115 protein-coding genes, 2 pseudogenes and 2 riboswitches (1 of these 119 cut by a window edge) are annotated in these 110,663 nt (G+C 45.4%); of the genes and pseudogenes, 87 read left to right on the forward strand and 30 right to left on the reverse strand.

Annotated features, from left to right (window positions below):
• Positions 1-109 carry the 5' portion of a peptide MFS transporter gene (locus Q5C82_RS14335; RefSeq protein ID WP_003224966.1) on the reverse strand. 1,370 nt of this gene lie to the left of the window's left edge, so only the first 109 of its 1,479 coding nucleotides appear in the window; the start codon lies at positions 107-109; its stop codon lies off the left edge, out of view.
• Between the two features lie 279 nt (positions 110-388).
• Between Q5C82_RS14335 and Q5C82_RS14340 the strand changes: the two genes are divergently transcribed.
• On the forward strand, positions 389-2,143 hold the full coding sequence (locus Q5C82_RS14340) for a right-handed parallel beta-helix repeat-containing protein (RefSeq protein WP_003224968.1): 1,755 nt from the start codon (positions 389-391) through the stop codon (positions 2,141-2,143).
• Between the two features lie 15 nt (positions 2,144-2,158).
• Here the strand turns inward: Q5C82_RS14340 and Q5C82_RS14345 are convergent, their stop codons facing one another.
• Positions 2,159-2,380: a hypothetical protein gene (locus Q5C82_RS14345; protein WP_003224971.1), complete on the reverse strand. Its 222-nt coding sequence runs from the start codon at positions 2,378-2,380 to the stop codon at positions 2,159-2,161.
• Between the two features lie 125 nt (positions 2,381-2,505).
• Here Q5C82_RS14345 and gerKA point away from each other — a divergent pair, with 125 nt between their 5' ends.
• From gerKA to Q5C82_RS14360, 3 genes are read left to right on the forward strand one after another with little or no spacing between them, the layout of a single operon-like run.
• Positions 2,506-4,140: a spore germination protein GerKA gene (gerKA, locus tag Q5C82_RS14350; protein WP_003224973.1), complete on the forward strand. Its 1,635-nt coding sequence runs from the start codon at positions 2,506-2,508 to the stop codon at positions 4,138-4,140.
• Complete coding sequence (locus Q5C82_RS14355) at positions 4,130-5,353, forward strand: Ger(x)C family spore germination protein (RefSeq protein WP_003224975.1); 1,224 nt, start codon at positions 4,130-4,132, stop codon at positions 5,351-5,353. The genes gerKA and Q5C82_RS14355 overlap by 11 nt, the downstream gene beginning before the upstream one ends.
• 24 nt (positions 5,354-5,377) lie before the next feature.
• Complete coding sequence (locus tag Q5C82_RS14360; RefSeq protein WP_003224977.1) at positions 5,378-6,502, forward strand: spore germination protein; 1,125 nt, start codon at positions 5,378-5,380, stop codon at positions 6,500-6,502.
• A gap of 102 nt (positions 6,503-6,604) precedes the next feature.
• Here Q5C82_RS14360 and Q5C82_RS14365 read toward each other — a convergent pair whose 3' ends face one another.
• Positions 6,605-7,285: an ABC transporter ATP-binding protein gene (locus tag Q5C82_RS14365; protein WP_003224979.1), complete on the reverse strand. Its 681-nt coding sequence runs from the start codon at positions 7,283-7,285 to the stop codon at positions 6,605-6,607.
• Positions 7,286-7,300: 15 nt separating this feature from the next.
• Complete coding sequence (locus tag Q5C82_RS14370; RefSeq protein ID WP_003224981.1) at positions 7,301-8,755, reverse strand: ABC transporter permease; 1,455 nt, start codon at positions 8,753-8,755, stop codon at positions 7,301-7,303.
• A gap of 212 nt (positions 8,756-8,967) precedes the next feature.
• Between Q5C82_RS14370 and yclJ the strand changes: the two genes are divergently transcribed.
• From yclJ to phrC, 4 genes are all read left to right on the forward strand, one after another.
• Positions 8,968-9,651: a two-component system response regulator YclJ gene (yclJ, locus tag Q5C82_RS14375; protein ID WP_003224983.1), complete on the forward strand. Its 684-nt coding sequence runs from the start codon at positions 8,968-8,970 to the stop codon at positions 9,649-9,651.
• Positions 9,638-11,059 carry a two-component system sensor histidine kinase YclK gene (gene yclK / locus Q5C82_RS14380; RefSeq protein ID WP_079996289.1) on the forward strand — a complete coding sequence of 474 codons (1,422 nt, stop codon included), beginning with the start codon at positions 9,638-9,640 and terminating at the stop codon, positions 11,057-11,059. The genes yclJ and yclK overlap by 14 nt, the downstream gene beginning before the upstream one ends.
• 161 nt (positions 11,060-11,220) lie before the next feature.
• Positions 11,221-12,369 carry a response regulator aspartate phosphatase RapC gene (gene rapC, locus Q5C82_RS14385; protein WP_003224987.1) on the forward strand — a complete coding sequence of 383 codons (1,149 nt, stop codon included), beginning with the start codon at positions 11,221-11,223 and terminating at the stop codon, positions 12,367-12,369.
• A complete protein-coding gene (phrC, locus tag Q5C82_RS14390) occupies positions 12,353-12,475 on the forward strand; it encodes a phosphatase RapC inhibitor PhrC (protein WP_003224994.1) in 123 nt (40 codons plus the stop codon). Before rapC ends, phrC begins: the two co-directional genes overlap by 17 nt.
• 98 nt (positions 12,476-12,573) lie before the next feature.
• Here the strand turns inward: phrC and Q5C82_RS14395 are convergent, their stop codons facing one another.
• Together Q5C82_RS14395 and Q5C82_RS14400 are read right to left on the reverse strand one after the other, a co-directional pair.
• Positions 12,574-12,681, reverse strand: coding sequence for a YjcZ family sporulation protein (locus tag Q5C82_RS14395; RefSeq protein ID WP_003224996.1), 108 nt, complete (start codon positions 12,679-12,681; stop codon positions 12,574-12,576).
• 148 nt (positions 12,682-12,829) lie between these two features.
• The gene (locus Q5C82_RS14400; protein WP_003224998.1) at positions 12,830-14,194 is read right to left on the reverse strand and encodes an aspartate kinase; all 1,365 of its coding nucleotides are present in this window, start codon (positions 14,192-14,194) and stop codon (positions 12,830-12,832) included.
• A 384-nt stretch (positions 14,195-14,578) separates the two neighbouring features.
• On the opposite strand from Q5C82_RS14400, the gene yclN reads away from it, so the two are divergent.
• The 4 genes from yclN to yclQ are packed head-to-tail and all read left to right on the forward strand — an operon-like array spanning position 14,579 to position 18,199.
• Positions 14,579-15,529, forward strand: coding sequence for a petrobactin ABC transporter permease YclN (yclN, locus tag Q5C82_RS14405; RefSeq protein WP_003225000.1), 951 nt, complete (start codon positions 14,579-14,581; stop codon positions 15,527-15,529).
• Entirely contained in the window at positions 15,522-16,469 is a 948-nt protein-coding gene (yclO, locus tag Q5C82_RS14410) for a petrobactin ABC transporter permease YclO (RefSeq protein WP_003225003.1), read from the forward strand. Before yclN ends, yclO begins: the two co-directional genes overlap by 8 nt.
• On the forward strand, positions 16,463-17,221 hold the full coding sequence (yclP, locus tag Q5C82_RS14415) for a petrobactin ABC transporter ATP-binding protein YclP (protein ID WP_003225005.1): 759 nt from the start codon (positions 16,463-16,465) through the stop codon (positions 17,219-17,221). Before yclO ends, yclP begins: the two co-directional genes overlap by 7 nt.
• 21 nt (positions 17,222-17,242) lie before the next feature.
• Positions 17,243-18,199: a petrobactin ABC transporter substrate-binding protein YclQ gene (gene yclQ, locus Q5C82_RS14420; protein WP_003225007.1), complete on the forward strand. Its 957-nt coding sequence runs from the start codon at positions 17,243-17,245 to the stop codon at positions 18,197-18,199.
• A 46-nt stretch (positions 18,200-18,245) separates the two neighbouring features.
• Here yclQ and Q5C82_RS14425 read toward each other — a convergent pair whose 3' ends face one another.
• The 4 genes from Q5C82_RS14425 to Q5C82_RS14440 form a co-directional block, all read right to left on the reverse strand.
• Entirely contained in the window at positions 18,246-19,670 is a 1,425-nt protein-coding gene (locus Q5C82_RS14425; RefSeq protein WP_003225009.1) for an MDR family MFS transporter, read from the reverse strand.
• A 19-nt stretch (positions 19,671-19,689) separates the two neighbouring features.
• Positions 19,690-20,568 (reverse strand): TetR/AcrR family transcriptional regulator, encoded by an 879-nt coding sequence (locus tag Q5C82_RS14430; protein WP_003225011.1) that lies wholly within the window; start codon positions 20,566-20,568, stop codon positions 19,690-19,692.
• A 162-nt stretch (positions 20,569-20,730) separates the two neighbouring features.
• Entirely contained in the window at positions 20,731-21,480 is a 750-nt protein-coding gene (locus tag Q5C82_RS14435; protein ID WP_003225013.1) for an NADPH-dependent oxidoreductase, read from the reverse strand.
• Positions 21,481-21,496: 16 nt separating this feature from the next.
• Positions 21,497-21,784, reverse strand: coding sequence for a putative quinol monooxygenase (locus tag Q5C82_RS14440; RefSeq protein WP_003225015.1), 288 nt, complete (start codon positions 21,782-21,784; stop codon positions 21,497-21,499).
• A 140-nt stretch (positions 21,785-21,924) separates the two neighbouring features.
• On the opposite strand from Q5C82_RS14440, the gene Q5C82_RS14445 reads away from it, so the two are divergent.
• Positions 21,925-22,239 carry a helix-turn-helix transcriptional regulator gene (locus Q5C82_RS14445; protein ID WP_003225017.1) on the forward strand — a complete coding sequence of 105 codons (315 nt, stop codon included), beginning with the start codon at positions 21,925-21,927 and terminating at the stop codon, positions 22,237-22,239.
• A gap of 1 nt (position 22,240) precedes the next feature.
• On the opposite strand, the gene gabR is transcribed toward Q5C82_RS14445, so the two are convergent.
• Positions 22,241-23,680: a transcriptional regulator GabR gene (gabR, locus tag Q5C82_RS14450; RefSeq protein ID WP_003225019.1), complete on the reverse strand. Its 1,440-nt coding sequence runs from the start codon at positions 23,678-23,680 to the stop codon at positions 22,241-22,243.
• Positions 23,681-23,785: 105 nt separating this feature from the next.
• On the opposite strand from gabR, the gene gabT reads away from it, so the two are divergent.
• The 4 genes from gabT to gdh all read left to right on the forward strand — a co-directional run bounded on the left by gabT (position 23,786) and on the right by gdh (position 28,346).
• Entirely contained in the window at positions 23,786-25,096 is a 1,311-nt protein-coding gene (gene gabT / locus Q5C82_RS14455; RefSeq protein ID WP_003225021.1) for a 4-aminobutyrate--2-oxoglutarate transaminase, read from the forward strand.
• A 68-nt stretch (positions 25,097-25,164) separates the two neighbouring features.
• Entirely contained in the window at positions 25,165-26,553 is a 1,389-nt protein-coding gene (gabD, locus tag Q5C82_RS14460; RefSeq protein WP_003225023.1) for a succinate-semialdehyde dehydrogenase, read from the forward strand.
• 125 nt (positions 26,554-26,678) lie between these two features.
• The gene (locus Q5C82_RS14465; protein ID WP_003225025.1) at positions 26,679-27,542 is read left to right on the forward strand and encodes a RhaT/GlcU family sugar-proton symporter; all 864 of its coding nucleotides are present in this window, start codon (positions 26,679-26,681) and stop codon (positions 27,540-27,542) included.
• An 18-nt stretch (positions 27,543-27,560) separates the two neighbouring features.
• On the forward strand, positions 27,561-28,346 hold the full coding sequence (gene gdh / locus Q5C82_RS14470) for a glucose 1-dehydrogenase (protein ID WP_003225027.1): 786 nt from the start codon (positions 27,561-27,563) through the stop codon (positions 28,344-28,346).
• A gap of 42 nt (positions 28,347-28,388) precedes the next feature.
• On the opposite strand, the gene Q5C82_RS14475 is transcribed toward gdh, so the two are convergent.
• Genes Q5C82_RS14475 through ycnK form a run of 3 tightly spaced genes read right to left on the reverse strand, consistent with a single transcriptional unit; the run spans position 28,389 to position 31,255 of the window.
• Positions 28,389-29,009 (reverse strand): YcnI family protein, encoded by a 621-nt coding sequence (locus tag Q5C82_RS14475; protein WP_032727246.1) that lies wholly within the window; start codon positions 29,007-29,009, stop codon positions 28,389-28,391.
• A gap of 13 nt (positions 29,010-29,022) precedes the next feature.
• On the reverse strand, positions 29,023-30,648 hold the full coding sequence (ycnJ, locus tag Q5C82_RS14480) for a copper transporter YcnJ (RefSeq protein ID WP_003225030.1): 1,626 nt from the start codon (positions 30,646-30,648) through the stop codon (positions 29,023-29,025).
• A 34-nt stretch (positions 30,649-30,682) separates the two neighbouring features.
• The gene (gene ycnK, locus Q5C82_RS14485) at positions 30,683-31,255 is read right to left on the reverse strand and encodes a copper uptake transcriptional regulator YcnK (protein ID WP_003225032.1); all 573 of its coding nucleotides are present in this window, start codon (positions 31,253-31,255) and stop codon (positions 30,683-30,685) included.
• 164 nt (positions 31,256-31,419) lie between these two features.
• Here ycnK and Q5C82_RS14490 point away from each other — a divergent pair, with 164 nt between their 5' ends.
• The 7 genes and pseudogenes from Q5C82_RS14490 to Q5C82_RS14520 all read left to right on the forward strand — a co-directional run.
• Positions 31,420-31,773, forward strand: a complete 354-nt coding sequence (locus Q5C82_RS14490; protein WP_003225035.1) for a hypothetical protein — start codon at positions 31,420-31,422, stop codon at positions 31,771-31,773.
• 172 nt (positions 31,774-31,945) lie between these two features.
• Entirely contained in the window at positions 31,946-33,382 is a 1,437-nt protein-coding gene (locus tag Q5C82_RS14495) for a PTS mannitol transporter subunit IICB (RefSeq protein ID WP_003225037.1), read from the forward strand.
• A 24-nt stretch (positions 33,383-33,406) separates the two neighbouring features.
• Positions 33,407-33,838, forward strand: coding sequence for a PTS sugar transporter subunit IIA (locus tag Q5C82_RS14500; protein WP_003225038.1), 432 nt, complete (start codon positions 33,407-33,409; stop codon positions 33,836-33,838).
• Position 33,839: 1 nt separating this feature from the next.
• Positions 33,840-34,961: a mannitol-1-phosphate 5-dehydrogenase gene (locus Q5C82_RS14505; protein WP_003225040.1), complete on the forward strand. Its 1,122-nt coding sequence runs from the start codon at positions 33,840-33,842 to the stop codon at positions 34,959-34,961.
• Between the two features lie 90 nt (positions 34,962-35,051).
• A complete protein-coding gene (locus Q5C82_RS14510) occupies positions 35,052-36,116 on the forward strand; it encodes a tartrate dehydrogenase (RefSeq protein WP_079996290.1) in 1,065 nt (354 codons plus the stop codon).
• Positions 36,117-36,249: 133 nt separating this feature from the next.
• Positions 36,250-36,813: a signal peptidase I sipU gene (gene sipU, locus Q5C82_RS14515; protein WP_003225043.1), complete on the forward strand. Its 564-nt coding sequence runs from the start codon at positions 36,250-36,252 to the stop codon at positions 36,811-36,813.
• Positions 36,813-36,913 (forward strand): annotated as a pseudogene (locus Q5C82_RS14520) (hypothetical protein); the annotation flags it as partial. The gene sipU and the pseudogene Q5C82_RS14520, both read left to right, overlap by 1 nt.
• On the opposite strand, the gene Q5C82_RS14525 reads toward Q5C82_RS14520, so the two are convergent.
• On the reverse strand, positions 36,899-37,507 hold the full coding sequence (locus Q5C82_RS14525; RefSeq protein WP_003225045.1) for a dienelactone hydrolase family protein: 609 nt from the start codon (positions 37,505-37,507) through the stop codon (positions 36,899-36,901). The pseudogene Q5C82_RS14520 and the gene Q5C82_RS14525 sit on opposite strands and share 15 nt — an antisense overlap.
• An 84-nt stretch (positions 37,508-37,591) precedes the next feature.
• Here Q5C82_RS14525 and Q5C82_RS14530 point away from each other — a divergent pair, with 84 nt between their 5' ends.
• The gene (locus tag Q5C82_RS14530) at positions 37,592-37,984 is read left to right on the forward strand and encodes a 3-hydroxyacyl-ACP dehydratase FabZ family protein (protein ID WP_003225047.1); all 393 of its coding nucleotides are present in this window, start codon (positions 37,592-37,594) and stop codon (positions 37,982-37,984) included.
• Between the two features lie 34 nt (positions 37,985-38,018).
• Here Q5C82_RS14530 and Q5C82_RS14535 read toward each other — a convergent pair whose 3' ends face one another.
• Positions 38,019-38,183 carry a hypothetical protein gene (locus Q5C82_RS14535; RefSeq protein ID WP_003225049.1) on the reverse strand — a complete coding sequence of 55 codons (165 nt, stop codon included), beginning with the start codon at positions 38,181-38,183 and terminating at the stop codon, positions 38,019-38,021.
• 132 nt (positions 38,184-38,315) lie between these two features.
• Between Q5C82_RS14535 and Q5C82_RS14540 the strand changes: the two genes are divergently transcribed.
• The 9 genes from Q5C82_RS14540 (at position 38,316) to Q5C82_RS14580 (ending at position 45,739) form a co-directional block, all read left to right on the forward strand.
• On the forward strand, positions 38,316-39,065 hold the full coding sequence (locus tag Q5C82_RS14540) for a Cof-type HAD-IIB family hydrolase (RefSeq protein WP_003225050.1): 750 nt from the start codon (positions 38,316-38,318) through the stop codon (positions 39,063-39,065).
• Between the two features lie 204 nt (positions 39,066-39,269).
• On the forward strand, positions 39,270-40,043 hold the full coding sequence (gene pxpA, locus Q5C82_RS14545) for a 5-oxoprolinase subunit PpxA (RefSeq protein WP_003225052.1): 774 nt from the start codon (positions 39,270-39,272) through the stop codon (positions 40,041-40,043).
• A gap of 14 nt (positions 40,044-40,057) precedes the next feature.
• The gene (locus Q5C82_RS14550; protein ID WP_003225054.1) at positions 40,058-41,272 is read left to right on the forward strand and encodes an NRAMP family divalent metal transporter; all 1,215 of its coding nucleotides are present in this window, start codon (positions 40,058-40,060) and stop codon (positions 41,270-41,272) included.
• Between the two features lie 5 nt (positions 41,273-41,277).
• Entirely contained in the window at positions 41,278-42,069 is a 792-nt protein-coding gene (locus Q5C82_RS14555) for a putative hydro-lyase (protein ID WP_003225057.1), read from the forward strand.
• A gap of 45 nt (positions 42,070-42,114) precedes the next feature.
• Positions 42,115-42,837: a 5-oxoprolinase subunit B gene (gene pxpB / locus Q5C82_RS14560; protein WP_003225059.1), complete on the forward strand. Its 723-nt coding sequence runs from the start codon at positions 42,115-42,117 to the stop codon at positions 42,835-42,837.
• 2 nt (positions 42,838-42,839) lie between these two features.
• Positions 42,840-43,847 carry a biotin-dependent carboxyltransferase family protein gene (locus Q5C82_RS14565; RefSeq protein ID WP_079996506.1) on the forward strand — a complete coding sequence of 336 codons (1,008 nt, stop codon included), beginning with the start codon at positions 42,840-42,842 and terminating at the stop codon, positions 43,845-43,847.
• Between the two features lie 15 nt (positions 43,848-43,862).
• Positions 43,863-44,615, forward strand: a complete 753-nt coding sequence (locus Q5C82_RS14570) for an IclR family transcriptional regulator (protein WP_003225063.1) — start codon at positions 43,863-43,865, stop codon at positions 44,613-44,615.
• Between the two features lie 63 nt (positions 44,616-44,678).
• Entirely contained in the window at positions 44,679-45,320 is a 642-nt protein-coding gene (locus Q5C82_RS14575) for an SGNH/GDSL hydrolase family protein (protein WP_003225066.1), read from the forward strand.
• A gap of 173 nt (positions 45,321-45,493) precedes the next feature.
• A complete protein-coding gene (locus Q5C82_RS14580) occupies positions 45,494-45,739 on the forward strand; it encodes a YczI family protein (RefSeq protein ID WP_003225068.1) in 246 nt (81 codons plus the stop codon).
• Between the two features lie 5 nt (positions 45,740-45,744).
• On the opposite strand, the gene Q5C82_RS14585 is transcribed toward Q5C82_RS14580, so the two are convergent.
• A complete protein-coding gene (locus tag Q5C82_RS14585; protein WP_003225070.1) occupies positions 45,745-46,032 on the reverse strand; it encodes an antibiotic biosynthesis monooxygenase in 288 nt (95 codons plus the stop codon).
• A gap of 151 nt (positions 46,033-46,183) precedes the next feature.
• On the opposite strand from Q5C82_RS14585, the gene pbpC reads away from it, so the two are divergent.
• From pbpC to Q5C82_RS14605, 4 genes are all read left to right on the forward strand, one after another.
• Complete coding sequence (pbpC, locus tag Q5C82_RS14590; protein WP_032727245.1) at positions 46,184-48,190, forward strand: penicillin-binding protein 3; 2,007 nt, start codon at positions 46,184-46,186, stop codon at positions 48,188-48,190.
• 100 nt (positions 48,191-48,290) lie between these two features.
• A complete protein-coding gene (locus Q5C82_RS14595) occupies positions 48,291-49,193 on the forward strand; it encodes an aldo/keto reductase family oxidoreductase (protein WP_003225074.1) in 903 nt (300 codons plus the stop codon).
• Positions 49,194-49,381: 188 nt separating this feature from the next.
• Entirely contained in the window at positions 49,382-51,466 is a 2,085-nt protein-coding gene (gene mtlR / locus Q5C82_RS14600; RefSeq protein ID WP_003225076.1) for a mannitol operon transcriptional activator MtlR, read from the forward strand.
• Positions 51,467-51,677: 211 nt separating this feature from the next.
• Positions 51,678-53,189, forward strand: coding sequence for a class I adenylate-forming enzyme family protein (locus Q5C82_RS14605; protein WP_003225078.1), 1,512 nt, complete (start codon positions 51,678-51,680; stop codon positions 53,187-53,189).
• A gap of 17 nt (positions 53,190-53,206) precedes the next feature.
• On the opposite strand, the gene Q5C82_RS14610 is transcribed toward Q5C82_RS14605, so the two are convergent.
• A complete protein-coding gene (locus tag Q5C82_RS14610) occupies positions 53,207-53,803 on the reverse strand; it encodes a class I SAM-dependent methyltransferase (protein ID WP_003225080.1) in 597 nt (198 codons plus the stop codon).
• A gap of 150 nt (positions 53,804-53,953) precedes the next feature.
• Here Q5C82_RS14610 and Q5C82_RS14615 point away from each other — a divergent pair, with 150 nt between their 5' ends.
• From Q5C82_RS14615 to amj, 5 genes are all read left to right on the forward strand, one after another.
• On the forward strand, positions 53,954-54,814 hold the full coding sequence (locus Q5C82_RS14615; RefSeq protein WP_003225082.1) for an SDR family oxidoreductase: 861 nt from the start codon (positions 53,954-53,956) through the stop codon (positions 54,812-54,814).
• A 14-nt stretch (positions 54,815-54,828) separates the two neighbouring features.
• Complete coding sequence (lyxE, locus tag Q5C82_RS14620) at positions 54,829-55,332, forward strand: D-lyxose ketol-isomerase (RefSeq protein ID WP_003225085.1); 504 nt, start codon at positions 54,829-54,831, stop codon at positions 55,330-55,332.
• An 88-nt stretch (positions 55,333-55,420) separates the two neighbouring features.
• Positions 55,421-55,972 (forward strand): GNAT family N-acetyltransferase, encoded by a 552-nt coding sequence (locus Q5C82_RS14625; RefSeq protein WP_003225088.1) that lies wholly within the window; start codon positions 55,421-55,423, stop codon positions 55,970-55,972.
• Positions 55,973-56,049: 77 nt separating this feature from the next.
• On the forward strand, positions 56,050-56,472 hold the full coding sequence (locus Q5C82_RS14630; protein ID WP_003225090.1) for a pyridoxamine 5'-phosphate oxidase family protein: 423 nt from the start codon (positions 56,050-56,052) through the stop codon (positions 56,470-56,472).
• Between the two features lie 505 nt (positions 56,473-56,977).
• On the forward strand, positions 56,978-57,787 hold the full coding sequence (gene amj, locus Q5C82_RS14635) for a lipid II flippase Amj (protein WP_003225092.1): 810 nt from the start codon (positions 56,978-56,980) through the stop codon (positions 57,785-57,787).
• Positions 57,788-57,831: 44 nt separating this feature from the next.
• Here amj and Q5C82_RS14640 read toward each other — a convergent pair whose 3' ends face one another.
• On the reverse strand, positions 57,832-58,122 hold the full coding sequence (locus tag Q5C82_RS14640) for a DUF3817 domain-containing protein (protein WP_003225094.1): 291 nt from the start codon (positions 58,120-58,122) through the stop codon (positions 57,832-57,834).
• 185 nt (positions 58,123-58,307) lie between these two features.
• Between Q5C82_RS14640 and lrpC the strand changes: the two genes are divergently transcribed.
• The 10 genes from lrpC (at position 58,308) to Q5C82_RS14690 (ending at position 72,786) form a co-directional block, all read left to right on the forward strand.
• Positions 58,308-58,742, forward strand: coding sequence for a transcriptional regulator LrpC (gene lrpC, locus Q5C82_RS14645; RefSeq protein WP_003225096.1), 435 nt, complete (start codon positions 58,308-58,310; stop codon positions 58,740-58,742).
• Positions 58,743-58,806: 64 nt separating this feature from the next.
• Positions 58,807-60,993, forward strand: a complete 2,187-nt coding sequence (locus Q5C82_RS14650; RefSeq protein WP_003225098.1) for a DNA topoisomerase III — start codon at positions 58,807-58,809, stop codon at positions 60,991-60,993.
• A gap of 202 nt (positions 60,994-61,195) precedes the next feature.
• Entirely contained in the window at positions 61,196-62,284 is a 1,089-nt protein-coding gene (locus Q5C82_RS14655; RefSeq protein ID WP_003225100.1) for a hypothetical protein, read from the forward strand.
• Positions 62,265-63,101, forward strand: a complete 837-nt coding sequence (gene epsK, locus Q5C82_RS14660; RefSeq protein ID WP_003225102.1) for a cyclic-di-GMP receptor EpsK — start codon at positions 62,265-62,267, stop codon at positions 63,099-63,101. The genes Q5C82_RS14655 and epsK overlap by 20 nt, the downstream gene beginning before the upstream one ends.
• 10 nt (positions 63,102-63,111) lie before the next feature.
• Positions 63,112-64,821: a DUF2334 domain-containing protein gene (locus Q5C82_RS14665; protein ID WP_079996514.1), complete on the forward strand. Its 1,710-nt coding sequence runs from the start codon at positions 63,112-63,114 to the stop codon at positions 64,819-64,821.
• Entirely contained in the window at positions 64,814-66,076 is a 1,263-nt protein-coding gene (locus tag Q5C82_RS14670; protein ID WP_003225106.1) for a glycosyltransferase, read from the forward strand. Before Q5C82_RS14665 ends, Q5C82_RS14670 begins: the two co-directional genes overlap by 8 nt.
• A 5-nt stretch (positions 66,077-66,081) precedes the next feature.
• A complete protein-coding gene (locus tag Q5C82_RS14675) occupies positions 66,082-68,178 on the forward strand; it encodes a cellulose biosynthesis cyclic di-GMP-binding regulatory protein BcsB (protein ID WP_003225108.1) in 2,097 nt (698 codons plus the stop codon).
• 149 nt (positions 68,179-68,327) lie between these two features.
• Positions 68,328-68,472: riboswitch (cyclic di-AMP (ydaO/yuaA leader) on the forward strand.
• A 192-nt stretch (positions 68,473-68,664) separates the two neighbouring features.
• A complete protein-coding gene (kimA, locus tag Q5C82_RS14680; protein ID WP_003225110.1) occupies positions 68,665-70,488 on the forward strand; it encodes a potassium transporter KimA in 1,824 nt (607 codons plus the stop codon).
• A gap of 57 nt (positions 70,489-70,545) precedes the next feature.
• The gene (locus tag Q5C82_RS14685; protein ID WP_003225113.1) at positions 70,546-70,995 is read left to right on the forward strand and encodes an NUDIX hydrolase; all 450 of its coding nucleotides are present in this window, start codon (positions 70,546-70,548) and stop codon (positions 70,993-70,995) included.
• A 66-nt stretch (positions 70,996-71,061) separates the two neighbouring features.
• Positions 71,062-72,786, forward strand: a complete 1,725-nt coding sequence (locus tag Q5C82_RS14690) for a pyruvate oxidase (protein WP_003225115.1) — start codon at positions 71,062-71,064, stop codon at positions 72,784-72,786.
• A gap of 230 nt (positions 72,787-73,016) precedes the next feature.
• On the opposite strand, the gene Q5C82_RS14695 is transcribed toward Q5C82_RS14690, so the two are convergent.
• The 4 genes from Q5C82_RS14695 to Q5C82_RS14710 all read right to left on the reverse strand — a co-directional run bounded on the left by Q5C82_RS14695 (position 73,017) and on the right by Q5C82_RS14710 (position 75,679).
• The gene (locus Q5C82_RS14695; RefSeq protein ID WP_032727244.1) at positions 73,017-73,283 is read right to left on the reverse strand and encodes a hypothetical protein; all 267 of its coding nucleotides are present in this window, start codon (positions 73,281-73,283) and stop codon (positions 73,017-73,019) included.
• A gap of 103 nt (positions 73,284-73,386) precedes the next feature.
• Positions 73,387-74,664: an Nramp family divalent metal transporter gene (locus Q5C82_RS14700; protein WP_032727243.1), complete on the reverse strand. Its 1,278-nt coding sequence runs from the start codon at positions 74,662-74,664 to the stop codon at positions 73,387-73,389.
• A gap of 227 nt (positions 74,665-74,891) precedes the next feature.
• Positions 74,892-75,149, reverse strand: a complete 258-nt coding sequence (locus Q5C82_RS14705; RefSeq protein WP_003225121.1) for a GlsB/YeaQ/YmgE family stress response membrane protein — start codon at positions 75,147-75,149, stop codon at positions 74,892-74,894.
• Between the two features lie 77 nt (positions 75,150-75,226).
• Complete coding sequence (locus tag Q5C82_RS14710; protein ID WP_003225123.1) at positions 75,227-75,679, reverse strand: DUF2188 domain-containing protein; 453 nt, start codon at positions 75,677-75,679, stop codon at positions 75,227-75,229.
• A gap of 117 nt (positions 75,680-75,796) precedes the next feature.
• On the opposite strand from Q5C82_RS14710, the gene Q5C82_RS14715 reads away from it, so the two are divergent.
• The 4 genes and pseudogenes from Q5C82_RS14715 (at position 75,797) to Q5C82_RS14730 (ending at position 77,936) form a co-directional block, all read left to right on the forward strand.
• Complete coding sequence (locus tag Q5C82_RS14715) at positions 75,797-76,615, forward strand: EcsC family protein (protein ID WP_003225125.1); 819 nt, start codon at positions 75,797-75,799, stop codon at positions 76,613-76,615.
• A 126-nt stretch (positions 76,616-76,741) separates the two neighbouring features.
• Positions 76,742-77,113, forward strand: a complete 372-nt coding sequence (gsiB, locus tag Q5C82_RS14720; RefSeq protein WP_003225126.1) for a glucose starvation-inducible protein GsiB — start codon at positions 76,742-76,744, stop codon at positions 77,111-77,113.
• Positions 77,114-77,263: 150 nt separating this feature from the next.
• A pseudogene (locus tag Q5C82_RS14725) lies at positions 77,264-77,583 on the forward strand (cupin domain-containing protein).
• Complete coding sequence (locus tag Q5C82_RS14730; RefSeq protein WP_003225129.1) at positions 77,577-77,936, forward strand: YdbC family protein; 360 nt, start codon at positions 77,577-77,579, stop codon at positions 77,934-77,936. The pseudogene Q5C82_RS14725 and the gene Q5C82_RS14730 overlap by 7 nt, the downstream one beginning before the upstream one ends.
• Positions 77,937-77,972: 36 nt before the next feature.
• Here Q5C82_RS14730 and Q5C82_RS14735 read toward each other — a convergent pair whose 3' ends face one another.
• Positions 77,973-78,794, reverse strand: coding sequence for a manganese catalase family protein (locus tag Q5C82_RS14735; RefSeq protein WP_003225132.1), 822 nt, complete (start codon positions 78,792-78,794; stop codon positions 77,973-77,975).
• 85 nt (positions 78,795-78,879) lie between these two features.
• Positions 78,880-79,932, reverse strand: coding sequence for a C4-dicarboxylate TRAP transporter substrate-binding protein DctB (dctB, locus tag Q5C82_RS14740; RefSeq protein WP_003225134.1), 1,053 nt, complete (start codon positions 79,930-79,932; stop codon positions 78,880-78,882).
• 69 nt (positions 79,933-80,001) lie between these two features.
• Here dctB and dctS point away from each other — a divergent pair, with 69 nt between their 5' ends.
• From dctS to Q5C82_RS14785, 9 genes are all read left to right on the forward strand, one after another.
• Positions 80,002-81,609, forward strand: coding sequence for a two-component system sensor histidine kinase DctS (gene dctS / locus Q5C82_RS14745; protein ID WP_003225136.1), 1,608 nt, complete (start codon positions 80,002-80,004; stop codon positions 81,607-81,609).
• Positions 81,599-82,279 carry a two-component system response regulator DctR gene (gene dctR / locus Q5C82_RS14750; RefSeq protein ID WP_003225138.1) on the forward strand — a complete coding sequence of 227 codons (681 nt, stop codon included), beginning with the start codon at positions 81,599-81,601 and terminating at the stop codon, positions 82,277-82,279. The genes dctS and dctR overlap by 11 nt, the downstream gene beginning before the upstream one ends.
• A 119-nt stretch (positions 82,280-82,398) precedes the next feature.
• Positions 82,399-83,664, forward strand: coding sequence for a C4-dicarboxylate transporter DctP (dctP, locus tag Q5C82_RS14755; RefSeq protein WP_003225140.1), 1,266 nt, complete (start codon positions 82,399-82,401; stop codon positions 83,662-83,664).
• A 149-nt stretch (positions 83,665-83,813) separates the two neighbouring features.
• A complete protein-coding gene (locus Q5C82_RS14760; RefSeq protein ID WP_003225142.1) occupies positions 83,814-84,866 on the forward strand; it encodes an AI-2E family transporter in 1,053 nt (350 codons plus the stop codon).
• A gap of 48 nt (positions 84,867-84,914) precedes the next feature.
• A riboswitch (cyclic di-AMP (ydaO/yuaA leader) is annotated at positions 84,915-85,045 on the forward strand.
• A 73-nt stretch (positions 85,046-85,118) separates the two neighbouring features.
• Positions 85,119-86,357 (forward strand): dicarboxylate/amino acid:cation symporter, encoded by a 1,239-nt coding sequence (locus Q5C82_RS14765; RefSeq protein ID WP_003225144.1) that lies wholly within the window; start codon positions 85,119-85,121, stop codon positions 86,355-86,357.
• A 91-nt stretch (positions 86,358-86,448) separates the two neighbouring features.
• Positions 86,449-87,375, forward strand: coding sequence for an ABC transporter ATP-binding protein (locus tag Q5C82_RS14770; RefSeq protein ID WP_003225146.1), 927 nt, complete (start codon positions 86,449-86,451; stop codon positions 87,373-87,375).
• Entirely contained in the window at positions 87,368-88,135 is a 768-nt protein-coding gene (locus Q5C82_RS14775; RefSeq protein WP_003225147.1) for an ABC transporter permease, read from the forward strand. The genes Q5C82_RS14770 and Q5C82_RS14775 overlap by 8 nt, the downstream gene beginning before the upstream one ends.
• A gap of 94 nt (positions 88,136-88,229) precedes the next feature.
• Complete coding sequence (locus tag Q5C82_RS14780; protein ID WP_003225151.1) at positions 88,230-88,565, forward strand: hypothetical protein; 336 nt, start codon at positions 88,230-88,232, stop codon at positions 88,563-88,565.
• Positions 88,566-88,694: 129 nt separating this feature from the next.
• Complete coding sequence (locus tag Q5C82_RS14785) at positions 88,695-89,840, forward strand: acyl-CoA dehydrogenase family protein (protein ID WP_003225152.1); 1,146 nt, start codon at positions 88,695-88,697, stop codon at positions 89,838-89,840.
• A gap of 23 nt (positions 89,841-89,863) precedes the next feature.
• Here the strand turns inward: Q5C82_RS14785 and fbpB are convergent, their stop codons facing one another.
• The gene (gene fbpB, locus Q5C82_RS14790) at positions 89,864-90,043 is read right to left on the reverse strand and encodes a Fur-regulated basic protein FbpB (protein WP_079996291.1); all 180 of its coding nucleotides are present in this window, start codon (positions 90,041-90,043) and stop codon (positions 89,864-89,866) included.
• Entirely contained in the window at positions 89,997-90,161 is a 165-nt protein-coding gene (locus Q5C82_RS14795; protein WP_003225157.1) for a Fur-regulated basic protein FbpA, read from the reverse strand. Before Q5C82_RS14795 ends, fbpB begins: the two co-directional genes overlap by 47 nt.
• 246 nt (positions 90,162-90,407) lie before the next feature.
• On the opposite strand from Q5C82_RS14795, the gene Q5C82_RS14800 reads away from it, so the two are divergent.
• A complete protein-coding gene (locus Q5C82_RS14800; RefSeq protein ID WP_003225159.1) occupies positions 90,408-91,280 on the forward strand; it encodes a cation diffusion facilitator family transporter in 873 nt (290 codons plus the stop codon).
• 14 nt (positions 91,281-91,294) lie between these two features.
• Here Q5C82_RS14800 and Q5C82_RS14805 read toward each other — a convergent pair whose 3' ends face one another.
• On the reverse strand, positions 91,295-91,615 hold the full coding sequence (locus tag Q5C82_RS14805; RefSeq protein WP_003225161.1) for a thioredoxin family protein: 321 nt from the start codon (positions 91,613-91,615) through the stop codon (positions 91,295-91,297).
• Between the two features lie 153 nt (positions 91,616-91,768).
• On the opposite strand from Q5C82_RS14805, the gene Q5C82_RS14810 reads away from it, so the two are divergent.
• From Q5C82_RS14810 to Q5C82_RS14830, 5 genes are all read left to right on the forward strand, one after another.
• Positions 91,769-92,854, forward strand: a complete 1,086-nt coding sequence (locus Q5C82_RS14810; RefSeq protein ID WP_003225163.1) for a D-alanine--D-alanine ligase — start codon at positions 91,769-91,771, stop codon at positions 92,852-92,854.
• Between the two features lie 74 nt (positions 92,855-92,928).
• Positions 92,929-94,302 (forward strand): UDP-N-acetylmuramoyl-tripeptide--D-alanyl-D-alanine ligase, encoded by a 1,374-nt coding sequence (murF, locus tag Q5C82_RS14815; protein WP_003225166.1) that lies wholly within the window; start codon positions 92,929-92,931, stop codon positions 94,300-94,302.
• A gap of 403 nt (positions 94,303-94,705) precedes the next feature.
• Complete coding sequence (gene cshA, locus Q5C82_RS14820; RefSeq protein ID WP_003225168.1) at positions 94,706-96,190, forward strand: ATP-dependent RNA helicase CshA; 1,485 nt, start codon at positions 94,706-94,708, stop codon at positions 96,188-96,190.
• Between the two features lie 171 nt (positions 96,191-96,361).
• Positions 96,362-96,841, forward strand: coding sequence for a PH domain-containing protein (locus Q5C82_RS14825; RefSeq protein WP_003225170.1), 480 nt, complete (start codon positions 96,362-96,364; stop codon positions 96,839-96,841).
• The gene (locus Q5C82_RS14830; RefSeq protein ID WP_020861274.1) at positions 96,831-98,312 is read left to right on the forward strand and encodes a PH domain-containing protein; all 1,482 of its coding nucleotides are present in this window, start codon (positions 96,831-96,833) and stop codon (positions 98,310-98,312) included. The genes Q5C82_RS14825 and Q5C82_RS14830 overlap by 11 nt, the downstream gene beginning before the upstream one ends.
• Here the strand turns inward: Q5C82_RS14830 and Q5C82_RS14835 are convergent.
• Entirely contained in the window at positions 98,309-98,908 is a 600-nt protein-coding gene (locus tag Q5C82_RS14835; RefSeq protein ID WP_003225175.1) for a rhomboid family intramembrane serine protease, read from the reverse strand. The two genes, Q5C82_RS14830 and Q5C82_RS14835, sit on opposite strands and share 4 nt — an antisense overlap.
• Positions 98,909-99,002: 94 nt before the next feature.
• Here Q5C82_RS14835 and acpS point away from each other — a divergent pair, with 94 nt between their 5' ends.
• From acpS to Q5C82_RS14905, 14 genes are all read left to right on the forward strand, one after another.
• Complete coding sequence (acpS, locus tag Q5C82_RS14840) at positions 99,003-99,368, forward strand: holo-ACP synthase (RefSeq protein ID WP_003225177.1); 366 nt, start codon at positions 99,003-99,005, stop codon at positions 99,366-99,368.
• A gap of 164 nt (positions 99,369-99,532) precedes the next feature.
• Positions 99,533-100,549 (forward strand): outer membrane lipoprotein carrier protein LolA, encoded by a 1,017-nt coding sequence (locus tag Q5C82_RS14845; protein ID WP_072181690.1) that lies wholly within the window; start codon positions 99,533-99,535, stop codon positions 100,547-100,549.
• A 114-nt stretch (positions 100,550-100,663) separates the two neighbouring features.
• Positions 100,664-101,833, forward strand: coding sequence for an alanine racemase (gene alr / locus Q5C82_RS14850; RefSeq protein WP_003225181.1), 1,170 nt, complete (start codon positions 100,664-100,666; stop codon positions 101,831-101,833).
• A 115-nt stretch (positions 101,834-101,948) separates the two neighbouring features.
• Positions 101,949-102,230: a type II toxin-antitoxin system antitoxin EndoAI gene (gene endB / locus Q5C82_RS14855; RefSeq protein WP_003225183.1), complete on the forward strand. Its 282-nt coding sequence runs from the start codon at positions 101,949-101,951 to the stop codon at positions 102,228-102,230.
• Positions 102,231-102,234: 4 nt separating this feature from the next.
• Entirely contained in the window at positions 102,235-102,585 is a 351-nt protein-coding gene (gene ndoA, locus Q5C82_RS14860) for a type II toxin-antitoxin system endoribonuclease NdoA (protein WP_003156187.1), read from the forward strand.
• Between the two features lie 117 nt (positions 102,586-102,702).
• A complete protein-coding gene (gene rsbRA, locus Q5C82_RS14865) occupies positions 102,703-103,527 on the forward strand; it encodes an RsbT co-antagonist protein RsbRA (protein WP_003225186.1) in 825 nt (274 codons plus the stop codon).
• A gap of 4 nt (positions 103,528-103,531) precedes the next feature.
• Complete coding sequence (rsbS, locus tag Q5C82_RS14870; RefSeq protein WP_003225190.1) at positions 103,532-103,897, forward strand: RsbT antagonist protein RsbS; 366 nt, start codon at positions 103,532-103,534, stop codon at positions 103,895-103,897.
• 3 nt (positions 103,898-103,900) lie between these two features.
• The gene (gene rsbT, locus Q5C82_RS14875; protein WP_003225192.1) at positions 103,901-104,302 is read left to right on the forward strand and encodes a serine/threonine-protein kinase RsbT; all 402 of its coding nucleotides are present in this window, start codon (positions 103,901-103,903) and stop codon (positions 104,300-104,302) included.
• A gap of 11 nt (positions 104,303-104,313) precedes the next feature.
• Positions 104,314-105,321, forward strand: coding sequence for a phosphoserine phosphatase RsbU (gene rsbU / locus Q5C82_RS14880; protein WP_003225194.1), 1,008 nt, complete (start codon positions 104,314-104,316; stop codon positions 105,319-105,321).
• A gap of 61 nt (positions 105,322-105,382) precedes the next feature.
• A complete protein-coding gene (gene rsbV, locus Q5C82_RS14885; RefSeq protein ID WP_003225196.1) occupies positions 105,383-105,712 on the forward strand; it encodes an anti-sigma factor antagonist RsbV in 330 nt (109 codons plus the stop codon).
• Positions 105,709-106,191, forward strand: a complete 483-nt coding sequence (gene rsbW, locus Q5C82_RS14890) for an anti-sigma B factor RsbW (protein WP_003225198.1) — start codon at positions 105,709-105,711, stop codon at positions 106,189-106,191. Before rsbV ends, rsbW begins: the two co-directional genes overlap by 4 nt.
• Positions 106,157-106,945, forward strand: coding sequence for an RNA polymerase sigma factor SigB (gene sigB / locus Q5C82_RS14895; protein ID WP_003225200.1), 789 nt, complete (start codon positions 106,157-106,159; stop codon positions 106,943-106,945). Before rsbW ends, sigB begins: the two co-directional genes overlap by 35 nt.
• Complete coding sequence (gene rsbX / locus Q5C82_RS14900) at positions 106,945-107,544, forward strand: phosphoserine phosphatase RsbX (protein ID WP_003225202.1); 600 nt, start codon at positions 106,945-106,947, stop codon at positions 107,542-107,544. The genes sigB and rsbX overlap by 1 nt, the downstream gene beginning before the upstream one ends.
• A gap of 106 nt (positions 107,545-107,650) precedes the next feature.
• Complete coding sequence (locus Q5C82_RS14905) at positions 107,651-109,810, forward strand: Tex family protein (protein WP_003225205.1); 2,160 nt, start codon at positions 107,651-107,653, stop codon at positions 109,808-109,810.
• A gap of 9 nt (positions 109,811-109,819) precedes the next feature.
• Here Q5C82_RS14905 and cmpA read toward each other — a convergent pair whose 3' ends face one another.
• Complete coding sequence (cmpA, locus tag Q5C82_RS14910; protein ID WP_003225207.1) at positions 109,820-109,933, reverse strand: cortex morphogenetic protein CmpA; 114 nt, start codon at positions 109,931-109,933, stop codon at positions 109,820-109,822.
• Positions 109,934-110,036: 103 nt separating this feature from the next.
• On the opposite strand from cmpA, the gene Q5C82_RS14915 reads away from it, so the two are divergent.
• Positions 110,037-110,489: a SprT family protein gene (locus Q5C82_RS14915; protein WP_003225209.1), complete on the forward strand. Its 453-nt coding sequence runs from the start codon at positions 110,037-110,039 to the stop codon at positions 110,487-110,489.
• Positions 110,490-110,663 lie beyond the last annotated feature (174 nt).

Raw genomic sequence — 110,663 nt, forward strand, 5'->3', positions numbered from 1 at the left:
AACGCTCCCAAAATTCGGTGAAAAATAGTGTAAATAGTCCTCGCGGGTGACCAAAGAACCCTTTTTGCGGGACGCTTTTAATGATACTTTCGTTATCAATCGAAGCCATGTCAGCCAAACCCTTTCTTAAAAAAGTGTATTATAAAAATCATATTCTTATATAATACTTGTGTCAATATAATTTATACTCATTTCAAATAATTCCATAATGGAAAAATTATAAGTATATAAAAATAGTGTTTTTATCCTAATTATTAAGTCCTTTTTTGTAAGGTTTTCTTACAAAACTATTCCTTTATATTTTTTTAATAAAATTTTAGAGAAATGTGCAAGCGGATCGGGCCTTTGTGAGTATTATGATAGTAATCATAGAGAAGGAGGCTCGCAATTGGCTGAATTCATATTAAATGCGGCGGATTTCGGTATCTTAGGAGATGGTAAAACGGATTCAACAGAACTGATTAATCAATGCCTCAGTACGGCTGTTTCGAAAGGATATCATACTGTCTGGTTTCCAAAGGGAACATATGTAATAGACGGAACGCTTGGAGGGGATCCCAATCAGAAGTTTCGAAACGCGGGGATCATTGTTCCAGGCAACCTTGAGATTGTAATGGACCCCGAGTGTATCATCAAAGTGATCCCGAACAGTTCGTGGGGTTATTCCGCATTTTATGTAGGCAAGCAAGAGAATATAACCATTTCCGGGGGACAAATTATCGGCGAGCGCGACGAGCATACGTATGCGTCCGCAGGGATAAGGTCAACCCATGAATGGGGCTTTGGCATTTGCATTGAAGGATGCTCGAATGTTGTCATTGATGATGTCAAAATTTCTGATTTTACCGGGGACGGGATCATTGTCAGTCCGAGGGGGTTAAAGACAAATAATGATTATCGAACGTCAGAGCAAATTACCATCCGCCGCTGTGAGGTTCGGCGGTCCAGAAGAAATAATATTTCCATTACCGGATGTGATATGGTCACGGTGGAGGAATGCGTGATTGCAGATGCCGGAACGGGGAATGGAACAGCTCCGAAATTCGGAATAGACATAGAAGGATATGGCGAAGGTGATATTGATTATGAAGAACCAATCAATGTATCCATTCGCAATAACCATTTTATCGGAAACGTTTCAAGTTCTGTGACCAATTTTAATGGGTACGGCATTTCAATAGAAGGAAACCATTCAGACAATACGATCAGCTACGGGTATGGAACGCAAACAGTGATCAAGGGAAATATTCTTAGACGGGCGGAAGACGCAGCTGCTGCGCCTCGAGTTGGAATTACCGGACTCGGTGTGTCACAAGGAAAAGAGAGCAGTGATGCGGTCATCGCAGGCAATCTCATTACCGGGTTTTCAACCGGGATTGATGTCAGGGGAAAGAGCGTTCTTGTCACCAACAATAAAATCAGCAACTTTGAAAACACAGGGATATTGGTTTACCAGTCTTCCGACGTAAAGGTAGACGGCAACCAAATTCAAAACGGACTGTCTAAAACAATGCGCAGTACCGGCCTTCGCGCAGTGCTGTCAGATGATACCGCATTTCTGAATAACTGCCTCATTCAAGTCATTGACGGCGTGAACATTTCCGGAGGCGATATGATCATTAAAGATAATGTGCTGAGAAAATTCAGCCGGGGGATCTGGATCGCTCAAGGAAACGCGGTGATTGAAGGAAATACACTGAATCCTGACGCGTTTGAAGCAGCCCCGGAATCATATGCTGTTTCTGTTACAAACAATGCTAGCGCTATCATCAAAAACAACACATATAAAGAGTTTAAAAATTACCCGATTTACTGTTCCACAAGTGCGAAAACCTCAATTATCGGCAACCACTTCGAGAGATCTCCACTTTTAGTTACCATCTATATCAACGCCGGTGTGCATGAAATTTTTGATAACACCATTTCAGTCAACAGGACAGCCGGAAATCCGATTGTCATTTATATCAACGGTTCTGCAGGCTCTATCATCTCTGGAAACACCATCGATAACCTCTCCGCAGGCACGGCGACAGCTATTCAAACAAACACCTCAACCAATTCCAAAATCATCGGCAATCGCATCTTCAAAGGAACCATCAACAGACATAGCAGCGATACAATAGACGGCAATATTATCGCTTGAAAAAAGCGCCCCGCTTCAGGGGTTCTTTTTTTTCGATTTATAGATCACGTACATTTCTCTCACTAGTATGAAAACAAAAAATAAAAGCACGACCCATTCTGCAAACGTCGTCATCTTAAAGCTGGACATATTGTTATAAATGGCTTTTGTCAAACTGAAACCTTGTAGCATGTCCATAAAAACAGAAATGGTTAATAAACAAATCAGTAAGATCCCTGTCACGCCTAATATCTTCATGCTTCATCACCCTCCGCTTTTAGTGTCTATCTTTATCGGAGAAGTTATACCGCAGCCATCTGTATGCATAATATGAACTCCAAAAGGAAGAATATGAGAAAATAACAAGGAAAGGTATTTTGTGTATGCCTTTATTTTCTAAGCAAAAGAAAAAGACCGATTCGAAAGATAAACAGAATACAGAAGAAAAGAATCAGGATCAGTTGCAAGAAAAAGAAAGACCGGTTCTCGTTTCCGCAAGTTTGACAAAAAATATAGCGGAAACGAAGAAGGAGGTCGGAAGCAGCTCGGACGTCATCATTCGCGAGATTAAAATCGGGGAGCAGGATCGTATCCATCTAGCTATTATTTATATTGCAGGGCTGGTCGATAATAACACGATCCATGAATGGTTAATCGAGCCTTTGGTACAGAATGAGTCTATCCAAAACTCTCATGCGATCCAGCAGATTCTTGAAAAAACGCTCCCGTTAGGCGGAGTGAAAGCGGAAAAGAGCTGGGACAAGCTTTTTTCTGAATTAATGCTCGGCAATGCGCTGGTTTTTGCTGATGGCTATGATGAAGCGCTTATATGCAGCACTCAAGGGGGAGAGCAGCGTTCCATTGAAGAGCCGAGCACCCAGGTGTCCTTTCGTGGCCCGCGCCAAGGATTTACAGAGTCTCTTGAAACCAATATTTCTATGATCCGCCGATACATCAAAAATCCGAATGTATGGGTAGAGAAAATGAAAATCGGGTCTGTAACCCACACGGATGTCGCGCTTATGTACATTCATGGCATTTGTGATGAAAAGGTGCTGAAGGAAGTGAAGCAGCGCCTGAAAAAAATAGATATAGACAGTATTTTAGAATCCGGATATATCGAGCAGCTGATTGAAGATGAAACCTTTACGACGTTTCCGACCATGTATCATACAGAACGTCCTGATGTTGTAGCGGGAAATCTGTTAGAAGGAAGATTTGCGATCGTTGTGGACGGAACGCCGTTTGTTCTGATTGCTCCGGCCTTATTTGTTCAATTCTTTCAGTCTGTTGAAGATTACTATTCGCGTTTTGACATTGCGACAAGCATACGGGTTTTGCGGGTTTTAGTCTTTTTTATTTCACTCGTGGCTCCGGCTGTTTACGTGGCAGCCACGACATTTCACCAGGAAATGATCCCGACGCAGCTGTTAGTCGTCATTGCAGCCCAGCGGGAAATTGTCCCGTTTCCAGCTGTCGTCGAAGCACTTACGATGGAGGTTGCTTTTGAGATTCTCAGAGAAGCCGGCGTCAGGCTGCCGCGTGTCGTCGGCTCAGCGGTATCAATCGTCGGTGCGCTTGTTATCGGACAGGCTGCCGTACAGGCTGGTATCGTCTCTCCGGCCATGGTCATTATCGTTGCGATTACCGCGATTGCCAGCTTCGCGACACCCGCTTTCGCCATGGCGATTTCAGCCCGTCTCATTCGATTTATCTTTATTATTGCGTCCTCTATTATGGGGTTTTACGGGCTGATTTTAGGCATCATTATGATGTTTGTCCATTTATGCAGCCTGCGCTCTTTCGGTGTTCCTTATATGTCGCCGCTCGCTCCTTTTTCATCTCAAGGGGTAAAGGACACACTGTTCAGGGTTCCATGGTGGGCTGATGAAAAAAGGCCGGAATCGATCAGCAAGAAAGATAAGGTGCGGCAGGGGGATGATCAGCGCCCAGAGCCTGATGGTTCACGCGGAATGGTGAACAAAGATTTGGAAGAAGGGGATCAGAATGGTACGTAAACGTGTATTAACCGTCCTCATGCTTTTGAGCGTGATTGTGCTGCCCGGCTGCTGGGATAAGCGAGAACTGACGGATCTTGCGATTATCTCGGCGATTGGCATTGATCGGACGAACGAAGGCAACTACGTGCTGCATCTTCAAATTATCAATCCCGGAAATGTTGCTGGCGGGCTTCAGGGAGGCGGTGCTGGAGATAGGCCGCCTGTATCCGTTTATTCAATTGAAGGCGACAACATGACGGAAGCGCTCAGAAAAGCCTCCATGAAGGTATCCCGGCGGCTTTACTTTGCCCATACCAATCTCGTTGCGATCAGTGAAAAGCTGGCGAGAGAGGAAGGCTTGGATTTTGTGTTAGATAATCTTGATCGCGACACAGAATTCAGGACAACGGCCACAGTTGTCATCGCTCATAAAACGAAAGCGGAAAACATCGTGAAAATCCTGACGCCGATTGATAAAATCCCGTCAAATAAAGTCAATAAAACACTCGACTTCACGGAGGCGCAATATGGACGGGTGGTCAAAACCAATATTCAGGACGTCCTGAAAACACTTGCCATCGACACAAGAGCACCGGTTATCCCGGGATATATGATGATTGGTGACGATAAAAAAGGAATCAGCATGGAAAACACGCAGGCGACCGATCCGAAAGCCATTCTTCAGGCAGACGGTTTGGCGGTGTTTAATAAGTCAGGTCATTTAAAGTATTGGATCACGGATAAGGAAAGCGTTGGAGCTGTCTGGCTTATGAACAAGGTTCAGCATACGTTTATTAATGCTGATTGGGACAAGACAAAGGACGCGGTCAGCTTACAGGTCACTCATCAAACCACAAAGCTTGTACCTGAGATGCGGAACGGACGTCCGCACATCCACGTGCGTGTGGCGGTTGAAGGAATTATAGATGCTGTCAAATACCCTTTCAAATTGTCTGATCCAAAGGAGCTGTCTGCCATTGAAAAAGCTCTCAACAAAGAGTTAGAAAAGGAAATCACCAACACTGTGAAAATGGTCAAGAAGAATAAAATTGACTTTATCGGTTTTGGTGACACGATATACAGAAAGTATCCGAAGCAGTGGGAAAAAATGAAAGACACTTGGGATAAAGAGTATTTGCCCGAACTGCCAGTCGATGTGAAGGCAGAGACGTATATCAGAAGAACGGGCTTGCGAAACAATCCAATCCAACACCAGCTTGAAGATGAATAGGTCTGGAGAAAGGGGACATGCCAGGTGGAAAAAGCCAAAATCAGCATACGGCAGCTGTTTGTCATGGTTATCATTTTTGAGTTGGGCAGCTCCTTATTGATAACACCGGGTTCAATGGCGGGCAGGGATGCTTGGATAGCAGTTCTATTAGGCTGTGCTGCCGGTTTGTTTCTTTACTATTTGTATCAAGGCATTTATCAATGTTACCCCGAATCTTCACCGAAAGAATATATGGATGATATGCTGGGAACCAAGCTAAGCTGGCTGTTTTCATTTTTGTATATCCTGTACTTTGCCTATATTGCCGCCCGGGTGCTGCGGGATTTTGGGGAAATGCTGTTGACGTTTGCTTATCATGATACGCCGATTCTGATTGTGAATGCTTTATTAATGATTGTTTGCATATATGCCGTCAGAAAAGGAATTGAAGTGCTCGCACGCGCGGCTGAACTTCTTTTCGGAGCCATGTATATACTGGGCGCCCTCGGCCTTGTGCTGATTATTGTCTCGGGTTCCATAGATACGCAGAATTTAAAACCGGTTTTAGAAGACGGCATTGTTCCTGTCATTCACTCTGTTTTCACACAGACCATGTACGTTCCGTTTGGTGAAGTTGTTTTATTTGTGATGATATTCCCTCATCTTAATGACCGAAAAGATGTAAAGAAAGTGGGAATGGCCGCCATAGCCATCAGCGGATTGGTTGTGGCGCTGAGCGTGGCGATTAATATCAGCGTGCTTGATGTTGATCTTACACTCAGATCCCAGTTTCCGCTTTTAAGTACGATTCAGACGATTAAGGTTGAAGAATTTCTAGACCGTCTCGATGTCTTTTTTATGCTGGCGCTGATCATCGGCGGTTTCTTCAAGGTCAGCCTCTACTTATACGCAGTGGTGGTGGGCACGTCCACGCTCTTTAAGGAAAAGAACCCTTCTCAATTGGCTTATCCAATGGGATTGGGCATCTTAATTCTTTCCATTACGATCGCGACTAATTTTTCGGAGCATCTGAACGAAGGCCTAAAGGTGGTGCCGCTGTATATTCATTTGCCCTTTCAGCTTTTGTTTCCGCTTTTCTTGTTTATAATAGCCGTTTGGAAAAAGAAGCGAAGAGAGAAATCAAAGAGATCGGAAAAAAAGAAACAATAAAAAGAGCGGGGGGATGCAGCCGCCGCTCTTTTTATGTTCACTTCTATATAAAAGGGGGATTTAGGTTGCGCCCCTGTCTGCACTGGCAGAGGCGCGTTTTTGTTATACGACTGCGACGTTTTCCTTCACAGTAAAGCTTCCTCTTGAGAGTCTGATGTTGATGTCCGATACTTTTGCAATTTGCTCATCGTGCGTTACCATGATGACGCATTTATTTTCCTTGTGCGCCAGATCTTGAAAAAGCCGCACGATTTCTTTTGATGTATCCTCATCAAGGTTTCCGGTCGGTTCATCGGCTACGATGAGATCCGTTTCACAGCAGAAAGCTCTTGTAATCGATACCCGCTGCTGCTGTCCGCCGCTTAGTGTCAGGACTTTTTGCCGGGCTTGTTTTTCACTGATGCCAACCTTCTGCAGCATTTCCAGCGCATACGCTTCTTTGTTCGTTTCTTTAGAACCTGTGATTTCCATGGCGGTTGTGACGTTCTGCAGAGCCGTCATATATGGAAGCAGGTTGTACGCCTGAAAGACAATGGATACATATTGATTTCTGAAATTTGTTAAGCCGATTTTGGAAACCGCTTTTCCATCGTAAAGGATCGTTCCTTCTTTTGGTGCGTCAAGTCCGCCTGCCAGAGACAGGAAAGTGGTTTTCCCTGTCCCTGATGTGCCGACGATTGTATAGAATTTTCCTTTTTGAAAGCTGATGTTGATATCCTGAAACAATGGCTGGCTTTTGTCTTTATACCAGTAGCCGACTTGTTGAAATTCTAATAAGCTCATAGGTTTCGCCTCTTTCTATTCCTGTTTTGTCAATATCGTTTTCGGATGGAGCCGCAGTACTGAGATAGACGGCAGCAATGTTGCGATGATTGCGATGATGATGCCGATTCCGCCAAGAACAAGCATGTCGTTCATAGAAACCGCGACGTTCAGTGAATCAATGACATCCACGTTTGCTGAGTTGTGGCCGAACATTCCGCCGCCCATGCCGCCACCGCCGCTAGGCATTTGTCCGTTTTGCCCGCTTGCGGTTTGCGTTGAATCAGATGACGAACTGATCTGCTGGGACAACAGCTGATTTCCGAGCTGGTTCGCGACTAGATTTCCTGTTACCGATGCAAGGCCAATTGCGATAACGGCCACGATCAGGATCTCAGTTAAGAACTGTCCGATCAATTTCCAGCGTTTTTCACCGATGGCCATTAACACGCCCATCTCATATTTGCGCTCTCTGATTGACATCATGACAATCAGGCCAAGAATGACAGCGCCTGCCACTGATACAAGATACACGACGTTTTTAGAGAAAGAAGCTACATTTTCAATCGGGCCGACCATTTGCTGGTAAAGCTGATCGTTTGTATTCAGTGTGTACGTATTGAAGTCAATTGATGTTTTCTTCGCTGCTTTTACGAAAGCGTCCATATTTTTTGCATCATCCATATAGTAAACAGCCGAGTCAATTGTATTTTTATAGTCGTCACCTTTCAGCGCTGCTGTTGCTGTATAAGGCGTGTAAAGCTTGTTGTAAGGATTTAAGAAAGAGAAATTTTGGGCTTGGTCATCGCCTGAAGACGTTGTTTTATAGATACCAACAACCTTCAGCTTCACCGTTGTATCTTCATCCGTTGCTGATTCAATCGTGATCGAATCGCCGACGCTTACATCATTTTCTACCGCTAATGTTTCATTAATCACTGTTACGTTTTTGCCGACATCTGATTTTGTAATCGCGCGTCCGTCAGTGATTTTTGAATCCCCGTCAGAGAATTCATCAACTAACGCTGTGCTGGTGACACCTTCAATAGAAAGATCGGCCTGAATCCTTTGCGGTCCGCCTTGTCCGTTTTTAGTATTTGAGCTTGAGCTGGAATCACTTGAACTAGAGCTTGAGCTTTCAATGGCATCAAAGTTTCCTGCGTTAGCTGAAGCTGAAGTAATGTAGTTGTAGCTCTTCACATGATCAAGTGCTGCAAGCTTGTTTGCATCAGACACTTTAATCGGTGTTGATTCGAAGCTGCGTTTTTCTCCGCTGTCTTGCTGTTTTTCCATTTGCTTTTGGCGGTCAACTTGAAGGGTTACGCTTCCGCCGAGTTCCTGTCTGGCCAGTTCGCTTGATTTTTGTGCTGCCGACTGGATGGTGAGTCCCGACAGAACAAAGACGCATATAACTGTAAACACAAATAATTGCAATAACGTTTTTCCCTTTTTAGCCTTCATATTCCAAAAGGCCCGTTTGATAAAGTTCATTTATGTTCCTCCGTATAGGTATTTTTATTGATAAGACCGCCTGTAGGGCGGGCCCGCTTGTTGATAAATTAATAGTAGTCCAAAGGTATGAAAAAACTATGAACAATCTATTTCTAGTTGATGAAATAAAAACTAACAATTGTGAAACACAAAACCTTCTGTATAAAATGGTGCTATTATATAAAAAAGCATCAAACCAACCGGAGGATATAATGAAAATATTAATGATAGAAGATAATGTTAGTGTATGTACGATGACGGAGATGTTCTTTTTTAAGGAAGGTTTTGAAGCGGAATTCGTTCATGACGGATTAGAGGGATATCAGCGTTTTACGGAGGAAAATTGGGATCTGATCATTTTGGATATTATGTTACCATCCATGGACGGCGTGACCATCTGCAGAAAAATAAGAGAGACAAGCACGGTGCCGATTATCATGCTGACTGCCAAAGACACTGAATCAGATCAGGTCATCGGTTTTGAGATGGGAGCGGACGATTATGTCACAAAGCCGTTCAGTCCGCTGACATTGGTTGCCCGCATCAAAGCTGTCATCAGAAGATACCAGGCGACAGGCAAGGCGGTCATTGATGAAGATATGATCGAATCGGAATGCTTTACAATTAATAAGAAGACGAGAGAAGTATTTTTAAACGGAGAGCCTGTAGAAAACCTCACGCCGAAGGAATTCGATCTGCTTTATTACCTTGTCCAAAATCCGCGGCAGGTGTTCTCCAGAGAACAGCTGCTTGAGCAGGTATGGGGCTATCAGTTCTACGGAGATGAGCGAACGGTGGATGTTCATATTAAACGGCTGCGGAAAAAGCTTGCCAGCGAAGACAAACCTTTCCTATACACTGTGTGGGGAGTAGGATATAAATTTGATGAAGATTAAATATTTATATCAGCTGCTCCTGAGCCATATCAGCATTTTGATTTTAGCGTTTGTCATTATCATTTCTCTGTTTTCCCACTTTGTGAAAGAGTTTGCCTATCAAAACAAAGTAGAGGAATTGACGTCATATGCGGTGCAGATTGCAAACGAATTCCAAGCCGGCCAGGTTGACATGCGCAGACTGTATCCATATCAGGATATTTTAAGCACAAGAAAGACACAGTTTATTATCTTTAATGAAGAGCAGCAGCCTTATTTTCTTCCTGAAGGCTTTCACCATCAACCAAGGGAAAAGCTGAAGAAATCGGAATGGAATAAGCTGAAAAAAGGGCAGACTGTCATGATCAGGGCAGATGGCCGTTTTGATGATGAAGTGTCCCTTGTGGCGCAGCCTATATTTGTTCAGAACGAATTTAAAGGCGCCGTTCTGCTGATTTCTCCGATCAGCGGTGTTGAACAGATGGTCAATCAAGTCAACCTCTATATGTTTTACGCTGTGATCAGCACGCTCGTCATTACCATTCTCGTCAGCTGGCTTCTGTCCAAATTCCATGTCAAACGGATCCAAAAGCTGAGAGAAGCGACGGATAAAGTGGCTTCCGGCGATTATGACATCCACTTAGAAAACAGCTACGGGGACGAAATTGGTGTGCTGGCGTCTGACTTTAATATCATGGCGAAAAAATTAAAGCAATCAAGGGATGAAATCGATCGCCTTGAGAAGCGAAGAAGGCAGTTTATCGCAGACGTATCACACGAATTAAAAACACCGCTGACGACGATCAACGGTTTGGTTGAAGGGTTGAATAGCCATACAATTCCTGAGGATAAGAAGGATAAATGCTTCTCGCTTATCAGTGAGGAAACGAAGCGCATGCTGCGGCTCGTAAAAGAAAATCTGGATTATGAAAAAATCAGATCCCAGCAAATTACCTTGAACAAGCTTGATGTTCCGCTGATCGAGGTATTCGAAATCGTGAAAGAGCACTTGGAACAGCAGGCGAAAGAAAAGCAAAACAAGCTGACGATTCAGGTAGAGGATCACATCATCGTTCATGCCGACTATGACCGGTTCATTCAAATTCTCGTCAACATTACGAAAAATAGCATCCAATTTACGCGAAATGGTAACATTTGGCTGCGTGGATTAGAAGGATATAAAGAGACGATTATCGAGATTGAAGATACGGGAATCGGCATTTCAAAAGAGGATATTGAGCATATTTGGGAGCGATTCTACAAAGCTGATATTTCAAGAACGAACACCGCATACGGGGAATACGGACTCGGTCTCTCCATCGTTAAGCAGCTCGTTGAGATGCATCAGGGCACAGTAGAAATCAAGAGTGAAAAAGGAAAAGGCACAACATTCATCATCCGCCTTCCTTTAACGGCAAAACAGCCATAACATACAGGGCGGCGGCATCTCAGGTGCAGCCGCCTTTTTTGCACACCGCTTCGGTTTATTGCGTGCTCCCGAAACAAAGATTGCGTGTTTTTCGGGTTGGGACGGTCTGTAAACATGATAAAATATGACATAAACAGTTTTTGATGGGAGAGGGTGAAGGAATGAAGAGCGGGGTAATTCCTTCTTCAGCGGTCGGTCAAAAAATTAACGAGTGGTACAAATATATCCGCACATTCAGCGTGCCGGATGCCGAAGTGTTAAAAGCTGAAATCCAGCAGGAACTGAACCACATGCAGCACGATTCCAACTTGCTGCTTTATTATTCACTAATGGAATTCCGCCACCAGCTTATGCTTGATTATCTAGAGCCGTTAGAGAAATTAAATATCGAAGACCAGCCGAGCCTGTCTGAATTATCAAGAAACATTGACAGCAACCAGGCAGATCTCAAAGGGCTGCTTGACTATTATGTGAATTTTTTCCGCGGAATGTATGAGTTTGATAAGCGGGAATTTATTTCTGCCATTACATATTATAAACAGGCGGAGAAAAAGCTTTCCTTTGTCGCAGACCATATTGAACGGGCTGAATTCTATTTTAAAATAGCTGAAGCTTATTATTATATGAAGCAAACGTACTTTTCACTGATCAATATAAAAAACGCCTATGAAATTTACGTGGAGCAGGAAACCTATAATGTGAGAATCATTCAGTGCCATTTCGTGTTCGGGGTCAACCTGATGGATGAAAGGAATTTCGAACAAGCCGCACGCCATTTCAAACTGGCGCTCGATATGGCCGAAGCAGAACAAAAAGCCCAGCTGGTCGGAAGAGCATATTACAATCTTGGGTTATGCTATTACAATCAAGACCTTCTTGACCCTGCTATTGACTACTTTGAAAAAGCGGTCTCCACGTTTGAAAGCAGCAGAATCATTAATTCGCTGCCGCAAGCCTATTTTTTAATCACCTTGATTTATTATAAACGGGGAAAACATGATAAAGCTTCGGCATATCACAAGCGGGGCTATGAATATGCTAAAGAAACAGACGATGCAGACTACGCGGTAAAATTCGAGTTTTTGCAATCCCTATATCAGGATCAGCCCAATGAAGAAGGAATCGAACGATGTTTCCAATACTTAAAAAATAAAAATATGTACGCTGATATAGAGGATTTAGCCCTAGAAGTAGCAAAATATTACTATGAACAGAAATGGTTTAAACTGTCTGCTTCCTACTTTCTACAAGTTGAAGAGGCAAGAAAACAAATACAAAGGAGTGAAGGTTTGTATGAAATTGAAATCTAAGTTGTTTGTTATTTGTTTGGCCGCAGCCGCGATTTTTACAGCGGCTGGCGTTTCTGCTAACGCGGAAGCACTCGACTTTCATGTGACGGAAAGAGGAATGACGTAAGAAACAACACCCCTTCTCACCAAGAGAAGGGGTGTTTCTTTTTTAAAACAGCGCCGCAAGATGTAGATCTTTCGGCGCCCGCAGAGACGGTCAGCAGCTTAGAAGCCGCCAACAAACGCAGTCCCTACGATAATTAAAAGAATAAACAATACAACGATTAAAGCGAAAGAATGGCCGTAACCGCCGCAGTTAGAGTATCCTGACATAAGGCTTCACCTCCCTATGAAGGATACTATAAGGTATGCTGAAACGATCGGCTTGGCAGGGATAATAGTGGACAAGAGAAAAAATGAACAATTCAACTATGATTCACATCGTATAAAAAATAGCGTCCGCTATTTATGTAAATGTATATTAAGAGATCAGCACGCCCGCGAAAAATTCCTGGTATAGCGCTTGAACGGCTTTTCTTTCTTCGGCTTCTTTCACGCCGAACATCATGCTTACTTCAGAAGATCCTTGGTTGATCATTTCAATATTCACCTTTGCCTCTGATAAAGCTTTGGCCGCTCTTGCCGTTGTGCCGACATTGTGGCGCATCGCTTCTCCTACAACCATAATCAGTGCGAGGTGATGCTCGACAATCACTTCGTCGGCGTGCAGATCCTCTTGAATCCGTTTGATGACGCTGCGTTCAGTGGCGGCATCCATTTGACCCTCCCGTAAGATGATGGTCATGTCATCAATGCCCGATGGAACATGCTCATACGTTAAACCGTGTTCCTCCAGAATTTGAAGGGCTCTGCGGCCAAATCCGATTTCTCTGTTCATTAAAAACTTGCTGATATAAATGCTGCAAAAGCCGGTATCGCTGGCAATGCCGACAACAGGACCGTTTGTGTTATCCCGCTTGCTGACGACGCGGGTGCCTTGTGCAGACGGGTTGTTCGTATTTTTAATTTGCACAGGAATCCCCGCTCTGAATGCCGGAATGAGCGCTTCATCATGAAACACTGAAAAGCCCGCGTAGGACAGCTCTCGCATTTCTCTGTATGTCAGCTCGCTGATTTCCTTTGGATTCTCAACGTAGGAAGGATTGACAGCGTACACTGCGTCCACGTCCGTAAAATTTTCGTACAAATCAGCTTGAAGCCCGTTGGCAAGAATCGAGCCGGTAATATCAGAACCGCTCCGTGAGAATGTGATCACATCGCCAGCCTCGCTGAATCCGAAAAAACCGGGAAAAATGATGAGACCGTCACGTTCCCGAAGACGATAGAGGTTTTGATAGGATTCAGGAAGTACTTGCGCGTTGCCGGGTTCATTTGTCACAAAAAGGCCGGCATCCTTCGGGTTGATATATTCCGCTTTGACGCCTTTATGGCGGAAATAGGCGGCGATCAGCTTGGCGTTGTTATCCTCCCCGCTGGCTTTAACTGCGTCAAGATACTGCTCGGGATTGCTTTTATCTCCTTCTAAAAGCGTAAACAGATCATCGCGGATTTTTTCGATAATGCTTTGCTCTAGCTGAAGCTCATTTGCGATGAGGGCATACCGTTCTACAACAGCTTCCGTCAGTTCAGGGGCGCTGCCTGATGCCAAATATTGTTCTGCACATGCGATTAAGAGATCAGTCACTTTCGTATCCTCAGCATAGCGTTTTCCCGGAGCTGAAACGACTACCGCTTTCCGTGCCGGGTCTGAGGTTACGATGTGAAACACCTTTTCAAGCTGGGCGCCTGAAGCGAGTGAGCTGCCTCCGAATTTAACGACCTTCATGTTTACATCTCCTAATGTTTAAAATTTTCACACAAATTTAGTTTTTATTATCTCTCTTTCAGTCCTGTAAATCAAGGGGGAATTTCTTTCTGGAGAGAACATTTGTATTTTCCACAAGGAATAATGCAGGTGAATTGACCGTATACATGCGTTCTGATGATAAATATGGTAAACAACCTAACGATTTGGGATGGAAAATGATTAGAATGATTAGTAAAATTACATACATGACTAGGTTAATATTTTGAAAGAATATTGACTAACACTAGAAAAATGGTAATATGTAAATGATAATGATAATCAATTACTATATGGCCATATTGTTTTGAGTCCTTGCGGAGTAGGAGATACGTTCTTTTTGCTGTAAGGATGTAAGGAGGCAGCATGAAGTTACGTTACTTATTTATTCTACTTATCATATTAGGAGTCACGTCTGTATTTATCGGCGTAGAAGATCTGTCGCCGCTTGATCTCTTCGATTTAAGCAAACAAGAGGCGTCAACACTGTTTGCAAGCCGTTTGCCGCGATTGTTCAGCATTGTCATCGCGGGATTAAGTATGAGCATCTGCGGTTTGATTATGCAGCAGATCAGCAGAAACAAATTTGTGTCACCGACGACGGCGGGCACGATGGATTGGGCTCGGCTCGGTATTTTAATTTCCTTGCTGCTGTTCACATCCGCGAGTCCTTTAATGAAAATGCTGGTCGCGTTTGTCTTTGCTCTTGCAGGAAATTTTCTGTTTATGAAAATCCTTGAAAGAATCAAGTTTAACGACACCATCTTTATTCCGCTTGTCGGTTTAATGCTCGGGAATATCGTCAGTTCAATCGCGACATTTATCGCATATAAATATGACTTGATCCAGAATGTGTCATCATGGCTCCAAGGAGACTTCTCTTTAGTCGTAAAAGGAAGATACGAGCTACTTTATCTGAGTATTCCGCTCGTCATCATTGCCTATGTGTATGCGGATAAATTCACATTGGCCGGTATGGGAGAAAGCTTTTCTGTCAACCTCGGCCTGAAGTACAAGCGGGTTGTGAACATCGGGCTCATTATCGTGTCCCTGATCACGTCTCTTGTCATTTTGACTGTCGGTATGCTTCCATTTCTCGGTTTAATCATCCCGAATATTGTATCGATTTACAGAGGAGACAATCTGAAGAACAGTTTGCCGCACACGGCGCTATTGGGAGCGGTTTTTGTGCTCTTTTGCGATATACTGGGCAGAATCATTATCTTCCCTTACGAAATCTCGATTGGCCTGATGGTCGGAATCATCGGCAGCGGCATTTTCCTGTTTATGCTGTTAAGGAGAAAAGCGTATGCGTAACCAGATGAAAATTGCGTTGCTCGTTGTTTTAGCCATCGTATGTATTGGCTTGTTTCTGTTTTATGACTTAGGCAATTGGGATTATACCTTGCCGAGAAGAATCAAAAAGGTCGCTGCCATTGCGCTGACTGGGGGAGCGATTGCGTTTTCGACCGTGATCTTTCAAACGATTACGAACAACCGCATCCTGACGCCGGGCATCTTGGGCCTTGATTCTCTCTACATGCTGATTCAGACCGGCATTATCTTTCTGTTCGGTTCTGCGAATATTGTCATCATGAATAAAAACATCAACTTTATCATCTCTGTTCTGCTGATGATACTGTTTTCTCTTGTTCTGTATCAGATTATGTTCAAGGGAGAGGGGAGAAATATCTTTTTCCTTCTGCTCATCGGAATCGTGTTTGGCACGTTGTTCGGCAGCCTGTCTTCCTTTATGCAGATGCTGATTGATCCGAATGAGTTCCAAGTTGTGCAGGATAAGATGTTTGCCAGCTTTAACAACATCAACACGGATTTGTTATGGCTTGCGTTCATCATCTTCCTGCTGACAGGCGCTTATGTCTGGCGTTTTACAAAGTTTTTCGACGTGCTGTCGCTCGGGCGCGAGCACGCCGTGAATTTGGGCATCGACTACGACAAAGTGGTGAAGCAGATGCTGATCGTGGTTGCGATCCTTGTTTCTGTTTCAACAGCGCTAGTCGGGCCGATTATGTTCTTAGGCCTTCTTGTCGTCAACCTGGCGAGAGAATTCCTGAAAACGTATAAGCATTCATACTTAATCGCAGGCTCCGTTTTCATCAGCATCATTGCGCTGGTCGGAGGGCAGTTTGTGGTTGAGAAAGTGTTTACCTTCTCAACGACGCTGAGCGTCATTATTAATTTTGCCGGCGGGATTTATTTTATCTACTTGCTGTTAAAGGAGAATAAATCATGGTAGAGGTCAAAAATGTAAGCAAACAATATGGCGGGAAAGTGGTCCTTGAAGAGACGTCAGTCACGATTCCAAAGGGCAAAATTACCTCGTTTATCGGTCCTAACGGCGCCGGCAAAAGCACGCTGCTGTCTATTATGAGCCGCCTGATCAAAAAGGATTCCGGCGAGATTTTCATAGACGGACAAGAGATTGGAGCCTGCGACAGCAAAGAGCTTGCCAAAAAAATGAGCATTTTGAAGCAGGCGAATCAAATCAATATCAGGCTCACCATCAAAGACCTCGTCAGCTTCGGCAGATTTCCGTATTCACAGGGCCGGCTGACAGAGGAAGACTGGGTTCATATCAACCAGGCGCTCGGCTATATGAAGCTGGAAGACATCCAGGACAAATACTTGGATCAGCTGAGCGGCGGACAGTGCCAAAGGGCGTTTATCGCAATGGTCATTGCCCAGGACACAGATTATATCTTTCTGGATGAGCCGCTGAACAATCTGGATATGAAACATTCAGTTGAAATTATGAAACTGCTGAAACGGCTGGTAGAGGAGCTTGGAAAAACGATCGTGATCGTCATTCACGATATTAACTTTGCATCTGTCTACTCCGATCATATTGTTGCTTTGAAAAACGGCCGAATTGTAAAAGAGGGGCCGCCTGAAGACATGATAGAAACCTCTGTGCTTGAGGAAATCTACGATATGACCATCCCGATTCAGCAGATTGATAATCAAAGAATAGGTGTTTATTTTTCTTAATATATAGAAGAGGTGAAGAGCATGAAAAAGTTTGCATTATTATTCATCGCTTTGGTGACGGCAGTTGTCATTTCTGCATGCGGAAACCAGAGCACAAGCAGCAGCAAAGGTTCTGATTCAAAGAACGAACAAATCACAGTGAAACACCAATTGGACAAAAACGGCACAAAAGTACCAAAGAACCCTAAAAAAGTAGTTGTATTTGATTTTGGAAGCTTAGATACGTTAGATAAACTCGGTCTTGATGGTAAAGTAGCAGGCTTGCCGAAACAAGCCCTTCCTAAATATCTGTCCAAATTCAAAGATGACAAATATGCTGATGTCGGAAGCTTAAAAGAGCCAGACTTCGAAAAAGTGGCGGATTTAGACCCTGATCTGATCATTATTTCAGGAAGACAATCTGAGTCTTACAAAGAATTCTCTGAAATCGCGCCAACGATTTACCTTGGCGTAGACACAGCGAAATATATGGAATCATTTAAATCAGACGCAGAAACAATCGGTAAGATCTTTGATAAAGAAGATGAAGTGAAAGATGAACTTGCAACAATTGATCATTCAATTGCGGATCTTAAGAAAAAAGCTGAAAAGCTTAACAAAAACGGTCTTGTTATTATGGCGAACGACGGAAAAATCAGCGCGTTCGGTTCTAAATCAAGATACGGCCTGATCCATGACGTATTCGGCGTAACACCGGCTGATAAAAACATCAAAGCGTCTACCCACGGACAAAGTGTTTCTTACGAGTACATTTCAAAAACAAACCCGGATTACCTGTTTGTCATTGACCGCGGTACAGCGATCGGTGAAACATCATCTACTAAACAAGTCGTTGAAAATGATTATGTGAAAAACGTAAACGCAGTGAAAAATGATCACGTCGTCTACCTTGATTCTGCTACTTGGTACTTATCAGGCGGCGGACTAGAGTCTATGACGCAAATGATTAAAGAAGTGAAAGATGGTTTAGAGAAGTAAACAAAAAAAGAGCCTCCGCTTAAAAGCGGGGCTCTTTTTTTATGGATCAGCGTGCCGGCTGCTGTTCGGCAGGGCGCTGAGGTTTCTTTTTCTTTAATGTAAAGGAGAGAAGGAAGCCGGCAAGCGCAATGCAGGCTGCCACGATAAATGCGGCGTTCATGCCGTGCAGAGCGGCATGCTTCACATTTGTTGTGCCTGCGTGAGCCGCCTGGTTGCTCATGACGGATACCAATAGTGCGGTTCCGATTGAGCCGCCGACTTGGCGAATCGTATTGTTCATCGCTGTTCCGTGCGGGATCAGGTGGCGCGGCAGCGCGTTGATTCCGGCTGTCGTCACTGGCATCATGATCATGGCGGTACCTAAGAGACGAACGGTGTATAAAACGACAATCCAAGCGAGTGATGTATGGTCAGTCAACTGCATAAACGGCAGTGATGTCAGGAAGATGATACAGAAACCTGCAATCGCCAGGCCTCTTCCCCCGACACGGTCAAAAATTCTTCCGATAATCGGTGACATGAAGCCCATCACAATGGCTCCCGGAAGAAGCATAAGCCCTGTATCAAAGGCTGTAACGTCTCTGACGTTTTGTGTATAAAGCGGCAGAATGGTTTCAGTACCGATCAATAATGCAAAGACAAGTGTTCCCAGCAGGGTTGTTAAGCTGAAGACACCAAATGTAAATACGCGGAATTCCAGCATCGGTTTTTCAAGCTTCATTTGTCTTGTGATGAACAGGAGCAATGCGATGACACCCACTAGCAATGAAATCAAGACGGTTGAACTGGTCCAGCCGTAAGAGCCGACGCTTGAGAAGCCGTACAGAAGGCCGCCGAATCCAAATGTCGAAAGGATCACTGATAAAATATCAATCTTAGTTTTTCTTAAAGTCGTCACGTTCTTCATCAGGATGCTGGCAAGAATTAAATCAATCACAGCAAACGGTAGAATGATATAAAACAATGATCTCCAAGAGAAAGCTTCGACTGCCCATCCGGAAAGAGTCGGTCCGATCGCAGGCGCGAACGAGATGACCAATCCAACCATACCCATAGCCTGGCCGCGCTTTTCAATCGGAAAGATCGTCAGGAATACGGTCTGCATGAGCGGCATCATAATGCCGGCTCCAGCCGCTTGAATGATACGGGCTGTCAGCAGAACAGGGAAGTTCGGCGCAAACGCCCCGACGACCGTTCCGGCAGTGAAAATGCTCATTGCTGTGATGAGCAGCGTCCTGCTCGTGAATTTCTCAATTAAAAACGCGGTAATCGGAATTAAAATCCCGTTGGTTAACATAAATGAAGTTGTCAGCCATTGCGCTTGGTTGGCATCTACATTGAAGTCCCTCATAATATGGGGAAGTGCGGTAATTAACAGCGTCTGATTCAAAATCGCGACAAACGCACCGGCTAATAAAATGCCGACAATGACTGAACGGTTAAATGGTTTTGGTTCAATACTTTGGTTCAATACATATCCCTTCTTTTCTTTAAGTAATTAACAGTGTTTTTAACATCGAAACGGGCTGTGTTAAAACACCGGTTTGTTCCAGATAGCCAATCAGTGATTTGAGCAAAAAAGCGCGGGGTTCTTCCTTCTTCGCTTCTTCCTCCAGCATGGCGGCTGCGGATGTCAGTTCATCTACATCATAGTCCGCGGCGGGCAGGGAAGAGATGCCTTTATGTAATTCCTTCAGGCTTTCCGACAATAGGGCTGATTTATCCTTTGGCTTGTAGGAGGATGCTGAATGAATGTAAAGCTCGATGGCTTCGGGCGGAAGGAGGGACTGCCGGGTTTCCTTGTTTTTGATAATCTGATTGAGGGTGCTGATGATAAACTCTGCGATCGGGTCAAGTTCGAGCGGTTTTTCCTCTATTTTGATCAGCATTAAAAACTCACGCATCATGCCGTGAAGAATGATGACCAGATCCCACACATACGGAAGAATGTTTTCTCCATAGGCCTGGATCAGCGAATCCCGGTGCCAGCAGATGATCGTCGATCTGGTCTGATGGATATGCTGTTTTACACGGTCATTGTGCAGCTTAGGGTTTCCATAGGTCAGCATATTGAAAAACTGCTGGTTCCGCCTGAAGCCTTCCAGCTCCATTTTGACCTTTTGCGTCAAACGCTCCTCCGGTGTCAGCGCGGTATTCTCCTGAAGTCTTGAGGCCGCGGCCACCATTTGTTTCTGGTTAAATGACAGCAGCTCCAAAAGCAGATCTTCCTTAGATTGAAACAGCTTATATATCGAAGCTTTTGACATCTTACATTCCTCTGCGATCGCCTGCATGGAAACCGACGTAAAATCCTTTTCCGAAAAAAGCTTTCGCGCAGCTAACAAGATATCTGTTTTTTTATCAAGCATCTCATGGCTTCCTTCTTTCTTGAACATTAGAAAACCCATTGGTTCACAGAAAACCAATGAGTAACAATGAAAAAATTTTACCAAATAAACTAAATAGAAGTCAATGGATTTTAACCGGACAATCGAAAGGCCTGCCGGGAAATCCGACAGGCCGGGTGAGGCTTATTTTTCAACTTTAAATCCTTGTTTCTCAAGCATTTCACGGATGTGTGGATAGTACAGGCGCTCATAATAGGATGCGATGCCCTGTGACCAGTTTCTTGTTTCTTTTCCGTTTGTCCGCTTATTCATGTATTCAGACATTTTCTCATCATATGCCTGAATGTAAGACGTCAGCTCATCTTGATTCAAATATGTTTCCTGATAATTGACTGCTTCCTGCGGAAGGCGCGGTTTTTTCGCTGAACGGTCAGCAGGATGGCCGATGACAAGGCCGGATACAGGGAACACGTATTTCGGAAGCTCAAGCAGTTCGATCAGCTCTTGAGGGTTTCCGCGAACCGCACCGATCGGAACCGTGCCAAGTCCGAGTGATTCAGCTGCTGCTGTCGCTGTGCCGAGGGCAATACCAGCGTCTACTGCGCCGACAAGAACAGACTCTAAGCCATTTGTGATTTCCATTTTGATATCATTCAGATCCTCAAGCGCGATTTTGGCCCGGTTGAAGTCTGCGCAGAACAGCAAGAAAACAGGAGCCTGGTCAATCCAAGGCTGTCCGCCTGACAGCTCGGAGATTTTCTTTTTGCGCTCTTTATCCTGGACTGTGATCACAGTCACTTGCTGCCCGTTGATAGAAGTTGGGGCAGATTGTACCGCTTGAATGATTTGGTCCAATTGTTCCTTAGCTACAGGTTCATCTGTATAGCTGCGAATCGAGCGGTGGTCTGTTAATGATTTAATGACTTCATTCATATGGGACACCCTTTCCTTATTCGCTAAGCTCTGTGCGGACAACATCAAGAGGAGCGCTCAGCAGTTCTTTTCCTTTTGCTACAAATCCTTGGAAATGCGCAGTTTCATTGTGGGATTTCATCGCTGCTTCATCTTTCCATTGTTCAAGCATTACAAATGTATTTTCTTCGCCTACTTTTTCAAATAGGTCGTATTGCGCGTTGCCTTCCTCAGCTCTTGAATGCTGAACAAGCGATTGCGCCTCGCTCAAAAATTCCTCGCGTTTTTCTGGTTTTACTTTGATGTAAGCTTGTAATACGATCATGTCAATCTCCTCCATCGTTATACTAAATTTATTGTTCGAATTTCATCGAACTAACTGTAACATGTAATCAAAATGAGGTAAAGGAAAAACCCTTAAATAGTAAAATTGTCATTCTAATTGTTGTGTGATACATTTGTGTCATGAACATTCCAAACCATCCAGAAACAGAAACGTTGCAGCTGACAAAGGTTCTTCACGCACTGAGTGATCCGCTTCGTTTAGAGCTCGTAAAGCAATTAGCTGATGCGAAAGAAAAAACGTGCGGCACCTGTGCGGATGTACAGGTTGCCAAATCGACCTTGTCACATCATTTTAAAGTATTGAGAGAATCAGGCATCGCTCAAGTTCGTATAGAAGGAAAGCGCCGGTATTATTCGCTTCGCGCCGAAGACCTTGAAAAGGCATTTCCGGGCCTGCTTGAAGCCGTGCTGAATGTGGACCAGGACCGCTGGTGAATCAATCCCCTGTACCGGGGATTTTTTTATGTCCGTAAACAGCACGGAAAAGCCTCTCGACACCCTCCTGAATGTCTTCTTCCTTTAGCCGGGCGAATCCGATAATGAGAGCGGGCCTGCCTGTTTGCCTTCTTTTTTCCTTCAAATCAAACCGGCTCATTCCGAAGATTTCAAGCTGCTGGCCGGCGGCGTGTGCCAGGATGTCTTGTTCGGTGCGGCACGTATCAAATTCGGTAACAAAATGCAGGCCCGCATTTGCCCCCTTTACGGTAACCTCTCCGCTGAACTCTGTTTCTAAAGCGGCGATCAGGCGCTCTCTCTTTTCTTTATAATGCTGCTTCATTTTTTTTATATGCTTCTGATATTCTCCGGACTCGATAAATTCCTGCAGGGTGAGCTGCGTAAGAGACGAGCATGTCTGCAAATCATAGCCCCGTTGTTTGTATGTCCTCAATAGCTCAGGCGGCAAAACCATATAGCTGATCCGCAAGCCGGGGAGAAGGGACTTTGAAAAGGTGCCCATATAGATGACATTTTGAAAACGGTCGAGGCTTTGCAACGCAGGAATACTGTCTACATCATATGTAAATTCACTATCATAATCATCTTCAATAATATAGCGGTGCGGCTTTTCGGCTGCCCAGTTCAGCAGCTGAATTCTTCTGGATACAGGCATAATCGTTCCGGCCGGAAATTGATGCGACGGAGTCGTCACCAGCACATCAGGCTGCTGTCTGCTGATTTCAGCAATCGATATGCCTTTTTCATCCAGCATGATGGTCTTCACTTGTTTTCCGGCATTTTTTAAAAGCTGGTACATGCGCCTGTAACCGGGCTCCTCCATCGCATACACCGCCTCCTTAGGCAAAAGCTCAGTCAATAGCTGCATAAGCACTTGTGTGCCTGCCCCTATGACGATTTGTTCCGGACGGCATTTTACGCCCCGCGTCAGGGAAATGAGCCTGGTAATGGCCGCGCGCACCTCATAGATTCCTTGCGGATGCGACATATCGCCAAGTGTTCGGTATGAGCGGGAGGCCGCTTTTTGCTCGCAGCGAAACCAGCTTTTGATCGGAAAATGGTCTGTATCGGCACTCATGTGTGAAAACGAAATCCAATTGCTCTGATCGATGTGAACCTCTTTCAGGTCATCCGGCAGTGCAAATGGGGGGTGCTCCACGGCAGAAAACATGTCCAGCTTCTCCACGAAAAACCCCTTTCGCTCAATGGCGTACAAATATCCCTCAGCCAGAAGCTGCTGATAGGCTGAATTCACTGAGTTTACGCTGACCTTCAGCTTCTCGGCCAGCTCTCTCTTGGAGGGGACCTTCGAGTGTGGCAGCAGATTACGGCTGAGAATTTCTTTTTTTAGTTTTTGATAAATTTGCTGATAGATATAATCGGCTTGTTCTGAGCGGTCGAGTGTGAATGTGATGTCCATTTGCAGATTCTCCTTCTGGTACCATCAAAAAGTTATAATTGGTACTTTTCATCATACCAAAAAGAAGTCAGAATGGTAAGAAAATAGCGACAGGGGGACATACGCATGAGTCAAACAACAGCAAGCATCACGACTGCCCAGTGGCAGCAAAAACGGGAGCAATTCGTCTCCAAAGGTGTGAGCAACGGCAACCGCAGTCTGGCAGTCAAAGGAGTAGGGGCTGAGCTGTACGATTTGGATGGCCGGAGATTTATTGATTTTGCAGGCGCCATCGGAACGTTAAATGTCGGACACTCGCATCCTAAGGTCGTTGAGGCTGTGAAGCGGCAGGCGGAGGAGCTGATTCACCCGGGTTTCAATGTCATGATGTACCCGTCTTATATCGAATTAGCGGAAAAACTGTGCGGCATTGCACCGGGCGGCCATGAGAAAAAAGCGATCTTTCTGAACTCAGGAGCGGAAGCGGTCGAAAACGCTGTAAAAATTTCCAGAAAGTATACAAAGCGCCAAGGGGTTGTCTCGTTTACACGCGGGTTTCATGGGCGCACGAATATGACGATGAGCATGACGAGCAAGGTAAAACCTTATAAATTCGGCTTCGGACCTTTTGCGTCAGAGGTTTATCAAGCACCATTCCCCTATTATTATCAGAAGCCGGCCGGCATGAGTGATGAAAGCTACGATGACATGATCATCCAAGCGTTCAATGATTTCTTCATCGCATCAGTCGCGCCGGAAACGGTCGCATGTGTCGTGATGGAGCCTGTACAGGGAGAAGGCGGCTTTATTATTCCTTCGAAACGATTTGTGCAGCATGTCGCATCTTTTTGCAAAGAACACGGCATTGTTTTTGTCGCTGATGAAATTCAAACGGGTTTTGCCAGAACAGGCACTTATTTCGCAATTGAACATTTTGATGTTGTTCCTGATCTGATCACGGTTTCTAAATCACTTGCAGCGGGATTGCCGTTAAGCGGTGTGATCGGCCGTGCGGAAATGCTTGATGCAGCAGCGCCAGGGGAGCTGGGTGGCACGTATGCCGGCAGCCCGCTCGGGTGCGCGGCGGCTTTGGCTGTCTTGGATATTATTGAAGAAGAAGGGCTGAATGAGCGTTCTGAAAAAATTGGCAAAACGATTGAAAACAAGGCGTATGAGTGGAAACAAGAATGCCCGTTCATCGGTGACATCCGCAGACTCGGAGCAATGGCCGCAATCGAAATCGTCAAGGATCCTGACACGCGTGAGCCTGATAAAGCGAAAGCGGCAGCAATCGCGTCGTATGCGAATCAAAACGGATTGCTTTTGCTGACTGCGGGAATTAATGGCAATATCATCCGCTTTCTGACGCCGCTCGTCATCTCAGACAGCCTTCTGAATGAAGGACTCAGCATCTTGGAGGCGGGCCTGCGAGCTTAATTATTGGAAAGAAAATGGCTGGGTCTGCTATCATTTTAAGTAATCATGAAAAGAAAGGAATGTTCAATATGCCAGATCAATTAACGGTCTACAACCCGGCTACGGGCGAGGAGATCAAAACGATTCCTCAGCAATCAGCCAAAGAAGTAGAAGAAGCCATTGAACGTTCACATCAAGCGTTTAAAACGTGGTCTAAAACATCAGCGAACGAAAGAGCGTCTCTTTTGAAAAAATGGTATGAGCTGATTGTTGAACATAAAGAAGAACTTGCAGATTTAATTACAAAGGAAAACGGAAAACCGTATCAGGAAGCGGTCGGCGAGGTCCTGTACGGCGCAGGCTATATCGAATGGTTTGCAGAGGAAGCGAAGCGTGTGTACGGAAGAACTGTGCCCGCTCCGACAACCGGTAAACGAATTGTCGTTACACGCCAGCCAGTCGGCCCTGTTGCTGCCATCACGCCTTGGAATTTCCCGAATGCGATGATTACACGCAAAGCGGCACCTGCTCTTGCTGCCGGCTGTACGTTTATCATTAAGCCGGCACCGGACACACCGCTGTCTGCCTATGAGCTTGCGCGCCTCGCATATGAAGCGGGTATTCCGAAGGATGTTCTCCAGGTTGTCATAGGCGATGGAGAAGAAATTGGAAATGTGTTCACAAGCAGTCCGAAAATCCGCAAAATCACGTTCACAGGATCAACGCCGGTAGGCAAAATCCTCATGAAAAATAGTGCGGACACTGTAAAACATGTCTCCATGGAGCTCGGCGGACACGCCCCGCTGATCGTGGATGAAGATGCAAACATTGACCTTGCTGTTGAACAGGCGATGGTGTCTAAATACCGAAACGCGGGCCAAACATGCGTATGTGCTAACCGCCTGATCGTCCATGAATCCATCAAAGATGAATTTGCAGCGAAACTGAGCGAGCAAGTGTCTAAGCTGAAAGTCGGAAATGGACTTGAAGAGGGTGTCAATGTCGGCCCGATCATCAACAAAAGAGGCTTCGAAAAAATCGTTAGCCAAATTGATGATGCGGTTGAAAAAGGTGCGAAAGTTCTCGCAGGGGGCACGTATGACCGAAACGATGACAAAGGCTGCTACTTCGTTAACCCGACAGTACTCGCCGATGTCGATACGTCCATGAATATCATGCATGAGGAAACATTCGGCCCGGTTGCACCGATCGTCACGTTTTCTGATATTGATGAAGCGATTCAGCTTGCCAACGATACACCATACGGCCTGGCTGCTTACTTCTTCACAGAAAACTACCGCCGCGGCATCTATATTTCCGAAAATCTTGAGTACGGGATTATCGGCTGGAATGACGGCGGACCGTCAGCGGTTCAAGCGCCATTTGGCGGTATGAAAGAAAGTGGCATCGGCCGCGAAGGCGGTTCGGAAGGCATCGAGCCTTATCTTGAAACAAAATATATGTCCATCGGTTTATAAACGAATCGATATGGCTCTAAAGAGCTGCCGGAAGATCCGGCAGCTCTTTTTGTATTTCAGCGAATAAACACATCATTTCCAGACAAAATAACAGCAAATACTTTTTGAAAGAAGGTTCCCCAACAATGGATTTATTTTTGGCTCTTCTCCCGGCTTTGTTTTGGGGGAGCATTGTTCTCTTCAATGTGAAATTAGGCGGCGGGCCGTACAGCCAAACATTGGGTACGACGATCGGGGCGTTAATTGTTTCAATCGTTATTTATTTGTTTGTTCAACCCGCCCTGTCCATGCGCATTTTTATCGTTGGAATAGTATCCGGCTTATTTTGGTCACTCGGGCAGAGCAACCAGCTTAAAAGCATTCAGTTAATGGGTGTGTCCAAAACGATGCCGATTTCCACAGGGATGCAGCTTGTTTCTACCTCATTGTTCGGTGTCATCGTATTCCGAGAGTGGTCAACACCGATTTCGATTACACTTGGAATCCTCGCTCTTATCTTTATTATTGTCGGTATCGTTCTCACGTCATTAGAAGATAAGAAAGGCAAAAAAGAGGGGGAGCCGAGCAATTTAAAAAAAGGCATTTTAATCCTGCTCGTCTCAACATTGGGTTATTTGATTTATGTCGTAGTCGCAAGATTGTTCAATGTATCTGGATGGTCCGCCCTGTTGCCGCAGGCGATCGGGATGGTCATTGGAGGGGTCATTTTAACCTATAAGCACAAGCCCTTCAATAAGTATGCCATCAGAAATATTCTTCCGGGCTTGATCTGGGCAGGGGGAAATATGTTTTTGTTTATTTCTCAGCCGAAAGTTGGCGTTGCCACAAGCTTTTCTCTCTCTCAAATGGGAATTGTCATCTCGACGCTTGGCGGTATTTTCATCCTGCGTGAAAAGAAATCAAAACGCCAGCTCATTGCGATTGCGATCGGGATTGCGCTGATTATTGCGGCTGCCGTATTCTTAGGAATCGCTAAAACGAATTCATAACAATTAAGGAGGATGAACATGTATCCAGATTTAAAAGGAAAAGTTGTCGCTATTACAGGAGCTGCTTCAGGATTAGGGAAGGCAATGGCCATTCGCTTCGGCAAGGAGCAGGCAAAAGTGGTTATCAACTACTACAGCAATAAGCAGGATCCGAACGAGGTAAAGGAAGAGGTCATCAAGGCGGGCGGTGAAGCTGTTGTCGTCCAAGGAGACGTAACAAAAGAGGAAGATGTAAAAAACATCGTCCAAACAGCGATTAACGAGTTCGGTACACTCGATATTATGATTAATAATGCCGGTCTTGAAAATCCCGTTCCTTCTCATGAAATGCCGCTGAAGGATTGGGATAAAGTAATCAGCACGAACTTAACGGGCGCCTTTTTAGGAAGCCGTGAAGCGATTAAATATTTTGTTGAAAACGATATAAAAGGAAATGTCATTAATATGTCGAGCGTACATGAAGTGATTCCGTGGCCATTATTTGTTCACTATGCGGCAAGTAAAGGCGGAATCAAGCTGATGACGGAAACATTGGCGCTGGAATATGCGCCGAAAGGCATTCGTGTCAACAATATCGGGCCAGGCGCGATCAACACGCCAATCAATGCTGAAAAATTTGCTGATCCTAAGCAGAGAGCAGATGTAGAAAGCATGATTCCGATGGGATATATCGGTGAACCGGAGGAAATTGCGGCAGTAGCAGCCTGGCTTGCTTCGAAGGAAGCCAGCTACGTCACAGGCATCACGTTATTCGCGGACGGCGGTATGACCCAATATCCTTCCTTCCAGGCAGGACGCGGATAAAACAAAAAAAGCGACCCAGAACTCATCTGGATCGCTTTTTCTTTAGGCGCGCTTTTTCTTTACAAGAGCTGCAACAGATAAAATAATGGCTGCCGCAGATAGCACGATCGCTGCTATATCAAGAGCTGAAGATCCTGAGTCTGCAGAAGCAGAATCATCTTTCGTTTGAGTAGCGCCGTGCTCATCTGTTACTTCTTTGGATGTGGTAATTTTTGTGATGGCATGAGGCGTATCCGCATCCTCGTCACCTGTCCACTCGACAATGCTGCCGTCTTTGTAATACTGGTATGCGTCCCAAGCGGCTTCCTCCGCTTTATCAGGGTTTTTGGCAACAAAGGTAAACTGCTGGAACTGGCCTTCTTGAATGCCCCCGCCAGTGGCTTCCCACGTCACGGACACTGATTTGTCGTCGTGTTTCTGGGTGGATACCTTCCAGCCCGGAATTGGCTCGTATTGCTGGAATTCAACATCCTTCGGCATTTTGAGGACAATCTTTGTTGTCGGCTGATTTTTCTCAGAAGGAACCTTCATCGTATAAGTTTCCCAAGAGCCTGTTGCGGATTCAGCAGGCTTTACAGTAACGTGCGCGCTGGCAGGGGCCGTAAAGAATAAGAGAGAGCCGACAATAGCCGGGCATAGTGTGAATGCAATTTTCTTCAACAATTCAAACACTCCTTTAATTGGTCTTTGTAAACATGATATTGATTTCGTTAAAGTCTCCGGTCAGCCCGTGGACTTTGATCTTCCAGTTTCCCTTTTCATTAATGGATAGGTTTTCATCCTGAAAGACGCCTTTTGTTTTCTCTTTTAATTGAAACGTGCTTTTGTTTTCGCTGCCTGACAGGCCTGTTTTATAAATGGTTAACGTAATTTGCTGGATGTTTTTCACCGGTTCGCCGTTATGGTCAGTGACCCGCAGCTCAAATTGGTTTTTGCCTGGCTGGTTCGGGCTGATGCTGAGAGAAACGCTTTGTCCGTTCTCAATCGCTTTCGTTTGGAAGAACGGTTCCGGCACCGGCTCAGGCGGGCTTGGCAAGCTTGTAAACACGGCCGCTGTGATCAATACAGCGATGCCGATTGCCCATTCCGCTTTCAGCGTTCGGCTGATTCCTGTACGACGCTGCTTTCTGGTGAGCAGAAAATGAAGCGCGCCTAAGACAAGCATCAACACAAACAGTCCGCTTTTCACTAAAAGAGCTCGGCCGTACGCTGTTTGGAACAGTGAATCCATTGATCGAATGATAAAAAATCCATTAAGCAAGCCTGAAAACAAAATGACGCCGACTGCAGTAAGCGCCCATGGGGAGAACCGGCTTACCGTTTCCCATGCGAGCGTTTTGTCAGGCTGCCTCCATTCTTTTGCGAGCAGCAAAACGAGTGCTGCTATTCCGCCGACCCAGATGGAAGCGGAAGATAAATGAAGGAAATCCATCAAAATGCCGACCGCTTTTTCTTCAACGACAGCAGCATGTCCGGTAAACGCTTTGGCAAGCAGGAGACCGAAAAAGAAAATGAGCGGCGCTGTCCAATAGCCAAAGGATGAAAAGCGGTTTTTGCGTATCACAGGGATCGCAGACAGTGCAAGCAGCACGTACAGCACGGCCTGTATGATCCAAATTGTGCCGCCTGCTGTGTCAAACAGTGTTTCTCTGATGTAGCCCGGCTGGAAGGCGCTGCCCCAGCCGCCACCCGCGTTCGCTTTTGTCTGAATGGGAAGCTGAAGCAAAAGTGCCAGTCCCAATGCAGTGATCGAGACGATCAGGATACGTCTTGTCCGTTTGGCGAGTTGTTCTGAATCTCCTTTATACCAGAAGAGATGGAAAAAAACCGTCCCGATAAACAGAGATAAGGCTGTGTACAGAATCGCGCGGTCTGCGGCTGTTGCCGGATTCAGCGCTGAACCGGCGGCTTTTTGGCTGCTGAACCCGCCGTCCGCTTTCCCGATGCTGAACGGAATGACGCCGGAAACCGGATGCCCGTCAGCGGACACGGCATTCCATTCGGCTCTGTACACATCATGCGGCAGATTCTTTTTCAGCTTCACGGTCATGATGTGATTGTTATCTTTTTTGAGTTCAGTCTTATCTGTATCCACCCGATCGCCGTTTGAATTATAGACTTTAATGTAATGAAACCCTTCTTCAACCGGTTCATTAAATTCGATTTCCACCTGTGAAGGGGCGCTTTTTAATTCGCTGTTTTCACCAGGTGAAGATTTGACAATATAGGCGTGAGCAAAGCTTGTTTTCGGCAGGAAAACAAGAAAAAGCAGAAGGATGATCCACCATCTGTTTCGCTTCATCACTCAGACACCACCTTCCGCTGTATATGTTGTGTTATTTCTTGGTGCAGGTGCAGCGTTTTTTTCTGTCTTGAAGCATGTCTTCCAGCGCCTGGTCGAAGGTACGGACGGCTCCGCCGAATCCTTTTTGAAACCGTTCAGCATGGTCGAGTGTTGCAAACGGGATCGCCTGAGGCTGGCAGCAGTGCAAGTTTAATTCAGCATTTACGACGAAATAAGCCGAACCGGCACTGACTGTTGTGTGTAACAGAAAATCTCTGCAAATCAAGTGTGAAACCTCTTCTGTTTTATCTGCGTAACGCAAAAACGCACAATGTGCGCAGCATAGCTGTTCAATGTCTTGGTTTACCGTAATCAGCTGAACCGAATGGGTTTGATTGACCGGCTTCAGGCAATAGCTGCACATATGATCCGCTTGAGGTGTTCGGGCTGGGAGCGTGATGCCGCCGGCCGTTTTAATGACCTGATTTGACTGAACAAGCTGATTGACATCTCTGTATACCGTCATTTCCGAAACGCCGAACCTTGCGCTGATGTCAGAGATTCTGAGCGCGCCTTCTTCTTTCAGCCACGTCAGGATGTGTTGCTGTCTATTAATCGGAAGCATTCATACATCCCCTCCAATAAGATCTATTTAAGCGTAGAGGATTTTAGAGACAGAGACAAGTAAGTTGATGATAAAAAATGTGAAAATGTGTTGAACAGCAACAAAACGAAACAGAAGGGACTCTGGTATAATAGATATATGGAATGGAAAGTGAGGAATACCCTATGAAAGAAACACGATGCCCGAACTGCGGCAAACCTTTGACAGGTGACATGGTCAGATCATCAAATGTGCCTTGTCAATTTCGCTGCGGACACTGCCGGGAACGGCTTCATGAATATAAAGTATCAGCTCCGATTATGCTGGTGTCATTAGCAGTCATCGTGCTGCTCATTTATCTTTTGCTGCTCCTCCGCAATGCGGCAGGCACAATGCTGCCGGCCGTACAGCACGTGCCGATGGCTGTTTTTGCACTTGTGTGCGCGTATCCCGTTTTTATTGTGAGTGAGCGGATGATCGCCAAGTACGTGATTCAAAACGGCAACATTATTTATAGAGGAAAGAGAAAAGGCTCCTGATACAAGGAGCCTTTTTATTTTTAAAAAATTGTCACACCCCCGTGCCAAAGTCCTCTTTACTTTCAATTGTATAGGGACTGTAAGCGTTTTAACATAGAGTCAAAGGGAAGACGATTCTCTGAAGCATATTTTCATATCATACAACGACAAACAAAACAGGGAGGGTTTATATATGCAGCAGCAAGAACAGCAGCAAGGCGGCATGAAAGTGAAAGTGCAGCGCTTCGGGAGTTATTTGAGCGGAATGATCATGCCGAATATCGGCGCGTTTATCGCGTGGGGCATTATTACTGCGCTGTTTATTCCGGCGGGATGGTTTCCGAATGAACAGCTGAATACACTTGTCAGCCCGATGATCACATATTTACTGCCGCTTTTGATAGCGTATACAGGCGGAAAAATGATTTATGACCACCGCGGCGGAGTCGTCGGGGCGACAGCGGCAATCGGAGTGATTGTCGGGTCGGATATTCCAATGTTTTTAGGTGCAATGATTATGGGGCCGCTTGGCGGATACCTCATTAAACAGACTGATAAATTGTTCAAGGATAAAGTCAAACAAGGCTTTGAAATGCTCATCAATAACTTTACGGCAGGGATTGTCGGCGCGGCTTTAACGATTCTCGCGTTTTACGCCATCGGCCCGGTTGTCCTGACGTTAAACAAATTGTTGGCGGCCGGTGTGGAAGTTATTGTACACGCTAATTTACTGCCTGTAGCCAGCGTTTTTGTGGAACCGGCGAAAGTGTTGTTCCTAAACAACGCCATTAACCATGGAATCTTAAGCCCAATCGGAATCGAGCAAGCAGCCCAAACGGGAAAATCAATTCTGTTTTTAGTAGAAGCAAACCCTGGACCGGGGCTCGGCATTTTGCTGGCGTACATGGTCTTTGGTAAAGGCTCTTCAAAATCAACGGCTCCCGGCGCGGCGATCATTCATTTCTTCGGCGGGATTCATGAGATTTACTTCCCGTACATTTTGATGAAACCGGCCCTGATTCTGGCGGCGATTGCCGGCGGAGCAAGCGGGCTCTTAACGTTCACGATCTTTAATGCCGGACTGGTCGCAGCATCGTCACCGGGAAGCATTATCGCATTGATGGCGATGACGCCTAGAGGAGGCTACTTCGGCGTATTGGCGGGTGTATTGGTCGCTGCAGCTGTTTCGTTCATCGTATCGGCAGTGATCCTGAAATCATCAAAAGCAAGCGAAGAAGACCTCGCTGCCGCAACAGAAAAAATGCAGTCCATGAAGGGGAAGAAAAGCCAAGCAGCCGCAGCTTTAGAAGCGGAACAAACCAAAGCTGAGGAAGCGTCTGAGCTGTCCCCTGAAAGCGTAAACAAAATTATCTTTGCATGTGATGCGGGAATGGGATCAAGCGCCATGGGAGCATCCATCTTAAGAAACAAAGTGAAAAAAGCGGAGCTTGACATCAGTGTAACCAATACCGCCATTAACAATCTGCCAAGCGATGCGGACATTGTCATCACCCACAAAGATTTAACAGATCGCGCGAAAGCAAAGCTGCCGAACGCGACGCACATATCAGTGGATAACTTCTTAAACAGCCCGAAATATGACGAGCTTATTGAAAATCTGAAAAAGTAATCTCATAGAAAGAGAGTGATACTCATGCAAGTACTCGCAAAGGAAAATATTAAACTCAATCAAACGGCATCATCAAAAGAAGAAGCCATCAAAATGGCAGGCCAGACGCTGATTGACAACGGCTATGTGACAGAAGATTACATTGGCAAAATGTTTGAGCGAGAAGAAACGTCTTCTACTTTTATGGGAAATTTCATTGCCATTCCACATGGCACCGAAGAAGCGAAAAGCGAGGTGCTTCACTCAGGAATCTCAATTATACAGATTCCTGACGGTGTCGAGTACGGAGAAGGCAACACGGTAAAAGTGGTATTCGGCATTGCGGGCAAAAATAATGAGCATTTAGACATTTTGTCTAACATCGCCATCATTTGTTCAGAAGAAGAAAACATTGAACGCCTGATCTCTGCGAAAAGCGAAGAAGATTTGATCGCCATTTTCAACGAGGTGAACTGACATGATCGCCTTACATTTCGGTGCGGGAAATATCGGGAGGGGGTTTATCGGCGCGCTGCTTCATCACTCCGGCTATGATGTGGTGTTTGCGGATGTGAACGATACGATGGTCAGCCTCCTCAATGAAAAAAAGGAATACACAGTGGAGCTGGCAGAAGAGGGGCATTCATCAGAGGTAATCGGTCCGGTCAGTGCCATCAATAGCGGCAGACAGCTAGAGGAGCTGTATCGGCTGATCAATGAGGCGGCGCTCATCACAACAGCGGTCGGCCCGAACGTGTTAAAGCTGATTGCTCCGTCTATTGCAGAAGGGTTAAGACGAAGAGACGCTTCAAACACATTGAATATCATTGCTTGTGAAAATATGATTGGCGGGAGCAGCTTCCTGAAGAAAGAGATATACAGCCATTTAACGGAAGCGGAGCAGGAGTCCGTCAGTGAAACGGTCGGTTTTCCGAATTCCGCCGTTGACCGGATCGTGCCGATTCAGCATCATGAAGATCCGCTCAAAGTATCGGTTGAACCGTTTTTTGAATGGGTTATTGATGAATCAGGCTTTAAAGGGAAAACGCCGGCCATAAATGGAGCGCTGTTTGTTGATGATTTAACGCCGTACATCGAACGGAAGCTGTTTACGGTCAATACCGGACACGCGGTGACAGCGTATGTCGGCTATCAGCGCGGACTCAAAACGGTCAAAGAAGCAATCGATCATCCGGAAATCCGCCGTGTCGTTCATTCGGCGCTGCTTGAAACCGGTGACTATCTCATCAAAACGTACGGCTTTAAGCAAGCTGAACACGATCAATATATCAAAAAAATCATCGGGCGCTTTGAAAATCCATTCATTACGGACGATGTGACCCGCGTGGCGAGATCACCTCTCAGAAAACTGGGAGAGAATGATAGACTTGTAGGCCCGGCAAAGAAAATAAAAGAGCCGAATGCACTGGCGGAAGGGATTGCCGCAGCCCTGCGTTTCGATTTCACCGGTGATCCTGAAGCGGTTGAACTGCAAGCGCTGATCGAAGAAAAAGGATACAGCGGCGTGCTTCAAAAAGTGTGCGGCATTCATTCTCATGAACCCCTGCATGCCATCGTTTTAAAGAAACTTAACCAATAACCAACCACCCGTGACAGCATGTCACGGGCTTTTTTTACCATCTCGCCATCTAGTATAATAGAAAACGCTTACGATAACAGGGGAAGGAGAATGACAATGAAACAATTCGAGATTGCGGCAATACCGGGAGACGGAGTGGGAAAAGAAGTTGTGGCGGCTGCTGAGAAAGTGCTTCACACAGCGGCTGAGGTGCACGGAAGTTTGTCATTCTCATTTACGTCTTTTCCATGGAGTTGTGATTATTACATGGAACACGGTGAAATGATGCCTGAAGACGGAATACATACGCTTACTCAATTTGAAGCGGTTTTCTTGGGAGCGGTCGGAAACCCGAAGCTGGTTCCCGATCATATTTCCTTATGGGGGCTGCTGCTGAAAATCCGGAGGGAGCTTGAGCTTTCCATTAATATGAGACCTGCCAAACAAATGGCGGGCATAACGTCGCCGCTTCTGCATCCAAATGATTTTGATCTTATGGTGATTCGCGAGAACAGTGAAGGTGAATATAGTGAAGTAGGCGGACGCATTCACAGGGGCGATGATGAAATCGCCATTCAGAATGCCGTATTTACGAGAAAAGCGACAGAACATGTGATGCGCTTTGCCTTCGAATTGGCGAAAAAACGGCGCGGCCATGTGACAAGTGCGACAAAGTCTAATGGCATTTATCACGCGATGCCGTTTTGGGATGAAGTCTTTCAGCAGACTGCTGCTGATTACAGCGAAATCGAAACGTCATCCCAGCATATTGATGCGTTGGCCGCTTTTTTTGTAACGCGTCCGGAAACGTTTGACGTCATTGTGGCGAGCAACCTGTTCGGTGATATTTTAACGGACATCAGCTCAAGCCTTATGGGAAGCATCGGTATTGCGCCATCTGCGAACATCAACCCGTACGGCAAATATCCGTCCATGTTCGAACCGGTTCACGGCTCAGCTCCCGACATTGCCGGTCAGGGCCTTGCCAATCCAATCGGCCAGATATGGACAGCGAAGCTGATGCTTGACCATTTCGGAGAGGAAGAACTGGGAGCAAAGATTCTCGACGTGATGGAACAAGTAACAGCTGACGGCATCAAAACACGCGACATTGGCGGACAAAGCACAACGGCTGAGGTCACGGACGAAATCTGTGCGCGTTTAAGAAAACTTTGATGAAACAGGGCGGGGCGGATGGTTGCCCCGTCCAAACAATTTCCTTATGAAAATGTCCGCAAAAGACTAACCAAGAAGATCCAAATGCTGTATAATGATTTGGAATTCTTAGGAAGGTATCGGGTGAAGGAAGTTGAATGCAAAAACAATCACGTTAAAGAAAAAAATAAAAACCAAATGGATCGTTGTACTCAGTATCATTTTTATCGCAGCGCTCATTTTTACGATCAGAATGGTATTTTACAAGCCCTTTCTCGTTGAAGGCTCATCAATGGCTCCGACTCTTAAAGACTCAGAAAGAATTCTGGTTGACAAAGCAGCCAAATATACAGGCGGGTTTCACAGAGGGGACATCATAGTCATTCATGATAAAATGAGCGGCCGTTCATTTGTCAAACGATTAATCGGTTTGCCTGGTGACAGCATTAAAATGAAGGATGATCAGCTATACATAAATGGTAAAAAGGTGGAAGAACCGTACCTATTGGAACAAAAACAAGAGGTCGAAGAGTTGGGTGTAACCTTAACAGGTGACTTCGAAGTTGAGGTTCCATCCGGCAAATATTTTGTAATGGGAGATAACCGTCTCAATTCGTTGGATAGCAGAAACGGAATGGGGATGCCATCTGATGAAGATATCATCGGTACTGAATCTCTCGTCTTTTATCCGTTCGGTGAGATGAGACAAGCAAAATAAAACGGATAACAGCTGACGGCATCAAAACACGCGACATGGCAGACAAAGCACAACGGCTGAGGTCACTGATGAAATCTGTACGCGTTTAAGAAAACTTTGATAAAACAGAGCGGGGCGGTTTTTCTGCCTCGTTTTTGATGATGGAAAGCGTTTTGAAGAAGAGTGGCCTGTCAAAATAAACCGACTCGGGATTGGCAAAGCCATGAAGAGCATCAAATTGATAAATCTCCAAATTGGGATGCTGTTGTTCCCTCAGTTTTTTGATAAGAACCGCAACATCAAACGACGGTTCATATGAAGGGAAAAACAATAGGACCGGGCAGACTGGCACGTGATGAAGAGAATCGCGTATCCGGGAACCGTAATAACAAACAGCTCCGCTCACCTCAGGCATACTGCTGCATTTCCATGCAATCGTTGCGCCCGCGCTGAATCCAATCACAAAGATTTGCCGTCCGGCGTTTTGCCTGATCACGTTCTGAATGATGGTTTCTCCTGTTTTCAGCCGTTTATGTTTTGTAAACTGTTCATATGCTGTGTTTTCCTCTTGCAGTGAGTAGACTTCACCATCTCCGAGCAGGTTGGGTGTTATCACATCATATCCAGCCATTTTGATCAGCTTGGCCATCTTTTTCATATGGCTGTTTACACCGTATATTTCGTGTGCGAGAATGACGAGCGGTTTTTGGAGCATAACGGTCTCCTTTTGCATTTTTTTCATTATATCCCATTGTTCAGCTTAAGGCTGATATATAATAGTCGAAAAAGGAGAAATAAAATGAACTCATTATCTTTGCCTCATCGCTATCCGTTTTTGTTTATTGATGGCGTGAAGGAAAGCGAGCCCGGCAAACATGCGGCAGCGTATAAGCTGATCAGTGAGAACGACTGGTTTATCACTGACACGCAAACAGAAATGCCGTTTTCACTTGTGATTGAAGCACTTGCGCAAACCGCGGCTTTTACAGGGATTACGGATGAGAACAGCTTAGGCTTATTGTCTTCCGTGAAGAAAGCGGAAAAACTGGGTGCGGCCATGCCCGGTGACCGGCTTGATCTAACGTTTGAAGTTACACGCAATCGGCGCGGGTTTGTGTTTGGACATGCCAAGGCGTCAGTGGGCGGGCAGCCTGTTGCTGAAGCTGAAATCGGCATTTATATTGAAAAATGAAAAAAACCCTTCACAACATTTGTGAGGGGTTCTATTATTTCGTATCGTAATCCCGTTCGCTTTGTGAGTCATCTCTTTGCTGCCGTTTGTGTTTTTCATCATTCATGTTTTCCTTTAGCTCTTCATTCGGAATCGGATCGGTTAAGTCATTGTGTTCGGGGTTTTCATTTGGCCGGTTTTGCTGTTTTCTTTCTGCCATGTTTCATCACCTCACCGTTTGTTTTCCTTTTATCAGCGCACCTCAAACATGTGAAATCACTTTTTTGTTCCGCTGGGTATAATGTATTAGAATAGAAAGAAGAACAACAAAAAGGCAAAGAGAGGTACATATATGTCTATTCAAAGAGAAGATGTAGATATCAAGCTGATCGCAATTGATATGGATGGAACGCTGCTGAATGACGAGCAGCTGATCTCGGATGAAAACCGTAAAGCCATTCGTGAAGCCGAGGATAAGGGCGTGTACGTAGTGATCAGTACGGGCCGGACGCTCATGACGTGCCGGGAGCTGGCGGAATCGCTGAAGCTGTCATCCTTTTTAATCACGGCAAACGGCAGCGAAATCTGGGACTCGAATTTTAATTTGGTGGAACGCAAGCTGCTCCATACAGATCATATTCAAATGATGTGGGATTTGCGGAATAAGCACAACACCAATTTCTGGGCTTCTACCGTGAATAAAGTATGGAGAGGCGAGTTTCCGGAAAACATCACAGATCATGAATGGCTCAAATTCGGCTTTGACATTGAGGATGACGACATCCGAAACGAAGTGCTGGAGGAGCTGAGAAAAAACAAAGAGCTCGAAATCACAAATTCAAGCCCGACAAACATTGAAGTCAACGCGCTTGGCATTAATAAAGCCGCAGCCCTTGCGAAGGTTTCTGAAAAACTCGGCTTTACGATGGAGAATGTGATGGCGATGGGTGACAGCCTTAATGACATCGCGATGATCAAAGAAGCGGGTCTGGGCGTCGCGATGGGCAATGCGCAAGACACCGTGAAAGAAACGGCTGATTGGATCACGGATACAAATATTGAGGATGGTGTCGCTAAAGCGATTCGCCATTGGGTACTATAAAAAAAGGGAGTCCTAAATGGACTCTCTTTTTTTAGTTTGGCAGGTTTTCTTCTGGGACCATGGTAGGTTTTCTGACAAAAGTATTTCACAAACTGATATGATTGAATTATAATGAAGCAAAGTTCAAAAATTCGGAATAGTCATTCCGAATTTCGGAACAATAAATACATAAAGCATATCGTTTGCTTTGGCAGGAGGGATTCTGTGTTTCAGGTTGATTTGAACTGTGATTTAGGAGAAAGCTTCGGAGCCTACACGATAGGCCTTGACCAAGATATTTTAGAGTATGTCACATCAGCGAACATTGCATGCGGATTTCATGCAGGGGATCCTAGTGTCATGCGGAAAACCGTCGCGCTTGCGGCTGAAAAAGGCGTGAAAATTGGCGCACATCCGGGCTTGCCGGATTTACTCGGTTTTGGGCGCCGCAATATGGCGATTTCCCCTGAGGAAGCGTATGATCTCGTCGTCTATCAAATTGGCGCTCTCTCTGGTTTTCTAAAAGCAGAGGGACTTCACATGCAGCACGTCAAGCCGCATGGTGCTTTATACAATATGGCGGCAGTCAATCAAAAGCTGTCGGACGCTATCGCGAAAGCTGTCTATAAGGTTGATCCCGCCCTGGTTCTTTTCGGTCTTGCTGAGAGCGAGCTCGTAAAAGCGGGGGAACGGATCGGACTTCAGACGGCAAATGAAGTCTTCGCCGATAGAACATACCAAGCGGACGGCACGCTGACACCGCGCTCCCAGCCGGACGCACTCATTGAAAGTGATGATGCCGCCGTCACCCAGGTGATCAAAATGGTGAAAGAAGGGGCGGTCACATCTCAGCAAGGACATGATGTGACATTAAAAGCAGATACCGTTTGCATCCATGGAGATGGAGCCCACGCGCTGACATTTGCGCAAAAAATCAGAAAAGAACTCAACGCGGCAGGAATTGAAGTGACGGCTATTTCAGCACAGAAGTCAACATAAAGGAGGTTCAATAGATGGAGCAGCAGAAAAACACAGCAGGAAAAAAAGCGGGCAGCTGGTCATTGCTGATGGGTGCCGCCTTTTTAATGGCCACTTCGGCGATCGGCCCTGGTTTCCTGACACAAACCGCAACATTCACAAACACACTTGCGGCAAGCTTCGGTTTTGTCATCTTAATCTCTATTATTTTAGATATTTTCGCCCAAACCAATGTTTGGCGCATCATCGCAGTGTCTGGAAAACGCGGCCAGGAAATTGCGAATATGGTGCTTCCGGGACTGGGGTATTTCATCGCCATTCTCGTCGTGCTTGGCGGACTAGCTTTTAATATCGGGAATATCGGAGGGGCCGGTCTCGGACTTCAAGTTCTGTTCGGCATTACACCAGAAACAGGCGCTTTGATCAGTGCTGTCGTTGCCATTTTAATCTTTTTAATTAAAGAAGCAGGAAAAGCGATGGACCGCTTTACGCAAATTGCGGGCTTTGCCATGATCATCTTAACGCTGTTCGTCGCAATCACGTCTGCACCGCCAGTCGGACAGGCTGCGGCAAACACCTTTGCCCCTGAACAAATCAGTATATTCGCAATTGTAACACTTGTTGGCGGGACAGTTGGCGGATACATCACGTTTGCTGGGGGACACCGCTTACTGGATGCTGGCATTAAAGGGAAGGAAGCGATTCCGCAGGTGACAAAAAGCTCAGTTGCCGGAATTTTAATTACATCTGTTATGCGAATTGCCCTTTTCTTAGCTGTGCTCGGCGTTGTTTCAAAAGGCCTGCATATTGACGAAAGCAACCCGGCGGCCTCAGTGTTCCAACTGGCAGCGGGAAATGTTGGTTATAAAATTTTCGGATTGATCATGTGGTCTGCGGCCATTACCTCTGTTATCGGGGCAGCTTATACGTCTGTTTCGTTCTTTAAAACCTTTTCTCCAAAAATTGAAAGGAATTCACGCGGCATTATTATCGGGTTTATCGTGATTTCTACGTTAGCTTTTGTCACAATCGGACAGCCTGCGAAAATCCTCGTGCTTGTCGGATCACTGAATGGCTTAATTCTGCCGATTGCGCTCGGAACGCTGCTTATTGCCGCATATAAGAAAAAGATTATTGGTGATTATAAGCATCCGCTTTGGCTGACCGTTTCAGGTGCACTGGTTGTGATCGTAATGGCGATTATGGGAGTCTACACGTTATTTACACAACTTCCTCAATTGTGGAGCTGATAAAGGTGGAGCAATTAAATAAAATGGCGCCGAATGATGTGCGCGCCTTGATACGAGAGGGAAAAATAACCGGGCCGACCGCAGGGATGTCCGGCGGCTATGCCCAAGCGAATCTTGTGATTTTGAAGAAAGACCTTGCGTTTGACTTCCTGCTGTTTTGCCAGCGGAACCAAAAACCCTGTCCTGTGCTGGATGTGACAGAAGCGGGTTCGCCAGTGCCGTCGCTGGTCGCGCCGGATGCTGATATCAGAACGGACTTTCCAAAATACCGTATTTACAGGCAGGGTATCTTGACGGAAGAAGTATCTGATATTACGCCATACTGGGAGGATGACTTTGTCGGCTTTCTGATCGGATGCAGTTTCTCTTTTGAACAGGCGCTGATCAATAATGGAATAGCTGTCCGGCATATTGATGAGGGGACAAACGTCCCGATGTATCAAACGAATATCGCTTGTGTTCCGGCAGGAGCGTTTCAAGGACAGATGGTTGTCAGCATGAGACCTGTTCCAGAACGGCTGGCTGTACGCGCTGCACAAGTGACCTCACGTTTTCTGGCTGTGCACGGGGGGCCGATCCATATCGGCAATCCGGGAGCAATCGGCATTCGCGATCTGGACAAGCCGGATTTTGGAGATGCCGTCTCCATTCGTGAAGGCGAGGTTCCTGTTTTTTGGGCATGCGGGGTGACACCACAAGCCGTGGCTATGAATGTAAAACCTGAAATGGTCATCACACATGCGCCGGGGCACATGCTCATCACAGATATTCGAGACGAGTCGCTTGCGGTGCTGTAACCTCTCGTCCTCCAAATGAACGAGAAATAAAAAGAGGTGAGAAAGATGACTGAACAATTTCAAATCGAGCTGCTCGGTGATTCTGCAATGATGATCCGATTTGGAGAAGAAATAAACGAGCAGGTTAACGGCCTTGTCCATGCCGCGGCCGCTTATATAGAAGAACAGCCATTTCCGGGATTCATTGAATGCATCCCGGCTTTTACAAGTCTGACGGTATTTTATGATATGTATGAAGTGTACAAGCATTTGCCTCAAGGCATAAGTTCACCTTTTGAGAAGGTCAAGCGCGATGTTGAAGGACGGCTGAAGGAAATAGCTATAGACTATGAGAACAACCGCCGTATTGTAGAAATCCCTGTCTGCTATGGCGGTGAATTCGGTCCGGATTTAGAAGAGGTGGCGAAAATCAATCAGCTGTCAACGGAGGAAGTCATCGACATTCATACAAGCGGCGAATATGTGGTGTATATGCTTGGCTTTGCACCTGGTTTTCCTTTTTTAGGCGGGATGTCCAAACGCATCGCCGCTCCAAGGAAATCTTCGCCAAGGCCGTCGATTCCCGCCGGTTCAGTTGGAATTGCGGGAATGCAAACAGGTGTTTATCCGATTTCAACGCCGGGCGGCTGGCAGCTGATCGGCAAAACGCCATTGGCTCTGTTCCGGCCACAGGAAAACCCGCCGACGTTATTGAGGGCGGGAGATATTGTTAAATTCGTACGCATCTCAGAGGATGACTATCACGCCTATAAGGAGGAGTCCAATTGAGCATGAAAGTGTTAAAGCCCGGACTGCTCACAACGGTTCAGGATATAGGCAGAACGGGGTATCAAAAATACGGCGTTCTGGCGAGCGGAGCCATGGACACGGTTTCGCTGCGCATTGCCAATCTGCTGATCGGCAATAGCGAAAATGAAGCCGGTCTTGAAATTACGCTGATGGGGCCCGGTCCGTCGTTTTATGTTTCAAAAACGACGTTGATTGCGGTGACAGGGGCGGACTTCACTTTGCGTATTAATGACGAGGAAGCGCCTTTATGGAAGCCTGTGCTCGTCAAGGAAAACAGCACGGTCAGCTTTGGTCCCTGCAAACTCGGCAGCCGTGCGTATTTAGCAACAGCCGGCGGCTTCGATGTGCCTGCCGTCATGGAAAGCAAAAGCACGTACGTCAGAGCAGGGATCGGCGGGCTTCATGGCAGAGCGCTTCAAAAGGAAGATGAACTATCCATTGGAGAGACGTCATCTCTTTCGAAAGCCATTATTTCCCAATTAAGCCCGCAGCTTGGAAAACAGGGATTTGCAGCGCCGAAATGGTCGGTCAGCCGCGGGAGGTTTCTGCCATTGAAAAAGAATCCTGTTATTCGGGTGCTGGAAGGAAAACAATTCGGCTTTTTTACAGAAGAATCGAAAACGCGTTTTTATGAAGAAACATTTCGTGTCACGCCACAGTCCGACCGTATGGGCTACAGGCTCAAAGGAGAGCCGCTCGAATTGAAGGCACCGCTTGAGATGGTGTCGGAAGCGGTTTCGTTTGGAACAGTTCAGGTGCCGCCTGACGGCAACCCGATTATCCTGCTTGCAGACCGGCAAACGACCGGCGGCTATCCGAGGATCGCGCATATCATATCCGCTGATCTTCCGATTGTCTCCCAAATCATGCCGGGCGAGCACGTCCAGTTTGAGCCTGTATCCCTTCAAGAAGCGGAAGCGCTTGCGATTGAACGGGAACAGCATATAAAAGAACTGAAAACGAGAATGAAGATGGAATGGCTGACATAACAAAGGGGATGAATGATGCAGAATAAAAACAAAACCGTAGTCAAATCTATGGATCTGCTTAATTTGTTTTTGCATGAACCAAGCCTTACCTTAAGTGAACTGGTATCGCTGTCAGGTATGCCGAAAACCTCTGTTCATCGGATGATCAGCTCTTTGGAGGAAATGGGGTTCCTCAATCGGGATTCGTCCGGCGCTTATTCGCTGGGACTGGTGTTTTTGGAATTCGGACAGCTTGTCGCCGACAGGCTGGATATCAGAAAAATAGCGAAACCGGTGATGGAAGAGCTGTGCCGGGAAGTGGATGAGGCCGTGCAATTGATCATGAGGGACGGCAATGAAGCGATATACGTTGAGAAAATAGAAGGGACACAGACTGTGCGGCTGTACACGGCGATCGGCAGACGTTCTCCTCTGTATGCGGGAGCCTGCGCCAGAAGCATTTTGTCCTTTCTCCCCCGTGAAGAAATCGAAACATATATCAAACAAACGGAGCTCATTTCAATTGGCTCCGGAACGATTACCGATCCCGAAAAACTGTTGCAGGAGATTGATGCCTCTGTTCAAAATGGCTATACCGTCAGCTATTCAGAGCTCGAAAACTATACAGCGGCTATCGGCGCCCCGATCTTTAACCATAAGCGCCAAGTAGCAGCCGGCATCAGCATTGCAGGCTTTGAAGCGAGATTTACAGAAGACAGGCTGCCTTATTTAACAGAAAAGGTGAAGGATGCCGCTTTACAGATTTCCAGAAAAATAGGGTATTCATAAGTAGCCGATCTTTTCTTCGCTGCGTACATTAACGTATCGACGTTCAGGAGTGGAGGAAAGAACATGGTGCTTCGATATACAGCACTGGGGGATTCTTTGACGACAGGAAGAGGCTCCGGGCTGCTTTCTCCCGGCTTCGTCCACCGTTTCGGAGACATGATGGAAGCCGACTTGAAAACAAAAACGGCAATATCCATCTTTGCCAAATCAGGCTTAAATACAGAAGAAATTCTGGGGCTCCTGTCATATCCCTATGTGCAAAAATGCATTCAAGATGCTGACGTGGTAACCATCACAGGGTGCGGAAACGATCTCATCGATTCGGTCTTAGCCTACCAAACGTCTAAGGACGAAACGATTTTCAGCCGTGTATCCGCCCATTGCCATGAGAATTTTGAAAAGATGATTGCCAAAATCGCTGAGATCAAAGGAGAAAACCCGTCCCCGTACGCCATCCGTGTGTTCAACTTATACAATCCGTTTCCCGGCATTGAAATCGCTGGCAAATGGATCACATCTTTTAATTCACATTTAGAAACACTGGCATCAGCGCCCTATGTCAAAATCGCGGATGCCTACAGCATTTTCAAAGGTAACGAACAGGAATATCTGTCCTTTGACGGTGTCCATCCGAACAGCAAAGGCTATCAAGCGATGGCTGAAGCAGTTCACAAGTTAGGCTATAAAGAATTGTCAGTTTCATAGAAAACGCGCCTTATGACAGGGCGCGTTTTTTATGTGTGAATGAAATATTAAAAGAAACTTAAAATTCCCTTTCTTCTGTTCTACAGACAAGTAAAGTGCGCTAGAATAATGGAGGGCGTAGGCAAATATAGCCATAACGTTCAATATTTCATATATAAGGAAGGATGGTCCTTTTGTTTCGGATTTTTAAAATGTCTTTTGCTGTTATCATCATTGCCCTGGCGCTTATTGCTTTTAAATATACGGAACACACTTCTGTTATCCAATCGGTCATGCTCGTCTTCCTTGGCGCTGTCATGTTTATGCAGGGGCTTGAAGAGCGCAAAAAAGAAAACGACGGCTCAGGCGCTTTTAATATTTATACCGCCGTTTTCGTATGGTCTGTCTCTCTCATCGGTTTTACACTTCATATTATATAAATCTATTATACATCCTGAAAATGCTCGACTGTCGGGAACGGGGTATAGAACCGATGAAGCAAGGCTTTCCACTCTTGATACTCTGAAGAACCGCGAAAGCCTTCCGTATGGTCCTCAAGTGTTTCCCACTCCACAAGCAGCAGATATTTATGTGTTTCTTCCATGCATTTTGATAACGAATGAGTGATATAGCCCTTCATGCCGGCAATGATCGGCGCCGCTTGCCGGAACGCCTCCTCAAACTCTTGTTCAAGCCCTTCTTTAATGTGTAGCATTGCTGCCTCTCTTACCATGTCATCCCTTCTTTCTCTATTTTCAAATAGTCTACAGCATACGACAGGTTATTTCTGCAAAATAGGTGAACCTTTTCCTTCATTTTCAAAAAAATCTTGCACGTACCAATTCATTTAAGAGAAAATAACAAGTGGAAGGCAGGGGAAAGTCATGTTAAAAAAGTGTATTCTACTAGTATTTCTATGCGTCGGATTGATTGGGTTAATCGGATGCTCCAAAGCAGATTCACCAGAGGATCGCATGGAAGCATTCGTGAAACAGTGGAACGATCAGCAATTCGATGACATGTATCAAAGCCTGACTAAAGATGTCAAAAAAGAAATCTCCAAAAAAGATTTCGTCAACAGGTATAAAACCATCTATGAGCAGGCAGGCGCAAAAAATCTGAAAGTCACTGCGGGAGAAGTGGATGAGGACGATAAAGACAACAAGGCGATGAAGCATATCCCGTATAAAGTCAGCATGGATACAAATGCGGGCAAGGTCAGCTTCAAAAATACCGCTGTGCTGAAATTAGAAAAAACAGATGACGAGGAGTCATGGAATATAGATTGGGACCCATCGTTTATTTTCAAGCAGCTGGCTGATGACAAAACGGTACAAATTATGAGCATTGAACCAAAACGCGGCCAAATCTACGATAAAAACGGGAAAGGCTTAGCCATCAATACAGATGTTCCAGAAATCGGAGTTGTTCCCGGAGAGCTTGGCGACAAAAAAGAAAAAGTCATAAAAGAGCTCGCGAAAAAACTTGATTTGACTGAAGACGATATCAAGAAAAAGCTGGATCAAGGCTGGGTGAAGGACGATTCGTTTGTGCCGGTCAAAAAGGTCAAGCCGGACCAGCAAAAATTAGTGTCTGAGGCGACATCATTAAAAGGGGTAACAAGAACGAATGTCAGCTCCCGCTATTATCCGTATGGCGAAAAGACAGCCCATTTGACAGGCTATGTCCGCGCCATCACTGCGGAAGAACTGAAGAAAAAGAAAGACGGAACGTACAGCGATACGTCTAATATCGGCATTGCCGGTCTTGAAAATGTGTATGAAGACAAGCTAAGAGGCACAACCGGATGGAAAATCTACGTGCCGCAAACCGGAGAAGTCATCGCTGAAAAGAAAGCGAAGGACGGCGAGGATCTTCATCTTACAATTGATATCAACACGCAAACGAAGCTGTATGATGAACTGAAGGATGACAGCGGGACGGCAGTCGCACTGCAGCCGAAGACAGGCGAAACACTCGCACTTGTCAGCGCGCCTTCTTACGATCCAAACGGATTTATTTTCGGCTGGAGCGATAAGGAATGGAAAAAACTAAACGAAGATAAAAACAATCCGTTTTCAGCAAAATTCAACAAAACATATGCACCGGGTTCTACGATTAAACCAATTGCGGCTGCCATCGGAATTAAAAACGGCACCCTAAAAGCCGATGAGAAGAAAACCATCAAAGGAAAAGAGTGGCAAAAAGATTCAAGCTGGGGCGGCTATTCAGTCACACGTGTGTCAGAGAGCCTTCAGCAAGTTGATCTTGAAAATGCCCTTATCACGTCAGACAATATTTATTTTGCACAGAACGCGCTTGATATGGGAGCGGACACCTTCACAAAAGGCTTGAAAACGTTCGGCTTCTCAGAGGATATTCCATATGAATTCCCGATCCAGCAATCGTCTATCGCAAATGGCAAGCTCGATTCAGACATTTTGCTTGCGGATACAGGGTACGGACAAGGGCAAATGCAAATGTCTCCTCTTCACTTGGCAGCTGCTTACACGCCATTTGTTGACAACGGGGATCTTGTCAAACCGACATTGATCAAAAAAGACTCACAAACAGCAGGTGTCTGGCACAAGCAAGTGGTCACGAAGGAAGGAGCGGCAGACATTACAAAAGGCCTGAAGGGCGTTGTGGAAGACGAGCGCGGATCAGCGTATCAGCCTGTCGTGAAAGGAATCACTGTTGCCGGAAAAACAGGAACAGCTGAGCTGAAAACATCAAAAGATGATAAAGACGGCGCAGAAAATGGCTGGTTCGTCGGCTACGATTACAAAAACAAAGACCTGCTTGTCGCCATGATGATTCAAAATGTGCAGGACCGCGGCGGCAGCCACTATGTTGTTGAAAAAGCGAAAAAGCAATTTCAATCGAATTAAAATGCCTTTTTGACAGGAGCAAGAGGAAAAAGGGGATCTGAGGCCGAATGAACTAGTAAGGGGCAAGACCCGGTTTATACAAGGAAAAGAGGGATTTTGCATGCAGCGTATTCAATTGGCGGAGGATCTTCAATTTTCAAGAGTCATACACGGGCTTTGGCGGCTGAATGAATGGAACTATTCAGATGCCGAGCTGCTCAGCCTCATTGAATGGTGTATCGATCACGGCATCACAACCTTTGATCATGCGGATATTTACGGAGGCTATACGTGCGAAAAGCTGTTTGGAAACGCCCTTGCCCTTTCGCCTGGATTAAGGGAAAACATAGAGCTGGTCACAAAATGCGGCATCGTTCTTGAATCACCTGAACGTCCCGCTCACAGATCGCATCATTATAACACAAGCAAGTCACATATTTTGGCATCTGTTGAGCAATCCCTTCTAAACCTTAGAACGGATTATATCGACGTGTTGCTGATTCACAGACCGGACCCGCTCATGGATCCAGAGGGAGTAGCAGAGGCATTTCAAGCGCTGAAATGCTCCGGCAAGGTCAGGCACTTCGGCGTTTCAAATTTTAAAGATCACCAGTATCGCATGCTGGAATCGTATTTGCCTGAGAAGCTTGTGACCAACCAAATTGAGCTTTCTGCATATGAATTAGAAAATGTTCTGGACGGCACTTTGAACTTGTGTCAAGAAAAACGGATTTCGCCGATGGCTTGGTCACCGCTGGCAGGAGGCAAAGTTTTCACTGGTGACACGGAAAAAGACCGCCGCGTCCGCTCGGCGCTCGAATCCGTTCAGACGGAAATCGGCGCCGCTTCATTGGACGAGGTGATGTACGCATGGCTGTTCACGCATTCGGCCGGCATCATGCCGATTGTCGGAAGCGGAAAACGCGAGCGGATTTCCGCCGCAGTAAATGCTTTGGCATACAAGCTTGACCATGATCAGTGGTTCCGTATTTTTACAGCCGTACAGGGTTACGATATTCCTTAACAAAAAGCACCAGCTTAGCAGCTGGTGCTTTTTCAATATTGTCACACCGCTTAGTGCCAAATTACCATTTATAAGTGATTGAAACTCAATTGAAAGCGTTTTATATTATAAAGAAACCTCTCTTTTTCCTCTCTTGTATCTCCTTGCGACTTCATCCGCACATCAAGATTGTCTAGGAGGTCTTTTTTATGTATATGACTGCCAGGGAACAAAAGCTTTTAAAGCACTTGTTATTACAAAACAGATATATAACCGTAACTGAGCTTGCCGAGCTGATGGAAGTCAGCACGAGAACCATCCACAGGGAGCTCAAATCAATTAAGCCGCTGATGGAAACCGTTGGGCTTACGCTCGATAAACAGCCTGGAAAAGGGCTGAAGGCAGTGGGAAGTCCCGAGGATAAACAAAAGTTGCTTACCGATTTATCATATGAACAGCATGAATATAGCGCGGATGAACGGAAACTGCTCATTCTCTGTTCGTTATTAGAGTCTCAGGAACCCGTCAAGCTGTACACGCTAGCTCATGACCTGCAGGTGACGAATGCCACGGTCAGTTATGACTTAGACGAGCTGGAGAAATGGATTTCTCCCTTCGGATTGACCCTGATCCGTAAAAGAGGTTTTGGCATCCAGCTCATTGGACCGGAGAATGCAAAACGTAAAATTGTCGGCAATCTGATTGTGAACCGTCTCGACATCCAAATGTTTTTGGAAGCGGTTGAATTAAACATCAAAGGTAAAGCCGATTCTTCAGAAAAAATGTTTGGCGTAGTCAGCAAAGGCGAGCTGTTAAAAATGGAGCGTATCCTATTTCAGCTGAAAGAAGAAATCGCCTTTTCATTGTCCGACAGCTCTTATATAGCGCTCGTCGTCCATCTGACGTTTGCGATCGAACGGATCAAGCTTGGGGAAACCATCACCATGGAGCAAAATGAGCTTGAGGAACTGAAAAATGCGAAAGAATATAGCTCTGCTCTTGAAATCGCTGGCGAGCTTGAACGTGCCTTCGGCGTGACGATCCCGGAGGCGGAGGTCGGCTATATTACAATCCACCTTCGAAGTGCCAATCGAAAATACAAAACAGAATACAAAGCACAGGAAATCGAACTGGAAACAGCCTTGCAAACAAAGCGGCTCATTGCTTTTATTTCAGACAAAATCAGAATGGATCTCACGAAAAACTACTCTTTATATGAAGGCTTGATCGCCCATTTGGAGCCGGCCGTCAGCCGCATAAAAGAAAATATCGAGATATACAATCCAATGAAGGAACAGATCAAACGCGATTATTTTCTCCTTTATATGGCCATTGAAGAAGGCGTGGAAAAGTATTTTCCGGGTATGTCCTTTTCTGATGATGAGATCGCTTTTATCGTCCTTCACTTCGGGTCTGCCCTTGAAATCAAAAAAGAAGAAGCAAAAGTGAAAGCGCTTGTCGTTTGCTCAAGCGGGATCGGCTCTTCGAAAATGCTTGCTTCCAGACTGAAGAAAGAACTGCCGGAAATTCAATCGTTTGATATGTCATCTTTGATCGAGTTGAAGGGCAAGGACGTCCAAGCCTATGATATGATCGTTTCCACCGTTCCGATTCCTTACGAAAACATTGATTACATTATGGTCAGCCCGCTTTTAAATGAGGAAGACGCAAACCAGGTGAAGCAGTATATCAAGCGGAAAATTCCGCTCATTCTTGAGAAAAACAGAAGCCCGAAGGAAGAGGTGCAGCAAGTTGACGTACCTGACATGCTGAAAGCGGCGGAAAGCATGGGGCGGTATATGGCCGTCATTCAAGATGTTCTGCGCCACTTTACACTTACTCACCTTAAAACAAACCTGGATCATAGTCTGCTCCTGTTAGAGCTTTTTCAACAGCTGAAGAAGGATGGCTTGATCCGTGATCCGAAAAAAGCGGCGGTTTGCCTGGCAGAACGGGAGAAACAAGGGGGATTGGGAATCCCGGGGACGAACATGGCGCTTTATCATCTCAAAAATGATGAAATCGTCCTGCCTTTTTTCAAAATGTATGATCTCGGCACCTCTTATGAAGTGAATGGCATGGACGGAAATACCCTCAGCATGACACGCATCCTCGTCATGATGGCGCCGGGCTCATTATCTGCTGAAGGATCGGAGATTTTAAGCGCGATCAGCTCCGCTATTATCGAGAGCAGAGAAAGCATGGCGGGGTTTCAGGAAGAGGGAGAACAAGAACTTTATCAGCGGTTAAATCGCATATTTTTCACATGGATGAAGGAAAAAAACATACTGTAATCCGGCATGGCACACGTCAAAAAATCGGCGTGTGTTTTTATGTGGATAGGGTGCAAAATAAGAAAAAGTGGGACTATTTTATCATTTAGTAATGGAATAATTCCAAAATGAAATAGTTTTACAAGTTATCTTTTTTGGGTTAAAATGGGTGAGGTAAGGAAGGAAATCTAACAAATAATTGAAGATTCAAGAGAATATAGGAGATGACGATATGGAAACATTACAGCATCTGATTCTGCATGACATGCCGGATAGCGAAGAAATAGAAGCTGTAAAAAGCGGAGCTCATACACTGACATATAAAAGCTACCGCAAACGGATTAACCAGCTGGCGAATGCCCTGCTGCAAAAAGGAATTCAAAAAGGCGACCGTATTGCATTGCTTTGCAAAAACGGTCATCCCGCATCAACTGTTATGTTTGCTGCGCTTGAAATAGGTGCTGTTGTCGTACCTGTCAGCTGGCAGCTGAAACCATATGAAATGACAGGCATTTTAAAAGCAAGTGAACCAAAAGCAATGTTTTATGGAGCGGAGTTTAAAGAGACACTGGACGAAGTTCTTCCTGAACTGTCTACGCTGCGTATAACAATGGAAACAGGGACAGCTTACGAAACATCTGCTGAGTTTGAAGCTCTGTTTGCTGGTCCTGATCATTTGCCCGAAACTGAAATGGTTTCCCCTGATGATACAGCGCTTCTGATGTTTACGTCTGGAACAACGGGAAACCCGAAAAGATGCATGATCACACATGGCGGCATATACAGATACGTAACTAGATCCAACAGCTCAACAACACGCATGAAGAGCCTTCGTTTTCTCGCATGCCATCCAATTTATCATACGAGTGCGCTCATTTGCATCATGCTTGGAACGTTTGCAGGAACAACCTTTGTTTTTACAAAGGATCAAGATCCTGTTCACATGCTGAAGGTCATTGAAGAAGAGAAAATTCAGACCGTGATGGCTCTTCCTGTGTTTTACACGTATTTGCTTGAAGCGTGGGAAACGCACCAAACCGACTTATCTTCGCTTGTGATTTTAATGACAGGCGGAACAAAAGTGCCGAGCAGCCTGATCCGCCGCTATCTTGATATTGGCATTCCGCTCGCGCACGGCTATGGAAGCACTGAGGCTTGGGGAATCAGCACATGGATGCCTGATATGGGAATGGATAAAGCGGCCTCTGCAGGAAAGCCTGTGGCAGGTGTTAAAGTCAAAGTAGTAGATCCGCAGACGGGAGAAGAACTCCCTCAAGGGGAAATCGGCGAAATCGTTGTTCATACCCCATTTTTATTTAAAGGCTATGAAGACAATCCTGAAGCGACAGCGAAAGTGCTGCAAAACGGCTGGTTCAAAACTGGAGATTCAGGCTATGTAGATGAAGATGGCTTTATTTTCATTACTGGACGCTATAAGGATGTCATTATTTACGGAGGAGATAACGTCTATCCGGATCAGGTTGAAGAAGTCATCCAGCAGATCCCGGGAATCCTTGAAACAGCTGTGGTCGGTATTCCAGACCCGCTGTACGGCGAAAAACCGAGAGCTTTTATCGTGAAAAACGGTGCCCAGCGCTTAACGGAAGAGGATGTCATCGCATTCTGTCAGGAACGCCTTTCCGCTTACAAAATACCTGAAGTTGAATTCGTTAACGAACTGCCGAAAAATAACCTCGGCAAGGTGAAAAAAGACGTCTTGCGCAAGCAGGCCGTACATTCGTAAAAAAGAAGCCCGCCACTTTATGTGGCGGGCTTCTTTGCTGTTGTACAGACGGAAAGCTCAGGCTTAATGTTTTTAAATTGCAACTCAATGTCTTCGAAGCCGGCTGCTTTGAAGTCAGCAATCATCTGTTTTCCAAATGATTTGGTTTTCTCGGGACTCGCATCCGCTTCCCGCGGCTGCATCGTAATCGCTGCTTTGCCGCCGGGCTTTAGCGCCTGATAAATCTGTTTCATGCCTTTTTTCTGGTCATTCCAGATGGTGTAGTTGTTAACGGAAATCACTTTATCATAAAACGAGGCGGTGAGAGGAAATGACTCGACACTTCCTTGTATCAGGCGCACCTCCTTCGATTTTACTCTGCGGGCGGCCAGCTTCAGCATGGCCTCTGACACATCAATCCCATGAAGATGAATGTCCCTTTCGCGTTTCAGCATCTGCTGCATGCAGTATCCCGGCCCAAACCCCACTTCTAAAATGCTGTCTCCGCGTGTGATCCCCAGCTGATCTATTGTCCACTGATTCAATGTTTTATTTTCAGCTGCCATGATGTACCCGGCAATCATGCCGAATACGCCCTTTGGCTTGCTGAATTTTTTAGAAAGCATGTTAATCATTCAGCAACCTCCTTTGCAAGTTATTTCCACTTTGCGTTTCATGTGAAACATTTTTCTGATAAAGCATTGCGAAGGTGCCAATCCATGTTTATCCAACGAACATGTGAGGTACACAACAAATAGACATGAAAACAAAGGAGGAGAATCATCATGGCCAATTATCCAAAGGAACTTCCGGCCCAAACTCAAAATCGCCAGCCGGGAATTGAAAGCGAAATGAATCCAAGTCCGGTGTATGAGTATGAGGATTATAAAGGAGCGGACAAATTAAAAGGGAAAGTAGCGCTCATTACAGGCGGTGACAGCGGGATCGGACGCGCGGTATCCGTCGCTTATGCAAAGGAAGGCGCTGACATCGCCATTGTGTATAAGGATGAGCATGGGGACGCCGAAGAGACGAAGAAGCGTGTAGAACAAGAAGGCGTAAAATGCCTGCTGATCGCTGGTGACGTAGGTGAAGAGGAATTCTGCAATGAAGCGGTTGAAAAAACGGTCAAGGAACTAGGCGGCCTTGACATTCTTGTAAACAATGCTGGTGAACAGCATCCGAAGGAAAGCATCAAAGATATTACAAGCGAACAGCTTCACCGTACATTCAAAACAAACTTTTATTCTCAATTTTATTTGACTAAAAAAGCAATTGATTATCTGAAACCAGGCAGCGCCATCATCAACACGACATCTATCAACCCGTATCGCGGGAACCCAATGCTGATTGATTATACGGCAACGAAAGGCGCGATCAATGCCTTTACAAGAACAATGGCGCAGGCACTTGTCAAAGACGGCATCCGTGTAAATGCGGTAGCGCCGGGACCAATTTGGACGCCGTTAATTCCATCTACATTTTCGGAAGATACAGTCGCTCAATTTGGGCAAAATACGCCAATGGGCCGTCCGGGTCAGCCTGTTGAGCATGTCGGCTGCTATGTGCTGCTGGCATCAGATGAGTCATCTTATATGACAGGCCAGACGCTGCATGTAAACGGCGGAGACTTTGTGACGACGTAAGAGGGAGTGAGGAAATGAGCATCACGAAAGAAGAAGTAAACAGCTATTATCAAAAAGCCGGTATTGTCTTAACAGATGATGAAGTAGAACAAATTCAGCTCATGGACTACGGCTTAGGAAAAGAACGAAAAGTCGGGCTCCAGCTCTTTGTCTATGTCAATACAGACCGTTATTGCTCAAAGGAACTGGTGCTTTTTCCGGGACAGACTTGCCCGGAACACCGCCATCCGCCGGTCGACGGCCAGGAAGGCAAGCAGGAGACATTCCGCTGCCGCTACGGAAAAGTGTATCTTTACGTAGAAGGAGAAAAAACGCAGCTTCCAAAGGTTCTCCCTCCGCAGGAGGACAGAGAACACTATACAGTCTGGCACGAAATTGAACTAGAACCGGGCGGGCAATATACCATTCCCCCGAACACAAAGCATTGGTTCCAGGCCGGGGAAGAAGGCGCCGTGGTAACGGAAATGTCTTCGACGAGCACAGATAAACATGATATCTTTACCGATCCAAGAATATAAGGATGAGGCTTAACAGCCCATCCTTTTTTTATATTGAAAAAAACGGAATCATCGCTATAATGGGTAAAAAAGGAAAGAGGGCGAGGGAATGTTCACCTGCAAGGTAAATGAGCATATCACCATTCGGTTATTGGAGCCAAAGGATGCGGAGCGGCTTGCTGAACTCATTATCGAAAATCAGCAGCGGCTCGGCCAGTGGCTGTTTTGGGCGGAACATCCAAGCAGTGCTGAAACGTACAGAGAAACGATCATTCCAGATTGGCGGCGGGAGTATGCCGACCTTAGCAGCATCGAAGCGGGGCTCCTATACGACGGCATCCTATGCGGCATGATCGGCCTGCATCATCTAGACCAGATCAATCGAAAAGCGGAAATCGGATACTGGATTGCCAAAGAATTTGAAGGCAAAGGCATCGTTACCGCCGCTTGCCGAACACTCATCATGTATGCTTTTGAAGAGCTTGGGCTGAATCGCGTTGCTCTCTGTGCTGCTGTCGGGAACCAAAAAAGCAGGGCGGTCCCGGAGCGGCTCGGCTTTCAAGAGGAAGGAAAGGCACGGGACGGCTTATTCGTTAATGGCAGGTATCATGATCTTGTCTATTACAGCTTATTGAAGCGTGAATGGAAAGGTTTAAAATAAAGCGCGCATTTTCTTGTTTAAATCTTCCCCAGATGTGGAAAAGTAACAGCGGAGACGTTAAAAAGGAGTGATTCGAAATGAATCAGCAAGACATTAAACAAAAAGTGCTTGATGTTCTAGATCGCCATAAAGTAGGTTCGCTCGCAACGGTTCAAAAGGGCAAACCGCATTCCCGCTACATGACTTTTTTCCATGACGGGCTGACGATTTACACACCGACAAGCAAGGACACTCATAAAGCAGAAGAAATTGAGAACAACCCCAATGTTCACATTTTATTAGGCTATGATTGTGAAGGCTTTGGCGACGCGTATGTTGAAGTTGAAGGAAAAGCCAAAATCAACAATTCGGCAGAACTGAAGGATAAAATATGGAGTTCCAAATTAGAGCGCTGGTTTGACGGTAAGGATGATCCGAACCTGGTGATTCTTGAAATTGAGCCGGAGGATATTAGATTAATGAATGCCGGAGAGAAAACACCGGTCTCACTCGAGCTATAAGAAATTTGTGTTTTCAGGGGCGATATGTTATCATGAATAGCTAGTAAGAAAAATAAGCAAATAAAAAAGAAAGTAAACTTCTTTTTTCTGTTTTGAGAGAGAAGCTTACCGCTTCCCAAGCAGCTTAACCAGCTGCCCTTATTCTTTTCCTTCATAACAAATCGCCCCTAACGATGAGATGGAAAAAAGACTTTTTTGTTTTACAATTCACACCGGCGCGGCTTCGGAGCCGCAGTGACGATTGAGAGGTAGGGCTTTCGTTGTCTTGTGTTCAAGAAATTTCCATGGTGTTTACTTTCCAGAATGATTCTTCGGAACAATGCTTTATGAATCTAACCCGCCCGACTTGGCGGATGATATAATCTTTATTTGCGTATAGAAAAGAATAAGACAAACCGCCCGGCGTACGCCGGCGGTTTTTTTATTGTTAAAAAACACATCGCACTGAAACCTCTTTGTCTTCTTTCCAGTCTTATCTCTAGGATGAAATTGGAGGAAGAATAACGTGCATGTCATGACAACACAAGTACTTTTTATTTTCTGTTTTTTATTACTCATTCACTCGATAGAAACTTTAGCTTATGCCACAAGGCTTTCCGGAGCCCGCGTGGGATTTATTGCGTCCGCGCTTTCCCTGTTTAATGTCATGGTCATCGTGTCCAGAATGTCGAACATGGTGCAGCAGCCCTTTACCGGACATTTAATTGATGATGCGGGAAAAAACGCCCTGGCGATTGTAGGCGAGCAGTTCCGCTTCTTGATTTTCGGATCGACAGTCGGCACCATCCTGGGCATTATCCTGCTCCCGTCTTTTGTCGCTCTTTTTTCACGGGCGATTATTCACTTGGCGAGCGGCGGCGGCTCCGTTTTTCAAGTGTTTCGAAAGGGATTCTCGAAACAAGGATTCAAAAATGCCCTTTCCTATTTGCGTCTGCCGTCTCTTTCATATGTAAAGGGATTTCACATCCGCTTGATTCCGAAGCGTTTGTTTGTCATCAACATGCTGATCACATCGATTTATACGATTGGCGTGCTTTCAGCTTTGTATGCAGGCCTTCTGGCGCCAGAGCGTAGCACGACAGCCGTCATGGCATCGGGCTTGATCAACGGAATTGCGACGATGCTGCTGGCGATTTTTGTTGATCCTAAGGTATCCGTTCTTGCCGATGATGTGGCAAAAGGAAAACGAAGCTATACGTATTTAAAATGGACCTCTGTAACGATGGTCACATCAAGGGTGGCGGGCACTCTCCTCGCTCAGCTGATGTTTATTCCGGGCGCTTACTATATCGCGTGGCTGACAAAGTGGTTTTGATAAGAAAGGCTGGATCATAAAGATCCAGCCTTTTTTGCGCTTACTTATTTATATTTCCTTAATCCGCGGTCGTACAAAAAGTTTCCGAATGGGACAAAAGCGGCGATGAAGCCGGCGGCTGACCATTTCAGCGACCATTTGATAGAGAAGGTTGCATACGCCAAGACTAGCAAATACAAAATGAACAACCCGCCGTGAACCGAACCGATAATTGTCACCGCAAGCGGAAGGCCCGCCCAATATTTTAGCGGCATGGCGATGAACAGCAGGATTAAGAGTGACATTCCTTCAATAAAACCCATCGTGCGAAGTTTTCCGATCGGCGTTTGCAGCATAAATCGCCCTCCTTGTGGACACGTTTTCATTCTATACTATAAACAATCCAGAGAGCACATATGACAGCTTTCAGAAAATGTTCGGAAAACATTCATTTTTACATGCTATTTCTAGGGGACTGTACTTGTCATTTACAAAAATACCCGAGATAATGTGTACAAAATCATAAAAGAAGGATGTTGAAATGAAACTTGACCAGATTGATCTGAATATCATTGAGGAGCTGAAGAAGGACAGCCGTTTGTCAATGAGGGAATTAGGCAGGAAAATTAAGCTGTCGCCGCCATCTGTGACAGAACGGGTGAGGCAGCTTGAATCGTTCGGGATCATTAAGCAATACACGCTGGAGGTCGATCAGAAAAAGCTGGGGCTTCCCGTTTCCTGCATTGTGGAAGCAACCGTCAAAAACGCGGATTACGAGCGGTTCAAAAGCTATATTCAAACATTGCCGAATATCGAATTTTGCTATCGGATTGCGGGTGCAGCCTGCTATATGCTGAAAATTAACGCTGAAAGCCTCGAAGCGGTAGAAGAATTCATCAACAAAACATCGCCCTACGCGCAAACCGTCACTCACGTTATTTTCTCAGAAATTGACACGAAAAACGGGCGCAGTTAGAGAGTGCTTGTTCAAGTCTGTTATAATAAAAGGATGAGCGTGAAAGAAAGAGAAGTGATCAAGCATGTCAAAAACAGTTGTATTAGCTGAAAAACCTTCAGTCGGCCGGGATTTGGCCCGGGTGCTGAAGTGCCATAAAAAAGGAAACGGTTATCTCGAAGGCGATCAATATATTGTTACATGGGCTTTGGGCCATTTGGTGACACTTGCTGATCCGGAAGGCTACGGAAAAGAATTTCAATCATGGCGGCTGGAGGATCTGCCGATTATCCCAGAACCCTTAAAGCTTGTTGTGATTAAGAAAACCGGAAAACAGTTCAATGCGGTTAAATCCCAGCTTACCCGTAAAGACGTCAATCAGATCGTCATCGCGACTGACGCAGGCCGGGAAGGGGAGCTTGTAGCGCGCTGGATTATTGAAAAAGCGAATGTCCGCAAGCCGATCAAGCGGCTGTGGATTTCTTCTGTGACAGATAAAGCGATCAAAGAAGGCTTTCAAAAGCTGCGCAGCGGCAAAGAATATGAAAACCTGTATCATTCTGCCGTCGCCAGAGCGGAAGCGGATTGGATTGTGGGGATCAACGCGACCCGTGCACTCACCACAAAATTCAATGCCCAGCTCTCATGCGGCCGTGTGCAGACACCGACGCTTGCCATGATTGCAAAGCGGGAGGCGGACATTCAAGCGTTTACGCCGGTTCCATATTACGGCATCCGCGCGGCGGTCGATGGCATGACGCTGACGTGGCAGGATAAAAAATCAAAGCAGACGAGAACGTTCAATCAAGACGTAACAAGCCGTTTGCTAAAAGACCTCGAAGGAAAGCAAGCGGTCATTGCTGAGCTGAAAAAAACAGCGAAAAAAAGCTTTGCACCTGCGCTTTATGATTTAACGGAGCTTCAGCGTGACGCCCATAAGCGCTTCGGATTTTCAGCCAAAGAAACGCTTTCTGTGTTGCAGAAGCTGTATGAGCAGCATAAGCTTGTCACATATCCGCGGACGGACTCAAGATTTTTATCCAGTGACATCGTCCCGACGTTAAAAGACCGTCTGGAAGGCATGGAAGTAAAACCGTATGCCCAATATGTCAGCCAAATTAAAAAACGCGGCATCAAATCCCATAAAGGATATGTCAATGATGCGAAGGTGTCAGACCACCACGCGATTATCCCGACCGAGGAGCCGCTCGTTCTCAGCAGTTTGAGTGATAAAGAAAGGAAGCTGTATGACCTGATCGCGAAACGTTTCCTTGCTGTATTAATGCCTGCATTCGAATATGAGGAAACAAAGGTCATCGCAGAAATCGGCGGAGAAACCTTTACGGCGAAAGGCAAAACCGTGCAGTCACAAGGGTGGAAAGCCGTTTATGATATGGCGGATGATGATGAAGAGCAGGAGGATGACAGAGATCAGACACTCCCTGCACTTCAAAAAGGCGATGCTCTTACCGTCAGCATGTTAACTGAAACAAGCGGACAAACGAAGCCGCCTGCCCGCTTTAACGAAGGGACCCTGCTGTCAGCGATGGAAAACCCAAGCGCCTTTATGCAGGGAGAAGAAAAAGGTCTCGTCAAAACGCTTGGAGAAACAGGTGGCCTCGGCACGGTGGCAACACGTGCCGACATTATTGAAAAACTGTTCAACAGCTTTTTAATAGAGAAAAAAGACAAAGATATTTTTATCACTTCTAAAGGAAAACAGCTCCTGCAGCTTGTTCCGGAGGATCTGAAATCACCGGCCTTAACGGCAGAATGGGAGCAAAAGCTGTCTGCGATCGCCGCCGGCAAATTAAAATCATCTGTCTTTATTAAAGACATGAAGGCTTATGCTAACCAAACGGTAAAAGAAATCAAAAACAGCAGCCAAACCTTCAGACACGACAACATCACAGGAACGGCATGTCCGGAATGTGGCAAAATGATGCTGAAGGTAAACGGCAAACGCGGCACGATGCTCGTGTGCCAAGACCGTGAATGCGGAAGCAGAAAAACGATTGCCCGAAAAACAAACGCGCGCTGCCCGAACTGCCATAAAAAAATGGAGCTTCGCGGCCAAGGTGAGGGCCAGACCTTTGCGTGTGTATGCGGGCACCGTGAGAAGCTTTCCGTATTTGAGAAACGAAAAAACAAAGATAAAGGGCGCGCCTCCAAACGGGACGTTTCCTCTTATATGAAAAAACAAAATAATAAAGATGAGCCGATTAACAACGCGCTGGCAGAACAGCTGAAGAAACTCGGTTTGGATAAATAATAGAAAAACCTGTGCATATCGCACAGGTTTTTCTATTGGACTTAGGTCCTGTTTTTTAAATGTTCAAAAAGGGAAAAAAAAGCTAGCAATCTGCATTTTTTTCTTTTATAGTAAATGTACTTTGTAACATGGCAGTGATATTTTCGTCTATATATATTTGTGAACGTCTGATTCGCTTCAGGCGACAAAGGGGGATTTGCCTGTGAGGCATGTATTATTTGCTGTCATCTTATTCTTCTTATCTATCGGACTTTCCGCAGGGTGCGCTGAAGCTGGAAACAAGACCCAAAATCAGTCAGCGGCAGAAATGAATGCCAGCCCGCTCCAGCCGGCGGAGTATTTCATCTATCACAATCTAATGAATGACCAAGGGTTCATCAAAACCGATTTTTCAGACCAGCCTTCGTATTTATCAGAATCTCTTGGCCTGTGGATGGAGTTTTTGATCAGCAAAAATGACGCTCCGCATTTTGAGGAGCAATATCAGCATCTGACTAATTCATTTCTGATGAGCAATCACTTGGTGACGTGGAAGATTCAAAACGGCCAAGCGAGCGGGACGAATGCGCTGATAGACGATATGAGAATTATGCTGTCTCTTGACCAAGCCGCCGTAAAATGGGGCCGCAGCGACTACGCGCAAACAGCCCGGGATATCGGCGCGGCTTTGAAGACATACAATATGAACAACGGGTTATTTACAGACTTTTACGACTCACAGGCTGCTTCAAAGGATGTGACACTATCATACGTCATGCCTGATGCGTTAGCTGTCTTAAAGAAGAATGGAATCATAGACGAGGAAACGGAACAGCGGAATGCCAATGTTCTCTATTCAGCTCCTTTACAAAATGGCTTTATGCCGAAAACATACAGCTCTGACACGAAGGAATACACGTATGATAGTGAAATCAACCTGATTGATCAGCTGTACGCTGCTTGGCATTTGCCGGAAGGGGATGAAAATGCCGCTGTTTTAGCGGACTGGATCAAACAGGAATTTCAGACAAACGGAAAGCTGTACGGAAGATATTCGGCAGATACGAAGGAGCCTGCCGTCCAGTATGAGTCGCCATCCGTATACGCTTTAGCCGTGTTATTTTTAACAAAACAGCATGAAGACACCTCTGTCATCAAAGCCATATATGACAGAATGAATGACTTTGAAATTCTTGATCCGGTGAAAACGTATTATGGAGGTTATATGAGCGGCACCCAGACGCATTCTTTTGACAATCTGCTGCCGCTGTTAGCCGAAAGGAAGCTTTTTAATGAAACTATCATTCAGTGAATCACAAAAATTATTTGCTTATTTTTCAGGGCTCATCGCAGCCCTGTCTCTGTTTATTTATTATGTGTCGGCCCAGCAATCGGAAGGCGCTCTGATCCTTTGCATCACGTTTGTCGTCATCGCCGCAGGCATCTGGTTCGGCCCGATCTACGCGCTGGCAGTAACCTTAATCGTACTCTTTGTTCTCGGTACCTTAATGATGTTTTTCCAGACTGGACAGGCTGAGGAAGGGCTGAGAATGCTTGTGGTGTGGGGAATCGCGCTTTTGCTGTTTTCTTTTATCTCAGGAAGAATCCACGATATTGCAGCAGAGCTTCGGCGCTCAGTTACACGGCTTCAATCCGAAATCAAAAGCTTTGTCGCTGTGGACAGAGTGACCGGCTTTGATAACAAGCAGAGGATGAAGCTGGAACTTTCAGAAGAAATCAAACGGGCGGAGCGCTACGGCAATTCTTTCGTGTTTTTGCTGCTGCATATGCATTATTTCAAAGAGTTTAAGTCTTTGTACGGTGAAAAAGAAACAGACCGTCTCTTCCAATATGTCAGCCAGCAAATCAGGTCTAGCGTCAGGGAAACGGATAAGAAATTCCGCCCCTCTGACGAGCGTATCGGAATTGTGCTGACGCACACGCCCGCTGAACATATACCGGCCGTCCTGACAAAGCTAAAAAAACAATTGGACACGTATCAACTGGAAAATGGCAAGTATGTCTCACTTACGTTCCACGTCTGCTATTTGCCTTACCGTAAAGATATCCAAACAGCTGATCAATTTTTAGAAGAACTGGAAAACGAGATGATGATGAATGAACTATAAAGGAATCACGCTGCTCTGCGTCACGATGCTTCTGCTTTCAGCTATTACGACTTTTCCCGTTTCCGCACAAGCGAAAGAGCAGGATGTCGGCATTCTCATCATCTATTCAACCTTGGACGGCAAGGAGTCGTCTCAAGTCAAAATGCTCGATTTGCTTGCGGGCCACTTTACATCCCATGTGACTGTCAAAAAAGATTTAGACGTCAAAGAGTCTGATTTCAAAGGCAAAGACCATGTGATTTATTACGGCCAAACAAAAAGAAAGCTCAGTAAAAAACTAGTGTCTCTTATCAGCAACGTAAAAAAACCAGTTGTCGCGATCGGCTATAACGCAGGCCAAATCAGCCAATTTTCCGGGCTTTCATTAGCCCGTAAAGAAAATGTGTACCAGATCCACAGCAGGTCGGAAAAGGCCGATGTGTCTCTGGAGAGCGGGCTTAACGTGCTGAGCGTATCAGGCCTGAAAGGAAAGGCGCTTTATACCTTCAAAGCCAGTGACGGCAAAACGCATGCTTTTATATGGAAAACAAAAAAAGACAATGTGTACATTGGATTAACGAATTTGTTAAATGACAATTTGATCGTGGCGAAACAGCTCAGAGAAGATTTCGGTGAGAAGGCGGGGACAACGTTATTGTATTTGCGTCTCGAAGATATCAGCCCGATGTCTGATGAAAAATTGCTGCTTCAAGCCGGTACATATCTGCATAAGAGGCATGTTCCTTTTATCCTGGCAGTGATTCCCGTTTACTTGAATCCGGAAACAGGCGATAAGGTTTATTTGTCTGATAAACCGAAGATGGTCAAGGTGCTGAAAAAGCTTCAAAGCATGGGCGGCAGCATTATTGTTCACGGCTACACACACGCCTATCGCTACAGTGAAACAGGAGAGGGCTTTGAATTTTGGGATGCAAAGGCGGATCAGCCGATTACATCTGGAAATGCCGAAGACCCCCCATCCATATTGGAAAAAGAACAGGCTTTTTCGAATGAACAAGCCTATAACAACTATCTAAAACCGTTTCAGGAAAAGGAAGAAACGTATACAAAGCAAAAACTGACGCGCGCCATTGAGGATTTAACATCATCGGGTCTCTACCCGCTCGCATTTGAAGCGCCGCATTATACGATGTCCGAATATGGCTATCAAATCGCCTCGCGGTATTTTACAAGCATATTCGGCCAGGTTCAGCTCAGCAGCACAACGTGGAAAACATCTGGTGCACCCCCGTTTGTGAGTGCTCCTTCGATGCTGCACGGCATGACGCTGTATCCGGAAACGATCGGATTTGTCGATACATCAAAGCAAAACCCGCTCGGCGATATGGAGGAGCACATCTCCCAGATGATTGATTTTGAAGGCGGAGTAGCCGGAGGATTTTATCACCCGTATCTTGGGATGAAATATCTGCCGGAGCTGGTTGATCAAATGGAACGCATTCCGGACAGTGAATGGCTTGATTTAAAGAAAACGAAACAAACCGTCAAAACAGACAAAGTGGAAATTCACACAAGCGGTGACGGAACGATTCAGGTGAAAAACGGTGTAAACGCCATTGACGAGTTTTTCGATCATCATCGGCAAACCCCTCTGGAAAAGGCGTTATGGATTCTCTCCGCAATCGTGCTCTTATTTGTCATCATGTTTGTCAGTTATACGTTTTACTTGAGAGCCACATTGAAAAAACGAATTTTTAAGGAGAGAAGAAGCCTTGGGTAATACGCTGTTCTTTATCTCGCTAAGTTTAATATGGGTGATGCTTCTCTACCACATGTTTCTCATGCAGGGCGGATTTCGCCACTATATGACCTTCGAACGGAACATCCCGAAGTGGAGAGAAAACATGAAGGAGCTGCCAAAGGTCAGTGTTCTCATCCCTGCGCATAACGAAGAGGTTGTGATTCGGCAGACGCTGAAGGCGATGGTCAACCTTTATTATCCGAAGGACCGTCTGGAGATTATTGTGGTAAACGATAATTCTTCAGACCGGACGGGTGATATCGTCAATGAATTTTCCGAGAAATACGATTTTATCAAAATGGTGATCACAAAACCGCCTAACGCCGGAAAAGGCAAATCCTCTGCACTGAACTCTGGATTTGCCGAATCGAACGGCGATGTGATCTGTGTATATGACGCCGACAACACCCCTGAGAAAATGGCCGTGTATTACCTCGTGCTCGGCCTGATGAATGACGAAAAGGCAGGCGCCGTGGTTGGGAAATTCCGCGTCATCAATGCGGCAAAGACGCTGCTGACGAAGTTTATTAATATCGAAACGATCTGTTTTCAATGGATGGCGCAGGGGGGCAGATGGAAGTGGTTCAAAATCGCCACCATCCCAGGCACCAACTTCGCGATCCGCAGAAGCATTATTGAAAAGCTCGGAGGCTGGGATGACAAAGCGCTCGCTGAGGATACCGAGCTGACGATCCGGGTGTATAACCTCGGCTATCACATTCGCTTTTTCCCTGCCGCCATCACCTGGGAGCAGGAACCGGAAACGTGGAAGGTGTGGTGGCGCCAGCGCACCAGATGGGCACGCGGCAATCAATATGTTGTGCTGAAATTTTTGGCGCAGTTTTTCAAGCTGAAACGAAAACGAATTATCTTTGATTTGTTTTATTTTTTCTTTACGTATTTCCTGTTTTTCTTTGGCGTGATCATGTCAAATACGATATTTGTCCTGAATCTGTTTTATGATTTGCATTTGTCGGTTGGATTTTTGGCAATGATTCTCTGGATTTTGGCTTTCTTCTTATTTATGACAGAGGTCATGATTACGTTGAGCATTGAAAAAACAGAAATGAACAGGCAAAACTTTTTTATCGTATTTCTCATGTACTTTACATACTCGCAGGCATGGATTGTGCTGGTCATCTATTCTTTATTCGTAGAAATCAAGCACCGTTTATTCAAGCAGGAGGTCAAATGGTACAAAACAGAACGATACAATCAACATAAAAGCGGGTGACCTTTTTGAAACAAATAATGATTTTTCTCACAAGTCTCATGCTCATGGCGATGACTGGACAAGCGGCTTTTGCCAAAGAGGTGCAGGTCAGCGGTTCGCTCCTCGGAAAAAGCAGCCAAGAACAAGCCAAACAGCAGGTGCTGACAAGCGACCTGATTACACTATACGGGTCAAAAGACAGCGCGGAGCTGACGTATCAGATTCCGGCAGGCGCCTCTTCCGGCAACCAGCAATTGGTGATTGAATACGAGGCATCAAATCTTTTAATTTCTCCATCATCGTTAACAGTGGTCATTGACGATGAACCGGTCAAAACGTTAAAGCTTGATGGTGATTCCAAACGGAAAACAGTAAAGCTAAACCTGAATAAAAGCCAGTCTGCCCAAGGCTATCACAATATATCGCTGACATTTTACGGTGTGATGAAAGAGGGCGTCTGCGTCAGACAGGATACATCCGGAAACTGGATCAAAATTTATCCGGACAGCCGCCTGACGCTGGCGGACAGCAGAGAAGCGAAGGGAACGTCGCTGGACCATTATCCATATCCTTTCGCCCAATCGGGAAATACAGCGGAAGAAACCGCCATTGTCATTCCGGATGACCCAAGTTCGGCAGAAATTGAAGCTGCAGTGAAAACAGAAGGCTATTTGAAAACGGTGGACAGCAGTGTCAGCATGTCGTATGTTACGGAATCTGAACTGAAGAAAATCGACAAGCCGACGATTTTCATCGGCGTGGACAAGCATTGGAACGGCAAGGTGAAAAAGCTGATGAAACAGGCCGGCTTACAGGCAAAAGGAGAAAAACTGCTGCTTGCAGAGCGGGTGCTGAAAGCAGAGGGCAAGCAGCTGCCGGTTCTGTTTGCGCAAGCGGCGTCCGCTGACGTGCTCACTGAAAAAATCAGTGTCATCACGGATCAGACTTATACAGGCCAGCTCAGTGGTGATACACTCTCCATCAGCAAGCTTAAGCAGGCTGAAAAAAAAGAAAGCAATAAGCTGACTCTCGAGAATTTTGGAGCAGGTGATATCACAATTGGATCTGACAAAACTTCTTCTGCACATTACTTTTATCCAGCTTCGGCGGTTTTAGACCAAAACCAATCTGCAAAGCTGTCGCTCAAGCTGAAGAAGTCCGAAACGATTCAAGCCTTAACGGCGGAAAACGAATCGGTTTCTCAGGCGGCAGAACTGAAGATCATGATCAACGGCCAGCCGCACTCGGTCGGGCTTGATGAATTAGGAAAAGAAGATAAAAATGGATTCTATCATGTCATGGTAAAAGTGGACCCTAAGCTGCTGCAAAAAAACCGCTACATTGATATTCAGTTCGTTACGACTGGGCTAAAGGAAAACAATCCTTGCAACACCACAGATGAAGAAAAGTGGGTCTATATTGATAAAAGCAGTACATTGTCTTATGCCATCAAAGACCTGTCTCCATCAGCGGATTTCCAAGAGTGGCCGCTCCCTTACGCCGGAAATCAGGAACAAACAACGCTAATCGTGCTTCCTGACACCGTAAGCCAATTGAAGTTTGAGGAGCTTTCTCTCGTAACGGAGTCCTTTGGCAGCGAAGGGCAGCATTCATATACGGTCAAGAAATCATCTGACGTAACAGCAAATGATGCCAAAGGAAGGAACCTCATTTTCATAGGGGGTACCGATCAATTTCCTCTCCTGAACGAGAAATCATCAGATCTGCTTGTTCCGCAAGCGAAGAACGGCTCGTTTGATGTATCAGGTTTTGAGATGCTGAATGAGACAACAAAACAAGTGGCATTTACTCAAGCATCTCTTTGGGATTCACGCTACACAATGGCTGTCTTTACACCATCAAAAGGAACTGGCACGGCTGTCACGAAAGAGATCATCAGTTATCTGAATAGTACCGATGACTCGGCAACCGTCGTTAACGAAACCACCAGCCAGCAGGTGTTTACAAACCACCAGCAGCTCAAATCAGAAACTAACAGTTCCAGCGCAGAACAACCATCACAGGATAATAGCCAGAAATGGCTGTATATTGGTGTGCTGGCACTTATTATGGTGATTGCGGCAGTGTTCATTTGGGTTGCCGTAAGACGAAGAAAAAGATAGACAGATACAGAATAAAACAGAGGCAATCTAGCCTCTGTTTTTTTATTTTTGGTATGTAAATTCCATTTGTGGAACCTATCATTTTATTTTTTCCGCCCGGCCAATAAGCCTCTTTACAACGTGCAGGAACGGGAGTATGATCTCTTTTAGAAAACAAATCGCTTAATCTGAAATCAGAGCGGGGGACCCATTAGAACGGCTTTTTTGCCGTTGGGGTGAATCCTTTTTAGGTAGGGCAAACTCTCATATGCCCGAATCCGTCAGCTAACCTCGTAAGCGTTCGTGAGAGGAGATGAATGAAACCTGTGTTCGATGTAATGGCACAGGGGCATCCGTTTGCCTCTGTGTTTTTTGCTGTTCATTTTTAGAATGCAAATCGATACAGAGACATCGTAGCAGAAAGGACTATTACAAAATGTGAGAGCTAGATGCTGATGTTTTTATTGTTTTAATTGAAAAATGAGAAATTAAAAGGGGAAGACATCGATGTATCATTCAATCAAACGTTTTTTGATTGGGAAACCACTAAAATCTCAAGCCGCTGGAGAGCAAAAACTGACGAAATTAAAAGCCTTGGCGATGCTTTCCTCAGATGCGCTTTCATCTGTCGCATATGGCACAGAACAAATTTTAATCATTTTGGCAACAATCAGTGCTGCTGCATTTTGGTACTCCATTCCGATTGCGATTGGCGTCCTCATATTGCTGCTCGCACTGATTCTTTCATACAGGCAAATTATTTATGCTTACCCGCAGGGCGGCGGGGCGTATGTGGTTTCGAAAGAAAACCTTGGCGAAAAGCCGGGATTGATCGCAGGCGGTTCATTGCTTGTCGATTATATTTTAACGGTAGCTGTAAGTATTTCCGCAGGAACGGACGCAATCACGTCGGCCTTTCCTGTATTGCATGATTATCATGTGCCGATTGCTGTTTTACTTGTTTTAGCGATTATGATTTTGAACCTGCGCGGACTTTCGGAATCAGCATCGATTCTAGCCTATCCGGTTTATCTGTTTGTGATGGCACTTTTGGTTTTGATAGCAGTCGGGTTGTTTAAACTCATGACAGGACAAATAGACCAGCCAGTCCATCATACACCGCTCGGTACTCCTGTAGCCGGCATTACGCTGTTTTTGCTGCTCAAGGCTTTTTCTTCGGGCTGCTCGGCCTTGACCGGGGTTGAGGCCATTTCTAACGCGATTCCTGCTTTCAAAAACCCGCCTGCGCGGAACGCGGCTAGAACTCTTGCAATGATGGGCATTTTGCTGGCGATTCTGTTTTCCGGCATCACGGTGCTCGCATACGGCTATGGAACAGCGCCGAAGCCCGACGAAACGGTGGTCTCACAAATTGCTTCTGAAACCTTCGGGCGGAATGTGTTCTACTATGTGATCCAAGGTGTCACATCACTTATTTTGGTCCTTGCGGCAAATACGGGATTTTCAGCCTTCCCGCAGCTTGCCTTCAACCTGGCGAGAGACCAGTATATGCCGCGTATGTTTACAGTCAGAGGCGACCGCTTAGGCTTCTCAAATGGGATTATCTTTTTAGGCGTTGCTTCGATTGTGCTCATCGTGCTATTTGGAGGACAGACAGAGCACTTAATCCCGTTATATGCTGTGGGCGTATTTATTCCATTTACGCTTTCGCAAACCGGTATGTGCATCAAATGGATTAAGCAAAAACCAAAAGGGTGGATCGGAAAAATGCTGATCAACTCCTGCGGCGCTTTGATTTCGTTTATGGTTCTGTCGATCCTGTTTGTGACGAAGTTTAATGTTGTATGGCCTGTGTTAATCTTTATGCCTATCGTCGTTTTGCTGTTTTTTGCGATTAAAAATCACTACACAGCTGTCGGTGAACAGCTTCGCATCGTAGACAAAGAGCCAGAAGAAATCAAAGGCACGGTTGTGATTGTGCCTGTAGCCGGTGTTACTACCGTCGTGCAAAAATCGATTCAATACGCAAAATCACTGTCCGACCAGGTTATCGCCGTTCACGTGTCATTTGACAGAGAACAGGAAAAGAAAGTTGAAAAACGCTGGGAAGAGCTCAATAACGGAGTGCGTCTCGTCACGCTTCACTCCTCGTACAGAAGCCTCGTCCATCCGTTTGATAAGTTTTTGGAAACTGTAGAAGCAAAAGCGAAGAAGGAGCAGTTTTCCGTCATGGTGCTGTTTCCGCAATTTATTACGAAAAAACGCTGGCACACCATCCTTCACAACCAATCAGCCTTCCTCCTCAGAGTCCGGCTGTTCTGGAAAAAGGACATAATGGTTGCCACGCTGCCGTATCATTTTAAAAAGTAAAGCTCTAGGACCAAGGGAAACACCTTGGTCTTTTTTTGCGAAAAAAGGAGAAATACAATGTTTACACAAGGTGCATTTGTGATCGTGTTGAACGAAAATCAGCAGATTCTGCTGGTTAAACGAAAGGATGTTCCTTTATGGGATCTGCCGGGCGGCAGGGTCGATCCCGAGGAAACGGCTGAGGAAGCGGCAGTTCGGGAGGTATTGGAAGAAACGGGATACAGCGCAGCGCTTTCTGCGAAAATAGGTGTCTACCAAAGGCCAAAGTTTCAAGATGAGCAGCATGTATTTGCTGGACACATAACAGGCGGACAAGCGATAGCGAACGGGATGGAGACAGCGGGATTGAAGTGGTTTTCTCCGCAGCGTTTGCCGCTTTTTATGGTGCCGAACCGAAAAAGGCAAATCAAAGATTTCGTTAATGGCGCTCTAGATACAACCATCACCCTCAAGGACAGAGGTATGGTTGCGGCGATCGACCTGTTGAAAAGAAGACTGGGCAAGTGATAAAGGTCTCCGGGTTTTAAAGCTATTCTCCGGTGGTATTGAAAAAAGGAAAAAGGAGGATACGGCATGGCACATAAAACTGCAGGACAAGCAATGACAGAACTGCTTGAACAATGGGGAGTTGATCATGTTTATGGCATCCCTGGAGACAGTATAAATGAGTTTATTGAAGATTTAAGACACGAAAGAAATCAATTGAAATTCATTCAAACCCGCCATGAAGAGGTGGCGGCGCTGGCAGCCGCGGCTGAGGCAAAACTCACCGGCAAGATCGGCGTCTGCCTGTCAATCGCAGGCCCGGGTGCAGTACACTTATTAAACGGTTTATATGATGCAAAAGCGGACGGCGCCCCTGTGCTGGCAATTGCAGGACAGGTTTCATCAGGCGAAGTCGGACGGGATTATTTTCAGGAGATCAAGCTTGAGCAAATGTTTGAAGACGTGGCTGTGTTCAACAGAGAGGTACATAGTGCGGAATCACTGCCGGATCTCTTGAATCAGGCGATCCGCACCGCCTACAGTAAAAAAGGCGTTGCGGTATTAAGCGTGTCTGATGATTTGTTTGCGGAGAAAATCAAACGTGAGCCTGTGCACACCTCACCAGTGTATATTGAAGGGAACCTTGAACCGAAAAAAGAACAGCTTGTCACTTGCGCGCAATATATCAATAACGCTAAGAAGCCGATAATCTTGGCGGGGCAGGGAATGAAAAAGGCGAAACGGGAGCTCCTGGAGTTTGCGGACAAAGCTGCAGCCCCGATCGTTGTCACGCTCCCGGCAAAAGGCGTGGTCCCCGATAAGCATCCGCATTTTCTCGGCAACCTTGGGCAGATCGGCACAAAGCCAGCCTACGAGGCAATGGAGGAATGTGATTTATTAATCATGCTCGGGACTTCATTCCCGTACCGCGATTATTTGCCTGATGACACGCCGGCGATCCAGCTCGATTCAGATCCGGCGAAAATCGGAAAACGCTATCCGGTGACAGCGGGACTTGTCTGTGATTCGGCTCTTGGCCTGCGCGAGTTGACGGAGTTTATTGAACGGAAGGAAGACAGAAGGTTTCTGGAAGCCTGCACTGAACATATGCAGCATTGGTGGAACGAAATTGAAAAAGATGAGACTGAGGCGGAAACACCGCTCAGACCCCAGCAGGTCGTGGCACGTCTTCAGGAAGCGGCAGCTGATAATGCGGTGCTTTCTGTAGATGTCGGCACTGTAACAGTCTGGATGGCGCGTCATTTCAAAATGAACGAAAACCAGGATTTCATCGTTTCCAGCTGGCTTGCGACAATGGGCTGCGGCCTGCCGGGAGCGATCGCGTCAAGCTTGGCCGAACCGGAGCGCCAGGCGATCGCTGTCTGCGGTGACGGGGGCTTTTCCATGGTCATGCAGGATCTCCCGACCGCCGTCAAATACAAGCTCCCAATCACTGTCGTCATTTTAAACAACGAAAATCTCGGCATGATCGAGTACGAGCAGCAGGTCAAAGGCAATATCGACTATGTCACGAAGCTGCAAAATGTCGACTATGCAGCATTTGCAGAAAGCTGCGGAGCAAAGGGCATCAAGGTGACCAAAGTTGAAGAGCTTGCACCCGCTTTCCATGAGGCGTTACATGCTGACCAGCCGGTCGTTGTGGACGTCATGATCGGAAACGAACCGCCGCTGCCTGGCAAAATCACCTACGGACAGGCAAAAGGCTTCAGCAAATACATGCTGAAAAACTTCTTCGAAAACCAAAAAATCGAAATGCCGTCACTGAAGAAAAGTTTAAAACGATTATTTTAAAAAAGCAGGGGTCTTTTGAGACTCCTGCTTTTTATGTGTTGGAAACAAATGTATTTTTGATTATTGTATTGCAGGAATGATCTATGCAGCGTGTCGTGATGTTCGCCATGCTCAAACGGACAAAAGGACAAATGCATCTTCTTTCAAAGCAAAAAGATCAGCGCATTTGTCCTTGTATGTTTCATATGTTTATTTTTATCAACTCTTACTGAGTTCATGTCTTTGTAAGCTTATTTCTCTTTTTTCTTAAGCCCGAAAAAGAAAGGAAAAGCAGAACCAACCAGGAAGGTGCCGAATAAAAACATTCCGCCGATAAACACGTGGAAATTCGTGTGTCCGGCCGTAAACGCGGTGATCAAGGAAATGATACTGAGCACGATCATAGCAATGCCGGGCGCGACTCTCATTTTTCCTTTGGATTTATAGGCAACAGCAGAACATAAAATTCCGATTACAATAGGAACGATCCACAAATAAAACAGAATAAATATTGACATCATCAAAACTCCGATTTTTTCTTCTATCATAACAAATTTCTGTCAAAAAGGGTATCAATGAGCTTCTGCGAAAAATCAAAAACCGGCTTAGCAGCCGGTTTTTTTAACGAAACGTATCAACAATTAAAAACACATTCAAAGCAACGATCAATACAGCAATCAGCCAAGAAACCACTGTGACCCATTTGGCGTTGATCAGTGACCCCATAATCCGTTTATTGCTTGTAAACATAATAAGCGGGATTAAGGCAAAGGCGATGCCGAAGGACAGCACGACCTGGCTCAGTACGAGTGCGGTCGTCGGATTGACGCCTGATGCGATGATCAAGATCGGCGGAATGATCGTGATAAACCGCCGTACATACAGCGGGATGCGGTAGTTGATAAATCCCTGCATGATCACGTCGCCTGAAAGTGTGCCGACAGACGAACTGGATAGACCGGCAACGAGCAGCCCGATTCCGAATAAAGCCGCTGACACAGGGCTGACAAGATGTCCGAATTGTTGATATGCGACATCGAGATCCTCGACAAACAGGCCGTTTTTGAAGAATAATGCAGCAGCCACAATCAGCATACTTGCATTAATAGCCCCTGCAATCAGCATCGCTATTAAAATATCAATAAATTCAAATCTGAAGATTTTTTTCCGTTCAGTATCAGTTTTGCCGACCACCCGCCGCTGTGTAAGGGCAGAGTGTAAATAAATGGCGTGCGGCATAACCGTTGCGCCGAGAATACCCGCTGCAAGAAGCACACTGTCAGTGCCTTGAAACGCCGGGACAAAAAGGCCCTTCATCACTGACGCGGCATCAGGCTTTGCGAAAAAGGTCTGCAGCGCAAAGGCGATCACCACTACAAATAGCATACCGGCAATGCCGGCTTCAAGTGAGCGATAACCGCGGCGCTGAAGCTCCAATATCGCGAAAGAACCGATCGCCGCTATAATAGACGCTTCAAGCATCGGGATGCCAAACAGCAAATACAGTCCCAGAGCCGCTCCGATAAATTCCGCCAGATCAGTTGCGATAATGACCAGCTCGCCCTGAATCCATAATCCGATGGAGACGGGCTTTGGAAATTCTTCGCGGGCAACCTCAGGCAGATTTTTGCCTGTTGCTATACCGAGTTTGGCGGATAGTGATTGGATTAAAAGCGCCATGATATTAGAAAATAAAATCACCCATAGCAACATATATCCGTATTTAGAACCCGCCGATATATTCGTTGCGAAGTTGCCGGGATCAATATAGGCGATGGCTGCTATAAATGCAGGACCCAGAAAGGGGAGCAGCCCTCTGAATCCTCTGATTTTCCCGTCAAGCGCATCTTGGATTGCTTTGGAACGGGGAGATTGTGCTGTGATGTCCTTGTTCATCATGTCTCACCTGAATTCTGATTGTTTTTGCCGAACAACAAAGAGTTTCCTTAAGGCAAATTATTTTATCTACATCATATGATCATCCCAGTTTCTTGTCAACCGAAAATGTTCAAAGTTCATTCCTGAATTTTTCCCTGTTATGTAACATGATATGTAGGAATTCGGATAAGGTCCCATATAAAAAGACATCGTTTCAGTTCGAAACGATGCCTCCTGTATGAAATGGTCTAGGCTTCCTTACGCAGCCCGCGGAATACGAGGCTCAGCAAGAACACGAAGATAGCGGCCCCGATGATGGCTGGGAAAATAGCAAAGCCAGCGAGGCTAGGTCCCCAAGTGCCAAGGAGTCCGTGTCCGATCCAAGCGCCGATCAGCCCGGCAATCATAGAACCGAAAATTCCTCCCGGCATCCGGTTTCCTACAATGGCACTTCCGATTAATCCGATTACGATCGCAACAACTAATGAAACCAAAAAGCTAATCATCATACTCACCTCTCATAAATGATTTATCAATCAATAACCGCTTATGCCACACCCGAAACATCGAAAAGCATATCGCTTTATGATTCTGTTTTCATTTTTCTCTGCACGCTGCCGTCAGCCAAATGAACAATCACCTCAGTGCCTTTATGTGCTGCAATTTCCTTTGCCCGTTCAATCGCATCTTTCTTTGTATCTTTGATCTCAGAGACACGTTTGGCATCCTCGGCTTTGACCGCCCAGCCGTTTTTATGCTTGATGACATGCTCAGCTTTATCCATAAGCTCAGGGCCGTTGCCGCTGCTTGAATCTTCATCGCGTTCTGTCTCATCATCATGCTGGAGGAAATCATCAATTTCTTCTTTAGAGGCATTTTCCGCCCATTCCTTTGCTTTGCTTGTCGCAATCGGAATCGCGCGTCCGTCCTCATATCCCTCATCAATCATCGCATTTGCAATTTCAATTGCTTTTTTCTTTACCGGCTTCTCAAGATTTTTTAATGAGGCGGGATAATCCTTCATCGACCAAGGCATGTCCATCACTCCTTTTCCTTTTATAAAAATGGTACCCGCAGGTGAAAAATAAAAACGTTTCCGAGAAAATGAAGGTATACTATATAGTAGAAAAAACGGAAGGGAAGTGCGAGTTGGGTGACAGCAGAACGAAAAGAAGACTTACATCATCAATTAAAAGAAATAGAAAAATGGGAAAAAGATCAGCAAAAAGTCTGGTTTTGGGAAAAGCTCAGCCGTCTCCCGTTTCAACTGCTGGACAAGCTGACGCCGGAATTCATTCAGAAAAAGATCGGAAAGCTTTTGGATGAGGTCGGCAGCTTTGTTCAAACAGGAGGACAGTATCTGACATCGGAAAAACAGATTATCAAGATGTTTCAAAAGAAACTGCCGGAAGATACCTTCGAATCACTGGAGGACGTCCGAAAAGCGCCTCTGCCTGTCATGGATGAAATTGCGGAAGGAATGGGCAAAAACAGAATCAACACGGCAACCGTACAAGGCGCGACAACGGGTGTTGGCGGTGTGTTTACGCTGGCGGCAGACATTCCGGCCGTGCTTGGTCTGTCGTTAAAAACGTTACAGGATATCGCGGTTGCTTACGGCTATGACCCAAAGGAGAAAAAAGAGCGTGTCTTCATCGTAAAATGTTTGCAGCTGACATCGGCGGATGTTGTCGGCAAAAAAACGATTTTGCAAGAATTAAAAGACTATGATCAAGATCGTACATATAAGAATGTCGCTTCTCAAATCCAAGGCTGGCGTGAAGTCGTTTTAGGATATCGCGACACGTTTGGCTGGAAAAAGCTTTTTCAACTGGTGCCGGTCGCGGGAATGGTCTTTGGCGCGGCAGCCAATCGCTCAACATTAAACGACATTACCGAAACGGGTATGATGCTGTATAAAAAGCGGCGTATTCTTGAGCGGCTGAAAGAAACAGAACAAGAGATGGAATAGCAAAAAGCAGACGGACATCGGTTCCGCCTGCTTTTTTAGTGAAAACACACCCAATGTGTTTTGTTTGTTTAAAAGAATTGGTAGCGGGAATACAACAACCAACACCAATTAAAGGAGGAATTCAAAATGGCAGACGATAACAAAATGAGCAGAGAAGAAGCAGGTAGAAAAGGCGGAGAAACAACAAGCAAAAACCATGATAAAGAATTCTATCAAGAGATTGGTCAAAAAGGCGGAGAAGCCACTAGCAAGAACCATGACAAGGAATTCTATCAAGAAATCGGTGAAAAAGGCGGAGAAGCCACTAGCAAGAACCATGACAAAGAGTTCTATCAAGAAATCGGCGAAAAAGGCGGAGAAGCCACTAGCGAAAATCATGACAAAGAATTCTATCAAGAAATCGGCCGTAAAGGCGGAGAGGCAACAAGCAAAAATCATGATAAAGAATTCTACCAAGAAATTGGCTCAAAAGGCGGAAACGCCCGCAACAACGACTAATCAAAAGCACAAAGGCAGACAACCTGTAGATAAAAAGCGATCCGGCATATCAGCTGGATCGCTTTTTATTTTGGGAATTTTCTCGATTATGCCGATATTGCGATATAATAAGTGAAAAAGGGGTTTTCGCTAATGTCCGGGATGTAAAATTTGCTCGCCATTGCCAATGAAGTCAAAGAAAAACACGCCAATTTTTCAATCTCAGAGGTCACGACCACTGTATGCGCCTCGCTGTGTTTACAGGAGAATATGACTGGCATCATCACCCTGACTCAGATGAATTATTCATTGTTCTTGAAGGTGAGCTGCTGATCGATTTTAAGGACAAAGAAACCGCGGTACTCAAAGCAAATGACAGCCTGCTGATCCCAAAAGGAACCGTTCACCGACGCTCTTACGTCAGAACGGTGAATCTCTGTGTCGAGCATACACAAGCGAAAACAGTCATCATAGAGGAAGTGCCATGCTGATCAAAAGGATTGTATGTGAAGTAGATGCTACAAATGCTGAAGCATTTGCAAAAGCGCAATCACAGTGTGGAGCACTATCACATGTAAATGGCTTCATCAAACAGGCTGGCGGCTGGCGGGAAACAGCAGATGGGCTGTTCACCGCAGAGATCATCAGCGTTTGGGAGAACAGAGCTGCCTATGATCATTTTATGGAGAACGAACATGACAGCATATACGAGGAAAACGAACGGCAAGCTGTGATTCTTTCAATAGAAGTGAAGCTGTACGAAGAGGGTGAACAGCTCATTCACAATCTGTTACATAACTCTGACATCCGGTACGAACCAGACTGGACGGTTCTGAAGGCATAATGAAAGCCCAAAACATTATGTTTTGGGCTTGTGTCTTTACTCGCGTCCCGGAAGCGTATCATGAACAAAAGGCGGTGCTGGTTTTAACTCCGGTTTTTCTCCAAAAGCTTTAGCTTCTTTCACATATTCAAAGGCTTCTCCGTCCGGTGCTTTTTCGTTCAGCCAGGTTTGCTCGGAGCTTTCTTCGCCTTCAGAGAAATTGATAAGCTGATGCGAGAACTCTTGTTTTTCGAGTGCTTTCGGGAATGTCCCCGGCACAATCGGGCCTTCTTGCGCTTCTAATTCTTTAATGGCGGCGATCCATTGATTTTGGTGCATCGTGTCACGCGCCAGCAGGAAGCTGAGCATATCTTTAACGCCTTTGTCATCCGTCATTTCAAACAGGCGTGCAACCTGCAGACGGCCTTGTGATTCCGCATTCAGATTGGCGCGGAAGTCAGCCAGCAGGTTTCCGCTTGCTACGATATAGCCGCCGCTCCAAGGTACGCCTGTACTGCTTTCCGGCATGGCTCCAAGTCCTGATACAATTGCATGGTGAGGGTTCATGCCGCCCAGGATGGAGCCGATGACCGGATCTTCAGCGGCTTTTTCCTGCTGATCAAGCGGGGCATCCTCAAGAAGTCTAGCGATCATCGTAGCGATCATTTCAACATGCCCGAGTTCCTCAGTTGCCGTATCCATCAGCAAATCCTTGTATTTTTCATTTCCTCTTGTATTCCAGCCTTGAAATAAGTATTGCATGGCAACAGAAATTTCTCCGAATTGCCCGCCTAAAATTTCTTGCATTTTTTTAGCGAATAATGGATCTGGACGATCTGGTTTAGCAGGGTGCTGCAGCATTTTCGTATGCTTAAACATGTTCCCATCTCCTTTTTTCGTTTATCTCTTTTTATATTTCCGATCAATTGAAAGATAAACGGAAAACAGCGTATCGAGATGGGGATTACGAATCCTCTCGCAGCTCTAAAAGCTCCCGTATCAGCTTCCGGCCGAAGATGGGCTCGTACTGCCGGTAAACAGGATCAAGGCGCTTCATCCATTCTTTTTTCTCTTTATCCGACAGCTCGTAGATTTTAATAGATGAATTTTTTTTGATTTCTTCCAGCTGCTCTTTGTTCATTTCTTCGGCATACGTTTCGTTCCACTCCGTCGTTTCCTTCATCGCTTCAGTCAAAATACGCCTTGTTTCCGATGTTTGTGCGTTCCAGAAATGCTCCTCAGTCATGACAGCATAGCCGAGATAACCGTGGCTGCTTATTGTCAAATAGTCCTGAACATTATAAAATTTTTTAGAATAGATGTTTGAGATTGTATTTTCTTCACCATCGACTATATTGTTTTCTAACAGCTGAAAGGTAGAATTGAAGGATTCCTGATGAGGTGTTGCGCCAAGCAGCTTAAACTGGTCCTCTATCACATCGCTTTGCATAATGCGGAGATCTTGTCCTTTTAAATCATCCGGGTCTCTGACCGGCCCTTGATTTGTCGTGATTTGCTTAAAGCCGTTTGTCCAATAGGCGAGGCCTTTTAATTGATTTTTCTTTAGAGAATCAAACAGCTGTGTACCGATGCTGCCGTTCAGCCCTTTTTTGACAGCATCATAATTTGTAAATGCATACGGCAGATCCAGCACGCCCCATTCAGACGAGAGCATGCCGAGCTTCGATGTGGAGGGGGCGATAAATTGAACATCGCCATTTTGCAATGCTTCAATTTCTTCAATGTCCGAATACAGGCTTCCATTCGGGAACACTTCAATTTTTATTTTTCCGCCTGATTTCTCGTTTACCAGCTCGGCGAATTTATTGGCGGCCAGCCCTTTCGGCGTATTTTCGGCAACCACATGGCTGAATGTAAACACGATTTGATCCTGTAAGCCTTCCTGGTCGTCATCATAAACAATCTCTTCACTGCCGGTATGATCATGGAATCCGATAAATAAAGCGGTTGCAATTCCGGCGATCATCAGTGCGAGACATGCAAGCAAACTCTTCATGAAAAGCCCTCCCCTTAGTTAAGGATAATGGGGGCAATGCCATTCGTAAAGACCTGAAAGGAGAAGCTGATGAACAAAAAGAAGCTCTCAATCCGTTGGAAAATCACGATCCTATCCTATATACTCGTCATTTTCTCCTTTTTGATCGGCGGCATTGTGCTCATTGGCAATATCCAGCATACAGAGGAGCGGGAGCTGAAAAAGCGTTTGATGAATACGGCCCGGACGGTGTCGGAGATGACAGAAGTGAAAGAGGCCTTGGCGCGAAAAAAACAAACAGAAGCTGTTCGCCATGCGGTTGAAGAAATCAGGATGATTAATGAAGCAGACTATATTGTCGTCATGGATATGAATCACATCCGCTACACGCATCCTGTCAGTACAAGCATCGGCAAGAAATCTGAGGGTGCAGACGAAGAGGCGGCGTTTGCGGAGCACATTTATTTCTCAGAAGCAAAGGGCGAGATCGGCACGGCGGTCCGGGCTTTTTATCCGGTGAAGGATCATGATCTGAACCAGATTGGCGTGGTGCTTGTCGGGAAAACACTGCCGGGGATCGCAGACATCCTGCTTCATTTAAAGCGTGATATCACATTCATCGTTGTGCTTACACTCGGCTTCGGCCTTGCAGGATCATTTCTGCTGGCCCGTCATATCAAAAAACAAATGTTTCAGCTTGAGCCACATGAGATTGTCCGAATGTATGAAGAACGGACAGCGACGTTTCACTCAATGAATGAAGGCGTAATTGCCATTGACAACCGGCTCATCATTACAATTTTCAATGAAAAAGCGAAACAGATCTTTGAGGTGCAGGGGGATCTGGTAGGGAAGGTGATTTGGGACGTTCTCAAGGATTCGCGACTGCCCGAAATCGTGGAGCGGAACAAAGCGGTTTATAATGAAGAAATTCGCGTCAGCGGAAAGGTCATCATGAGCAGCAGAATTCCGATTGTCATGAAGAAAAAAGTCATCGGCGCCGTCGCTATTTTTCAGGACAGAACGGAAGCCGCTAAGATGGCAGAGGAATTGACGGGTGTCAAAAACTTTGTGGAGGCGCTCCGCGTTCAAAACCATGAGCATATGAATAAGCTGCATACAATCGCCGGCCTCATCCAGCTGGGGAAATCTGAAAAAGCCTTGCAGCTTGCATTTCAGGCATCAACTGAGCAGGAAAATGTGACTGAATTTCTGCACCGCTCGATTCAAAATGACGCCGCGGCGGGCCTTCTATTAAGTAAAATCAGAAGAGGAAGGGAGCTCGGCATTGCTGTTCATATAGATGAAAACAGCAGTCTTCAGCAATTTCCCGAGCATGTTGACCAGCATGATATTGTCGTGCTTCTCGGCAACCTGATTGAAAATGCCTTCGGTTCATTTGAGACGGTTCAATCTGATGATAAACGAATTGACATCAGCATCGAACAAACGGATGATATCCTTGCCATTTTAATAGAAGATAACGGCTGCGGGATTGAACCGGCACATATGCCGCACCTTTACGACAAAGGATTTACGGTCAATAAAACAGGCGGCACAGGCTATGGCCTGTATTTAGTGAAACAAATCACAGACAAAGGATCGGGTACGATAGAAGTTGATTCACACGCGGGACAGGGGACATCTTTTTCTATCGTTTTTCCAATGAAGGGGGAGGAAGCACAGCATGGCTCGTAAGGAATGGAAGGTTCTGCTCATTGAAGACGATCCGATGGTTCAAGAGGTAAACAAGGATTTCATCACAACTGTCAAAGGCTTTACTGTCTGTGCAACGGCGGGAAACGGGGAAGAGGGCATTAAGCTGATTAAAGAAAAACAGCCCGACCTCGTCATTCTCGATGTGTACATGCCGAAAAAAGACGGAATCAAAACCTTGCAGGAGATCAGAAAGCAAAAACTTGAAGTGGATGTCATCGTCGTCTCCGCTGCAAAAGACAAAGAAACGATCTCTCTTATGCTGCAAAATGGAGCGGCCGACTATATCTTAAAACCGTTTAAGCTTGAGCGAATGAGACAGGCGCTTGAAAAGTACAAGCAATATAAACAAAAACTAGAAGCGAGTGATACGCTGTCCCAAGAACAGCTCGATGCGATCCTGAATATTCCGCAGCAGGTCGTACAGGATCTGCCGAAAGGGCTGAATCATTTCACGATGAATGAAGTCACTGCTTTTTTGAAGCAGCAAACCGCATCTCTTTCTGCGGAAGAGGTCGCCAAGGCGCTCGGCATCGCCAGAGTGACAGCCAGACGATACCTTGATTATCTAGAAAAAACCGGAACCATTAAATTGGACGTTCAATACGGCGGAGTCGGCAGGCCCGTCAACCGCTACGTGTTGAAAGGATAAACTTGAGACCAAAAAGACCAAAATGTCCGTTATGATCATAAACTTCCCCAGTCTGTATGAAAACGCTATCATTCTAGTAAGAAAGACACAAAGGAGAATAGGACAGGGGGATGCAGGATATGAAACTGTTTAAAAATTTAACAGTTCAGGTCATAACTGCGGTCATCATTGGGGTCATTGTCGGACTGGTCTGGCCGGATGTCGGCAAAGAAATGAAACCGCTTGGCGATACATTTATCAACGCTGTTAAAATGGTGATCGCTCCAATCATTTTCTTCACAATCGTTCTCGGGATTGCAAAAATGGGCGATATGAAGAAGGTTGGAAAAGTAGGGGGAAAAGCGTTTATTTATTTCGAGGTTGTCACTACCCTCGCACTCATTATCGGTTTATTTGTCGTCAATATCATGAAACCGGGCGCGGGTCTTGATTACAGCAAGCTTGAAAAGGGAGATGTATCACAATACACGCAAAATGGCGGTCAGGGAATCGACTGGATTGAATTTATCACACATATTGTTCCGTCCAACATGGTTGATGCCTTCGCAAAAGGGGACATTTTGCAGGTCTTATTCTTTTCTATTCTTTTCGGAGTCGGTCTTGCGGCATTAGGTGAAAAAGGGAAAAGCGTCATTGATTTCTTCGACAAGATTTCTCACGTCTTTTTCAAAATCATCGGCTACATCATGCGTGCCGCGCCAATCGGGGCATTCGGGGCGATGGCGTATACGATCGGGCACTTCGGTCTCGATTCCATCAAGCCTCTGGCAAGCTTAATGATGTCTGTTTATATTACGATGTTCCTGTTTGTGTTTGTTGCTTTAAATCTCATCTGCAAGCTTTACGGATTCAGCCTGTGGAATTACCTCCGCTTCATTAAAGATGAGCTTCTGATCGTGCTTGGCACAAGCTCATCAGAATCGGTGCTTCCGCGAATGATGGATAAAATGGAGCGCTACGGCTGTTCGAAATCGGTTGTCGGGCTTGTCATTCCGACGGGCTATTCGTTTAACCTTGACGGCACATCTATTTATTTATCAATGGCGACGGTTTTTCTGGCACAGGTGTTTGGAGTAGACCTCAGCATCGGCCAGCAAATTACAATTATCCTCGTTCTGATGCTGACATCGAAGGGAGCGGCAGGTGTGACGGGAAGCGGATTTATCGTCCTTGCCTCAACACTGTCCGCGCTTCAGGTCATTCCGCTGGAGGGCCTTGCACTCCTGCTTGGGGTCGATCGTTTCATGAGTGAAGGAAGAGCGATTGTGAATCTGATCGGAAACGGAATCGCCACGATCATTGTTGCAAAAAGCGAAAATGAATTCGATGAAGCAAAAAGCATAGAGGCTGTTGAAGGCATGAAAAAAATGAAAACAGCAGTCTGAAGAAAAGAACGGCCCATCCATGAGGCCGTTTTTTTAATTGTTTAAGAATAATTAAGGTGGGGACAGAGACCTCAGCATTTTTTTGTTATATAATTTACAAATGGATACTATATTGAATGAAGGACGTTTGTCCTAACAGGAGTGTATAAATGGCCGCTTTAGTTAAATTTTTTCAGCACCCGGGAGTAAGGCGTTTTTCCATCTTTGTCGTGTTAACTGGTGTGTTATATCTATTTAAGAGCATGATCAACTTAATATTGCTTACCTTCATTTTCACATTTCTTATGGATCGTTTGGAGCTTGTCGTACGGCAGTTTTTAAGCCGGTTCTTCCGCGTGAGCCAGCGGGTTGTCATTACGTTTCTTTACATGTTGCTGGCTGTGCTGCTTACAGTTGGAGGTTTTGTGTTTTATCCTGTCGTCGCTGCGCAGATTCAGCAGCTGGTTAAGCAGATTAAACATATTGCATATCACCCGGACACCATCCCTTTCTTTGATGAGATCACGAGTGTTTTCGGAGATATTAACATCAGTTCATATGTCAAAGAGGGCTTCAATGTGGTGTATACGTATCTGGCCGATATCAGCACTTTCGGCTTGCAGATCGTAATGGCGCTCATTCTCAGTATGTTTTTCTTATTTGAGAAAAAGCGGCTTACTGAGTTCATGGCGAAATTTAAAACAAGCAAACTGAGGGTCTTTTATGAGGAAATTTCTTTTTTCGGAAGCAAATTTGCAAGAACGTTCGGCAAGGTGCTTGAGGCTCAATTCATCATTGCGCTTGTCAACTGTATTCTGACGTTTATCGCACTTTGGATTATGCATTTCCCGCAGCTGTTTGGGCTTTCAATTATGGTGTTCTTCCTTGGATTGATCCCTGTAGCAGGCGTCGTCATTTCTCTGATCCCGCTGAGTATTATCGCTTACAGTACTGGCGGCGGAATGTATGTGCTCTACATTGTGCTTGTCATATTCGCCATACATGCGATCGAAACGTATTTCTTAAATCCGAAGCTGATGTCTGCGAAAACGGAGCTGCCGATCTTTTTCACCTTCACAGTACTCATTTTCTCTGAGCACTTTTTCGGCATTTGGGGTTTAATTATCGGGATTCCGATCTTTGTGTTTCTCCTAGATATTCTTGATGTCACCAACAAGGAAGAAGGACCCAAAAGATTCCAAGAAAAAAGTAACAAAAAATAGTTTACAAAATTGGATCTTTTCTGTATAAATAAACTAAATCATACAATAGTAAGCCACACGCTTAATCCTTTCATAAGGAGTGGGGGACCCAATCTTTTGGGGTTAATTTTTCATCTGAAAAACGGACATCTCTTCGTCCGAACCCGTCAGCTAACCTCATCAGCGTGAAGAGAGAGTCCTGTGGTTTGAAGATACAGCCAAAGCCCACGGGAGTCTCTCGCGGGCTTTTTTTCAAAAAAGGGAGGAATGCGGATGAAACTGGCTACAAAGATAATCATTGCATTGGTGCTAGGTGCGATAACGGGAATTATTCTTAACGTAACATCACCTGAATTATTTGAAAATTTAAATAAGTTTGTATTTGGGCCGCTTGGCACCATCTTTTTAAACCTCATTAAAATGCTTGTCGTTCCGATTGTCTTTTTCTCACTAACACTGGGAGTAGCCGGGCTGGGCGATCCTAAGAAGCTTGGCAGAATCGGTGTAAAGGCGATTTCTTATTTTCTTGTTACGACAGCAGTGGCGATTACCATTGCCATCATTTTAGCTCTAGTCATCAAACCGGGAGAGTTTGGAACGTATGATACATCGTCTGCCGAATTCACTGCTGAAAAAGCGCCAAGTATTGCGGACACCCTGTTAAACATTATTCCGACCAACCCTGTTCAAGCGATGACGGAAGGAAATATGCTGCAAATTATCGCTTTTGCCATTTTTGTAGGGCTTGGGATTACAATGCTTGGAAAAAAAGCGGATATGCTTCTCAAAGTTGTTGAACAAGGAAATGAATTAATGATGTACCTGGTGAATCTTGTAATGAAGTTCGCTCCGTATGGTACATTCGGTCTGATTGCGACAGCTATCGGAAGCCAAGGGTTCAGTGCAATGAAAGCGATGGGCTTGTACATGATTGTGGTAACCCTTGCATTACTGATACATGCGGTCGTTACCTACGGATCTACGGTTGCGCTTATAGCCAGAAGAAATCCGATTACGTTCTTTAAAAATTTCTCAGAGGTTATGGTCGTTGCATTCAGTACTTCCAGCAGCAATGCAACCCTGCCGATATCCATGGATGTGGCACAGAGGAAATTAAAAGTGCCTGAGCCGATCAGCAGCTTCGTCCAGCCGCTCGGCGCTACAATTAATATGGACGGAACAGCTATCATGCAAGGGGTAGCCACCGTCTTCATTGCGCAGGTATTCGGGCATGATCTGACATTCACTCAGCTGCTGATGGTGATACTGACGGCAGTGTTAGCAAGTGTCGGAACCGCGGGTGTTCCTGGAGTCGGTTTGATTATGCTCGCCATGGTGCTTCAATCTGTCGGCCTGCCTGTCGAGGGAATCGGATTAATTCTTGGAATTGACCGTCTGCTTGATATGCTTCGGACAGTGGTGAATACAACAGGAGACGCGGCCTGCGCCGTCATTATTACAGAAACAGAAAAGAACAAACAGCCTGAGCAAGCGCCGACTCTATCGGTTTAACCAAACATTTGGAAGCAACAAATGCTATAATACTAACAGTGCCTAATTTTTGGGCACTGTTTATTTTTTGTCGAAAAAGGAGGAAGGCTTTATGGCTGAGCCGATTTTACATATTGAAGGCCTCGATAAAAAGATTGGGTCTAAACAAATTTTAAAACAGATCAGCATGGACGTCATGGAGGGTGAAATCATCGGCCTGCTCGGTCCGAATGGTTCCGGAAAAACGACACTCATCCGTATCATCGTCGGGCTGTTAAAACAAAACAACGGAAGTGTAACAATCAGTGGTTTTCAACATGATACAGAGTTTGAAAAAGCGATGGAAGCGGTTGGAGCGATCGTCGAAAATCCTGAGTTCTATCCGTACCTGACAGGATGGGAAAACCTTAAGCACTTTGCGAATATGCACAAAAAAATAGCGGATGAACGGCTTGATGAAGTAGTGGAACGTGTAGGGCTGACATCGGCGATTCATGATAAGGTGAAAACCTATTCCCTCGGCATGCGCCAGCGTCTTGGTATTGCACAGGCGATTCTTCACCGGCCAAAGCTTCTTATTTTAGATGAACCGACAAATGGTCTTGATCCCGCCGGCATGAAGGATTTTCGCGATCATATTAAGGAGCTCGCAGAAAAGGAAGGAACAGCAGTCCTGTTCGCCACTCACTTGTTGCGTGAGGTTGAAGATCTGTGTGACCGTGTCATCATCATTCAAAAAGGTGAGATCAAAGCGGAAGTCAGCTTACATGGAACAGATCAAAAGACAGAAAAAGCGATCATTGAAGTGCAGCCGGAAGAAAAAGCGCTCAATTGGCTGGCAGGCAATCAATATCAAGCAGAGCGGCAAGACGGGGCGATTGTTGTTGAGGTAGCAAAAGAAAACATTCCAGAGCTGAACCGTTCACTTGTAGGACAAGACCTGAATGTCTTTTCCATTACGCCTTATACGCAATCACTTGAAGATGAATTCATAAAAGCGACAACTGCTCATCAAGAGGAGGGAGAAGAGCTTGTCTAAATTAATTTGGAATGAACATATGAAACTTTTTAATCGAAAGGTCACGTTGGTATCTCTTATCCTGATGGCGGTCTTTCAATTTTTCATGGCCTTGATCATTAAACGGATTGTTATCAGTGCCGGAACGGATGAAAACTTCATCGGCTATTTATCGTATACACCGAGCCTGAACATCCTGCTGCAAGCTTTAACAATCGTGATTGCAGCGACGATTGTTTCGATGGAATTTGATAAAAAGACGATCAAATTTTTGCTCATCCGTCCTGTTAAACGCCAAAAGGTTTTTTGGTCAAAATTAATCACAGTCGTGATGGTCAGCTTTTATTTGTATCTGGCATACTACATTTTGGCATTATTATTCGGTCTCGTCTTTTTCGGCACATCCGTGAGCGCGGAATCAAAGACATTGCTGATCAACACCTTGGCGCTGATCGGCTCAAACTGGCTTGAAGCCGTAATGATGGGATTATTCGGGCTGCTTTGTTCTTCACTGTTCCGCAACAGCGCGGTAGCAGTTGTCGTTTCTTTTGTCGTTTTATACGGAGCGAGTACACTTGTCCAGCTCATGAAGCTCTTTGAAAACAAATGGGGCAGCTTTTTGCTTTTTGCCAATACTGACTTTACGCAATACAGAAGCGGAGCGACAGCGTTGTTTTCCGGCATGACACCATTATTTTCAGTAGGGATTATCATCATCCATGCGATATTCTTCATCGCCGTTGGCTGGTGGTGCTTCTGTAAACGGGATGTCCGAGTGTAAAGGCAAGGAATGACATTTTTGTGAAAAAGCTCACGTAAATCAATATCATTTGATATTTTGGTTTATACTAAAGGTACTGACGGAGGTGTCTCGATTGAGGAACTTTATTACCGCTTTACCGATTGTATTGCTGCTTGGATTCTCATTTGTGTCATTCATGTTTCAGTTTGAACATCTTGTTTATTTCAGACTCGCGCTTGGGTTGTTTTCTCTCGTGGGGCTGTACATGATATATAAAATGAAGACGGGCATTCGTTATTTTATCATCTACCTGTATGCCAGCTGGATTGTGCTTGCAGCAGTGACTGCTTTTGAAGAGCCGATTTTCTCGAGCTTTTTCTTTGGCGGCCTGGTGATGACAATGGGTTACCTGACATATATGCTGATTTATCTCGGCATGAAACAAGACCGGGATGCAAATCCTGTGTAATCGCGCTGTTTCCTTAGGGGAACGGCGTGTTTTTCTATACCGGACAAAAGGTTAACAGTTGCGGAATAATGGCAGGAAATCTATAATACATATTAAATTTATCGGAATTAAAACTTGGGGGTCTGCCGGATGTCATTATTTATACAAAACGATCAACAGCGGCAATGGATGGAGAAAATCGGACGAATTGCGGATGAATTTCAGCAAACAGCAGCTGAAGATGACGAACAGGGACGTTTTCCTGTAGAAAAAATACAAAAACTGCGTGATGCTGGGTATACGGCATTAACATTGCCGGCATCCCATGGAGGGGGGGGCATTTCTGTATACGATATGCTCCTGTTTCAAGAACGGCTGGCGCGGGGAGATGCTCCTGCAGCACTGAGCATCGGCTGGCATTTGAGCGTAATCGGAGAGCTCGGAGAAGGCAACAGCTGGGATAAAGACGTGTTTGCGTATATTGCAAAAGAAGTTCAAAACGGAGCTGTCATTAACAGGGCAGCGACAGAAGCGCAAACCGGAAGCCCGACAAGAGGAGGGCGTCCCGGTACAAACGCCGTCAAAAAAGATGGCAAATGGGCAGTGAACGGAAGAAAAACCTTTACGACGATGTCACAAGCACTGGATTATTTTCTAGTGACGGCATGGATTGAGGAGAAACAAACAACAGGCGTGTTTCTCATTCATAAAGATGATCCCGGTTTGTCGATTGAAGAAACGTGGGATATGATGGCGATGCGGGCGACTGGAAGTCATGACCTTGTACTGAATGCGGTAACGCTTGATGAGGAGAAACTGGTGGAATTGCTTCAAGGGCCTCGGGGAGCTAAGCCGAATGGCTGGCTGCTTCACATTCCGGCGATTTATCTTGGCATTGCTCAAGCAGCGCGAGACTATGCGGTGCAATTTGCATCTGAGTATTCTCCAAACAGTTTGAAGGGACCGATCAAGAATGTTCCGGCTGTACAGCAAAGAACAGGCGAAATGGAGCTTGAACTGCTCAATGCCAGACATTTTCTTTTCCATACCGCTCAATTGTATGACGATCCGGAGCGCCGCCCTCACTTGAGAAGCGAGCTCGGTGCGGCGAAACATATCGTCACAAATGCTGCGCTGTCTGTTGTCGATAAAGCGATGAGAATTGTCGGCGCCAAAAGCCTTGAAAGAACCAACCCGCTTCAGCGCTATTACCGTGATGTGCGCGCCGGTCTCCATAACCCGCCGATGGATGACGCGGTGATCCAAAAGCTGGCCGCGGAAGCGTTTGATTCATGAAAAAAGAGCCTTCCCGGCTCTTTTTATGTATTGCTTTGCTCTTGTAGATTTTTTTGATGCTTGCGGTCGATCCTGTCATAAATGACGTTCATCAGCTTTGGATTGCCCATAATCGCCTCTTTGTTTTCCTGGATCAGCTGTTGGTAGGTTTTTACTTTACGCTTCGGCATGCTCCGGCGCCCTCCTGACATGTTTGTATTCACTTTCTAACTCCGTAAGCGACAATTCATACAAATGACGCTTTGACTTTTTGTATATACCATTCTGTATTAACAGATGAATGAGCTGTTTTTTTCTGATTTCTGCAGACTGAGGTGTCATTGTGTCACCAACCTCCAATCAAACGATATTGATAATCATTATCAACTAACTTCAGTATACAATGTCCACAATAGCCTGTAAAGGTGAAAACAGTCCTATTCTTTCTTGATTTGGCAAACTTTCAATAGATCGACAAAAAGTTTCCCGGGCAATAATTTGCTGTCGAAATGTCCCTCTTATGAATGTTGCCGCTCTATTTTTTATGTTTTGAACCATACTATGTAATAGAATGGAGGCTGGTATTCAATGGAGCGGACAGAAAATCTGAAAAAAGGAGAAAAAGGGGCGCTCCTCAATATTTTGGCATATGTCATCCTTGCTGTTGTGAAGCTTGTAATCGGAATTCTATATCATTCCGAAGCGCTGAGAGCAGACGGATTAAATAATGGAACAGATATCGTTGCGTCAGTAGCCGTACTGATTGGATTGCGTATTTCCCAAAGGCCGGCTGACAGCGATCATCCATATGGCCATTATCGGGCTGAAACGATTTCGTCTCTTGTTGCGTCTTTTATTATGATGGTTGTCGGCATTGAAGTGTTAATCGGCGGAGGTAGAGCGATTACGGGCGGAACAACGGAAACGCCAAGTCTTATCGCTGCATGGACGGCGTTAGGCAGTGCTGTGTTTATGTATGGCATCTATTTATATAACAAAAGGCTGGCAGCATCCATTAAAAGCTCTGCTCTGATGGCAGCGGCAAAGGACAGCAGGTCAGACGCTTTTGTAAGTGCCGGAGCATTTATCGGTGTGTTGTCATCCCAGCTGCAGCTTCCGTGGATCGATCCGGTAACGGCTTTTATCATCGGTATCATCATCTGCAAGACGGCGTGGGAAATCTTTAAAGACGCTTCACATTCTTTAACAGACGGTTTTCATTTAAAAGATCTTGAGCCTTACAAACAGACCGTGGGCAGAATCGAGAATGTACATCGTCTAAAAGATGTGAAAGCGAGGTATCTAGGAAGCACAGTTCATATCGAAATGGTCATTACAGTTGATCCGAAGCTTACAGTAGAAGAAGGCCATGGAGTGGCAGATGAAGTAGAAGACAAAATAAAACATGAACACGATGTGACTCATGTTCATGTTCATGTAGAGCCTGACGACATAAAATAAGGCTGTTTAACGAATTAGCTTATATGTTCAGATAAAAATTCAGTCACTTCTTCAGGCGTTTTGGCATTGGCGCTGTGAAGGTGAGCTGTTTTTTCACCGTTTTTGAAGATAAGTAAGCTAGGAATACCCATTACTTGGTATTTTTCAGCCAGTTCAGGAAGCTCGTCCTTATTCAGCTCATACCAATCGTTTTGATTGTACTCTTCCAAAATATCGCCGATGAACATATTCATGCGTGTGCAGTCTGGGCACCAATCAGCATAAAACTTTACGATAATTTCTTTATCAGATTGAATCAGTTCATTAAATTGTTCGTTTGTCGTGATTTTTTTCATATGTCACATCTCCTTTTCAATGCCATTTTAATATAAAATAAAAAGGAATTACATACAAATGCATTCAACATCAGCATGCCCAAAAATAATTAGATCATTTTCTTGTGAAAGTGATAAGATAGTAAAGATGAATTGTAGTGGGGGGAGTATCCATTGAAAACAAGTCTAGGATTAGTGTACGGAGGAAAGTCGGCAGAACATAATGTTTCCCTGCAGACAGCTCTGGCTGTAATCAAAGCGCTAAATACTGAGAAGTTTGATATACATCCGATTTATATAACAGAAAAAGGCGAATGGGTAAAAGGCGCCCGTTTAACTGAGCCTGTTTCAAACGTGAAAATGCTTCAATTTGAGCAAGGAGGCAGTGCTTTTTCTCCAGCTGCCCTAAACCAAGAGATGTTTCCGCAGGAAGCGTCACAGCAAAATGAAGCCATCGACGTCGTATTCCCGCTCCTCCACGGACCGAACGGAGAAGACGGTACGATCCAAGGAATGCTCGAACTGTTGAATATTCCTTATGTCGGCAACGGTGTGCTTGCTTCCTCAGCTGGCATGGATAAAGTTGTTATGAAACATTTGTTCGCGCAGGCCGGCCTTGCTCAGGCTAAATACGCAGCTTTCCTTAAGAAAGATTGGACTCGTTCTCCGGAAGAAAGCTGTGAGCAGGTCGAACAGGAATTAGGCTATCCTTGCTTCGTAAAACCGGCGAACCTGGGTTCAAGTGTTGGAATCAGCAAATGCCGAAACCGTGAAGAACTGCAAAAAGCGTTTGAGCTTGCATTCCAATATGACCGCAAAGTCGTCGTTGAAGAAGGAATTAACGGCCGTGAAATCGAAATCGGCGTTCTTGGAAATGACGATCCTAAATGCTCTGTTGTGGGAGAAATCGCACCGAAGACAGATTTCTACGATTACAAAGCGAAATATGAGGATGGAGACACTGATCTGATGATTCCGGCGCATGTGACCGACGAGGAATACGCGAAAATCAGTGAGATGGCGATTAAGGCATTTAAAGCAATCGATGGGTCAGGACTCGTCAGAGCGGACTTCTTCCTGACAGCTGACGGCGAAGTTCTGATCAATGAAGTCAACACAATGCCTGGCTTTACACCTTTCAGCATGTTCCCGCTGCTCTGGAAAGAGGCTGGAGTGGAATACGCTGACCTGATTGAACAGCTTGTGGAGCTTGCAAAAGAACGCCATGCTGAAAAACAATTAATTAAGCATACATTCTAATAATGAACATGGACACTGCCGGTAAGAGGGCAGTGTCTTTTCCCGTATATCCAAAAGAAAGAGAGGGACCTCACTTGATTAAACGAACAGTAAAGAACATTGCCAAGATGGTCAAAGGCACACTGACAAATCCGCAATATGAACAAACAGTCATTCATGGAGTGGCAACTGATACAAGAAAACTGGAACAACATCAGCTTTTCATCCCGCTGAAAGGGGAACATTTTAACGGCCACACTTTTGTGCCGCAGGCTTTTGAAGCCGGTGTGGCAGCCGTTCTTTGGGATCGGTCAGAACCAAATCCGCCCGAGAATCAAGCCGTCATCTTAGTGGATGACACCCTTTCCGCTCTTCAGCAGCTTGCAAAAGCTTATTTGCAGGAGCTTGGCACACGTGTCATCGGGGTAACCGGAAGCAATGGCAAAACGACAACGAAAGATATGATTCACGCCGTCCTGGGAACCCGGTACCGTGTCCACAAAACAGGAGGAAACTTCAATAATCACATCGGTCTGCCGCTGACGGTTTTAGCCATGCCTGAAGATACGGAGATCGCTGTATTGGAGATGGGAATGAGCGCCAAAGGAGAAATTGATCTCCTGTCCCGCCTGGCAAACCCGGATGCGGCAGTCATTACGAATATCGGCGAATCCCACATGCAAGACCTTGGCTCAAGAGAAGGCATCGCGGAGGCGAAGCTAGAAATCATTAATGGGCTAAAAGAAGACGGAGTGCTGATTTATATCGGGGACGAACCGCTCCTTCAAAAAACATACAGCTGCCAAACGAAAACGTACGGAGCAGGAGCGCAAAATGATTATCAGCTTCAGGATGTCAGCCAGAGTGAGGAAGGAACTCATTTTACAATCAAAGGAATGGAAAAAACGTTTTTTATTCCGATACTCGGCAAGCACAATGTCATGAACGCCATGGCTGCGATTGCTGCTGGGGCTTATTTCGGCATTACGCCTGAGGATGCAGCAAAGGGACTGAGCGGACTAAAGGTAACCGGCATGAGACTTGAACTCATCAAAACAGACAGCGGCATATCGATAATCAATGACGCTTATAATGCGAGTCCGACTTCCATGAAGGCTGCCATTCAATTGACAGAAAGCCTTGAAGGCTACGGAAAAAAAATGCTCGTACTCGGCGATATGCTTGAACTCGGCGATCTTGAAGAAACGTTCCATAAAGAGTGCGGCGCCGTGATCAGCCCTGAGAAAATCGATCGTGTCTTTACGTACGGAAAACTGGGAGCATTTATTGCGGAAGGCGCACTGAAACACTTTGAGAAAGAACGCGTCAGCCATTACACTGAGAAAAAAGATCTCCTCCAAGCTGTGAAGGAAAACGCGTCAAAAGGAGATTTAATTTTATTCAAAGCGTCCAGAGGTATGAAGCTTGAAGAAATCGTTAAAGATTTAATAGAGAGCCCGCTTTCATAAGAAAAAATCTTTCAGAAAAACGCAGATTGCATCATAAAATAACATGTTGTGCAAACACTAATGTATGCCGGCCAGAAATTATGTATATCTGGCCGGCTGCGGCTATGATACAATAGATATAGGTTATTTCGCGATACGAACATATTCGTCCGGACTTTCATCCGCCGACCCGAAGTTCTCCGCCGGACATGGGAGCGGATGGAGCAGCAGCCGGCCCGGCATATTCGAGAAGCCGATCTGCTTCTCATCTTATTGAAAAACAAATAGTGTAATGGTAAGATAAAACTTAAAGTAATTCGGGCTTTGTATACGGATGGATCCTGTCCTTTTTGTCTAAAGGGCAGTTTTATAAGTGGTAAATCACGACATTACTGAAACAGCAATTAGAAGGAGTTTGAATAATTTGACTATAACGTTTCAAGATTTTAATTTAAGTTCTGATCTCATGAAAGCAATTAATCGTATGGGATTTGAAGAAGCAACACCGATTCAGGCACAAACGATACCGCTCGGACTTTCAAATAAAGACGTCATCGGACAAGCGCAAACAGGTACAGGTAAAACAGCTGCGTTTGGTATACCCCTTGTTGAAAAAATTAACCCCGAGTCTCCTAATATTCAAGCAATCGTAATCGCACCAACCCGTGAATTAGCCATTCAAGTATCTGAAGAATTATATAAAATCGGACAAGATAAGCGTGCGAAGGTTCTTCCTATTTACGGCGGACAGGATATTGGACGACAAATCCGGGCGTTAAAGAAAAATCCGCATATCATTGTCGGAACACCTGGACGTCTTCTTGACCACATCAACCGCCGCACAATTCGTTTAAACAATGTAAACACTGTTGTAATGGATGAAGCGGATGAAATGCTGAACATGGGATTCATTGATGACATTGAATCTATTCTTTCAAACGTGCCGAGCGAGCATCAGACACTTCTGTTCTCTGCTACAATGCCAGCGCCGATCAAACGCATTGCAGAGCGCTTCATGACTGAACCGGAGCACGTAAAGGTAAAAGCAAAAGAAATGACGGTTTCTAACATTCAGCAGTTCTACTTAGAAGTGCAAGAGCGCAAAAAATTCGATACACTGACTCGTCTTCTTGACATTCAGTCTCCTGAGCTTGCAATCGTATTCGGACGTACAAAGCGCCGTGTCGATGAGCTGGCTGAAGCTCTGAACCTTCGCGGATATGCGGCTGAAGGAATTCATGGTGACTTAACGCAGGCGAAACGTATGGTTGCGCTACGCAAATTTAAAGAAGGCGCAATCGAAGTTCTTGTCGCAACTGATGTTGCCGCTCGCGGACTTGATATCTCAGGCGTCACACACGTGTATAACTTCGACGTGCCTCAAGATCCTGAAAGCTACGTTCACCGTATCGGAAGAACAGGCCGCGCAGGTAAAACAGGTATGGCGATGACGTTCATCACACCGCGTGAAAAAAGCATGCTTCGCGCAATTGAACAAACAACGAAACGCAAAATGGACCGCATGAAGGAGCCAACACTTGATGAGGCGTTAGAAGGCCAGCAGCAGGTTACGGTTGAACGTCTTCGCACGACAATCAGCGAAAATAACTTGAACTTCTACATGACAGCGGCAGCTGAGCTGCTTGAAGATCATGATGCAGTGACAGTGGTTGCAGCGGCTATCAAAATGGCTACAAAAGAGCCAGATAACACGCCTGTTCGCTTAACGGACGAAGCGCCGATGGTCAGCAAACGCTACAAGAACCAGCGCTCTTCTAAACGCAGAGACGGACAAGGCGGCGGCTACCGCGGCGGAAAAGGGAAAAACAACAACCGTTCTTCCTATGATAAAAAGCGTTCAAACGATCGCCGTTCTTCAGGTGACAGACGCCAGAAAAAATCTTACTAATTCTATCGATTGAAAGCCCAAAACATAGCGTTTTGGGCTTTTTTATGTTCACGATTGGCTATTCAGCAAACTTTCAGCTGACGGATGCCGTTTTTCTCTGTATGCTTAAGAATGAAACCTTTCTGTATAAGAGACGTATAAGTAACGACGAAAAAACGGGAGGTAGGTATTTTGAGAGACCAGCCAAAAAACCAAATCAGTCCAGACGGATTAAAGGTTTGGCGACTTCAAGAAGTCATCATATCCGCTGTCTGCTTGCTTATGGTCATAGCAGTTGCAGTATTAAGCTATTATTTTCATTGGCCGTACTGGATCAGCGGCGGGCTCGGCGCGGCTTGGCTGCTGGGTTCGCTTGTGACGGTCTTTATCATTCCAAAGATCCGTCATAAAGTGTGGCGCTATGAAGTCCATGAACATGAAATAGATATCCAGTCAGGTATTTTTGTGGTGACGCGTGTGATTGTCCCGATGGTCAGAGTTCAGCACGTCGATACGTCTCAAGGGCCGTTATTGAAAAAGTACAACCTGGCAACCGTAAAAATTTCCACGGCCGCGACCGTTCACTCGATCCCCGCTTTAGCGATGGAGGAAGCAGATCGGCTAAGAGACTCCATTTCCCGTCTTGCAAGGGTGACTGACGATGATGTCTGAACCGAAACGCCTGCACCCGGCGGCAGTCATTTTGAATTTATGCCATACCATTATTCAAACGATAAAAAATATCATTCTGCCATTCTTTTTTGTATATATCGTCAATTCGAACAATACTGTCCGTTTTTACGGAGCCATTGCGCTGGGTGTGCTGTTTATCTGGCTTATAGCCGCAAGCATCATCAAATGGAGAAGGTTTACCTATCGAATTGAAAATGATGAATTTAGAATCGAAGAAGGTTTGTTTGTCACGAAAAAGCGATACATATCGATCGATCGGATTCAAACAATGAATACGAGCGCGGGCGTGATCCAGCAAATCTTTAAGCTTGTGAAGCTGCAAATCGAAACGGCAGGCGGAGGCAAGGAGGCGGAAGCTGTTCTATCTGCTATTTCTGTTGAAGAAGCCGAACGCATCAAGGAAGCCGTCTTTAAGAAAAAAGCGCAAAGGCACGAAAGCGAACAAGAGGAAGAATGGCTTGCAGCTGAGCAGGAGTTCATTCCGGCCGTTGAGCCGCAAGAGCACTATCGCATGAACGTGAAAGAATTGCTCATGGCCGCTTCTACCTCCGGCGGAATCGGGGTGATTATCTCCGCTGTATTTGCGCTTTTTACCCAGATTGACGAAGTGCTGCCGATGGATTGGTTTTTCGATAAATTTTCCTTCCTTCAGCACGCGAGCATCGGCATTTATGCGGTACTCATTTTTATTGGTTTATTTATCGCCTGGGTGTCCAGCATCGCCGGTATGATGTTTAAATACGCGAACTTTCAAATCATAAAAAAAGAGCAGGAATTGGTGATTTCAAGGGGAATTATTGAAAAACATCAAGTCACGATTCCGCTTCGAAAAATACAAGCCATTAAAATAAAAGAAAACATCATCCGCCAGCTTTTCGGCTTTGTGACGGTGTCCATCGTTAGCGCGGGCGGCGGCGACCGGGAAAAAGAAGAGGGCGCTTTGACCATTCTTTTTCCGATGATTCATAAAAAAAAGCTTCCGCACATGCTTCGGACATTTACGCCGGAATATACGCTGGAAGAAAACGTCCGCCGTCTGCCGCGGCGCGCGTTGAAACGATATCTGTTCCGTTCCGTCATTTTTTCACTCTTTTTGATTATCCCCTTATGTATCTTTTTTCAGCCATGGGGCTATCTGTCGATCATCCTGCTGCCGATTGAATTGTTCTTTGGCTACCTCGCATATAAGGATACAGCATGGACGATCAACGAGGACCGTCTTCAGCTGACGTCAAGATTTATCGGCAGAACAACCGCGATTGTGTTGAGAAGGCGGATGCAGATTTGCAAGTTCAGCCAATCCTATTTTCAAAAGAAAGGTCGCCTGTATACCATTTCTACCTCGGTCAAATCATCAAGCCATATGGAAGAATTAACGGTGAGGGATGTAGGGGAAGAGGATGCAGACTCCATTTTAAATTGGTATTCATATGAAAAAGCGGACGGTTAATACCGCCGCTCTTTTTTTTGCACACATAAAAACGAGAGCAGAAACCCGCCGCAAAGTCCAAACAGATGGGCCATCATGTTAATATTGGAGTTGATAAACGACATGAGAACGGCAAATGCGAGCAGTGTGAGAATCATTTTGGAATGCTCTTGCCCGATCAGCTCTTTGCGAAATAGAACCATAAACAGGTACACGCCGAACAGCCCGAAAATCGCGCCGGAAGCCCCGACATGCACGTAATCAAGCGGCTCTGTAACATATGTGCCGATATTGCCGATGATGCCGGAGCCAGCGTACACAAGAAGGAAACGCGCTTTTCCCAGCATGCGTTCCAAAGCCGGGGCAAATAAAAAGATGGACATTGAATTGAACAGCAGATGGGTAAAACCGGCGTGCAGCAAAACAGGAGTGATCAGCCGCCACCATTCACCGTTTGCGACGCCTAAATTATAGCCTGTGACCGCATCTCTCCATAACACGACTGAATGGACAGGAAGTGAAAAAAACAGCCAGAGAACAGCTTGCAAGGCCAATATAAAGGTGACAATGGGATAAAGCCTGATAAACGTTTGAAAATTTTCGGTCCGTATAAACATTCCGAGCCCCTTTTCTTCATTTTGGTATTTCTATAGTAACACGTTTATGAGACAAACCTTTCAAATAGTACGTACGCAAAGGAGGTTATCACACATGATTTACGGCATTGGACTAGACATCACCGAGCTTAAACGGATCGCTTCTATGGCTGGACGTCAAAAAAGATTTGCTGAGCGGATTTTGACACAAAGCGAGCTTGACCACTATCAAGAGCTTTCAGAGAAAAGAAAAATCGAATTTCTCGCGGGCAGATTTGCGGCAAAAGAAGCATTCTCGAAAGCATATGGCACCGGTATAGGGAAGCAGCTCAGTTTTCAGGACATTGAAATTAAGAAAGACCAAAATGGCAAGCCTTATATCATTTGCGCGAAGTTGAGTCAGGCCGCCGTTCACGTATCGATCACTCATACAAAGGAATACGCGGCCGCGCAGGTTGTCATTGAAAGGTTGTCAAGCTAGTCTGCATATTAGGGAAACCCCACTCATATATTTGATAGTGCATTAAGGGAGACAAGTTGTTTGAGGCTTTTATGGTACGCATCCGTTCTGCCTAACGTGTACCGAGCGTACCGTTAAAGTCAAACAAGCGATTTCTTCCTTTTACATCAATTGAGAAAAAGGGGTTGAAAAAGGTGAGAAAAAGCTTTGTTTTGCTTTTAACGGGACTGCTTGCTGTCCTTATTCTTTCTGCCTGCGGGCAAAAAACGCAGCAAGATATTGTGACCGGTTTAGATGAAAAGGCGAAAGAATACACCTCGTACAAAGCAAAAGCAAAAATGACCATCGAGACAGGGAGTGAGCCTCAAGTATACAATGTGGAAATCTGGCACAAAAAGCCGTCTCTGTACAGAGTTTATTTAGAAAATCCGAAAAAGGACCAAAATCAAGTCATTTTACGAAATGAAAACGGAGTATTTGTTCTCACGCCGTCTTTAAATAAGAGCTTCAGGTTTCAAAGCGACTGGCCGAACAACAGCAGCCAGGTCTACTTGTTTGAATCGCTCGTAAAGGATGTTCAAAACGACTCGGATGCAGTTTTCACTGCCAAAGAAAAGAAATACGTATTCGAAACTAAAACGAACTATCAGCATAACAAAATGCTGCCAACGCAAGAAATCACGTTTAACAAAAAAGATATGAGCCCGTCATCTGTCAAAGTCATGGATACAGACCGAAAAGTCATGGTGAAAGTAGAATTCAGCAGCTTTGAATTTAATAAACAATTCGACAAAGAATCATTTGACGAAAAGAAAAATATGACTCTTTCCCAAATGGATGTCGCCACAAGTGCGAAGCCATCCGATACGTTCGCGGTCAAAACGCCGCTAGAACTGCCGCTAGGCGTAAAGCTGCTTGAAGAAAAAGATATTTCTACTGAAGACGGGAAGCGGATCATCATGACCTACGGAGGAGAAAAATCATTCACCTTAATTCAGGAAAAAGCTCAGATTGCCAAAGCTTCTTCCTCAGTTACGATGAACGGCGAACCGGTAAATCTCGGCTACACCATCGGCGCCTTGTCGGATGCATCATTATCATGGACTTATGACGGTGTAGATTACCTTCTCTCCTCTAAAGACCTTTCTAAAGAGGAAATGGTGACAGTCGCGAAAAGCATGCAGGGACAATCATCTAAATAACCGCAAAAGGCCAAACATGATTTGGCCTTTTTTTCGTTAGGCATCGTTTCCCTTTGTCCTTTAATTTTAGTATGATATGTAAATGATATTGAATAAAAGCTAGGAAGTGTCATTATGAGCACAAAACCTTTTTACAGAGATACGTGGGCGGAAATCGACTTGTCCGCGATAAAAGAAAATGTCAGCAACATGAAAAAACATATCGGAGAACATGTCCACCTGATGGCAGTTGTAAAAGCAAACGCCTACGGGCATGGTGATGCAGAAACAGCAAAGGCGGCGCTTGACGCAGGCGCTTCATGTTTGGCCGTAGCTATTTTGGATGAAGCGATTTCGCTGCGCAAGAAGGGCTTGAAGGCGCCTATATTGGTGCTCGGCGCGGTTCCCCCGGAGTATGCGGAAATCGCGGCTGAATATGACCTGACATTAACAGGTTATTCTGTTGAATGGCTTCAGGAAGCCGCCCGCCACATGAAAAAAGGTTCTCTTCATTTTCATTTGAAGGTCGATACGGGGATGAACCGGCTAGGGGTAAAAACGGAAGAAGAAGTTCATCACGTGATGGCGATTCTTGACCGCAACCCCCGTTTAAAATGCAAAGGGGTATTTACTCATTTTGCGACAGCGGATGAAAAAGAAAGAGGCTATTTTTTAATGCAGTTTGAGCGCTTCAAAGAACTGATTGCTCCGCTCCCGCTAAAAAAAATGATGGTCCACTGCGCGAACAGCGCCGCCGGCCTTCGTCTGAAAAAAGGCTTTTTCAACGCGGTTAGATTCGGCATTGGCATGTACGGCCTCCGTCCGTCAGCCGACATTACGGATGAAATACCGTTTGAGCTGCACCCTGCGTTTACCTTGCATTCGACGCTATCTCATGTCAAATTGATCAGAAAAGGTGAGAGCGTCAGCTATGGAGCGGAATACACAGCGGAAAAAGACACATGGATCGGGACGGTGCCTGTCGGCTATGCGGACGGCTGGCTTCGAAAATTGAAAGGAACCGAGATTCTTGTGAAAGGTAAGCGGCTGAAAATCGCCGGCCGAATCTGCATGGACCAATTTATGGTGGAGCTGGATCAGGAATATCCGCCAGGCACAAAAGTGACATTAATAGGCCGGCAAGGGGATGAATACATTTCCATGGATGAGATTGCAGGCAGGCTCGAAACGATCAACTACGAGGTGTCTTGTACAATTAGTTCCCGTGTTCCCCGTATGTTTTTGGAAAATGGGAGTATAATGGAAGTAAGAAATCCTTTATTGCAGGAAAATACAAGCAAATAGCTCATCTCAATGGAGAATTCATAAAACAGCTTTGCTTGAAGAGTGAATAATGGTATCATTATCACTGGATGGATAAAAGAGTCGTATCCGTAAGTTTGGTGGAGGTGTATGTTTTTTGTCTGAATCCAGCGCAAGAACCGAAATGAAAATCAGCTTGCCCGAAAACCTAGTAGCTGAATTGGATGGTGTAGCGATGCGGGAGAAACGAAGCAGAAACGAACTGATATCACAAGCAGTGAGAGCGTATGTCAGCGAACGAACAACTCGTCACAACCGTGATTTGATGAGACGCGGCTATATGGAAATGGCGAAAATCAACCTGAATATTTCTTCTGAGGCTCACTTTGCGGAGTGCGAGGCTGAAACGACAGTTGAGCGCTTAGTCAGCGGAGGATAATCATTTGATTGTGAAACGCGGCGATGTTTATTTTGCTGATTTATCTCCTGTTGTTGGCTCAGAGCAAGGCGGGGTGCGCCCGGTTTTAGTGATCCAAAATGACATCGGAAATCGCTTCAGCCCAACTGCTATTGTTGCAGCCATAACAGCACAAATACAGAAAGCGAAATTACCAACCCACGTCGAAATCGATGCAAAACGCTACGGTTTTGAAAGAGATTCCGTTATTTTGCTGGAGCAAATTCGGACGATTGACAAGCAAAGATTAACGGATAAGATTACTCATCTGGATGATGAAATGATGGATAAGGTTGATGAAGCCTTACAAATCAGTTTGGCACTCATTGATTTTTAGTAATATTTGCCTGGTTGCTCAAATAGAGCAACTTTTTTTGTTTTCAAAAAACATAAACGATATAATAGTGAAATAACGTAAAAAAATATGTTGTTTTTTATTGGGAGGTAAGCGAATTTGATGTCGAATCAGACTGTATACCAGTTCATTGCCGAGAATCAAAATGAACTGCTCCATTTGTGGACTGACACACTAAAAGAATTAAGCGAACAAGAATCATATCAGCTGACTGACCAAGTGTATGAAAATATATCTAAAGAGTATATCGACATTCTTCTCTCATCTGTTAAGGATGACAGCGCTGCTGAAAGCCAAATCAGCGAACTGGCGCTTAGAGCCGTTCAAATAGGGCTTTCTTTGAAGTTTTTGGCTACGGCGCTGGCTGAATTCTGGAAGCGTCTCTACACGAAGATGAACGATAAGAGATTGCCAGATCAAGAGAGTACAGAATTAATCTGGCAGATCGACCGCTTTTTCAGCCCGATTAATACAGAAATCTTTAACCAATACTCAATCTCATGGGAAAAAACAGTATCCCTGCAAAAAATCGCGCTGCAGGAGTTATCAGCTCCGCTCATTCCGGTGTTTGAAAATATCACCGTGATGCCGCTTGTCGGAACAATTGATACCGAACGTGCTAAACGAATTATGGAGAACTTGCTTAATGGCGTTGTTAAACACCGTTCCCAAGTCGTGCTGATTGATATTACCGGTGTACCTGTTGTCGATACGATGGTTGCCCATCATATTATTCAGGCGTCAGAAGCGGTAAGGCTTGTCGGAGCGAAATGCCTGCTTGCCGGAATCCGTCCGGAAATTGCTCAGACCATCGTTAACCTTGGGATTGATTTATCCCAAGTTATTACTAAGAATACCCTGCAAAAAGGAATTCAAACAGCATTGGAAATGACAGATCGAAAAATTGTTTCATTGGGGGAATAACATTTTGAGACATCCGAAAATCCCGATCTTGAAACTGTATAATTGCTTATTAGTGTCCATTCAATGGGAACTTGATGACCAAACTGCATTAACCTTTCAAGAAGACTTATTAAATAAAATATACGAAACAGGTGCTAACGGAGTTGTCATTGACCTTACATCTGTGGACATGATTGATTCCTTTATCGCTAAAGTGCTGGGCGACGTGATCACGATGTCTAAACTAATGGGCGCAAAAGTGGTTTTGACGGGAATTCAGCCCGCTGTGGCAGTGACGCTGATTGAACTCGGAATCGCACTTGAGGAAATCGAAACTGCGCTCGACTTAGAGCAGGGGCTTGAGACATTGAAGCGGGAATTGGGGGAATAGCGAATGAACGACCAATCCTGTGTAAAGATCATGACAGAATGGGATATTGTGGCCGCCAGACAACTGGGACGAAACGTTGCAAAAGAACTGGGTTTCGGCACGGTAGACCAGGCTAGAATTACAACGGCTATTTCAGAATTAGCCAGGAACATTTATTTATATGCCGGTAAAGGCCAGATTGGAATTGAACAGGTCGCTGACAGAGGAAAAAAGGGCCTGAAAATCATAGCGGAAGACCAAGGACCGGGAATTCCTGATATCCGCAAGGTCATGGAAGACGGATTTTCAACGTCTGGCGGACTCGGAGCGGGACTTCCCGGCGTGAAAAGGCTGATGGATGAATTCAGTTTAAATTCCGTAGCGGGGGAAGGAACAGAGATACAAGCCATTAAATGGCTTCGGTAGGAGGTAAGAAAGTGGATTTTAGGGAGGTTATTGAGCAGCGGTATCATCAGCTGCTTAGTCGATATATAGCCGAATTAACAGAGACATCTTTATATCAAGCCCAAAAATTCAGCCGAAAAACAATTGAGCATCAAATTCCTCCGGAAGAAATCATCAGCATTCACCGAAAAGTGCTGAAGGAGCTGTATCCGAGTCTCCCGGAAGATGTTTTTCATTCGCTGGATTTTTTAATAGAAGTCATGATTGGATATGGAATGGCTTATCAGGAGCATCAAACCCTCAGGGGGATACAGCAGGAAATCAAATCAGAAATTGAAATCGCAGCAAATGTCCAGCAGACGCTGCTCGGAACAAAGATTCCGCAGGAAGAAGCGCTGGATATCGGCGCCATCAGTGTGCCCGCTAAACAGATGAGCGGTGATTACTACCACTTTGTCAAAGACAAGGAATCCATTAATATCGCAATCGCGGACGTGATCGGCAAAGGCATTCCGGCGGCTCTTTGTATGTCCATGATCAAATACGCGATGGACTCTTTGCCGGAAACGGGCATACACCCTTCTCAGGTGCTGAAAAATTTGAATCGGGTTGTTGAACAAAATGTGGATGCCAGTATGTTTATTACGATGCTTTATGCAAATTACAATATGGATAAGCATCAATTTACATATGCTTCAGCGGGACATGAACCGGGATTCTATTATTCTCAAAAAGACAACACGTTTTACGATTTAGAGGCCAAAGGACTCGTTCTCGGCATCTCGCAGGATTATGACTACAAACAATTCGATCAGCATCTCGATAAGGGCGATATGATTGTTTTATTTTCTGACGGCGTCACAGAATGCAGAACGGAAAACGGTTTCTTGGAGCGCCCTGATCTGCAAAAGCTTATTGAAGAACATATGTGTTCCTCCGCGCAGGAAATGGTCAAAAATATTTATGACAGCCTCCTCAAATTGCAGGACTTTCAGCTTCATGATGATTTTACGTTAATTGTTTTGCGAAGAAAGGTTTAGCGTCAGCCAGCCGGGGGTATAAGACAATTAGTGATTTGAAGGAAAATTTGAGGTGATATGAATGAATATAAATGTTGATGTAAAGCAAAATGTGAATGATATACAAGTAAACATTGCGGGAGAAATTGATGTGTATTCAGCTCCGGTGCTCAGAGAGAAGCTCGTTCCTCTGGCAGAACAAGGCGCTGATTTAAGAATTTGCCTGAAAGATGTCAGTTACATGGATAGTACTGGACTCGGTGTTTTTGTAGGCATCTTTAAAACAGTCAAAAAACAAGGCGGTTCGCTAAAACTTGAAAATCTTTCTGAGCGGCTGATCCGCCTGTTTGAGATTACAGGCTTAAAGGACATCATTGATATTTCTGCAAAGTCAGAAGGTGGAGTGCAATGAAGAATAACGCAGATTACATCGAAATGAAAGTGCCGGCCCAACCTGAATATGTAGGGATTATAAGGTTGACACTGTCAGGCGTCGCGAGCAGAATGGGCTATACGTACGATGAAATTGAAGATCTGAAAATCGCAGTAAGTGAAGCGTGTACAAATGCAGTTCAGCACGCTTATAAAGAAGACAAAAATGGGGAAGTGTCAATACGATTCGGTGTGTTCGAAGACCGTTTAGAAATCATTGTGGCGGATGAGGGAGACAGCTTTGATTTCGATCAAAAGCAGCAGGATCTAGGGCCGTACACACCTTCGCATACAGTTGATCAATTATCAGAAGGAGGGCTCGGTCTATATTTAATGGAAACGCTCATGGATGAAGTCAGAGTGCAAAATCACTCCGGTGTCACCGTAGCGATGACAAAGTATTTAAATGGGGAGCGAGTTGATCATGACACAACCATCAAAAACTACGAAACTAACTAAGGATGAAGTCGATCGGCTCATAAGCGATTACCAAACGAATCAAGATGAACAGGCTCAAGAAACGCTTGTGCGGGTGTATACAAATCTGGTTGATATGCTTGCGAAAAAATATTCAAAAGGCAAAAGCTTTCACGAGGATCTCCGTCAGGTCGGCATGATCGGGCTTCTCGGCGCGATTAAGCGATACGATCCCGTCGTCGGCAAATCGTTTGAAGCTTTTGCCATCCCGACAATTATCGGCGAGATTAAACGTTTCCTCAGAGATAAAACGTGGAGCGTTCATGTGCCAAGACGGATTAAAGAACTGGGTCCAAGAATCAAAATGGCGGTTGATCAGCTGACGACTGAAACACAAAGATCACCGAAAGTAGAAGAGATTGCAGAATTCCTCGATGTTTCAGAAGAAGAGGTTCTTGAAACAATGGAAATGGGTAAAAGCTATCAAGCCTTATCCGTTGACCACAGCATCGAAGCGGATGCGGATGGAAGCACCGTCACGATTCTTGATATCGTCGGATCACAGGAGGACGGATATGAGCGAGTCAATCAGCAAATGATGCTGCAAAGTGTGCTTCATGTCCTTTCAGACCGTGAAAAACAAATCATAGACCTTACGTATATTCAAAACAAAAGCCAAAAAGAAACTGGGGACATTCTGGGTATATCTCAAATGCACGTCTCGCGTCTGCAGCGCAAAGCTGTGAAGAAGCTCAGAGAGGCCTTGATTGAAGATCCCTCGATGGAGTTAATGTAATGATCCAGGTTGAAGAAAACGAGCATATTCAAACTCTTGTATACCAACTGAATAAAGAAGGCAAATCGATTTGCGGCGACAGCTTTTTTATGAAAGCTGATGATAAGGAGTTAATTTGTGCGGTAGCTGACGGACTTGGAAGCGGATCGCTTGCCAACGAATCTTCTGCAGCCATCAAAGACTTAGTGGAAAACTATGCGAACGAAGACGTACAAAGCATTATCGAACGCTGTAATCAGGCGATGAAAAACAAAAGAGGCGCTACAGCATCTATCCTGAAAATCAATTTTGAACAAAGGCAGTTTACGTACTGCTCTGTCGGAAACGTACGTTTTATTCTGCATTCCCCGTCTGGTGAAAGCTTTTATCCTCTGCCGATTTCAGGCTATTTATCAGGCAAGCCGCAAAAATACAAAACGCACACCGCCACCTATGAAAAGGGTTCAAAGTTCATTATACATACAGATGGACTCAACGTACCCGATATCCGCTCCCATTTGAAAAAAGGCCAATCGGTAGAAGACATATCGAATTCGCTGAAAATGTATACGACATCGAGAAAAGATGATCTGACCTATATTCTTGGACAGCTGTCCTAGAGAATAAGAAAAAGGAGAAGCCGGAATGCCGGCTTCTTTTTTTATGTGTTTTTTTCGGTTTTTGATACACTAGAGAAAGAACGACAAAATTGGAGGCTTTGGTTACATGGAAACGTCAGCCCTTTTAAAACAGCAAATTGCGAAAGAAATAGGTTTGTCACAAAAATACGTTGAAAGTGTCATCCGCCTGCTTGAGGACGGCAACACAGTCCCGTTTATCGCCCGATACCGAAAAGAGCAGACGGGGTCAATGGATGAGGTTCAGATTCAGACGATTTCTGAACGCTGGCAATACATACAAAACCTGAATCAGCGAAAAGAAGAAGTCATCAGGCTCATTGCGGAGCAGGATAAATTAACAGATGACGTAAAGCGAAAAATCGAGCAATCGGTGAAGCTTCAGGAAGTGGAAGACCTTTACCGCCCATATAAACAAAAACGCAAAACAAAGGCAACAGTCGCGAAAAGCAAAGGCCTCGAGCCGCTTGCCGACTATATCCTGACGCTTCCGCAAGATAACCGTCTGGCAGAAACCGCCGACCAATACATCAGCGAAGAAAAAGAAGTGTTCACACGGGAAGAAGCGATTGAAGGCGCCAAGCACATTATTGCGGAACAAATCTCAGACGAGCCAAGTTTCAGAAAGTGGATTCGCCAGGAAACCTTTAAAAGAGGAACCATTAAGTCTACAGCCGGAAAATCGGCAGACACAGACGAGAAAAATGTGTATGAAATGTATTACGAGTATGAAGAGCCAATTGCAAAAGTCGTTCCGCACAGGGTGCTGGCGATGAACCGCGGCGAAAAGGAAGACATTTTAAAGGTGTCTATCGAACCGCCTGCGGATCACATTAAGGCGTATTTAGAAAAACAGATCATCAAAAACCGCTCAACGTCCGTAAAAGAGATTTTGCAAGAAACGATTGAAGACAGCTATAAAAGACTGATCCAGCCGGCGATAGAGCGTGAAATCAGAAAAGAGCTGTCAGAAAAAGCGGATGAGCAGGCCATTCACATTTTCTCTGAGAACTTGAGAAAGCTTCTTCTGCAGCCGCCGATGAAAGGCAAAACAGTCCTCGGTGTTGACCCAGCTTTCCGAACTGGCTGTAAGCTCGCTGTGTCAGATGAGACCGGAAAAGTCTTGAAAATTGATGTCATCTATCCGCATGCGCCAGTCAACAAAACGAAAGAAGCCCATGAAAAAGTCAAAGTGATTCTCGAGCAGCATCAAGTCGAGATGGTGGCGATCGGAAATGGCACGGCATCAAGAGAAACAGAGCAGTTCATCGTCAATGTACTGAAGGACATGCCGCGGAAAATTTATTATGTGATCGTCAATGAAGCGGGAGCAAGCGTATATTCGGCTTCTGAGCTTGCCAGAGAAGAATTCCCTGAGCTTCAGGTTGAAGAGCGCAGTGCCGTATCTATTGCGCGAAGACTTCAAGACCCGCTGGCGGAACTCGTGAAAATCGATCCGAAATCTGTTGGCGTCGGACAGTATCAGCATGACGTCAGCCAAAAACGCTTAAATGAATCTCTGCGGTTCGTCGTCGAAACGGTCGTAAACCAGGTGGGAGTAAACGTCAACACAGCATCAGCCGCGCTGCTTCAATATGTAGCCGGATTATCGAAGTCTGTCGCAGGCAACGTTGTCAAAAAACGTGAGGAAATCGGGAAGTTTTCGAATCGAAAAGAACTGAAGGACATCCCGAGACTCGGTGCGAAAACCTATGAGCAATGTATCGGTTTCTTAAGAGTGCAGGAAGGGACAGAGCCTTTGGACAGAACGGGCATCCACCCGGAAAGTTATAAAGAAACAAAAGCACTATTGAAAAAGCTCGGTCTTTCAACGGAGCAAATCGGCACGGCGGAATTAAAGGATAAAATCAATCAGCTGGCGCTTTCTGAAACGGCACAAGAGCTGGGAATCGGAGAAATCACCCTGAAAGATATTTGTGAACAGTTGACAAGGCCGGAACGCGATCCCCGCGATGAGGTGCCTAAGCCGTTACTGAAAACAGACGTCCTTCAGCTGGAAGATTTAAAAGAGGGAATGGAGCTGCAGGGCACCGTGCGCAATGTAGTGGACTTCGGAGCGTTTGTTGATATCGGAGTCAAACAAGACGGGCTTGTGCATATCTCAAAACTCAGCAATCAATTCGTCAAGCATCCTCTTGATGTCGTATCCGTCGGCGATATTGTGACGGTTTGGGTTGACGGCGTAGATGTACAAAAAGGCAGAGTATCGCTGTCTATGGTAAAATAAAAGCACTGCTTACGAGCAGTGTTTTTTCCTATAGAAATACCAGCATTGATTCAGCAGTTTAATTTGGTAATTATCTTTTTCAAGGAACGCTTTTTGCATCTGTTTTTTAAGCCAATTTGGCATAGGCTCATTCCTCCTCAGCTTTTATCATAAGAGGGACGGTGATTACCATATTGTATGCGAACGGTGAATTGTCCCGTTCAATGTTTTTTAAGTGAGGTGCACCATGGATAACAAAGAGCTTCAAAAGCTGACAGAGGATATCTCTGAAACGTATTTTAAAAAGCCGTTCCGCCATCAGGCGCTTTTTAATGACAGGCTTAAAACGACGGGCGGAAGGTACCTGTTAACCTCCCATAACATTGAATTGAACAGAAAATATCTGATTGAACACGGCAGGGAGGAACTGATCGGCATCATCAAGCACGAGCTCTGCCATTATCATCTTCACCTTGAAGGAAAAGGGTACAAGCACAGAGACAGAGATTTTCGAACGCTGTTGCAGCAGGTCAACGCGCCAAGGTTCTGTACACCCCTTAAGAAAAAAACAGAAAACAAAAAAACTTATATGTATATCTGTACGGCGTGCGGCCAACAGTATATAAAGAAGCGTGCCATGAACCCTGACAGATACCGGTGCGGAAAATGCCGCGGAAAAATAAAAAGAATTTTTTCGTGAAAAAGGTTGACGAATATGGCAAGCCTATGTTACATTATAAAAGTCGTCACGAGAGATAAATAAAAACATTTACCTCTTGACACTGAAAATCAAGGCTGATATAATAAATCTTGTCTCATTATTCCACAGTAGCTCAGTGGTAGAGCTATCGGCTGTTAACCGATCGGTCGCAGG

The sequence above is a fragment of the uncultured Bacillus sp. genome, assembly GCF_958411575.1.
GTDB classification, from domain to species: Bacteria; Bacillota; Bacilli; order Bacillales; family Bacillaceae; genus Bacillus; species Bacillus spizizenii.

Coding starts and splice junctions, on each gene's coding strand:
- Q5C82_RS14345 (WP_003224971.1), bottom strand. CDS start 2,380: ATGAAGATATTAGGCGTGACAGGGATCTTACTGATTTGTTTATTAACC.
- gerKA (WP_003224973.1), top strand. CDS start 2,506: ATGCCTTTATTTTCTAAGCAAAAGAAAAAGACCGATTCGAAAGATAAA.
- Q5C82_RS14355 (WP_003224975.1), top strand. CDS start 4,130: ATGGTACGTAAACGTGTATTAACCGTCCTCATGCTTTTGAGCGTGATT.
- Q5C82_RS14365 (WP_003224979.1), bottom strand. CDS start 7,285: ATGAGCTTATTAGAATTTCAACAAGTCGGCTACTGGTATAAAGACAAA.
- Q5C82_RS14370 (WP_003224981.1), bottom strand. CDS start 8,755: ATGAACTTTATCAAACGGGCCTTTTGGAATATGAAGGCTAAAAAGGGA.
- yclJ (WP_003224983.1), top strand. CDS start 8,968: ATGAAAATATTAATGATAGAAGATAATGTTAGTGTATGTACGATGACG.
- rapC (WP_003224987.1), top strand. CDS start 11,221: ATGAAGAGCGGGGTAATTCCTTCTTCAGCGGTCGGTCAAAAAATTAAC.
- phrC (WP_003224994.1), top strand. CDS start 12,353: ATGAAATTGAAATCTAAGTTGTTTGTTATTTGTTTGGCCGCAGCCGCG.
- Q5C82_RS14395 (WP_003224996.1), bottom strand. CDS start 12,681: ATGTCAGGATACTCTAACTGCGGCGGTTACGGCCATTCTTTCGCTTTA.
- Q5C82_RS14400 (WP_003224998.1), bottom strand. CDS start 14,194: ATGAAGGTCGTTAAATTCGGAGGCAGCTCACTCGCTTCAGGCGCCCAG.
- yclN (WP_003225000.1), top strand. CDS start 14,579: ATGAAGTTACGTTACTTATTTATTCTACTTATCATATTAGGAGTCACG.
- yclO (WP_003225003.1), top strand. CDS start 15,522: ATGCGTAACCAGATGAAAATTGCGTTGCTCGTTGTTTTAGCCATCGTA.
- yclP (WP_003225005.1), top strand. CDS start 16,463: ATGGTAGAGGTCAAAAATGTAAGCAAACAATATGGCGGGAAAGTGGTC.
- yclQ (WP_003225007.1), top strand. CDS start 17,243: ATGAAAAAGTTTGCATTATTATTCATCGCTTTGGTGACGGCAGTTGTC.
- Q5C82_RS14430 (WP_003225011.1), bottom strand. CDS start 20,568: ATGCTTGATAAAAAAACAGATATCTTGTTAGCTGCGCGAAAGCTTTTT.
- Q5C82_RS14435 (WP_003225013.1), bottom strand. CDS start 21,480: ATGAATGAAGTCATTAAATCATTAACAGACCACCGCTCGATTCGCAGC.
- Q5C82_RS14440 (WP_003225015.1), bottom strand. CDS start 21,784: ATGATCGTATTACAAGCTTACATCAAAGTAAAACCAGAAAAACGCGAG.
- Q5C82_RS14445 (WP_003225017.1), top strand. CDS start 21,925: ATGAACATTCCAAACCATCCAGAAACAGAAACGTTGCAGCTGACAAAG.
- gabR (WP_003225019.1), bottom strand. CDS start 23,680: ATGGACATCACATTCACACTCGACCGCTCAGAACAAGCCGATTATATC.
- gabT (WP_003225021.1), top strand. CDS start 23,786: ATGAGTCAAACAACAGCAAGCATCACGACTGCCCAGTGGCAGCAAAAA.
- gabD (WP_003225023.1), top strand. CDS start 25,165: ATGCCAGATCAATTAACGGTCTACAACCCGGCTACGGGCGAGGAGATC.
- Q5C82_RS14465 (WP_003225025.1), top strand. CDS start 26,679: ATGGATTTATTTTTGGCTCTTCTCCCGGCTTTGTTTTGGGGGAGCATT.
- gdh (WP_003225027.1), top strand. CDS start 27,561: ATGTATCCAGATTTAAAAGGAAAAGTTGTCGCTATTACAGGAGCTGCT.
- ycnJ (WP_003225030.1), bottom strand. CDS start 30,648: ATGAAGCGAAACAGATGGTGGATCATCCTTCTGCTTTTTCTTGTTTTC.
- ycnK (WP_003225032.1), bottom strand. CDS start 31,255: ATGCTTCCGATTAATAGACAGCAACACATCCTGACGTGGCTGAAAGAA.
- Q5C82_RS14490 (WP_003225035.1), top strand. CDS start 31,420: ATGAAAGAAACACGATGCCCGAACTGCGGCAAACCTTTGACAGGTGAC.
- Q5C82_RS14495 (WP_003225037.1), top strand. CDS start 31,946: ATGCAGCAGCAAGAACAGCAGCAAGGCGGCATGAAAGTGAAAGTGCAG.
- Q5C82_RS14500 (WP_003225038.1), top strand. CDS start 33,407: ATGCAAGTACTCGCAAAGGAAAATATTAAACTCAATCAAACGGCATCA.
- Q5C82_RS14505 (WP_003225040.1), top strand. CDS start 33,840: ATGATCGCCTTACATTTCGGTGCGGGAAATATCGGGAGGGGGTTTATC.
- Q5C82_RS14510 (WP_079996290.1), top strand. CDS start 35,052: ATGACAATGAAACAATTCGAGATTGCGGCAATACCGGGAGACGGAGTG.
- Q5C82_RS14525 (WP_003225045.1), bottom strand. CDS start 37,507: ATGCTCCAAAAACCGCTCGTCATTCTCGCACACGAAATATACGGTGTA.
- Q5C82_RS14530 (WP_003225047.1), top strand. CDS start 37,592: ATGAACTCATTATCTTTGCCTCATCGCTATCCGTTTTTGTTTATTGAT.
- Q5C82_RS14535 (WP_003225049.1), bottom strand. CDS start 38,183: ATGGCAGAAAGAAAACAGCAAAACCGGCCAAATGAAAACCCCGAACAC.
- Q5C82_RS14540 (WP_003225050.1), top strand. CDS start 38,316: ATGTCTATTCAAAGAGAAGATGTAGATATCAAGCTGATCGCAATTGAT.
- Q5C82_RS14550 (WP_003225054.1), top strand. CDS start 40,058: ATGGAGCAGCAGAAAAACACAGCAGGAAAAAAAGCGGGCAGCTGGTCA.
- pxpB (WP_003225059.1), top strand. CDS start 42,115: ATGACTGAACAATTTCAAATCGAGCTGCTCGGTGATTCTGCAATGATG.
- Q5C82_RS14565 (WP_079996506.1), top strand. CDS start 42,840: ATGAAAGTGTTAAAGCCCGGACTGCTCACAACGGTTCAGGATATAGGC.
- Q5C82_RS14570 (WP_003225063.1), top strand. CDS start 43,863: ATGCAGAATAAAAACAAAACCGTAGTCAAATCTATGGATCTGCTTAAT.
- Q5C82_RS14575 (WP_003225066.1), top strand. CDS start 44,679: ATGGTGCTTCGATATACAGCACTGGGGGATTCTTTGACGACAGGAAGA.
- Q5C82_RS14585 (WP_003225070.1), bottom strand. CDS start 46,032: ATGGTAAGAGAGGCAGCAATGCTACACATTAAAGAAGGGCTTGAACAA.
- pbpC (WP_032727245.1), top strand. CDS start 46,184: ATGTTAAAAAAGTGTATTCTACTAGTATTTCTATGCGTCGGATTGATT.
- Q5C82_RS14595 (WP_003225074.1), top strand. CDS start 48,291: ATGCAGCGTATTCAATTGGCGGAGGATCTTCAATTTTCAAGAGTCATA.
- mtlR (WP_003225076.1), top strand. CDS start 49,382: ATGTATATGACTGCCAGGGAACAAAAGCTTTTAAAGCACTTGTTATTA.
- Q5C82_RS14605 (WP_003225078.1), top strand. CDS start 51,678: ATGGAAACATTACAGCATCTGATTCTGCATGACATGCCGGATAGCGAA.
- Q5C82_RS14610 (WP_003225080.1), bottom strand. CDS start 53,803: ATGATTAACATGCTTTCTAAAAAATTCAGCAAGCCAAAGGGCGTATTC.
- Q5C82_RS14615 (WP_003225082.1), top strand. CDS start 53,954: ATGGCCAATTATCCAAAGGAACTTCCGGCCCAAACTCAAAATCGCCAG.
- lyxE (WP_003225085.1), top strand. CDS start 54,829: ATGAGCATCACGAAAGAAGAAGTAAACAGCTATTATCAAAAAGCCGGT.
- Q5C82_RS14625 (WP_003225088.1), top strand. CDS start 55,421: ATGTTCACCTGCAAGGTAAATGAGCATATCACCATTCGGTTATTGGAG.
- Q5C82_RS14630 (WP_003225090.1), top strand. CDS start 56,050: ATGAATCAGCAAGACATTAAACAAAAAGTGCTTGATGTTCTAGATCGC.
- Q5C82_RS14640 (WP_003225094.1), bottom strand. CDS start 58,122: ATGCTGCAAACGCCGATCGGAAAACTTCGCACGATGGGTTTTATTGAA.
- lrpC (WP_003225096.1), top strand. CDS start 58,308: ATGAAACTTGACCAGATTGATCTGAATATCATTGAGGAGCTGAAGAAG.
- Q5C82_RS14650 (WP_003225098.1), top strand. CDS start 58,807: ATGTCAAAAACAGTTGTATTAGCTGAAAAACCTTCAGTCGGCCGGGAT.
- epsK (WP_003225102.1), top strand. CDS start 62,265: ATGAAACTATCATTCAGTGAATCACAAAAATTATTTGCTTATTTTTCA.
- kimA (WP_003225110.1), top strand. CDS start 68,665: ATGTATCATTCAATCAAACGTTTTTTGATTGGGAAACCACTAAAATCT.
- Q5C82_RS14685 (WP_003225113.1), top strand. CDS start 70,546: ATGTTTACACAAGGTGCATTTGTGATCGTGTTGAACGAAAATCAGCAG.
- Q5C82_RS14690 (WP_003225115.1), top strand. CDS start 71,062: ATGGCACATAAAACTGCAGGACAAGCAATGACAGAACTGCTTGAACAA.
- Q5C82_RS14695 (WP_032727244.1), bottom strand. CDS start 73,283: ATGTCAATATTTATTCTGTTTTATTTGTGGATCGTTCCTATTGTAATC.
- Q5C82_RS14700 (WP_032727243.1), bottom strand. CDS start 74,664: ATGATGAACAAGGACATCACAGCACAATCTCCCCGTTCCAAAGCAATC.
- Q5C82_RS14705 (WP_003225121.1), bottom strand. CDS start 75,149: ATGATTAGCTTTTTGGTTTCATTAGTTGTTGCGATCGTAATCGGATTA.
- Q5C82_RS14710 (WP_003225123.1), bottom strand. CDS start 75,679: ATGCCTTGGTCGATGAAGGATTATCCCGCCTCATTAAAAAATCTTGAG.
- gsiB (WP_003225126.1), top strand. CDS start 76,742: ATGGCAGACGATAACAAAATGAGCAGAGAAGAAGCAGGTAGAAAAGGC.
- Q5C82_RS14730 (WP_003225129.1), top strand. CDS start 77,577: ATGCTGATCAAAAGGATTGTATGTGAAGTAGATGCTACAAATGCTGAA.
- Q5C82_RS14735 (WP_003225132.1), bottom strand. CDS start 78,794: ATGTTTAAGCATACGAAAATGCTGCAGCACCCTGCTAAACCAGATCGT.
- dctB (WP_003225134.1), bottom strand. CDS start 79,932: ATGAAGAGTTTGCTTGCATGTCTCGCACTGATGATCGCCGGAATTGCA.
- dctS (WP_003225136.1), top strand. CDS start 80,002: ATGAACAAAAAGAAGCTCTCAATCCGTTGGAAAATCACGATCCTATCC.
- dctR (WP_003225138.1), top strand. CDS start 81,599: ATGGCTCGTAAGGAATGGAAGGTTCTGCTCATTGAAGACGATCCGATG.
- dctP (WP_003225140.1), top strand. CDS start 82,399: ATGAAACTGTTTAAAAATTTAACAGTTCAGGTCATAACTGCGGTCATC.
- Q5C82_RS14760 (WP_003225142.1), top strand. CDS start 83,814: ATGGCCGCTTTAGTTAAATTTTTTCAGCACCCGGGAGTAAGGCGTTTT.
- Q5C82_RS14765 (WP_003225144.1), top strand. CDS start 85,119: ATGAAACTGGCTACAAAGATAATCATTGCATTGGTGCTAGGTGCGATA.
- Q5C82_RS14770 (WP_003225146.1), top strand. CDS start 86,449: ATGGCTGAGCCGATTTTACATATTGAAGGCCTCGATAAAAAGATTGGG.
- Q5C82_RS14785 (WP_003225152.1), top strand. CDS start 88,695: ATGTCATTATTTATACAAAACGATCAACAGCGGCAATGGATGGAGAAA.
- Q5C82_RS14795 (WP_003225157.1), bottom strand. CDS start 90,161: ATGACACCTCAGTCTGCAGAAATCAGAAAAAAACAGCTCATTCATCTG.
- Q5C82_RS14800 (WP_003225159.1), top strand. CDS start 90,408: ATGGAGCGGACAGAAAATCTGAAAAAAGGAGAAAAAGGGGCGCTCCTC.
- Q5C82_RS14805 (WP_003225161.1), bottom strand. CDS start 91,615: ATGAAAAAAATCACGACAAACGAACAATTTAATGAACTGATTCAATCT.
- Q5C82_RS14830 (WP_020861274.1), top strand. CDS start 96,831: ATGATGTCTGAACCGAAACGCCTGCACCCGGCGGCAGTCATTTTGAAT.
- Q5C82_RS14835 (WP_003225175.1), bottom strand. CDS start 98,908: ATGTTTATACGGACCGAAAATTTTCAAACGTTTATCAGGCTTTATCCC.
- acpS (WP_003225177.1), top strand. CDS start 99,003: ATGATTTACGGCATTGGACTAGACATCACCGAGCTTAAACGGATCGCT.
- alr (WP_003225181.1), top strand. CDS start 100,664: ATGAGCACAAAACCTTTTTACAGAGATACGTGGGCGGAAATCGACTTG.
- rsbT (WP_003225192.1), top strand. CDS start 103,901: ATGAACGACCAATCCTGTGTAAAGATCATGACAGAATGGGATATTGTG.
- rsbV (WP_003225196.1), top strand. CDS start 105,383: ATGAATATAAATGTTGATGTAAAGCAAAATGTGAATGATATACAAGTA.
- rsbW (WP_003225198.1), top strand. CDS start 105,709: ATGAAGAATAACGCAGATTACATCGAAATGAAAGTGCCGGCCCAACCT.
- sigB (WP_003225200.1), top strand. CDS start 106,157: ATGACACAACCATCAAAAACTACGAAACTAACTAAGGATGAAGTCGAT.
- rsbX (WP_003225202.1), top strand. CDS start 106,945: ATGATCCAGGTTGAAGAAAACGAGCATATTCAAACTCTTGTATACCAA.
- Q5C82_RS14905 (WP_003225205.1), top strand. CDS start 107,651: ATGGAAACGTCAGCCCTTTTAAAACAGCAAATTGCGAAAGAAATAGGT.
- cmpA (WP_003225207.1), bottom strand. CDS start 109,933: ATGCCAAATTGGCTTAAAAAACAGATGCAAAAAGCGTTCCTTGAAAAA.
- Q5C82_RS14915 (WP_003225209.1), top strand. CDS start 110,037: ATGGATAACAAAGAGCTTCAAAAGCTGACAGAGGATATCTCTGAAACG.